Origin of the sequence: Altererythrobacter sp. MTPC7, assembly GCF_042851395.1 — a bacterium.
In the GTDB taxonomy this organism is placed as follows: Bacteria; Pseudomonadota; Alphaproteobacteria; order Sphingomonadales; family Sphingomonadaceae; genus CAJXSN01.
The window spans coordinates 166,793-277,768 of the sequence record NZ_BTGS01000002.1 but is presented as its reverse complement, the minus strand read 5'-3'; the positions used below and the strand labels follow the sequence as shown (position 1 = coordinate 277,768).

Genomic DNA, 110,976 nt, shown 5'->3' with positions numbered 1-110,976 from the left:
TTCTTCTTGTGTATCTAGAATAAGTTGCTGTTCACCCTGTCCACGAGCGACCGCGGTTCTAGATGGGAGCGCTGCCTCATATCGCATACCCTTCCAAGTCTGGTTGCTATCAAGATACTCGATTGCGTCTTTGTAGACCTTCGTGCGTCGATCAGCGATGGTGATTACGACGCCTGCACACTCTATCTCGTGGTCATGGTTCTCGGACACAGTTTGTATAACACCTGAAAGAAGGTCGATCCCCACTCGTGACAGTGGCTCCGGTTTAACCGGTAACAAATAGAAGTCGCTAGCGAGAAGCGCAGCGTTCATATAGTGACTGGGCGTCGGAGGGGTATCGACAATTACGTAGTCATACTCACTAATGAAGTCTTGAGAGAGGTATCGCCGCAGCCGCAATTCGCGCCCTTGGCCGTTTCCCATATCCAAACGATAGATTCCAAGGTTCCCCGGAATTAGGTCAAAACCCTCTCGAAAAGTCCACGGTTTGACCGACTTAAAATTCTTCGTGACCTTCTTCTTGGTACCCTCAACCGGGTCGATATGATCCGTTGCTGCGTCGCGAAAAATATCGACGATCGTATCTGCGCCGTTCTTGACCTCTGCAAGATAATCTTCGCCGCTATACAAGCACTGCGTCGCGTTAAATTGTGGATCTAAGTCGACCAGCAGCACGCTGAGATCGTGCCTTCGATTCAATGCATCGGCCACATTTACAGCCAAGGTGGTCTTACCCACTCCACCCTTCATGTTAACAAACGAAACAACTGGCAATTCATCCCCCTATCGGCTACCAAAACCCACCTTCTCGATTTCCTGCGTTTTGGCAAGCTCACTCCATCGCCCGCTGCAGCATCGGCTTGAGATACCGCCCCGTATAACTCCCCTCCACCGCAGCAACATCCTCCGGCGTCCCTTCCGCAACAACCTGCCCGCCACGCACACCGCCGTCGGGGCCGAGGTCCAGCACGTGGTCGGCAGTCTTGATCACGTCGAGGTTGTGCTCGATCACCACCACGGAATTCCCCTGGTCCACCAGCCGGTGGAGCACTTCGAGGAGTTTACGGACGTCCTCGAAATGCAGGCCGGTGGTGGGCTCGTCGAGGATGTAGAGCGTCTGGCCGGTGCTGCGCTTCGACAGTTCCTTGGCGAGCTTCACCCGCTGCGCCTCTCCGCCTGACAGGGTGGTCGCCTGCTGGCCGACTTTGACGTAGCCCAGCCCCACCTCGTTCAGCATGTGCATCTTGTCGCGGATCGGGGGCACGGCCTTGAAGAAGGTTTCCGCGTCCTCCACCGTCATGTCCAGCACGTCGGCGATGGAGTGGCCCTTGAACTTCACCTCCAGCGTTTCTCGGTTGTAGCGCTTGCCGCCGCATTCCTCGCAGGTGACGTAGACGTCGGGCAGGAAGTGCATCTCGATCTTGATCAGGCCGTCGCCCTGGCACGCCTCGCACCGGCCGCCCTTCACGTTGAAGCTGAAGCGGCCGGGCTTGTACCCGCGCGCCTGCGCCTCGGGCAGGCCGGCGAACCAGTCGCGGATCTGGGTGAAGGCGCCGGTGTATGTTGCCGGGTTGGAGCGCGGGGTGCGGCCGATGGGCGACTGGTCGATCTCGATCACCTTGTCGCAATATTCGAGGCCGGTGACCTTGTCGTGCGCGCCTGCCACCACGCGGGCGTTGTTGAGCGTGCGCGCGGCGGCGGCATACAGCGTGTCGATGGTGAAGCTGGACTTGCCGCTGCCGCTGACCCCGGTGATGCAGGTGAAGGTGCCGAGCGGCAGGCTGGCGGTGACGTTCTGCAGATTGTTCGCCCGCGCGTTGTGGACGGTGAGCTTGTGCCCGTTGCCCTTGCGCCGCTCTGCCGGGACCGCGATTTCGCGCCGCCCGGTGAGGTAGTCGGCGGTGAGCGACTTCTTCGATTTCAGCACCTGTTTCAGCGTGCCCTGCGCCACCACCTCGCCCCCGCGCACGCCCGCGCCGGGGCCCAGATCGACCACGTGGTCGGCCTGGCGGATGGCGTCCTCGTCATGCTCGACCACGATCACCGTGTTGCCGAGATCGCGCAGGCGTTTCAGCGTCTCCAGCAGCCGGTCGTTGTCGCGCTGGTGGAGGCCGATGCTCGGCTCGTCGAGCACGTAGAGCACGCCCGACAGCCCGCTGCCGATCTGGCTGGCGAGACGGATGCGCTGGCTTTCCCCGCCGCTGAGCGTGCCGCTGGTGCGGTCGAGATTGAGATAATCGAGCCCGACATTGTCGAGGAAGCCCAGCCGCTCGTTGATTTCTTTCAGGATGGCGCGCGCGATCTGCGACTGCTGCTCGGTCAGGTGTTCGTCGAGGCCGAGGAACCAGTCCTTCGCATCGCTGACGCTCATCTTGGTCGGTGTGGCAATGTCGGTGACGCCGGCCCCATCTCCTGTAGGCGGCCCCGGGATCTTCACCGACAAGGCTTTTTCGTTCAGCCGCTTGCCGCCGCAGGTCTCGCAAGGCTGCGCGGTCTGGAACTTGGACAGCTCCTCGCGCATCCACGCGCTCTCGGTCTGCAACATCCGCCGGTTAAGATTGCCGATAACGCCTTCGAACGGCTTGTTCACCGTGTACTGCTTGCGCCCGTCCTTGAAGGTCAGCGGCACGCGCTTGCCCTTCGTGCCGTGGAGGATGACGGACTGGTTTGCTTCGCCCAGCTCCTCCCACGGCGTGGTCAGGTCGAAACCGTATTCCTTCGCGAGGCTGCCCAGCACCTGCATGTAATAGGGCGATGGCGGGTTCGACTTCGCCCAGGGCACCACCGCACCCTTCTTCAGCGAAAGCGCCTCGTTCGGCACGACAAGCTGCGGGTCGAACAGCTGCTTTTCCCCGATCCCGTCGCAGGTCGGGCAAGCCCCCTGCGGCGCGTTGAAGGAGAACAGGCGCGGCTCGACTTCCTCGATGGTGAAGCCCGATACGGGGCAGGAGAACTGTTCGGAAAAGACTATGCGGTTGGCGGGGAGGCCAGCGCCTTTCATCGCGCCACCGCCGGCCCCTTCCTCCTCGCGTCCGGGCACTACGCCATCCGCCAGGTCCACATAGGCGAGGCCATCGGCCAGCTTGAGCGCGGTCTCGAAACTGTCGGCGAGCCGCGACTCAAGCCCTTCCTTCACGGCAAGGCGATCCACCACCACCTCGATGTCGTGCTTGAACTTCTTGTCGAGCGTGGGCGCGTCCTCGATGGCGTAGAGTTCGCCGTCGATCCGCACGCGGGTGAAACCGGCCTTCTGCCATTCGGCCAGTTCGCGGCGGTATTCGCCCTTCCGCCCGCGCACGACTGGGGCGAGAAGGTAGAGCCTTGTGCCTTCGGGCAGCTCCATCACCCGGTCGACCATGTTGGAGACGGTCTGCGCCTCGATCGGCAGGCCGGTCGCGGGCGAATAGGGAACGCCGACCCGCGCCCATAGCAGGCGCATGTAGTCGTAGATCTCGGTCACCGTCGCCACGGTCGAGCGCGGGTTGCGGCTGGTGGTCTTCTGCTCGATCGAGATCGCAGGCGAGAGCCCGTCGATATGCTCGACATCGGGCTTCTGCATCATCTCCAGGAACTGGCGCGCATAGGCGCTCAGGCTCTCGACATAGCGCCGCTGCCCCTCGGCATAGATGGTATCGAAAGCGAGGCTCGACTTGCCCGAACCGGAAAGCCCGGTGATCACGATCAGCGCATCGCGCGGCAGGTCGATATCGACGCCCTTGAGGTTGTGTTCGCGGGCGCCCCGCACGGAAATCTTTGTAAGTGCCATGGGGACGCTGTGTTCCTGTTGTGTTCACGCCTGTCAAGGACCGACGGCGTTAGGCTGGATCAGGGCCGCGAAACGGGCCGCAAAAACGAGTGCAGGTGCGCTAGATGGGGAGGATTGCGCGGCGGACAACCACCGGAGTCGCGCCTCTTGTCCACACGGCCTTGCCTTTCGATCGGTCCAAACGGAACGCCCCGCGTACCGGTTCCGGCGCATCCCGATGCCCTCCTTGTGCATCACCCGCTGGCGCACGTTCGAGAGGACGACCGGTCCCCCGGGCGCGGTGAACCGTGGACCTTTCCCGGCCCTCCATGAGTTAATTCAATAATATCAAGGCAAATCCCCGCTGCGATGCGCGCCGGGGCACTCAATCGGAGTAAGGCCTGACGCAACGAACAACGAACGGATAGAAATGCAGAACCAGAAAACAGGGAGAGCGCGCAACCAAAAGCGCTCCGGAAGGGGCAGGACATAACCTCCTATTCCGAAACACATCGCAGGACACGTGCCCATGGCGGACCCGATTTCGGCAATCGCCGTCAGGGGAAGCGTGACCGAATGAAATCCGGGCTGAAGAACAGGTCGCGGCGTGTCCGCGAAAGCTGGCGTGGCGGATCGCTTCGCGGCGTCCCGGTCAGCCTGGCCGCTGCCGGTATGGCCCTCGCCACCATCGGAAACACGGCGCCTAGCTCTGCGACGCTGGATGCAGCGCTGGCAGAGCTCGCCGATGAATTTTCCTATGATGACATGGCAGCCCGCAACGCGGAAGTGATGCGGATCAATGCCGCGTACATTACGTCGAGCGAGAAGTTCAAGCAGGCGCTCGTCGAGGAAGAGGGTGTCAGATACACCGTCTACCGTGATGTTGCGGGCTATCCGACCGTTGGCGTCGGGCATCTGGTTCTGCCGCAGGACAATCTGTCCGTGGGCGATACCATCTCGCACGAGCGTGCGATGCAGTTCCTGACCAGCGATTTGAAAAAGGCCGAAGCGGGCGTCGTGCGCCTGCTGGACGGTCTCGACGTCTATCAGCACGAGTTCGATGCGCTGGTCGATCTTGTTTTCAATGTCGGTGAAGGCGGGGTATCGGAAGGCCGCAGTCCGCGTCTCAACACCGCAATCGCCAATGCGAATTATGGCGCGATTGCCGACGAACTGAACTACACCACTGCCGGAGGTGCGGTTGCTGGCGGCCTCATCCATCGCAGCGAAAGGCGTGCCGCGATATTCATGAACGCAAACTATGAGAATCCGCGCCCTGCCTGATTCCACGCATCTTTCCAGCCGGACCCGTACCGGCATGCCGAAGGGCCAGCGACGCCTTTCCGCCGCCAGCGCATCGCTCGCCCTCCTGATAGTGATGGGCTGTTCGCAAGCCCCGCAGGGCGACCAGTTCGCCGGCATGACTGCAGGTTCGGACAACGCGCAGAATACGCAGCGCCGCGCGCTGCGGGAAACATCGAACGCAGCCCCCGGACGCTCCGGTGGTGCAACCAGTTGCCTTCTGCTCGTCTGGGATGCTGCCCCTTCGCCCGATGTGCAATTTGACCGCGCGAACGATGCGGTAGAAGGCGGCACGATCAGCTGCGGAGTGGGGACCAGCCCCAGCCAGCTCGATCTGTCGCTGAAAAGGATGAACAAGGCTGCTGCGGCCGATGATCGGGCGGCGCTGGCGCAAATGCTGGCACCGGAATTGACCTTCATCGACCGGGAGGGAAAGCGGACCTCTTATACGGACGGCTCGCGCATCGAAGATGATCTCGATTCCATCTTCGCGCCCGATGTCCTGTCCGTCCTTGCGAAGGCCGACCTTTCGCAGGTCACCGTGGTCCCGGACCAGGGTGCGTTCCTCGCGCTTGGCGGCATCTGGCTGGCGACCGGGGAGACCGGCGGCGTCCCGCAAATACGCACCATCAACCGGCAGGCACTGGTCGAGGCGCAAGGCACGCCGGGCGAATAACCGCCCCCTGCAGCCCGGTTGCATTTGCAATCAATCTGCGGTTCAACCTGCCCCAGCTAACACACGGATCAACCCCGCGCGCGGCCCGGACCCGCGGCGCGTTGCAGACATTATCCTTTCGGAGAGAGACCTTTTCATGAAAACCCGTATCTTCAACCGCCCCCTGTTCACGGGCGCTGCGCCCACCGTGCTGGGCGCTGCGCTCCTTGCCGGCTGTTCCACCGTGACAGATACCCAGATGGCATCGGCGGGCGACACGATGGAGGCCCCGATGGCAGACGATACCGCAATGCCCGAAGCGACCGGCTATTTTGCGAACGCCAGTTCGCTGCCGCTGCAGGCGCCCGATTTCACGCAAGTTTCCGACGATGATTACCTGCCCGCCTTCGAACAGGCGATGGCGCTCCACAATGTCGAGATTGCTGCGATCCGCGACAATCCCGAGGCGCCGACCTTCGAGAACACCATCGTGGCGCTGGAAACTTCCGGTCGCCAGCTGGGGCGCGTCGCCACCATGTTCTTCGCGCTGACGGGCGCCAACACCAACGACACGCTCGACGCCGTGCAGGCCGAGATCGGCCCGAAGCTGAGCGCGCATTCCGATGCCATCACGCTCGACCCGGTGCTGTTCGCCCGGGTGAAGCAGGTCTACGACAACCGCGCCGCCATGGCGATGGAGCGCGAGGACGCGGTCCTGCTGGAAGAGACTTATGAAGGCATGGTGCAGGCCGGCGCGATGCTGACCGACGCGCAGAAGACCGAGGTCAAGGCGATCAACACCCGCCTGTCCGAAATCACCACCGAATTCGGCCAGCGCGTGCGCGAAGCGACGGTCGACAATGCCCTGATCGTCGACACGCGCGAGGAGCTGGCCGGCCTGTCGGACAGCGAAATCGATGCGGCAGCGAAGCTGGCGGCGGAAAAGGGCATGCCGGGCAAGTTCGCCATCGCCCTGCAGAACACCACCCAGCAGCCCAGCCTGCCGGCCCTCGAGAACCGCGATGTTCGCGAAAAGCTGTTCATGCTGTCCTACAACCGCGCCGACCAGGGCGGGGAAAACGACACCCGCGCCCTGATTGCCGAAATCGCGTCGCTGCGCGCGCAGAAGGCCGCCCTGTTCGGCCAACCCGACTGGGCGAGCTATGTCATGTACGACCGCATGGCGAAGAACCCGCAGACCGCGCTCGACTTCATGGAACAGATGGTCCCCGCCCTCGCCGCGACACAGCGGCGCGAGGCTGCCCTGCTGAACGAGAAAATCGCCGAGGAAGGCGGCGATTTCGAGGTCAAGCCGTCGGACTGGTATCGCTATGCCGAGATGGTCCGCAAGGAACGCTACGACCTGGACGAGAATGCGGTGAAGCCGTATTTCGAGCTGACGAACGTGCTGGAAAACGGCGTCTTCTTCGCCGCGAACAAGCTCTACGGCCTGACGTTCCGCCAGCGCACCGACCTGCCGGTCTATCACCCGACCGTGACGACCTACGACGTGTTCGAGGAAGACGGCACCCAGCTCGGCATCTTCTATTTCGACCCGTTCCAGCGCCCGTCCAAGCGTGGCGGCGCATGGATGAGCAACTTCGTCGACCAGAGCTATCTCTACGGAACGAAGCCGGTCATCTACAATGTGCTCAACATCCCGCAGGCAGGTGAAGGCGAGCCGCAGCTGGTCAGCTTCGACAACGTCAACACGCTGTTCCACGAATTCGGCCATGCGCTGCACGGCTTCTTCGCGGACCAGAAATACGCCTCGCTCTCGGGCACGGCGACCGCGCGCGACTTCGTGGAATATCCCAGCCAGGTGAACGAGCTGTGGGCGACCTATCCCGAAGTGCTGCAGAACTATGCCAAGCACTACCAGACGGGCGAGACGATCCCGGCGGAACTGATCGAGAAGATCGAGGCCGCGGCGAAGTTCAACCAGGGCTACGATTTCGGCGAGGTAGTGGAAGCCGCCCTGCTCGACATGAAATGGCATGCCCTCTCGCCGGCCGAAGCAGCTGCGATTACCACGCCCGAACAGGTCGACGCGTTCGAGCGCAATGCGCTGGAGGAACTGGGCCTCGAAATCGGCCTCGTCCCGCCGCGCTATCGCAGCAGCTATTTCAACCACATCTTCAGCAGCCCGACGGGTTATTCCAGCGGGTATTACAGCTATCTGTGGACCGAGATGCTGGACCGCGACAGCCGCAAATGGTTCTTGGAGAATGGCGGCCTGACGCGCGAAAACGGCCAGCACCAGCGCGACACCGTGCTCAGCCGTGGCGGCACGATGGACTATTTCGAGATGTTCGAGAACTTCGCCGGTCGCCAGCCCGACGTCACCCCGATGCTGGAAGCGCGCGGGCTGGTCGCAGGCGATACCGACGCGCTCGATACGTCGGACGGCGCGCTCCCGGCGGGCAGCGTCGGCACGAAGTAAGGAACAGGCGCGGCGGGCGTTACAGCTTGCCGCGCCATTCCAGCGACCGGCGGTTGAGCGCGGCAAGGTCCGCCTCGCCCGCCACTGCTTTTTCTCCCAGCGCTATGGCGGCGCGAAGTTGCGCGTCGCTTGCCCTGGCGTAAGCCGGAGCCTCGATATGCTCCCGCCACGGGCCGCCCGCGGCATGATCCAGCAGGATGCGCTGGAAGCAATGATCGAACCGCACCGGCCAGCCACGCTCATCCGCCAGCGACGGCATCACCTCACGGGTGAGTTGGAACCACCTGTCCTGCAGCGCCTGCCTTTCCATACGCACCTCAACGCCCGGGCAACGCCCGATGTGCCCGGCGCGCATCGTCTTGCGGCGAAACGTGATCCTGCCACGACGGAGACACCGCGGTTTACCTTTTGTGTATGGAATGCGGCAACGCACCGGGGCTAATGCCGGATGCAGGACGGTAAGGGGTTCGCATCATGAAAAATCGCTATTCGATTGCCGGGGCCATCGCCCTTGGCCTGTCGTTATGTCCGGTCGCCGCAACGGCCGACGATCCGAGGGATCCGGACATGCAGAGCCGCGAGGCTCGCGAACGCGATGCGGCGATGATCCGCAAGCTCAACCGCGAGCAACTGGCCTATGTCCGTGAACGCGACGCACGCTGGGCGGAGCAGCGCCGCGAACAGGAGACACGCCTCGCACAATATGAGCGGGAAATGGCCGAGTGGCGCCATGCGGTAAAGATGTGCCGCGCTGGCGATACGCGGTATTGCGCGCGGTAGGACGCGAAGTCGCTAGGAAACGGTCAACGCACGGGCGTGCGCTTCCCCCAGCCAGCGCGCCTCGACCTGCCAGACCGCGCGCAGGTTTTCGGGCGACAGAGCGTCTTCCGGCTGGCCATCGGCCACCACGCGGCCCCGGTCGAGAACGATCACCCGGTCCGCATGGTTCATCGCCAGCGACAGGTCGTGCACAACCATGACGACGCCTGTCCCGGCGTCGGCGCGCGCACGTAACATGCGCAGCAGCGATATCTGGTGCGCCAGGTCAAGCGCGGCCAGCGGTTCGTCGGCCAGTATCCATTCGGGCTCGCCGGCCAGCACCCGGGCCAGCAGGACGCGCGCCCTTTCGCCGCCCGACAATTGCGACGCGGGGCGGTGGCGCAATGCCTCCAGATCGAGGGCCGCAATCGCGCGCTCCACAGCCGCATCGCCCCTGTCACGGTGCGGCAGGCGGCCGAGCCGCACCAAAGCCTTTGCCGCAATGTCCCATGCAATCTCAGGGGCTTGCGGCAGATAGCCGAGACGTTTTCCGCGTATGCGTGCCGGCAGGCGGTTAAGATCGTCCTGCCCCAGCATGACGCGGCCCGCCTGCGGCAGTTCTGTCCCGGCCAGGCAGGACAGCAGGGTCGACTTGCCCGCCCCGTTCGGCCCGCAGATCGCCGTCACCTTTCCGATTTCCAGCGCGGCAGACACGCCGTCCAGCCGCCCCGCAAGGCTCAATTTCTCCGCCGACAGCATCACACGCCCCCCAGCGCGCCGCGCCGCATCTTCAGCAGCAGCCACAGGAAGAACGGCGCGCCGATCAGGCTGAGCGCGATGCCGAGCCGCAGCTCCGTCACCAGCGGCAAGACGCGCACGACGCTGTCCGCCACCAGCACCAGAAGCGCGCCCGCCAGCGCGCTCGGCAGCAGGAGCGAGGACGGGCGTCTGTCGGTCAGCGGACGGACCAGGTGCGGCACGATCAGGCCGACGAACCCGATGATCCCCGCCACCGCCACGCCGCTCCCGACGGTCAGCCCGATGCCTGCAATCAGCAGCCAGAGCAGGCGCGCGGTATCCACCCCCATGCTTCGCGCTGCCGCATCGCCCAGTGTCAGGGCGTCGAGATCGCGGCCCGCAAAGGCCAGCAGCGCAATCCCCGCGAGCGTCAGCGGAGCGGCCAGCCAGACATCGCGCCATCCGCGATCGGTCAGCGCGCCCATCAGCCAGGTCACGATCTCGCTCATGGCAAAGGCATTGGGAGCAAGGCTGATGGCGAGCGAAGTCAGTGCCCCGGCCAGGCTGGCGATCATGAGGCCGGCCAGCGTGAACAGGGCGATCCCGCCCGTTCGTCCTGCGATCAGCGCCAGCAGCGCCATCGCCCCCGCGCCGCCTGCCAGTGCCAGCGCAGGCAAGGCCCACCAGCCGGCCTGATAGCCCAGCCAGAAACTCGCCACCGCTCCCAGCGCCGCGCCGGGCGCTATGCCGAACAGTCCGGGATCGGCCAGCGGATTGCGCAGATAGCCCTGCATGGCCGCCCCGGCAGCGCCAAGCCCCGCCCCGACGACCATCGCCAGCAACCCGCGCGGCAGCCGCAGCTCGGCCAGAATGATTGCGGCATTGGGGGTGCTCGCCGGATCGATCCAGACGCGCCCGGCGAGCAGCGAAAGCGGGAAGGCGATGGCCAGCAAGGCCAGCAGGATCAGGACGGCGCGGGTCATTTTCCGCGCACTTCGTCAAGCCGCGCCAGCGCGCGGGGAATCGTCGGTCCACCGCAATAAAGGAGCGCGGGATCGAACCGCTCCACCCGCATCTCCGGCAAAGCCTCCAAGGCTGCATGCGATTGCGAGCGTTCCCGGCCCGCAACCAGCAGCAGGTCCGGAGGATCCGCCAGCATCGCTTCCAGCGGCAGGTAATCCGCCTGCCCGAGGCCCCGCGCGGCGGAATGGCTCGCAAATCCCGCCTGCCGCATCATTTGCGAGACCAGCGCGCCATCGCCCGGCACGATGCCGCCCGGTTGCCAGAGGACGACCGAGACTTGCGGCCCATCCCGGGCCGCCTCCGCCCATCTCTCTTGCATTCGCTCGACCAGCGCCTCCCCGGCGGGCCCAGCCTGAGCGACCTCCGCGAGGGAACGGACCTGCTCCATGCTCTCTTCGAGCGAAGACGCGATGCCTACCGTTTCGACCCGAATGCCGAGATCGGCGAAGGCTGCCCGCGTGGCAGGCGCAAGGAAGCTCGATGCGATCACCACGTCGGGACCGAGTGCCAGCACTTCCTCCACCGTGCCGCCCGTGGCGGGGAACTGCCTCGCAAGATCCACATCCATCGAGGTCGCCTGCGGATCGTGGCTGTAATGCGATACCGCGGCCAGCCGCTCAGGCGCGATTTCGGCAAGGATCGCATCGGCGCACGGGTTCAGGCTGACAATGCGGAGAGGCTCACCCACCTCGCTCGCAGGCTTCCCGCCGCAACCACCAAGCAGAGCAGCAGCAAGCAGGGTCGCCCATGCGCGCATCAGAACTTCGCCCGTACCCCGGCGAAGACGCCCCGGCCCGGCTGGGCGTAGCCTGCGGCGGTCTGGTAGTCCGCGTCGGTCACGTTCTCGACCCGTCCGAACACGGTCAGCGGCGCGCCGCTTGCCAGTTCGCCCACATCCACTTCGGCGCGCAGGTCAAGCAACAGGTAATCGTCCAGCCGGACGCTATTGAACGCATCGTCGAAGGCGCTCGAGACGTAGCGCAGTTCGAAGCCGAGCAGCGGTGCGCCAAGGTCCAGATCGCCGCTGACCGTCGCTGCATGGCGCGGACGGCGACCAAGGCGATTGCCCTGCGTCACGGCCCCGCTCGTGCGGTCCTCGGTGTCGATGAAGGCGTAGACCCCGCGCAATTGCAGCGGGCCCAGCCGCGCCCCCGCTTCCAGTTCGACGCCCTGCGCCCGCGCGCGGTCGACATTGTCATACGTCCCGAACGGGCGACCTGTACAGATGCCGCCGGTCACGCCGAAGCAGGAAACGAAATCTATCAGGTCCTCGCTGTCGCGGCGGAACAAGGTGACACCGGCATGGAACGGCGCGGTGCGATCCTTCCACGCGAGGCCGAGGTCGAAGCCGGTGCTTTTTTCGGGGGCCAGCGAAGGATTGCCGAAATCGGAGAATAGCTGGAACAGGCTGGGCGCCTTGAACCCCTCCCCGACGCTGGCACGAAGGCGCACGTCCTGCGCGATCTCATAGCTGAGATCCGCGCCGAAACTGGTCGCTCCGCCGAAGATCGCGTGGTCGTCGTGCCGCAGGCCGATATGGCCCGAAATCGCGCCGAACTCGATTCCCGCCTGTGCGTAGGCGCCGAGGATGCGTGTATCCTCACCCGGGTCGAACAGCGTTTCGTAGCTGGTCCACTCGCCCTCACCGCCGAAATTGACGATCAGCGGGCCGATGGGTCGCCATTCGCCGCGCAGGTCGACGCGGTCCGAATGCCCGTCGCTGGTGAAGCCGGGGGTGTCACCGAAGGCCGGGTCGAAATTGTCCCGCGCGGTGTCGGCGAAGGAATAGCGCGCCTGCAAGAACAACGGCCCGGTATCGCGCGACAGGCCGAGCGAGCCGGAGAGCTGCTCGGTCTCCTGGTACTCCGCCGTGTCGGCCAGCGCGAAAAGCGGCGCGGGGAAGCCGTCGATTTCCAGCTCGCCCGCCGCGTAGCGAACGCTGGCAAAGGCATCGACCGTGTCGGTGACGTAATAGGTCCCGCGCGCGGTCAGGGCGATCTGCTCGAAACCGTCGGCTTCCGTGCCGCTTGCGGCGGCGGAGAAACCGTCGGTCCGCGCGTAGCCCGCAGCGGCCCCGACAAAGCCGCGATCCGTTTCCACGCCGCCTGCCAGAGTGCCCGTCAGGCTGTCGCGTGCGCCGTATTCCACGCTGCCTTGGACGCCCGTTTCCGCGCGGGTCGAGGCCGACAGGACGCCGCCGATGGCATCGGATCCCCAGATGACCGAATTGGAACCGCGCAGCAGGTCGATCGAGGCTATGGTGCCGGGCAGCAGCGTGCCGAAATCAAACCCGCCTGAAGGCGAGGCGGGATCGGACACCCGCGCCCCGTCGACCAGCACCAGCACCTGCTCGCCCTGCGCCCCCCTTACCCGCAGCGAGGTGAACGCACCGGGCCCGCCATTGCGGCTGAGACTTACGCCCGGCGCGCGGCGCAGGATGCGGGCGATGTCCGCGCCCTGCACGGCCTCGATTTCCTCGCGCTCGATGATGGTGACCGCCTGGCCGGTATCCTCGATCTCTATCGGGGTGCCGGTGGCAGTGACCGTGATGAGCGGACGGGTGGATTCGCGTTCTATGATGCCGGCAAGATTGCCGTCCTGATCGACGATCCGTTCGCGGGAAACAGCGCGCTCCTGAGCGGATAGGGGAGCAGTCAGGGCCGCCAGACAACAGCCGAAATACAGGAATTTACGCACGATACCTCCGTCACAAGCACAAGCGTCGCCCATGACGGCGGACAGACCCTTGCGGTCTGCCCATCGATCCGTTGCCGTCGGTGCACCCCGCCCGCGGCTCAAGCGACTGTCTACAGGCAGGTTTCCTGGCTCCCGGATCATCGGCCCGCCCCCGCCTTCCCGCCCGGTGGACAGTGGCATTGTGGGAGCGCGCCTTCCCGGTCACAGTTGCGGGGGCAGCAGGGGATTTGCCGGCCGGACGGCCCGCTCACCCCTTTCCCTCTTAGCCGCGCTTTCGCACGGCACCCATGACAGGCCTGCGCCCCTAGCCCCGGCAGGCGTCCGGTGCAAGCGGCCGCGGCAGGCGTTAACCCGCTCCTTACCCTGAATCTTAAGCGCGCAATCCGGTCTGTCCCTCTAGGGGACGGGCCCAATACTGCGCTCGTGCGGGAAGCTGGTTGCCCCTAGTTACGCCTACCCCCACGAAGCCAAGCACCGGATATCCGTTTGACCCCTCGCTCCACCGCTCCTGCCCCCACCCTTACAGGCCCCCGCGCCTCGCGCAGGGTCGATGGCAAGCGGCTGGGCCCCAAGTCGCGGGCCGCGCTCATCCTGGCGGCGGCAGTCGGTGTGCCGGCCTTCGCAGCTCCGGGCGAATGGCGCGCCTTCAGACCGGAAGCCGAACAGGCCGAACCGGCGGCGGTCACCCCAATGCCGTTCGAAGAGGCTGGCAGCAGCTTCCCCGGATCGGCGTTCTACTACCTCGACGATACACCGGATCTGGCTGTCCAGTCCCGGCCGCTCGACACCCGGCCCGGTGCAGGTTTCGGTTCGGGAACGCTGGCCGACGGGGTGGACGTCTTCAATCCTCTCGAAGTCATGTCCGGCGACCCGGCACGGGCTGTCGAAATCCGCGATGCCGGGCCGGCGGCGCGCGCTTTCCGTTCCGGCGGGACCGGCCTCGACAAGGCGCGTGCGCTCCAATGCCTGACGCAGGCGGTCTATTACGAAGCGGCAAGCGAGAGCACGGGCGGACAGAAGGCGGTCGCCCAGGTCGTGCTCAACCGCGTGATGCATCCGACCTACCCCGCCAGCGTGTGCGGCGTCGTCTATCAGGGCAGCGAACGGCGGACCGGCTGCCAGTTCACCTTCACCTGCGACGGCAGCATGGCGCGGAAGCCGTCGGCCAGCGGCTGGGCCCGTGCGCGGCGCGTCGCGGCAGAGGCGCTGGCAGGCGATGTCTACACGCCTGTGGGCTATGCCACGCATTACCACACGACGTGGATCAATCCCTACTGGGCCAGCAGCCTCGACCATATCGGCACGATCGGCGCGCACCGCTTCTATCGCTGGAAAGGCAGCGCGGGCCGGCCCGGCGCGTTCCGCACTGCCTATGTCGGCGGCGAGCGCATTCCGCGCCCCTCCCCCCGGAGTGCGGAGCCCCTGCCTGCATCGGCTGCCGACATGGCGCAGACACCTGCCGCAACCGATCCGGTCGCGCTGGCCCGCGCTTACGAGGAAGCCCGCGCGAAGGCCGCAGCGGAGGCGGGACGGCGCGCGCCGCCACCGGTCTACACCGCGCAGGTAGAAGCGGCGGGCGGGGATGCACAGTTCACCGCAGAGAAACTGCCGGGCGCAGGGGCCGTACGCCCCGAATACGCCAATGCCGGACAATGGAAACCGGGCGCCGGAAACGGCGGGAATGCGGGCCAATAACCACCTTCACGCAAAGCTTAATGGCCGCATAACCTTAAGCGGAAACAGGTGCTTAGCCCCCTATCCCTAAGACAGTCCCCGCCCCGGCTGCCGACAGGCTCCATCGCTTCGCAGCCCGATAGATCACGTCGTAGAAAGCCATACATCATGTCGATCCGTTTCGCCGCCGCCCGCCGCCGGACATGGTCCCCCGTCGCCCGCGCCCTGGCCCGCCGCGCGCGGGGCCGGGCTGCGAACGACAATCTGGACGGCGCGATCGTCGACACCGACAAATTGCTGCGCGCGGCGCTCGAGCAGTTCCAGGTGCATGGCCTGGGTGCGGCAGACCACGCCTTTGCCAAGGCGGAACGGGCACTGCTGAGCGATGCGCGCGACGAATTCGAGAAATGGCATTCGATTTGCCGTGCACTGGACCGGCCCATGGCCGACCGCCTGGCCATGCGGCAAAGGATGCTGGACGCCTGCGCCTGACCGGCGTGCCAGAGCGATGACCCATTTTGCAAAATCATTATCGGCCGATTAACCGAAAAATGACGCTTTCGCCCTAATCCGGGCGTCATACGAACGACGCAGAAGATCAGATGGCTGCGTGACGTCGTGAGCCGCAAGCTGGGCGCGGACGCCATGAACGAGCAGGTCCGCCGGACCCTCGTTTCGTCGCTCTACACCCAGCCATCCAGCCTTGCGATCGGTGCGTTCAACGGCATTCTCGTCAGCCTGGCTGCGGCCTGGTTTGTGCAGAATGCAGTCTTTACTGCAGTCGCGGTTGCGATGACGGTCGCTGCCCTGGTCCGCGTTGCCGTGGCATTCGCCATCAACCCGGACAACGCCCGGCACAGCACCGACAAGCTGGAAACGATCTACGAGATTGGCGCATTCGCCTATGCGGGATTGTTCGGCCTGCTGGCGGGAATGGCGATCGTGATGGGCGCAGGCGCGGGCGTCGAGGTCCTGCTGGTCGGTCACGCCCTGTGCTACGGGACCGGAATTTCCGCACGCAATGCAGGCCGTCCCGTGATTGCGCTGGGCCAGATGGTCCTGTGTTTCGTCCCCATTGGTGTCGGGGGCCTGCTCGAAGGATCAGCCGGGTATCTCGTGATGGCAGCAACCATACCTTTTGCGATGCTCGCCATGGTGGCGATCACCAGCAATACCTTCCTGACAATCTACCAGTCGATCGCGCACGCGCAGGCCAGCCGCACCATGGCGACCAAGATGGAACGCCTCGCCAGGACCGACGTGGTGACGGGCCTCGCCAACCGGGCCGGCCTGAACCACGCGCTGGTGCAGGCCATCATGAATGTCCCGCGAGAGCGGCAGATCGCGCTTTTCTGGCTGGATCTCGACCGCTTCAAGGAGGTCAACGACCTTCTGGGCCACCAGACGGGCGACCGGGTACTGGCGAAAACGGCAGACCGGCTGCAATCGGTCGTGCCGGCCGGGAGCACGGTTTCGCGGTTTGGCGGGGACGAATTCGTGATCGTGAGCGAAGTCGACGACCGCGCCGCCTGCGAGGCACTGGCCGTGCGGATCCTGGACGACCTTCATCGTCCGATGGAATTCGACCGCGAGCAGCTGGAGGTCGGCTGCTCCATCGGCATCGCGTTGATGCCGGAAGACGGGGAGGATGCGGACACGCTGCTCCAGCACGCCGACCTCGCGCTGTACGATGCCAAGATGGGCGGGCGCGGTCGCAGCCGGTTCTTCGATCCGTCCATGACCCGCGATCTGGCCAACAGGCGCGAGATCGAGGCGGAACTGCGCGCCGCGATCCAGCGCGACGAACTGTCGATCTTCTTCCAGCCGATCGTCGATCTGCAGACCGGCAAGATCCGCACCTTCGAAGCGCTGGTCCGCTGGTTCCACCCGGTCAAGGGCGAGCTGCGTCCCGACCAGTTCATTCCCGTCGCGGAAGAGACAGGCGTCATCGTCACCCTGGGGAACTGGATCACGAAGCAGGCAGCGAAGGTCTGTGCCGGTTGGCCGGAGGACGTGACGGTCGCCGTCAACCTGTCGCCCCTGCAGATCAAGGCACCGGGCGCGGCGCTGGGGATCATGGCCGCCCTGCGCGAGGCCGGGCTTGCCCCGCACCGTCTCGAACTCGAAATCACTGAAAGCGTGCTCGTCGACGACAACAGCGCGACCGAGCGGTTCATCGGCGACCTTTCCGCAAAGGGCGTGCGGTTCGCGATGGACGATTTCGGGACGGGCTACTCCTCGCTCGGCTATATCAACAAATATCCGTTCTCGAAGATCAAGGTAGATCGCAGCTTCGTGTCCGGTCCCGATATCGGCCGCAAGACGCAGGCCATCATCCACGCCGTGGCCGAACTGGGCTCGCAGCTGGACATGGAAATCGTGGCCGAGGGGCTGGAAAAGGCCGAGCAGGTCGAATCCGTCCGCGCCGCCGGCTGCACGCTGGGCCAAGGATATTATTTCAGCCGTGCCGTGCCGGACTATCTCGCCGCCATGCTGCTGGCGCAGGAACGGGGCGAACACGGGTCTGCGATTGGCAGAGGTTTGCAGGCAACCGGCTGATCGGCCGAACGCTTCGCCGCATGCCATCGCGGTCCATCAGGAACCCGTTGCAGATCCCGTGCGTAATCGCATTGGGCAGGCGTCTGGCGTCTGTATTTCGGGACCTTATTGCAATTGCGAACCATTTGCAAAGATAGTCTGCGAAACGGCAGCTTTGGTGGTTGCAATCGTGCAGGCTGCGGCCTAGTCGAATGACCCGAGTTTGCCGGGCGCGCTCCCTCGCGGGACGAATTGGCGCGTCACCGGCTGATGGGCCGCGTATCTTGCGCCATGCCCGTAACGTCGTCCCGCGCGGTTGGAAGGACGCTTACCCCCTATGGCTCAAAACGCAGGTCGCAAGAAGATCGCCCTTATCGGTTCCGGCATGATCGGCGGCACGCTCGCCCATCTCGCCGCGAAGAAGGAAATGGGCGACATCGTCCTGTTCGACATCGCGGAAGGCATGCCTCAGGGCAAGGCGCTGGATCTGTCGCAGTGCGGACCGGTCGAAGGCTTCGATGCGAAGATCACCGGTTCGAACGACTATGCCGACATCGCAGGCGCCGATGTCGTGATCGTCACCGCCGGTGTCCCGCGCAAGCCGGGCATGAGCCGCGACGACCTGCTCGGCATCAACCTGTCCGTCATGAAGTCGGTCGGCGAAGGCATCAAGAACAACTGCCCCGACGCTTTCGTGATCTGCATCACCAACCCGCTCGACGCGATGGTCTGGGCGCTGCGCGAATTCAGCGGCCTGCCGCACAACAAGGTCGTCGGCATGGCCGGCGTGCTCGACAGCGCGCGCTTCGCCACCTTCCTCGCATGGGAATTCGACTGCTCGGTAAAGGACGTGAACGCCTTCGTGCTGGGCGGCCACGGCGACACGATGGTCCCGGTCAAAAGCTACACCACGATCAACGGCATTCCGGTCGACGACTACGCGAAGATCAAGGGCGTTTCCGCCGACCGCATCGACGAAATCGTCGACCGCACCCGCAAGGGCGGCGGCGAGATCGTCGGCCTGCTCGGCAACGGCTCGGCCTATTACGCCCCGGCGACCAGCGCAATTGCGATGGCCCAAGCCTATCTCGGCGACCAGAAGCGCATCCTGCCCTGCGCCAGCCATGTCGAAGGCAAGTACGGCCTCGACGGCCTCTATGTCGGCGTCCCGACCGTGATCGGTGCCGGCGGCACCGAAGACGTGGTCGAGATCGAACTGTCGGACGAGGAAAAGGCCAACCTCAAGGTCTCCACCGACGCGGTCGAGGAACTGCTCGAGGCGTGCAAGGGCCTGGATAGCACGCTGGCCTAAATGGCATGACTGGCCTCGCATCTCTCGCCCTGTTCGCAAGTGCGACTGCCGTCAGCCCTGATGCGGCTGCGGAAGAGTTGCGTGATCATTTTCTGCGCTTCTGCATTTCGGCGGCTGTTGCCGAGATTCCTGCAATTGCGTCCGAGTATCGCTGGGTAGAGGTTGCTCCGACCGGTGAAGAAAACCTGCCTCGCATCTTTACACCCGAGGGGAAGGATTTTCCGACCCTCGTGTTGGTTCCTACAAGGCAGTCGGACGCGTCTTCGTTGACCTGCACTGTTTATGACCCGGCAATTGAGCGAGAAGATTTAGTCGCCGCGGCGTCGCAAGCCCTCGGTGATTTTCGTCAAAAAGCGGATAGCGATAACATCGCTTGGATGACACCAGACGGACGTACGGTCGTAGGCCGTAACATCCGCGTTTCGACTTTCGAGAGCGAACGAAAGGTGTTCGCTTTGAGCGTGCGCAAGACGCTGTGAATTGAAGATTAGAAGGAAAAACTGAATGTCCATCCTCGTAAACAAAGACACCAAGGTCATCACGCAAGGGATGACTGGCAACACCGGCACCTTCCACACGCAGCAGGCGCTCGATTACGGGACGCAGATGGTTGCAGGCGTGACGCCGGGCAAGGGCGGGACCGACCATATCGGCCTGCCGCAGTTCAACACCGTGCGCGAGGCGAAGGCCGAAACCGGTGCGACCGCTTCGTGCATCTACGTGCCGCCGCCCTTCGCAGGCGACGCGATCTGCGAAGCTATCGATGCCGAGATCGAGCTGATCATTGCCATCACCGAAGGTATCCCCGTGCTCGACATGGTTCGCGTGAAGGCTGCGCTGGAAGGGTCCAAGTCGCGCCTAATCGGCCCGAACTGCCCCGGCGTGCTGACGCCCGGCGAGTGCAAGATCGGCATCATGCCGGGCAAGATCTTCCAGAAGGGCAGCGTCGGCGTGGTCAGCCGCTCCGGTACGCTGACCTATGAAGCCGTCCACCAGACCACCATGGTCGGCCTCGGCCAGACGACGGCTGTCGGCATCGGCGGCGACCCGGTCAACGGCACGAACTTCATCGACGTGCTCGACCTCTTCCTCGACGACGACGAAACGAAGTCGATCATCATGATCGGCGAAATCGGCGGCAGCGCGGAAGAAGAAGCAGCAGCCTTCATCAAGGAACAGGCTGCCAAGGGCCGCAAGAAGCCCATGGTCGGCTTCATCGCAGGCCGCACGGCGCCTCCAGGCCGCCGCATGGGCCACGCAGGCGCGATCGTCTCGGGCGGCCAGGGCGGCGCGGACGACAAGATCGCGGCGATGGAAGATGCGGGCATTCGCGTTTCGCCCTCGCCCAGCGAGCTCGGCACCACGCTGGATGCCATGCTGAAGGAAATGGCCTGATTTCGCGACGCGGAAAGGTTTTCTCCTCCCCGGGAGCCTTCCGCGCCGCCGAGGCATTGAGTGAATAGCCGGCATCGGAGCCGGTGCGAAAGGTCGGCCTGACATGGGCAACGAAACACACGATTTCCTCCCCGAACTGGGCGACCAGGAAGGGCCGCAGCCCGGTCCGTCCTGGGCGAATCCGCGCTGGCTGGCAGAAGCGGTCGACGCCGATGCCGACCTGACGCAGGCGCTCGACCCGACGCAGATGAAGCAGGCCGTCGCCGCCGCCGCGAAAAAGGCGGGCAAGGCGATGGACGCAGGCGCGGTGGAGGAAGCCGCCGGCGATTCCATCCGCGCCATGCTGCTGGTGCGCCTCTACCGCGTGCGCGGCCACATGGCGGCCGACCTCGACCCGCTGGGCCTGTCCGGGCTGGAAGAACCGGAAGACCTCAGCCTGGAATGGCACGGCTTCGCCGGACAGGAAGACAAGGAAGTCTATGTCGGCGGCGTGTTCGGCTTCGAATGGGTGAAGGTGGGCGACCTCTACCAGGTCCTGCGCGACACCTATTGCGGCAATGTCGGCCTCGAATACATGCATATCACGGACACCGAGGAACGCCGGTTCCTGCAGGACAAGTTCGAGACGCCCGAAGACACGATCCAGTTCACGCCCGAAGGCAAGCAGGCGATCCTCGCCGCCGTGATCCGGGGCGAACAGTTCGAGGAATTCCTCGGCAAGAAATATGTCGGGACAAAGCGGTTCGGCCTCGATGGCGGCGAATCCATGATCCCCGCGCTGGAAGCGGTCATCAAGTATGGCGGCGCGGACGGCGTGCGCGAGATCATCTACGGCATGGCGCATCGCGGTCGCCTGAACGTGCTCGCGAACGTGATGGCCAAGCCCTACAAGGTCATCTTCCACGAATTCCAGGGCGGCAGCGCGAATCCCGACGATGTCGGCGGATCGGGCGATGTGAAGTACCACCTCGGCACCAGCACGGACCGCGCCTTCGACGGGATCGAGGTCCATATGAGCCTCGTGCCCAATCCCAGCCACCTCGAAGCGGTCAATCCCGTAGTCCTGGGCAAAACACGCGCGCAGCAGGCGATCCGCGACGACCTGGCGAAGCACCAGCAGGTGCTGCCGGTCCTGATCCACGGCGATGCGGCCTTTGCCGGACAGGGCGTTGTTTGGGAAAGCCTGAGCCTGTCGGGCGTGCCCGGTTACGATACCGGCGGCTGCATCCACTTCATCATCAACAACCAGATCGGCTTCACCACCAGCCCGAAATTCGCCCGCTCCAGCCCTTATCCCAGCGACGTGGCGAAGGGCGTCCAGGCCCCGATCCTGCACGTCAATGGCGACGACCCGGAGGCGGTGACCTTCGCCTGCAAGCTAGCGATCGAGTACCGCCAGAAATTCGGCCGCGATATCGTGATCGACATGTGGTGCTATCGCCGCTTCGGCCATAACGAGGGCGACGAGCCGAGCTTCACCCAGCCGCTGATGTACAAGGAAATTCGCGGCCATCCCAAGGTAAGCAAGATCTATTCCGAGCGGCTCCGCGAGGAAGGCGTGATCGACGACGGCATGGCCGACCAGCTGCGCGCCGATTTCGTCAGCCAGCTGGAAGACGATTTCGCCGCCGCGAAAAGCTACAAGCCCAACGAGGCGGACTGGTTCGGCGGACGCTGGGCGGGCATGAACAAGCCGGCCGATTCGGAAACCGCGCGGCGCAATGCCGACACCGCGATCGAGAAGAAACTGTTCGACAGCCTCGGCAAGACGTTGACGCAGGTGCCGGATGACCTGACCATTCACAAGACGCTGGGCCGCGTGCTGAAGGCGAAGAAGGAATGGTTCGACACCGGCGAAGGCTTCGACTGGGCCACCGCGGAAGCGCTCGCTTTCGGCAGTCTGGTGACGGAAGGCTTCGGCGTGCGCCTGTCCGGGCAGGACAGCGGCCGCGGCACGTTCAGCCATCGCCACGCGGTCTGGGTCGACCAGACGGACGAGCGCAAATACATCCCGCTGACCACCCTGCCCCACGGCAAGTTCGAGGTCTATGACAGCACGCTGTCCGAATATGGCGTGCTGGGATACGAATACGGGTTCGCCATGGCGGACCCGAAGACGCTGGTCTTGTGGGAAGCGCAGTTCGGCGATTTCGCCAATGGCGCGCAGATCATGATCGACCAGTTCATCGCCGCCGGCGAGGTCAAGTGGCTGCGCGCAAACGGCCTCGTCATGCTGTTGCCCCACGGTTATGAGGGACAGGGACCGGAGCACAGCTCGGCACGGCTCGAACGCTTCCTCCAGCTATGCGCGAACGACAATATCCAGGTCTGCAACATCACCACGCCGGCGAACTATTTCCACGTGCTTCGCCGCCAGATGCTGCGCCCGTTCCGCAAGCCGCTGGTCATCATGGCCCCCAAGTCGCTGCTGCGCCACCCGATGGCGAAAAGCCCGGCGAAGGAATTCATGGGCGACCATCACTTCATGCGGATCAAGTCCGATACGAAGGACATTGCCGACGAGAAGGTAAAGCGCCTTGTCCTGTGCAGCGGCAAGGTCGCCTACGACCTGATCGAGAAGCGCGACGAGGAAGGGCTGGACGATGTCTCCATCGTGCGGATCGAACAGCTCTATCCCTTCCCCGGCGAACCGCTGGCCGTGCGCCTGAAGCGCATGACGAACCTGGAAACGGTCGTCTGGTGCCAGGAAGAGCCGAAGAATAACGGCGCATGGTTCTTCGTCGACGGCAAGATCGAAGAAGCACTGGGTGAAGCCGGCAAAGGCGGGATGCGTCCCTGCTATGCCGGCCGCGAAGTCGCCGCATCGCCTGCAACGGGCTATGCGGCGCGTCATAAGGTACAGCAGGATGCGCTCGTCAGCATCGCGCTCGGTCTCGCCGATGGCGGCGAAGCCCAGCGAAACGGCGAACGCGACTGCAGGAACGAGGGATAATAATGGCTACCGAAATTCAGGTCCCGCAACTTGGTGAAAGCGTCACCGAGGGCACAATCGGCGAATGGCTCAAGAATGTCGGCGATGCCGTGGCGGTGGACGAACCCATCGTCAGCCTCGAAACCGACAAGGTCGCAGTCGAAGTCCCCTCCCCCGTGGCGGGCGTGATCCGCTCTTTGGGCGCAGAGGTCGGCGACACGGTCGAAGTCGGAGCAGTCATCGCGACGGTGGAAGAAGGCGGCGCGCCCGCCGCTACCGGCGAAGAAGCTGCACGCAAGGAACAGCAGGCGGAAGAGGGCCAGGCGAAGCGCGAAGCCAAGTCCGGCGACGCTGCGGCCGCTTCCGATGCCTCCCAGACGCTGAGCCCGGCCGTGCGCCGCGCAGTCCTGGAACACGGCGTCGATCCGACCACGATCAAGGGCACCGGCAAGGATGGCCGCCTGACCAAGGAAGACGTGATCGCCGCTGCAAAGAACAAGGGCGACGACAGCTCCATTGCCGATGCCGCGCCTGCGCAGGCACAGCAGGTCGGCACGGCCTCTTCCGGCGGTGAAGGCCGCGGCGCGAGGGCGGAAGAGCGGGTCAAGATGACCCGCATGCGCCAGACCATCGCCAAGCGCCTGAAGGGCGCGCAGGACAATGCCGCGCTGCTCACCACCTTCAACGATTGCGACATGAGCGCGGTCATGGAAGCGCGGGGCAAGTACAAGGACCTGTTCGCCAAGAAGCACGACATCAAGCTCGGCTTCATGGGCTTCTTCGCCAAGGCCGCCTGCCTCGCGCTGAAGGACGTGCCGGCCGCCAACGCCTATATCGACGGGGACGAGATCGTCTATCACGACTATGTCGACATCTCGGTTGCGGTCAGCGCGCCGAACGGCCTGGTCGTCCCGGTCATCCGCGATGCGCAGGCCAAGGGCTTCGCGCAAATCGAGAAAGACATCGCCGATTTCGGCAGCCGCGCGCGCGAAGGCACGCTGACGATGGACGACATGAAGGGCGGCACCTTCACCATTTCCAATGGCGGCGTTTTCGGCAGCCTGATGTCGACACCGATCATCAATCCCCCGCAGAGCGCCGTTCTCGGCCTGCACCGGATCGAGGATCGCCCGGTCGTCGTCGATGGCGAGATCGTGATCCGCCCGATGATGTATCTGGCCCTGTCCTACGACCACCGCCTGATCGACGGGCGCGAGGCCGTGACCGCGCTCAAGATCATCAAGGAAGCGATCGAGGATCCCACCCGGATGCTGATCGACCTGTGATGCGGCAGGAGCGGCCTTCGGCAGCCCCCCTTGCCTCCCTCGCCCTGTCCATGGTGGCGGCCCTTGCGCTGGCTGCATGCGACCAGGCGGCGGAGGAAGGCAGCGGCGGCATGATGGCGCAGGTCCGCGCCCAGTGCATCGCGCAGGTCAAGGGCCTGCCCATCGCCGCAGAAGCGGCCGACACGGTCTGCGACTGCACAGCGCGGCGCGCACAGGACGAACTCGATATCGGCGGTTTGATTTCCGGCGAGACTACCCAGATAGAAACGATAGTGGCGCAGTGCGCGCAGCAATATCTTTCCGGCGGCGCCGACGGCGAACGCACGGACGAGGCAGAGGCACAATGAGCGATACGAAATACGATTACGACGTCCTTGTCATCGGCGCTGGCCCCGGCGGCTACGTCGCGGCCATCCGTGCGGCACAGCTGGGCCTCAAGACCGCCTGCGCGGAAAGCCGCGAGACCCTGGGCGGCACCTGTCTCAATATCGGATGCATCCCGTCCAAGGCGCTGCTCCATGCCAGCGAACTGTTCGAGGAAGCCGAGGGCGGCCACATGGCCAAGTGGGGCATGAAGACCTCGGTCGAACTCGACCTGCCGACCATGATGGCGGAGAAAACGAAGGCCGTCGGCGAACTGACGGGCGGGATCGAATTCCTGTTCAAGAAGAACAAGGTCGACTGGAAGAAGGGCCATGCGACCTTCGTCGATGCCCATACCGCCGAAATCAAGAGCGAGAAGGTAACGGCGAAAGATATCGTCATCGCCACCGGCTCCAGCGTCACGCCCCTGCCCGGCGTCGAGGTCGATAACGCCAAAGGCCGGATCGTGGACAGCACCGGCGCGCTCGAAATCGGCGAAGTGCCGGAGCACCTGGTCGTCATCGGCGGCGGCGTGATCGGGCTGGAACTGGGTTCCGTCTGGCGCAGGCTCGGCGCGAAGGTCACCGTCATCGAATATCTCGACATGCTGCTGCCCGGCATGGACAAGGATATGCGCAAGGAAGCGGGCAAGATCTTCAAGAAACAGGGCATGGACCTGAAGCTGAAGAGCAAGGTCACCGGCGCCGAGGTCAAGGGCAAGAAAGTCCATGTCTCGGTCGAACCGGCAGATGGCGGCGATGCCGAAACGATCGAGGCGAGCCATGTGCTGGTCTCCATCGGGCGGCGTCCGAACACCGACAAGCTCGGACTCGATGCCATCGGGCTGGAGCTGAACAAGCGCGGCCAGATCGAAACCGACCACGATTTCCGCACCAAGGTAGACGGCGTGTGGGCCATCGGCGACGTGATCCCCGGCCCGATGCTGGCGCACAAGGCCGAGGACGAGGGTATTGCGGTCGCCGAAAACATCGCCGGCCAGACGGGCATCGTGAACCACGCCCTGATCCCGGGCGTGGTCTATACCATGCCCGAATTCGCCGATGTCGGCATGACCGAGGAAGAGGCGAAGGAAGCGGGCCATACGATCAAGATCGGCAAGTTCCCCATGATGGCCAACAGCCGCGCGAAGGCGAACCGCGACACGGATGGTTTCGTGAAGGTCATTGCCGATGCCGACACCGATCGCGTGCTGGGCGTCCACATCGTCGCCAGCCTTGCCGGTACGCTGATTGCCGAAGCTGCGGTCGCCATGGAATTCGGCGCGACGAGCGAGGATATCGCCTATACCTGCCATGCCCACCCGACCCATGCCGAGGCGCTGAAGGAAGCGGCCATGGCGGTCCAGGGCAAGCCGATCCACATCTGATCGGGTCATGACCGACGGCAGGACAGGAGGGCTGGCGAGGAAACTCCCGGCCCTTCTTGCCCTGCTGGTCCCTGTCGGCGCCGGCCTGCTATATCTGTCGGCAGCCGGAGCGCCGGGGCAATACATCGCGATCAATTCTGGCGCGCTGATCATCGCATCAGGTTGGATCCTGGCGGGACGGTCCCCGCACACCCTACGCGGGCGCCGCATCATGGTCGCTGTGCTGCTCGCGCTGTGTTTCGTCCCCCTCCTGACCGGGCCATGGGTCAACGGGATCGCCCGCTGGCTGCCGGTGGGTCCACTGTCGCTTCATGCCGGCTCCCTCGCCTTCCCCGCGATTGCCGTGCTGGCTGCGCGAGACCGGGAATTCGCGGCGCCCGTTCTGCTGGCCGCCATTCTCGCTGCCTCGCTCCAGCCGGATGCGGCATTCGGTTTTGCCGCCGTATTCGCCGCCGCCGGCCTGCACGACCGGACCCGCGACTGGCGCATAGGGCTTGTCTGCATCGTGGGGTTCGCTGCATCCCTGATCATGGCCGTGCGCGGAGAATTGCCGCCCCAACCCTTTGTCGAGCGGGTGATAGTCGATGCCATGCAGCTCTCCGTTGCCGCTGGAATCGGATTGATGCTGGCCATGGCAGCCGGCTTTGCGCTGGTGCTGTTTGCCGACCCTTTCTACACCCATGCCCGTTTTGCGCTGGCTGGCGCGTGGTTCGGCTTTGCCATCATCGCGCTTATCTCGCACTATCCCGGTATCCTGATCGGATATGGTGCATCCCCCATTCTCGGCTTCGGCCTTGCCCTAGGCCTTTCGGTGCCGCCCCAGGAAGACACCCCGTCATGACCCTGCCCCCGTTCCATCTCGCCTTCCCTGTTCACGACCTCGATGCCGCGCGCGGCTTCTACGGCGGTATCCTCGGCTGCCCCGAGGGCCGCAGCAGCGACGAATGGATCGACTTCGACTTCTATGGCCACCAGATCGTGGCGCATCACGCCCCTGTCGGAACCGGCGAGGGCGGCACCGGCGCGAGCAACCAGGTCGACGGGGAGGACGTGCCCGTTCCCCATTTCGGCGCGGTCCTGTCGATGGAAGAGTGGCGCATCCTGTCGAAGCGGCTGACGGCAGAGGGTGTCGATTTCATCATCGCCCCGACCATCCGCTTCGAAGGCCAGCCGGGAGAGCAGGCGACGATGTTCTTCCGCGATCCCAGCGGCAATGCGATCGAGATCAAGGCCATGGCCGACCCGTCGAACCTGTTTGCCCGCTGACGCCAACCCAGCCTGCCCCCTTGACGGAGTCTCGCCCATGACCTTTCCCAGCCTGACCGACCAGCCCGGCGCACTGGAAACCGCCACCCTGATCCGTGAAGGTCGGCTTTCCCCGTCGGAGGCCACGGACCGCGCCATTGCCCGGATCGAAGCGCGCGACGGCCCGATCAACGCGGTGGTAGTGCGCGATTTCGACAGGGCGCGCGAAACGGCAAAGGCAATGGACGGCCAGACGCCTCTGCCACACCAGACGCTGTTCGGCGTTCCGCTGACGATCAAGGAAAGCTTCGACGTGGCGGGCCTGCCCACGTGCTGGGGGCTGAAGGACCACGCCGGGCATATCGCGCAGGCCGACGCCGCCGTGGTGCGCCAGCTGAAAGCGGCAGGCGCGGTCATGCTGGGCAAGACCAACGTCCCGCCCGGCCTGGCGGACTGGCAAAGCTTCAATCCCCTTTATGGTCGCACACGCAACCCGCATCACGTCGACCGGAGCGCCGGGGGATCGTCCGGCGGCGCTGCCGCAGCGGTCGCAAGCGGCATGGTCGCTGCCGAATTCGGCACCGATATCGGCGGTTCGGTGCGCGTGCCCGCCCATTTCTGCGGCATCTGGGGGCACAAGACGAGCTGGGGCCTCGTCAGTTCGGAGGGGCACACGGACCCCGCCTTTGCCGACCGCGGCCGGCATGACGGGGCATTGAACGTGGCAGGACCGCTGGCCCGTAACGCGGCCGACCTTGCCGCGATGCTGGAACTGACTGCCACCATTCCCCTCCGGCGGCGGGACAAGCCACTGGAGACAATGCGCTTCCTCGCCCTGCTCGACCACCCGGCCAGCCCGATAGACGACGATGTGCGCCAGCCGATCGAGGCAGCGCTGAATGTCCTGCACGGTGTGGGAGCCTCCGTCGACGTGGGTTACACCGATTTGCCCGACCTGGCGGGCGATCACGCCGCCTATCTGAAGATGCTCAACATCACCATGGCACGCGGGGCCCCGTCGCCAGGTGGCCATCAGGCGAGCGCAGCGGACTGGTTCGACCTCATGGACGCGCAGGCCCGGTGCGAGCGAAGCTGGGCGCGCCTTTTCGAAAGCTACGACTTCGTGCTTGCCCCGCCCGCCAATATCCTCGCCTTCCCGCACAGGAACGAGCCGCTGTTTCGCGGCGAGATCGCGATTAACGGAGAGGAGCGCGACGCGGCGGAGGGGCTGGCATGGGCCGGTATCGCCACGTTCCCGAACCTGCCGGCGACCGTCCTGCCCGTGGGGGCGAGCGGGGACCTGCCCTGCGGGATGCAGGTCATCGGACCGCGCTGGAGCGACTTCGATTGCATCGCCGCTGCCGAGGCCATAGGGGCGCGGCTGCACGGCTGAATATCACGCCGGGCATGGCAGGCGAGGCGCGGCAGCGACCGCCCGTTTTCGGAGTAGTTCATGGCAAAGCGCCTCTGGATGCAGCGTTTCGCGCGGTGGCATGTCTGGCTCGGCTGGCTGATCGGCGTGCCCGTCGTGATGTGGACTGCGACCGGGCTGCTGATGGTTTCGCGCCCGATCGAGGAAGTGCGCGGCGAGCATCTTCGCAAGCCCATGGCCGCCCAGCCCATTCCGCCCGGCACACAGCTGCTTGCCCTGCCGCCCGCAGACAACGTGACCGAGATCACCCAGCGGATGCGCGGCGGGAGACTGGAATATATCGCCACGCTCAGCGACGGTCGCAAGATCGCCTACAACCTGTCCGACAACCGCCCGGCCGGCGCACGAACGCCAGAGGAAGCAGCCGCGATCGTCCGGCGGAATATCGTGGGCGGAGAGGCGGTGGAGGTCGTCAACGCGTTTACCGCAGACGCGCCGCCTTTCGATTTTCGCCGCCCCGTCGATGGTTACCAGGTGGTGCTGGCAAGCGGCACGAGGGTCTATGTCGAGAAGGCGACCGGCGACATCGCCGCCGTGCGCACCGGCTGGTGGCGGGTGTTCGACTTTGCCTGGGGCCTGCACATCATGGACCTGGAAACGCGTGAGGATAGCTCGCATCCAGTGCTGATCCTGTTCGCGCTGCTGGCGCTGGTGGGTACGATGCTGGGCTGCGTCTTGATGTTCCGGCGCCGCAGGGCGAAGACCGGACCATGATTCCCGATCCCACCATCATCCTGACGCCGCTGCTCGACTGGCTCGATATTGCCGGGGTGGCCGTATTCGCCCTGTCCGGTGCGCTGATTGCCGCGAAGGAACGGCAGACCTTCGTCACGCTGACCTTCTTCGCGCTGGTGACCGGTGTCGGCGGCGGCACGGTGCGCGACCTCCTGATCGACGCGCCCGTGTTCTGGATCAACGACGCATGGGTCGCCGCCACCTGCATGATCGTGGCGCTTCTGGTGTGGTACACGCCGACGCAGTGGTGGGATGGGAAGCTGCTCGATTATTCCGACGGCATCGGCCTGACCGCCTATGCCGTGCTGGGAAGCGCGAAGGCTCTGACCTACGGCATTCCGCCCGTTCCGGCGATGATGATGGGCGTCGTGACAGGATGCGTCGGCGGGGTGATCCGCGACGTGATCGCCGGACGCCCGTCCATCCTGATGCGGCCCGAGCTTTACGTGACCGCAGCGGCGCTCTCGGCAACGCTATGCGTGGTCGGAGAAATGCTGGGTGGTCCGCGAGCGCTTGTCTGGCCGCTGGCAACGGTCGCCGGGCTGATCCTTCGCAGCGCCGCGATCCGTTTCAACCTTGCGCTGCCCGCATACAACGAACGGCTGGTGGCGACGGATGCCGAAGGGGATGCCCCTCCCCCGTCGGAGGAACAGGGCTAGCCGGGCGGGGCCGAACGCCGGCGCTCAGCCGCCGTAATTGCCCTCGTCCGCATACTGGTACTCGTCCGCTACCGGGCCGCCCGGATAGGCTGGCTGCGGACCTTGCTGTACGCCGGCAGGCAGGGCATCGTCCGCCGGGCCGGAAAGGTCCGGCTCGGCATAGCCGGCAGAGGTCCGGGCGCGCGCATAGACTGCATCGTCCCATTGCCCGTCTGCAGCGGCGCCGGTGCGCAATGCACTGTCGTATCCGGCCCCTGTGAAGCCGCCGCGCGTGCCGTAGTCGATCCCGTCGATGCGTCCGTCATTGCCGATCCGGCAGCTGAACCCATCGCCATTGTAGAGCGTGCCGGTCACGTTCCAGCCGGACCCGTTCCGGTCCACACCGTCGATCTCGCCGATGCGGACATCGCGCTCGATCTCAAGCACGCACTGGTCGACCGCGCGGTCGAGGCCGCTGGACGTGTCGTAGGACGGGCCGGAGGTGCGATAGCGGCGGTCGGGATACCGGTCCCGGTCGCGGTTCTTGCTGGCTGCGCTGGCGACCGCAGCTATCGTGCCCAGGATGGCGACGCCTGCGATGATGTCGCCGGCGCTCGTCCGGTTCCGGTAACCGCGATAGCCCCTGTATCCGTTATAGCCGCGATATCCACGATACCGGTGACGCTGGGCATTCTCGGCGTCGGCATCATAGGCCGCTGCCGGCGCCACGGCGCTGCGCTGCGTCGACACGGGAAGCTCTGCCGCGGCGACGGGCGTGGCGGCCATGGACAGGGTCGCCCCTGCGGCGATGAATGCGGAACGGACGGTCATAATGGTTTGCCCCCTTGGCAAATCGCGTGGATGGCGTGCACGGCATGCCGCCAGTCATGATCGAAAAGCTAGGCGGTCCAGCCTGTCTTCCGGCTGAACCGCCTGGCGCGGGATTTGCGGGCCGTAATCATCCGGCCTCGCTACCGATCATAGCGGACCGGAAAGGCCGCTGTAATCGATGTCGACCACACGGCCGCGCTGGATGTCGCAGGTGAACCGGCCGTGGTCCTTGTCGCCGTACCCGCTGCGACCGTAGCCGTAGCGATTGCGGTCATAGCGCGAATTGTAGCGATAGTTCCGGTCGCGGTAGCCATAGCGGCCACGATAGCTGTCTTCCTCGACCGCGATGCGGCCCTTCACGCGCCAGCCATAGCGCGTATCGTCGACATCCCGGATATCGGTCACGCGAACGCCCCTGTATCCATAGCGCCGCGCTTCCTGCGTGGCGGCAGCGACACAGCGCTCCACGGCAGCCCGCGGATTACCGCGGCTGCGATAGTAATTGTCACGGTAGCCGCGATCATAACGATAATCGCCGCGGTAACGGTCACGATCCTTGCCGATCGACGATGCGACAGCGGCAATCCCACCGAGGATCACGGCCCCTGCAATCACTTCGCCTGCAGAAATCCCGTCATTGTCGTAACGGTCGCGGGCGGATGCCGGGGCTGCAGACGTTACCGCCATCGCGCCAGCGGCAACGGTACCGAGCAGGGCTTTGGAAACGGTGTTCATGTCTTGCTCCTCGTAATCAGGCGAAGGCGGAATGCCCTCGACTGATTACGGGTCTAGCAATAGCCCGGTGAGGCGAGCCTGAAGCGGGCCGACAGGAGCCGTTCATACAAAGCGTTACTTTTGTGAACAACCTTGCGACACCGCATTACCTTGATCGTCAGTCGGCGAACTCCAGTCCGGTGAACCAGCCGAGGAAGCCGAGCACGTCGGCCGCTTCCTCGATGGCCTTGTCGGTCGGCTTGCCGCTGCCGTGTCCGGCGCGGGTCTCGATCCGGATCAGCTGCGGCCTGTCGCCCAGCTCCGCCGCCTGCAGGGCAGCCGTGTATTTGAAGCTGTGCCCCGGAACCACCCGGTCGTCCGTGTCTGCCGTGGTCACCAGCACCGCGGGATAGTCCGTGCCATCCTGCACATTGTGATATGGCGAGTAGGTCATCTGCTTCAGGAAATCGGCTTCCTTGGTCGGATAGCCATAATCGTCGACCCAATAGCGCCCGGCGGTGAATCGGTCGAAGCGGACCATGTCCATCACGCCCACGGCAGGGCTGGCCGCGGCGAACAGGTCGGGCCGCTGGTTGGTGACGGCACCCACCAGCAGGCCGCCATTGGAGCCGCCATTGATGGCCAGACCGTTCTCGGGCGTGATGCCCTGTTCGATCAGGTACTCGCCCGCGGCGATGAAGTCGTCGAACACGTTCTGCTTGTTCTGCAGGCGCCCGCCATCGTGCCACGCCTTGCCGTATTCCCCGCCGCCGCGGATATTGGCGACGACATAGGCGCCCCCCGCCTCGACCCAGGCCAGGCGCGACGGGCTGAAGCCAGGGGTCAGCGAGATGTTGAAACCGCCATAGCCGTACAGCAGCGTCGGCACGGCCTGGCCGCTTTCGGCCACCTCTTTCGAGCGGACGATGAACATCGGCACCCGCGTGCCGTCCTTGCTTTCGTAGAATTGCTGCTCGACCACGAAGGCATCGGGATCGAACGCGACCTCGGGCTGCGCCCACGGGGTGCTTGCCCCCGTTTCCATGTCGTAGCGATAGATCGCAGCCGGCTGGTTGTAGCTGGTGAAGTAATAGAACGTCTCGTCGGCGTCGGTATCGCCGCCGAAACCGCCGGCCGATCCGATGCCGGGCAGCGCCACCTCGCGCAGCGGGTTGCCGTCGAGGTCGAAGATGTCGATCTGGCTCTTCGCATCGCGGAGATAGCTGGCGACCAGCTTTCCGCCGACCAGCGACACGCCGCCCAGCGTCTCTTCCGCTTCGGGGAGGACGGTGGTCCATTCCGGCGTCGCCGCCGCGATATCTGTCTTCACGACCTTTTCCAGCGGCGCCCCGTCATTGGTGGTGAAGAAGAAGGTGCTGCCGGTATTGCCGACATAGGAATAGGAATGCTCGAACCCCGGCACGATGGTGCGCGGCTCGGCATCGGCATCCTGGCGGTCGATCAGCGTCACTTCGTAGCGATCGTCGGTCCCGCTGGAGCTGGTGACAACGACATAGCGCCCGTCATCGCTGACCTGCGCGATGTGATTGAGTTCCGGCTGGTCGGGCGTTTCGTAGACCAGCTCGTCCTGCGCCTGTGCGGTGCCGAGGCGATGGAAATAGACCTTGTGATCAGTGTTGAGCGCCTGGAACGTCTCGCCCTCCCCCGTCGCCGGGAAACGGCTGTAGTAATATCCGCTGCCGTCCTTCGCCCAGTCGAGTGCGGAGAACTTCACCCATTCCACCGGATCGCCGATCGTGACGCCCTCAGCCACGTCCAATACGTGCACGGTCCGCCAGTCGCTGCCGCCGTCCTGAATGGCGTAGAGCAGCTTCGTGCCATCCGGGCTCGGCTCCCATCCGCCCAGCGCGGTCGCATCGTCTTCCGACCATTCGTTGGGATCGATCAGGACGCGCGCCTCGCCGTCCAGCCCTTCGCGGACATACAGCACGCTCTGGTTCTGCAAGCCGTCATTGCGGGTGTAGAAATAGCGCCCGCCCTTTTCCTGCGGCAGGCCGAAGCGTTCGTAGTCGGTCAGCTCGGTAATGCGCGTCTTCAGCGCCTCGCGGCCGGGGATTTGCGCCAGGAAAGCGTCTGTCGCCTCGTTCTGCGCTTCGACCCATGCAGCGACTTCCTCGTCCTCGCGCACGTCGTTTTCCAGCCAGCGATAGGGATCGGCGACATCCACCCCGAACTGCGTATGGACCACGTCGCCGCGGCGGGTTTCGGGATATTCGGGCACGGTCATGCTGGGCTTGGCTTCCTCGGTCTGGGTGTGGTCGTGCGCGCCGAGGGCCGTCATCGGCACGGTCAGCGCGAGCAGGCTGGCAGAGCCTGCGAGAATGGTCTTGCGGATCATGGAAGGGGCAACCTCTCGTTACATGTTCTGTGTGATATTGGATGTAGCCATCGCGCGGCCGCGTTCAATCCTCCAGCGCGGCCAGCACGTCGCGGGTGAAGGCGGCAATGTCGAACCCGCCCTGCCCGGCCGGATCCTCGCCCCGCCGCACGATGACGACATCGCGGCTGGGCACGACGACGACGAACTGTCCGCGATTGCCCATGGCGGCGTAGGTATCGGGCGGAACGCCCTCGCTTGCATTCAGCAGCCACCAGCCCGCGCCATAGCCGAACGGGCGCCCCTCCGGCTGCGGGCCGGCGGGGGAGGAGACGTAGTCAGTCCAGCCTTCGGGGAGGATGCGCTCTCCCGATGGCAGAACGCCACCGTCCAAGTGCAGTTGTCCGAGCCGCGCCAGATCGCGCGCGGTGGACCAGACCTGGCTCGACAGGATGTAATTGCCCTCCCAGTCCGTTTCGGCGACGGTGTCGCGCATGTTCAACTGACGGAACAAAGACGACGGTGAATTTCCCTCGGCCGAAAGATCGATCGCCTGCACGGCCGCAAGGATATCGTTATTGGCGTAACGAAATACGGTGCCCGGTACATTGATTAGCGGAGTTGTCTGCGCCACCTCCGTAACTGTGGCGCCGCCCCAATAGAGTGCGTCGGTTCGGTTACCCGGCGTGTCAGAATACCTCCCCGACGCCATCCTCAAGGTTTGGTCGATCGTAATGGCGCGACGGGGGTCATCTTCGTTGTCGCCCAGCCCCGCAGAGGCCGCTACATCAGCTTCCCCGCGATAGACCGCGACACCTACCAGCGTCGCCGCAATGCTCTTGGCCACCGACCAGGTGCGCTGCGGGGTCAGCGGCGTAAAACCGTTAGCATAAGCTTCGGCTACAATCTGGTTCCCTTGTTGCACAACGATTGCGGTTGTTCGCGACCCTTCGCCGAAACCAGTTCCGAATCCGCGATCGAATACCGACTTCATCCCGTCAGTTTGCGGCGTGATGACCCTTACTATCGGTGGCGGTGCGGGAATTCGCTCTCTAGCTTCAGGCACCTTATCGTAGCCGATGGGAGCCAAAGCGCACCCCGAACCCCAGCGATTGTGTGCCAATCTTGGAGGCATGTCGTCGGCCCATTCAACCAGGACATGCTGAACGCGAGTGCTTTGAGGAAAGCCTACGATCTCGGCAGGCAAATCTGCAATGATCTCATCGAAAGGCGATTGTATGCCTGCTAATTCGTATTCCGCTACACTTCGAGGTCCACGAAAAATGCCATTGTCACGCGCATGCCCGATCGCGCTGCACAGCATGAGCGCCTTGTACCCTGCCGCCAGCGCCCGATCGTAACGGGCATCCAGCCTCTCCTGTGCATCTTGTGCAGTAGCGGGAGAAGCGGCGAGGAGCAGCGCGGCAGCGCTGGCAATGGTCGTGCGGATCATGGGTGCAGACCCTAGCTGCGCCCGGAAAAAAGGAAAGGGCCGCCGGATTGTATCCGGCGGCCCTTCCCCGTTTTCGTATCGAAGGCGCGGCTTACGCGTCTTCGTATTCGTCGTCCTCGGTCATGACCGGGCCGCTGTCCTGGCCCTTCGCGTCTTCGTCGCGGTCGACCAGTTCGATCACTGCCATCTGCGAGGCGTCGCTGGCGCGGTAGCCGGCCTTGATGATGCGCGTGTAACCGCCGTCACGGTCGGAATAACGCTCTGCCAGGACGTCGAACAGCTTCTTCAGCTGCGTCTCGTCGAGCAGCTTGCTCTGTGCAAGACGGCGGTTCGACAGGCCGCCACGCTTTGCCAGCGTGATCAGCTTCTCGACATAGGGACGCAGCTCCTTCGCCTTGGGCAGCGTGGTGACGATCTGTTCGTGCTTGATCAGCGCGGCAGCCATGTTGCGGAACAGGGCCTTGCGGTGGCCCGACTTGCGCGAAAGCTTGCGCTGGGAAATCTTGTGACGCATTTCATTCTACTCCGTTCGTAAGGGGCCCGTATGAGGTAGCCCGGTACGGGCCGGAATTTCGGGTCCGGCCCATTCCCGTAAGCGAGGGTGTCAGCCCAGCAGTTCCTGCTCGAGCTTCTTGGCCATTTCCTCGATGTTCTCAGGCGGCCATCCGGGGATGTCCATGCCGAGGCGCAGACCCATGCTGGACAGCACTTCCTTGATCTCGTTGAGCGACTTGCGGCCGAAATTCGGCGTGCGCAGCATCTCGGCTTCGGTCTTCTGGACCAGGTCGCCGATATAGATGATGTTGTCGTTCTTCAGACAGTTGGCGCTGCGGACCGACAGTTCCAGTTCGTCGACCTTCTTGAGGAGGTAGCGGTTGAGCTGGTTGGCGTCCGATTCCTGCGGCTCTGCCGCGACGCCGATCATGGCGCTGGACGGCTGCGGGATGCCTTCCTCGAAGTGGACGAACAGCGTCAGCTGGTCCTGCAGGATGCGCGCGGCATAGGCCACGGCATCTTCCGGGGCGACCGTACCGTCGGTCTCGACGTTCAGGCTCAGCTTGTCGAAGTCCAGTTCCTGGCCGACGCGGGCCTTCTCGACCTTGTAGCTGACCTGGCGGACCGGCGAATACAGGCTGTCGACCGGGATCAGGCCGATCGGCGCGTCGGCCGGGCGGTTCTGCACCGCAGGCACGTAGCCGCTGCCGACATCCGCCGTCAGTTCCATGTTGAGGTTCGCACCTTCGTCGAGGTGGCAGATTACGAGATCCTTGTTCATGATCTCGATATCGCCCGACACGGCGATGTCGCCGGCGGTGACTTCACCCGGGCCGGTTGCGGAAAGCTGCAGGCGCTTGGGACCTTCGCCTTCCATCTTGAGGGCGATCTGCTTCACGTTCAGGACGATGTCGGTGACGTCTTCGCGCACGCCGGCAAGGCTGCTGAATTCGTGGAGGACGTTCTCGATCTTGATCGAGGTGATGGCTGCGCCCTGGAGGGAGGAGAGCAGGACGCGGCGCAGCGCATTGCCCAGCGTCAGGCCGAAACCGCGCTCGAGCGGTTCGGCGATGAAGGTGGCCTTGCGCTTCTTGTCGCCGCCTTCCTTGATTTCGAGCTGGTTGGGTTTCTTCAGTTCCTGCCAGTTCTTGGTATTGACGGACATGGATTTCCCCTATTTCGCCATTGGGCGTTCGGATGCGGGTCAGACCGGAGCGCTGCGGGAGGCGCGTCCGGTCCGTCAGGTGTTGGCGGCGGCCCCGCGAAGGGCCGCCGGACAAGTGCGGATCAGACGCGGCGCCGCTTGGATGGCCGCACGCCGTTGTGCGGGATCGGCGTGACGTCGCGAATGGAAGTAATGGTGAAACCGACAGCTGCAAGACCGCGCAGCGCGCTCTCGCGGCCCGAGCCCGGGCCCTTTACTTCGACTTCCAGCGTGCGGACGCCGTGTTCGGCGGCCTTCTTGCCGGCATCGTCCGCGGCAACCTGGGCGGCGTAGGGCGTCGACTTGCGGCTGCCCTTGAAGCCCATCATGCCGGCGCTGGACCAGCTGATCGCATTGCCCTGCGCGTCGGTGATGGTGATCATGGTGTTGTTGAAACTGGCGTTGATGTGCGCAACGCCGCTGGAAATGTTTTTCCGCTCGCGTTTCCTGATGCGGCCTGGTTCGCGTGCCATTGTGTGTCGTTCCTCGTATTCGGGTAGCTGGTAAGAAGGGCGCGGTCGCGCTTACTTCTTCTTGCCTGCGATCGGCTTCGCCTTGCCCTTGCGGGTGCGGGCGTTGGTGTGGGTGCGCTGGCCGCGAACGGGCAGGCCGTTACGGTGGCGCAGGCCGCGATAGGACCGCAGGTCCATCAGGCGCTTGATGTTCATCGCCGTGTTGCGGCGAAGGTCACCCTCGACCTGATAGTCGGCGTCGATCGTTTCACGGATCTGCAGGATTTCCGCGTCGGTCAGGTCCTGAACGCGGACCTTGTGATCGATACCCAGCTTGTCGGCGATTTCCACGGCGGTCGTGCGACCGATTCCGTGGATGTAGGTCAGCGCGATGATCACGCGCTTGTTGGTGGGGATGTTTACCCCGGCAATACGAGCCACTTAATTCTCCATGCTCCACAAGGACTTGGCAGATGCCTGAACGCCCTTATCTCATCGCTACAATTTCATCCGGCAGAAATGGTGGATTCCCGAAATGGAAAAAGCCCGGATTGGCACGCGACGAATCGACGACCGACCGGACAACCCAACATTTTTGTCGAATGACGAGGGCGCTTAAGGCGATTCCGACGTAACGTCAACAGCCAGCGCACCCTGACAACGCGAGCACCGATATGGGTGCCGCGCGCAAGGTTTCAAGTTCGTGACATTCTTTAACCGCCCTGCCCGGCCCTGTCAAAACAGCCCGCCGCGAAACGTCCGCGATCGGGCCGAGATCAGTCCTCCAGTTCCGCCGCCAGCGCATCGAGCGCTTCGGCGACATCTTCTGCGCTGGTGGCGCGTGCGGGCGGGTCCTGCGCGGTGGCGGGCTCGTCGGCACTGCCTTCCTCGTCATCCGCCGCGGCCTCGTCCTCGGATGCCGTATCTTCGTCATCCGACGCCGCTTCTTCGGTATCGCCCCCTGCCCCTACCGGTCCGCCGAACTGGGATGCCAGTCCGGCGAGCTGCTGGTTCATGACACCGTCGACAGCTTTCGCGATGACCGGGACTTCGTAACGCATGTGGCCGCCGACGACATATTCCCACAGGATGCGAGTGGTGCCGTCCACCGGCTTCAGCGTGATCGTCAGGACGCCATCGGCAGGCTCCCCCTGCAAGGGCCCGAGCCCGCCCCGCATGCGAAGGACCTTGCGCGGGAAGGACTGGACCACGCTCATGTGGCGCACGCTGCCATCCAGTCCGATGGCACCGTCTTCCTCGCTGGCAGGAATACGCTCGCAGAAGCAGCCTCCGGCCTGCGGCTCCAACGTCATGTTCGAAGCATCGCCCGACCAGGTATGGGCATCGTTCCACCAGCCCCCGGGAGAGATCAGCGCCAGCCAGATCGCCTGCGTATCGGCCTCGACCACGACGCCGGCGCGCGTGGTGAAGCCGCTGTCCGATGCCTCGACGACCTCGGCCTGGGCCGGCGCGGCAAGCGCGGCGACGGCCAGTGAAATTGCCGCCGTAAAGTATCTGAATGTCATCGGTCCCATGACCTCCCTCTTACCACCGGTTATCGCAAGCCGGCGGGACAAGGAAGGGCCTTAGGTAAGCAGCGCGTCGATCGCGTGGCTGACGTCCTCGATGGAAGCCATGCCGTCGACGCGTGCGACAAGGTCCTGCGCCTCGTAATGCGGCAGGATCGGCTGCGTCTTTGCGCGGTATTCCTGCATCCGCGTGCGAACCGTTTCCTCGTTATCGTCCGGGCGGCGCTTGAACTCGGTCGATCCGCACTGGTCGCACACACCGTCCGTTTTCGGCGGATTTGCCATGTCGTGGTAGAGCGTTCCGCATTCGGCGCAGGAGAACCGGCCCGTAATGCGTTCCACCAGCGCATCCTCGTCCACACCGAGTTCGATCACCCGCGTGAGGCATCGGCCATGCTTGGCGAGCAGACCGTCAAGCTGCTCCGCCTGCGCCTGCGTCCGCGGATAGCCGTCGAAGATCACGCCGGTTTCCGGCGCAAGCGCAGTCAGTTCCGCGTCGATCAATTCCGATACGATGTCGTCCGACACCAGCTCGCCGCGATCCATGACGGCCTTCGCCTTCTGACCCACAGGGGTCTGGGCCTTTACCGCCGCGCGCAGCATGTCGCCGGTCGACAGCTGGCGCATGCCGTGATGCTCCACCATGCGATGCGCCTGCGTGCCCTTGCCAGCACCCGGAGGACCGAGAAGAATGATATTCACGCCTGAGAATCCCCCATCGAAACTGAATGATTTGCCAGCAACGGCATCGCTCAGCGCTTGCGACCCTTGAGCTTCGCCTTCTTGATCAGGTCACCATACTGGTGCGCCAGCAGATGCGACTGGACCTGGCTGATCGTATCCACAGTCACGTTGACCACGATGAGCAGGCTCGTCCCGCCTAGGAACAGCGGAATGCCCGTCTGCGCGATCATGTATTCGGGAATGACACAGACCAGCGTCAGGTAGATCGCACCGACCACGGTGATACGCGTCAGGACGTAGTCGAGGTAGTCGGCGGTACGCTTGCCGGGGCGGATGCCCGGAATGAAACCGCCATTCTTCTTCAGGTTCTCGGCCGTTTCCTCAGGGTTGAAGACAACGGCGGTGTAGAAGAACGCGAAGAAGATGATGCCGATGGCATACAGCGTCATGTAGATCGGCTGACCGTGCTGAAGGTACTGGTTCAGTGTCACGATGAACCCGCCCGCAGTGCTGCCGGTATCGACGGAATTGCCGGCGAACTGGCTGATGGTCAGCGGCAGCAGAAGCAGCGAACTGGCGAAGATCGGCGGGATGACGCCTGCCGTGTTCAGTTTCAGCGGCAGGTGCGAACGGTCTGCCTGCATCATGCCGCGCTGCGTTGCCCGCTTGGGATTCTGGATCAACAGGCGGCGCTGCGCGCGTTCCACGAAACAGATGAACAGGATCAGCGCGACCACCATGATGATGAAGCCGACGATGATGAAGGCACTGATCGAACCCGTACGGCCGCCTTCGAACATGTTGGCGGCAAAGGTCGGGAACTGCGCGACGATGCCGGCCATGATGATCAGCGAGACGCCGTTACCAATCCCGCGCGCGGTGATCTGCTCACCCAGCCACAGCAGGAACATAGTCCCGCCAACGAGGCTGATGACGGCGCCGATCCGGAAGGTGAGACCAGGCTCGACCACCGCCTGCATGCCGCTCGCAGCACCGAAGGTTTCGAGGCCGGTCGCCAGGAAATACCCCTGAATCGCGGTCAGGAACACGGTGCCGTAGCGCGTGTACTGGTTGATCTTCTGGCGCCCGGTGGCGCCTTCCTTCTTCATCGCGGCGAGCGTGGGATGCAGGGCCGCGGCCATCTGCACCACGATCGAGGCGGTGATATAAGGCATCACGCCGAGCGCGATGAGACTCATGCGCTCCAGGCTGCCGCCCGAGAAGGTGTTGAACAGGTCGAGGACCCCGCCCCGCGTCTGATCGTACAGCGTGCTCAGGATCTGCGGATTGACACCCGGCAGCGGCACGAAGCTGAGGAAGCGGAACACGATCAGGGCGCCGAGCGTAAACCAGATGCGCTGGCGAAGCTCGGTGGCCTTGGAGAAATTGGCGAGACTCATATTGCTCGCGATATTGTCGGCGCGTGATGCCATCGGAACGTCTTGTATCCTGAACTATCGCCGGTCCCTCCCGGCCTTGCGGGACAGGACATAGGGAGCGGCGGGCCCGATGTCGAACCCGCCGCCCTCGATTTCGTCGATTATTTGGCTTTCTTGGACTTGTCCGCAGCCGTGCCGGTCTTCGTCTCGGCCTTGCTCGGCTTGGCCGACGGGGTCTTAACCTCGACGACCTCGACGCTGCCGCCGGCCTTTTCGACCGCAGCGGTTGCGCCTTTGGACGCACCGGCGACGACCAGCTTGACCTTGGACGTGATCTCGCCCTTGCCCAAAAGGCGCACGCCGTCCTTGCCGCCACGGGCTAGGCCGGCAGCCTTCAGTGCCGCGTGATCGATATCCTTCTTGGCGTCGAGCTTCTTCGCGTCGATGAACTTCTGGATCATGCCCAGGTTCACTTCGGCGAAATCCTTGCCGAACGGGTTGTTGAACCCGCGCTTCGGCAGGCGCATGTGAAGCGGCATCTGGCCGCCTTCGAAGCCCTTGATCGCAACGCCCGAACGGCTCTTCTGGCCCTTCTGGCCGCGAGCCGCGGTCTTGCCCTTGCCAGAGCCGATACCGCGACCAACGCGGATACGGTTCTTGCGGGCACCGGCATTGTCACGGATGTCGTTGAGTTTCATAGTCATGTCTGCACTCGCTTTCGCTTTTCTACGCGCTGGATGTTGCCATCCGGAAAGTGGTCAGGCCGCGCCTTTCGGGTGGAACCTGCACATGGGGCAATTCGGCAATGTCTTCGGAAACGATGTTCGCACCGCAACCCTTGGGTATGCCGGAAAGTTCGGGCGCTTCCCTTAGCTGCTCGACTGCGGCAGCGAAAGCCCCTTGTTCATCGGGCGCCGCGACCCAGCGGGTCGCGTAAAAGCCCATGAGGGGCGCGCCCTGCTGCGTGTCGAGGGGAAAGTTTTCCCCCCGCAGCAGGACGCGCCATGTCTTCAATCGACGACCGCAACCATGTGCGGGAGCTTCGCGATCGCGCCGCGAACCTCGGGGGTGTCTTCAAGTTCGACAACCCGGTGCATCTTTCCGAGGCCGAGACCGACGAGGATCTTCTTCTGGCTCTCGGGACGACGGATCGGCGAACCGATCTGCTTGATCTTGATTTTCGCCATTGTGTCTTACTCCACCACGGCTTCGGCGTCGGCTTTTGCCTCGGCTTCGCTCGCACCGCCGCGACCCAGCAGGTCGGCAACCTTCTTGCCCCGGCGCTGCGCCACCGATTTCGGCGACGTCTGGTCGGACAGCGCATCGAACGTTGCGCGGATCATGTTGTAGGGATTGGACGTACCGACCGACTTGGTCACGACGTCTGCCACGCCAAGGCTCTCGAACACGGCACGCATCGGACCACCGGCGATGATGCCGGTACCCGGAGGTGCGGTGCGGATGGTCACCTTGCCGGCACCGAAACGGCCGTTGCCGTCGTGATGCAGCGTGCGGCCTTCCTTCAGCGAGACGCGGATCATCTTCTTGCGCGCTGCTGCGGTTGCCTTGGTGATGGCCTCCGGAACTTCGCGGGCCTTGCCCTTGCCGAAGCCGACGCGGCCCTGGCCGTCACCGACCACCACGAGAGCGGCGAAACCGAAGCGCTTACCGCCCTTCACCGTCTTCGAGACGCGGTTGATGTGGACCAGCTTTTCCGTGATGCCGTCATCCGGCTCGTCACGGCCGCCGCGGCGGTTGTCACGGCCACCCCGGCCACCACGTCCGCCGCCACGATTGTCACGGCCACCGCCGCGGTTGTCGCGGCCGCCACGGGCATTCGCCTGCGTACGGGCGTTGCCGTCGTCGCCCTGCGCCGGGCTCTGGTTGTCCGCAGCCTCGGAAGGCGTATCGGCGATCGCCGGCTCTTCCTTCTTTACTTCGGGACCGCTTTCGGCCGAAGCAGCCTGTTCGATTTCAACCGGCTTCGTGTCTTCGCCCTTGGTTTCGGGCGTCTTGTTGTCGTCTGCCATGATCAGAACTCCAGCCCGCCTTCACGGGCGGCATCGGCCAGCGCTTTCACGCGGCCATGGAACAGGAACCCGCCGCGATCGAACACGACAGTGGTGACGCCGGCCTTCTTGGCCGCGGCAGCGATATCCTTGCCGACCGTCTTTGCGGCATCGATATTCGCACCCGAGCCCTTGCCACCGAGGGTGGAAGCAGCTGCGACCGTCTTGCCTTCGGCGTCGTCGATGATCTGGGCGTAAATGTGCTGGCCGGTGCGGTGCACCGACAGGCGCGGCTTATTGCCCGAACGCTTGCGGAGCGCGGTCCGGACGCGGCGGCGACGCCGTTCGAAAAGAGAAAGCTTTGCCATCTTACTTCTTCTTCCCTTCCTTGCGGAAGATGTATTCGCCCTGGTACTTGATACCCTTGCCCTTGTACGGCTCGGGCTTGCGCCACTGGCGGATGTTCGCGGCGAATTCGCCCACGGCCTGCTTGTCGATGCCGGAGACGATCACGGTCGTCTGGTCCGGCGTCTTGACCTCGAGGCCTTCCGGCACGGTCAGGTCGACGTCGTGGCTGTAGCCGAGCTGCAGCTTCAGCGTCTTGCCCTGTGCCTGCGCACGGTAGCCGACCCCGCTGATTTCCAGCGTCTTTGTGAACCCTTCGGTCACGCCTTCGACGAGATTGGAGACCAGCGTACGCTGCATGCCCCAGAAGGAACGTGCCTGCTTCGTGTCATTGGCGGGATTGACCTGGATTTCCGAGTCTTCGATCTTGTAATCGATGAGGTCGGACATGCCCATGGACAGCGTGCCCTTGGGACCCTTCACGGTCAGCGTGTCGGATTCGATCTTGGCCTCGACCCCGCTGGGGATCGTGACGGCCTTCTTGCCGATGCGGCTCATCAGAACACCTCCGCCAGGACTTCGCCGCCGACATTCTCGGCCTGCGCTTCGTTGTCCGAAAGCACGCCGCGAGGGGTCGAGACGATGGTGATGCCAAGGCCGTTGCGCACGGTCGGGAGGTCTTTCGAACCCGAATAGACGCGGCGGCCCGGCTTGGAGACGCGGGCGACATGCTTGATGGCAGGTTCGCCTTCGAAATACTTCAGCTCGATGCGAAGCGCAGGGTGCTTGCCGCTCTCGTCTTCGGAATAGCCACGGATGTAGCCTTCGCGCTGAAGGACTTCGAGAACGTTCGCACGCAGCTTCGACGCAGGCGACAGGACGGAGTCCTTCTTCGCCTGCTGGCCGTTGCGGATACGGGTGAGCATATCACCCAGGGGATCGGTCATAGCCATATTCTAGATCCTCACCAGCTCGACTTGGTCAGGCCCGGAATCAGGCCCTTGTTGCCGAGGTTACGCAGTTCGATACGGTTGATGCCGAACTTGCGATAATAGCCGCGCGGGCGGCCGGTGGTGGAACAGCGGTTCCGGATACGCGTGGGATTCGCGTTACGGGGAATTTCCGCCATCTTGAGACGCGCCATCAGACGCTCGCTTTCGTCGAGCGACTTGTCGTCGGCAATTGCCTTCAGCTTCTCGTACTTCGCAGCGTACTGCTTGACGAGCTTCTTGCGCTTCTCGTTCTTGTTGATGGAACTCAGTTTCGCCATTGGACTTAAGCTCTCTTCCTTACTTGCTGGTCAGGAGACGGCTCACGCCGCTTCCTTCTCTTCCGACTTTTCAGCCGGGAACGGGAAACCGAACAGCTTCAGAAGCTCGCGTGCTTCCTCGTCGGTCTTCGCCGTGGTGGTTACGATGATGTCCATGCCCCGGACGGTCTCGATCTTGTCGTACGAGATTTCGGGGAAGACGATCTGCTCCTTCATGCCCATGGCATAATTGCCACGGCCGTCGAAGGAGCGCGGGTTGAGGCCGCGGAAGTCACGGATACGGGGCATTGCCACCGTGACGAGGCGGTCGAGGAACTCGTACATGCGTTCACGGCGCAGGGTTACCTTCGCACCGATCGGCATGCCTTCGCGCAGCTTGAACTGTGCGATCGATTTCTTGGCCTTGGTGATGACCGGCTTCTGGCCGGCGATCAGAGCCATTTCCTCGGCAGCGACCTGGACCTTCTTCTTGTCCTGACTCGCCTCGCCCACACCCATGTTGAGCGTGATCTTTTCGAGCTTGGGCACTTCGAGACGGTTCTTGTAGCCGAACTTCTCGGTCATCGCCTTGACGATCTCGTCGTCGTAGCGCGACTTCATGCGGGGCGTGTAATCAGCCATCGATCGTTTCTCCCGACTTCACGGCAATGCGGACCTTCTTGCCGTCCTTCTCTTCGAAGCGGACGCGGGTCGGCTTGCCATCCTTGGGATCGGCCACGGCCACCTTGGCGAGGAACATCGGCGCCTCGACGCGGTCGATGCCACCCTGCGGATTGGCCTGGCTGGGCTTGCGGTGACGCGAGATCATGTTGACCCCTTCCACGACGACCTTGCCATCCTTCGGCAGGACCTTCGTGACGGTGCCGGTCTTGCCCTTGTCCTTGCCGGACAGGACGACGACGCTGTCACCCTTCTTGATGCGTGCGGATGCCATTACAGAACCTCCGGAGCGAGCGAGATGATCTTCATGAAGCCGCGGCCGCGCAGTTCCCGAACCACCGGGCCGAAGATACGGGTGCCGATCGGTTCCTCGCTCTTGTTGACGAGGACAGCGGCGTTGCTGTCGAAGCGGATCACGCTGCCATCGGGGCGGCGAACGTCCTTCTTCGTGCGCACGATGACGGCGCGGTGAACGTCGCCCTTCTTCACCTTCGCGCGCGGCTGGGCTTCCTTCACGGAAACCACGATCACGTCGCCGACGGAGGCAAACCGACGCTTCGACCCGCCCAGCACCTTGATGCACTGGACGCGCTTTGCGCCGCTATTGTCCGCGACTTCGAGATTGGATTGCATCTGGATCATTGATCCGGTTCCTTCTCATTGGCTTGCCGGGACGGCCCCGCTTGCGGCGGGCGCCCGGCAGTTCCACTCAAATCAGCTGTCGGCTTCCGCTTTCGCGTCAGCCGTATCTTCCTTGGGCGCGTCCGCAGGCTTTTCGGCCTTCATCGGCTTCGCCGCAGCGACGTCGAGGTCGGCTTCCACCGCCTGCGTACCGCCAGCGGTCACCCGGTCCTTGACGAGCCAGGACTTGGTCTTGGAGATCGGCTTGGTCTCCTCGATCCGGACCACGTCGCCCAGGCTGTATTCGTTGTTTTCGTCGTGCGCGTGATACTTCTTCGAACGGCGAATGATCTTCGCGTAAAGCGGGTGCTTCACCTTGCGTTCGACCAGCACGGTCACGGTCTTGTCGGTCTTGTCGGAGGTGACAGTCCCGATCAGGATACGTTTCGGCATTGTCTACTCCTCAAGCCTTCTCTGCGGAAGCGGCCTTGGCACGCTCGGTCTGCAGAGTCTTGATCTTGGCGATGGTGCGGCGAACTTCGCGAACCCGGGCCGGAGCCTCGAGCTGGTTGGTTGCCGACTGGAAGCGCAGGTTGAACGCTTCGCGCTTCAGTTCGACGAGCTCTTCCGAAAGCTGGTCGTCGCTCTTCTGACGCAGATCTTCGATCTTGCTCATTATTCGCCTCCGAGGTGCGAGGTGTCGCCGAGACGGGCAACGACCTTCGTCTTGACCGGCAGCTTCATGGCAGCGCGGCTGAAGGCTTCAGCAGCGATCTGCCCCGAAACGCCGTCCAGTTCGAACAGGATGCGGCCCGGCTTCACGCGCGCTGCCCAGTATTCGACCGAGCCCTTGCCCTTACCCTGACGGACTTCGGCAGGCTTCTTGGACACGGGCACATCGGGGAAGACGCGGATCCAGAGACGGCCCTGGCGCTTCATGTGACGGGTGATGGCACGACGCGCGGCTTCGATCTGGCGAGCGGTGATACGCTCCGGCTCGAGAGCCTTCAGACCGTAGGAGCCGAAATTAAGTGCGGTGCCACCCTTGGCGTCGCCCTTGATCCGGCCCTTGAAAGCCTTGCGGTACTTGGTTTTCTTCGGTTGCAGCATGGTTCTTTCCTATGTCCTGCAATCAGCGAGCCGGGCGCACGCCGGACGTCTGCGATTCCATCATCAGACGGTCCTGCGCGGTCGGGTCATGGCCGAGGATCTCGCCCTTGAAGACCCACACCTTGATCCCGATGATGCCGTAGGCGGTCAGAGCCTCGGTCTCAGCGTAATCGATGTTGGCGCGCAGCGTGTGCAGCGGCACGCGGCCTTCGCGGTACTGTTCGACGCGGGCGATTTCGGCACCGCCGAGGCGGCCGCCGCACACGATCTTGATGCCTTCGGCACCAAGGCGCATGGCCGACTGCATGGCGCGCTTCATCGCGCGGCGGAATGCGACGCGGCGGATCAGCTGGTCGGCAATGCCCTGGGCAACGAGCTTGGGATCGACTTCCGGCTTGCGGATCTCGACGATGTTCAGCTTCACTTCGCTGGCGGTCATCGTGGACAGCTTCTGCCGAAGCTTCTCGATGTCCGCGCCCTTCTTGCCGATGATGACACCGGGACGGGCAGCATAGATCGAAACGCGGCAAAGCTTTGCCGGACGCTCGATCACGACCTTGGAAATCGCAGCCTGCGGCAGCGACTTCACGATGTGCTTGCGGATGTCGATGTCTTCCTTGAGCAGCTGAGCATAGTCACGCCCTTCGGCGTACCAGCGGCTGTCCCAGGTGCGGTTGATCTGCAGGCGCAGACCGATCGGATTGCTCTTCTGGCCCATCTTACGCCTCTTCCTGCTCGCGCACCACGATCCGCAGCCGGCTGAACGGCTTCAGGATGCGGGTGCTCTTGCCACGACCGCGGGTATGGAACCGCTTCATGGTGATCGACTTGCCCACGCTAGCCTCGGCGACGACGAGAGCGTCGACGTCGAGATCGTGGTTGTTTTCCGCATTGGCCACGGCCGATGCCAGGACCTTGGTCGCATCGCGCGCCATGGCCTTCTTGGAGAACGCCAGGATGTTCAGCGCTTCCTCGACCTTCTTGCCGCGGATCAGTTCAGCGACGAGGTTCAGCTTCTGCGCGGAACCACGAATGGTGGTGCCGACTGCAAGAGCCTCGTTCTCGCCGACGCGGCGCGGGGATTTTGCCTTGCCCATTATCGCTTGCCCTTCTTGTCGGCGGCGTGGCCGGGGAACGTGCGCGTCGGCGCGAATTCACCAAGCTTGTGGCCGACCATCTCTTCCGAAACGGAGACGGGGATGAACTTGTGACCGTTGTAGACGTTGAACGTCAGCCCAACGAACTGCGGCAGAATTGTGCTGCGGCGCGACCAGGTCTTGATCGGTTTCGCATTGCTTTGATCCTGTGCGTCCTCAGCCTTTTTCAGAAGGCTAAGCTCGACGAACGGACCTTTCCAGACGGAACGAGCCATGTCCGTTACCTCTTCTTCTTGGCGTGACGCGAACGGATAATCATCTTGTCCGTCTGCTTGTTCTTGCGAGTGCGGGCACCCTTGGTCGGCTTGCCCCACGGGGTCACCGGATGGCGACCGCCGCTGGTCCGGCCTTCACCACCACCGTGCGGGTGATCGACCGGGTTCTTCGCGACACCGCGGGTCAGCGGGCGCTTGCCCTTCCAGCGGGTACGACCGGCCTTGCCGAAGTTTTGGTTCTGGTTGTCGGGGTTCGAGACCGCGCCAACCGTGCCCATGCAGTCCGCACGCAGGTAACGCTGCTCGCCCGAGTTCAAGCGAACGATGACCATGCCGCGGTCACGGCCGACCAGCTGGACATAGGCGCCGGCCGAACGGGCGATCTGACCGCCCTTGCCCGGCTTCATCTCCACATTGTGGCAGATCGTGCCGACCGGCATCTGGCCCAGCAGCATGGCGTTACCAGGCTTCGTATCGGTCTTCTCGCCGGCAACGACCTTGTCGCCTACATCGAGACGCTGCGGCGCGATGATGTACGCCTGCTCGCCGTCTTCATACTTCACGAGGGCGATGAAGGCCGTGCGGTTGGGATCGTATTCGATCCGTTCCACGGTGCCTTCCATGTCCCACTTGCGACGCTTGAAGTCGATGAAGCGGTACTTCTGCTTGTGACCGCCGCCGATGCCGCGCGAGGTCACGTGGCCCTTGTTGTTGCGGCCGCCCGTCTTGCGCTTGCCTTCCGTGAGCGACTTGACCGGCTTCCCCTTGTAGAGGCCCGTCTTGTCGACAAGGATCAGGCCGCGGCGCGCGGGGCTTGTCGGTTTGTAGTTCTTGAGTGCCATGGTTCTCGTGTCCCTCAGATACCGCTGGTGACGTCGATCGAGTCACCTTCGGCCAGCGTGACGATGGCCTTCTTCATGTCGGTGCGCTTGTAGGGCTTGCCCTTCCAGCGCTTCGTCTTGCCCTTCTGGACAAGCGTGTTCACATTCGTGACCTTCACGTCGAACAGGGCCTCGACCGCTTCCTTGATCTGCGGCTTGGTCGCGTCATTCGCCACCTTGAAGACGACGCCGTTGTGCTCGGAGAGCAGGGTCGACTTCTCGGTGATGTGAGGGGCAAGCACCACGTCGTAGTGACGGGCCTGGATTTCCTGCTTTTTAGCCATTGAAACGGGCCTCCAGCTTTTCGACCGCGTCCTTGGTGAGGACCAGCGTGTCGTGCTTCAGGATGTCGTAGACATTGGCGCCCATGGCCGGCAGCACGTTGATGCCCGGCAGGTTGCCTGCAGACTTCGAGAAACCGTCATTGACGCTGTCGCCGTCGATGAAGAGCACCTTGCCACTAAAGCCGGCCTTCTCGAAGTGACCGGCGAGGGCCTTCGTCTTGGCGTCCTTCAGCTCGAGCGTGTCGACGACGACGAGACCGTCCTTCGCCTTGCTCGAAAGGGCCATCTTCAGGCCGAGCGAACGGACCTTCTTGTTGAGCGACTGGTTGAAATCGCGCTTGCGTGCACCATGCGCCTTACCACCGCCGATGAAGATCGGGGCAGCACGGTCACCGTGACGAGCCCGGCCGCCGCCCTTCTGGGCGCCGAACTTCGCACCGGTACGGGCGACGTCGGAACGCTCACGCGTGGGACGTGCGGTACCGCGACGGTTTTCCAGCTGCCACGTCACGACGCGGTGCAGGATGTCTGCGCGCGGCTCGACACCAAAGACGTCATCGCTCAGTTCGATGTCGCCCGACGCCTTGCCGTCTAGTTTCTGGACCTTGACCTTCACGATCAGGACTCCTTGCTTTCACCGGCGTCCTTGTCGACGCTCGGCGTGGTGCTGTTGTCTTCGGCTGCGCCGGTTTCGGCATCGGCACCAGCATCCTGCTGTGCCATCAGCTTTTCCTGCGTTTCCGCATCGACGGCGGTGCCGACTTCCTGCTCGGCTTCGCTGGCGATCAGGCCAGGATCGACTTCTTCCGAAGCGAACTCTTCCTGGTTGCGATACATTACGCCGGGGAACGGCAGTTCGCCATGCTTGGCCTTGACCGCGTCGCGGACCATCATCCAGCTGTTCTTGGCGCCGGGGACGGAACCGCGCACGAACAGCAGGCCACGCTCGGCGTCCGTGCGGACGATTTCGAGGTTCTGCTGCGTGCGCTGACGGTCGCCCATGTGGCCGGCCATCTTCTTGCCCTTGAACACGCGGCCAGGATCCTGGCGGTTACCCGTCGAACCGTGCGAGCGGTGCGAGATGGAAACGCCGTGCGTCGCACGCAGACCACCGAAGCCCCAACGCTTCATGGCACCGGCAAAGCCCTTGCCCTGCGTGTGCCCGGTCACGTCGACCTTCTGGCCGGCGACGAAGTGATCCGCGCTGATGCGGGCACCGACGGGGAGAAGACCCTCGTCGCTGTCGAGGCGGAATTCCGCGACCTTCATCTTGAGGCCGACTTCGGCCTTGCCGAAGGCTTCACGCTGCGGCTTTGCAACGTTCTTCTGCTTGGCTTCGCCAGCGCCGACCTGAAGCGCGGAATATCCGTCGCGTTCGGCCGTGCGGTGAGCGGTCACCTGGCAGTTTTCCAGCGCCAGGACGGTGACGGGCACGTGCCGGCCATCCTCCTGGAACAGGCGGGTCATCCCGACTTTCTTAGCGATCACGCCAGTGCGCATCGTCATAACTCCTACACAGAGGCACAGCGGAACCATTTCCACAGTGCGTGCCAGCCCGAATTGTAACTATACGTCGCCCCGTCCGGGCTGATTGCTCTTCCGGAAGGTCCGGTCGAGCGAGACGGGGGACGCAGACCCGGGTGTATATCCTTGCGAACAGATCCCGGCGGTATCCCTATGTCTTGCCTGCACTGTACGTGCGGGCGGAGCCATAAGAGCTCCTGAAACCTCGGTCCGTTTTTGCGGTCACGACCGAATGACCGGAGACAATCAAGCGAGCTTGATTTCCACGTTCACGCCAGCGGCAAGATCGAGCTTCATCAGCGCGTCGACCGTCTGTGCGTTCGGCTGCACGATGTCGAGCAGCCGCTTGTAGGTGCGCACCTCGAACTGCTCGCGCGACTTCTTGTCGATGTGCGGGCCGCGGTTCACGGTGAACTTCTCGATACGCGTCGGCATGGGAATGGGGCCACGAATAAGCGCACCCGTGCGGCGTGCGGTTTCCGCAATTTCGCCAGTTGCCTGGTCGAGAACGCGATGATCAAACGCCTTGAGGCGAATACGAATATTCTGAGCTTCCATTACCTACACCGATGCGAAAGAGCCAAGCGGCCTGTTCCCAAACCGCCAAAAAAGAAAGGCCCGCCCCGCGTCTCTCCGGTTTCCCGAAGGCGGGCGGCCTTCCCAAAATCTCGTCATGACAGAGACGAATCCCCGTCGGTTGCGGCGCGTATACGGAGGACACGAGATTCTGGCAACCCCCGTCTTCCGTCATTTTACACCTGGAGCGCCAGCAACGCGGCGAACTGTGCCCGTTCGTCGCCAGCCTTCATAAAAAGGGCCCGCCCCCCCACAATGGGGAACCGGGCCCGATTTATCCGTGCACCCTCGCCCGCAGGCGGAAGGAGCAAGCGATTACTTGGTGATCTTCGAGACGACGCCCGAGCCAACCGTACGGCCACCTTCGCGGATTGCGAAGCGCAGGCCTTCGTCCATGGCGATCGGAGCGATCAGCTTGACGTCGATCGTCACGTTGTCGCCCGGCATCACCATTTCGGTGCCTTCGGGAAGGATCACTTCACCGGTGACGTCCGTGGTGCGGAAGTAGAACTGCGGACGGTAGTTCGCGAAGAACGGCGTGTGACGGCCACCTTCGTCCTTCGACAGGACGTAGACTTCTGCGCTGAATTCCGTGTGCGGGTTGACCGAACCGGGCTTCGCGAGGACCTGGCCACGCTCGACGTCTTCACGGCCGACACCGCGGATCAGGGCACCGATGTTGTCGCCAGCTTCACCCGAGTCGAGCAGCTTGCGGAACATTTCGACGCCGGTCACGGTCGTCTTGGTGGTATCCTTGATGCCAACGATTTCGACTTCGTCGCCAACGTTCACGACGCCGGTTTCGACACGGCCGGTGACAACCGTACCACGACCCGAGATCGAGAACACGTCTTCGATCGGCATCAGGAAGTCCTGGTCGACCGGACGCTCCGGCTGCGGGATGTACTCGTCGACGGCAGCCATCAGTTCCTTGATGGACTTTTCGCCGATTTCCTCGTCGCGGCCCTCCAGAGCAGCAAGGGCCGAACCCTTGATGATCGGAATGTTGTCGCCGTCGAAGTCGTAGTCGCTCAGCAGTTCGCGAACTTCCAGTTCGACCAGCTCGAGCAGTTCTTCGTCATCGACCTGGTCGACCTTGTTCAGGTACACGACCAGCGCCGGAACACCGACCTGGCGAGCGAGCAGGATGTGCTCACGCGTCTGCGGCATGGGGCCGTCGGCTGCGTTCACGACCAGGATAGCGCCGTCCATCTGGGCAGCACCGGTGATCATGTTCTTCACGTAGTCGGCGTGGCCCGGGCAATCGACGTGCGCGTAGTGACGGTTGTCCGTCTCGTACTCGACGTGTGCGGTCGAGATGGTGATGCCGCGCTCACGCTCTTCGGGAGCCTTGTCGATGTTGGCGAAATCCACGGCCGAACCCATCACCTTGGTGATAGCTGCGGTCAGCGTGGTCTTGCCGTGGTCGACGTGGCCGATGGTGCCGACGTTGCAGTGCGGCTTGTTACGCTCGAATTTTTCCTTCGCCATTTTCTCAATACCTCTGTCTGAAAATACTATTCTTCGGGAGAATGGACGGCACCCGAGAAATCAGGCGCCGCCCCTAGCTGTCTTGCCTCGCTTAGGCAAGCTTCTCCTTGACTTCCTGTGCGACGCTGGCCGGAACCTCGTCATAGTGGCTGAACTGCATCGTGTACTGAGCACGCCCCTGGGTGAAGGAACGCAGCTCGTTCACGTAACCGAACATGTTGGCCAGCGGAACGAAAGCCTCGACCGCCTGGGCGTTACCGCGGCTGTCGGTGCCCTGGATTTGCCCGCGACGCGAGTTCAGATCGCCGATCACGTCACCCAGATAGTCTTCCGGAGTCACGACTTCCACCTTCATCACCGGCTCCAGCAGCTTGATGCCGGATTTCTGTGCCGCTTCGCGCATGGCGCCGCGACCGGTGATTTCGAAGGCCACCGTGCTCGAGTCGACATCATGATATTTGCCGTCGATCAGGCGGATGGTGAAGTCGATAATCGGGAAGCCGACCAGATAGCCGCTTTCGGCCTGTTCGCGCATGCCCTTCTCGACCGACGGGATGTATTCGCGCGGAATGTTACCGCCCTTGATCTCGTCTTCGAAAATGACGCCCTGGCCACGCTCGCCCGGCGAGACGACGACCTTGGCTTCACCGAACTGACCCGAACCACCCGACTGTTTCTTGTGGGTGTAGGTCACTTCGACTTCGCGGCTCAGCGATTCGCGGTAGGCCACCTGCGGCGCACCGACATTCGCCTCGACCTTGAACTCGCGCTTCATGCGATCGACGAGGATGTCGAGGTGAAGCTCGCCCATGCCCTTGATGATGGTCTGACCGCTTTCGTGGTCGGTCGTGACCCGGAAGGACGGATCCTCGGCAGCCAGGCGGTTGAGCGCGACGCCCATCTTTTCCTGGTCGGCCTTGGTCTTGGGCTCCACCGAAAGTTCGATGACAGGATCGGGAAATTCCATCCGCTCGAGGACGATCGGCGCGCTCGATGCGCACAGAGTGTCCCCGGTGGTGGTTTCCTTGAGACCCGCGATCGCGACGATGTCGCCTGCAAACGCTTCCTCGATGTCCTCGCGGTTGTTGGAATGCATCAGCAGCATGCGGCCGATCTTTTCCTTCTTGTCCTTCACGCTGTTCAGGACAGAGCCCTTCTCCAGCTTGCCCGAGTAGATGCGGGTAAAGGTCAGCGAACCGACGAACGGGTCGTTCATGATCTTGAACGCCAGTGCGGAGAACGGGGCCTCGTCGCTGGACGGACGCTCGTCTTCCTCGTCGCTGTCGGGCTTCACGCCTTTAATCGCGGGAACGTCGAGCGGCGACGGCATGTAGTCGACCACGGCGTCGAGCAGGGGCTGAACGCCCTTGTTCTTGAACGCGGAGCCGCACAGTACCGGAACGAAGGCACGTTCCATCGTGCCCTTGCGGATCAGCTTCTTCAGCGTTGCAGCATCGGGAGCTTCGCCGCTTTCGAGATAGGCTTCCATCGCGTCGTCGTCCTGCTCGACAGCAGTCTCGACCAGCGTTTCACGATATTCGGCAGCCTTGTCCTTCAGATCGTCCGGAATCTCGACGAACTTGTACTCGGCACCCAAGCCATCGTTTTCCCAGACGATTCCGCGCATGTTCACGAGGTCGACGACACCGCGAAGATCGCTTTCCGCGCCGATCGGGAGATACAGCACCAGCGGCGTCGCGCCGAGGCGGTCTACGATGGACTGCACGCAGTAATAGAAATCGGCACCCGTGCGGTCGAGCTTGTTTATGAAGCACATTCTGGGGACGCCGTATTTGTCGGCCTGGCGCCATACGGTTTCGGACTGCGGTTCCACCCCGGCGACGCCGTCGAACACGGCGACCGCACCGTCCAGCACGCGAAGCGAGCGCTCGACTTCGATGGTGAAGTCGACGTGGCCGGGCGTGTCGATGATGTTGATGCGGTGCTTCGGGCTGTCTGCACGCAGCGCCTTGGGATCGCCCATCGCGTCCATGGAGGAATCTTCCGCCTGCCAGAACGTGGTCGTCGCAGCCGACGTGATGGTGATGCCGCGTTCCTGCTCCTGCTCCATCCAGTCCATCGTGGCGGCGCCGTCATGGACTTCGCCGATCTTGTAGGACTTGCCGGTGTAGTAGAGGATGCGTTCGGTCGTGGTCGTCTTGCCGGCATCGATGTGCGCCATGATGCCGATGTTACGATAGCGCTCCAGCGGATAATCGCGGGCCATAATCTCTTCCTCGGGTCGGTGGGGAGCCGCACCTGCTGCGGCCGTAGGTCCCACATATAGTTACGTATGTGACAGCTTGAAGGCCGGAGCATGTCGCCCCGGCCCGCAAGCTAAACGCCCTACCAGCGGTAGTGCGAGAACGCGCGGTTGGCGTCGGCCATGCGGTGCGTGTCTTCCCGCTTCTTCACCGCGTTGCCGCGATTGTTGGCCGCATCCATCAGCTCGCCCGACAGGCGTGCCGACATGGTGGTTTCCGGACGGCCGCGGGCCGCACCGATCAGCCAGCGGATGGCGAGAGCCTGGGCACGCTCGGGGCGAACCTCGACCGGCACCTGGTAGGTCGCACCACCGACACGGCGGCTGCGGACCTCGACCTGCGGCTTGATGTTGTTCAGCGCATCGTGGAACATCTGCACCGGATCGGCCTTGGCCTTGGCCTCGACCGTATCGAGCGCGGAATAGACGATGCCTTCCGCAGTGGACTTCTTACCGTCGAGCATGAGGTTGTTCATGAACTTCGACAGGACCTGATCGCCGAACTTGGGATCGGGCAGGATGACGCGCTTCTCTGGGCGACGACGACGTGACATATTTCAAACTCCTTCGGAGTGCGGCGACACCTGCGTGTCGCCTTGCGGCACCGGCCCTCTCCCCCGCCCTTCCACCCGGAAATTATCCCTGTGGGTGGAAGGGCGGAGGAGAGGACCGCCGCCGCGCCTAAACCTTACTTCGGACGCTTGGCGCCGTACTTCGAGCGGGACTGCTTGCGGTCCTTGACGCCCTGCGTATCCAGCACGCCGCGAAGGACGTGGTAGCGAACGCCGGGAAGGTCGCGAACACGGCCGCCGCGGATGAGCACGACGGAGTGCTCCTGCAGGTTGTGGCCTTCGCCCGGGATGTACGAAATGACTTCGCGCTGGTTGGTCAGGCGGACCTTGGCAACTTTACGCAGAGCCGAGTTCGGCTTCTTCGGGGTCGTCGTGTAGACGCGGGTGCAAACGCCGCGCTTCTGCGGGTTCGCTTCCATCGCAGGGACCTTGGACTTGGTCTTCTGCGGAACGCGGCCCTTGCGGACCAGCTGGTTGATCGTCGGCATAGATGTCTTTCTCTTCACCTTGTTTTCCGACCCGGCGATTTGCCGGATCGGGTCACCTCATCCGGGCGGAAAAGCGCCCAAGCGTCTCGGGCGACTTTTCCTGATGAGGTTCCGGCCAAAGCCATACGCGAAACGCAGGACCGAGGCCGATTTCTGGCGGCGACTAGCGGGTTCATGAGGATGGAGGCTTCCGGGTCCGTGCAGGATGCCGTCACCCCGGGAGTCGGAGACCTGCAAAGCAGGCCTGATCCGGGGTCCGGCTGACAGGAACGCCGCGCCTGTCGCGCGTCACCCTGCCACCAGCACGAGCCTGAAACGCTCCACCCAAACGGCCCGCACGGCCACCGGGTTACTCTGACGGCTGCCCCGAGCGATCCGGAAGGTTCGCTGCAATAGAAAAGAGCCTGGTCGCTGCTGCGACAGGCCCCCGGGACATGACCGGCAATGTTCAGCTCTATCTGACCGGCGTTGGATACGCGCAAGGCGATTCCTTCACCGGATGGATGGGCGTTTACTGCGGGAGGGGGGATTGGTCAAGGTGCTCTAGCGCGGAGCGCCTTTGGGCAACCGCGCCTCAACAGGGACGCAGCGGTAGCGTATTGGTGCCAGCATACCTTGGTGGATGCGACCAATCGTCTGAATAGCAGCGTTTCTACATTCTGCCTGAGAATTGAATGGTTCTTCCACCATCCGGGTCATACCGACCTCCCAAGGACCATCCCAATCAACCGCGTCGACCGGGGCAGCATACACTACAAAGACGAGAACCCACTTCATTTCTGCCTCCAAGATTTCAAAGCAACTTGCCCTGCTTCTTCGTGTCCTCGCGCTTGGCCTTGCGCGCAACACTCGTATCGATCCACGGAATGTCGGGCCGTTTGTTCTGAAACAGTTCCGCTAGAGTTATGATTTGGAGCCGGGCGTGCTGACGGCCTGTGTATTTATTTGTCCAGATACCGACTGCCGCCGCATCGCGTTCCATTGCGCGGGTAGGGAGATTTGCGGTCAGGAACACGCCTATCTTTGCATTCTCCCGTTCCATGACTTGCGCCAGCCGCCCGATATCCTTCGGCCCGACGCCGCCGCCCTTCACCTCCACGATGGCTTTCTCGGTCTTCTTGCCGTCGGGCTTGAACCAGATGATGCCGTCGATGCCGGTATCTGCGCCCTTGCGTCCGCCCTTCCACGGGTCAGCATCCACCACGGACAGCGCCCACAGCTCGAATTGATGCTTGTCGCGTTTGGCGAGGTCCTGCGCCGATTGCAGCGATTGCGGGCGGCCCTTCACCTCGAATTCGAGGCCGGGGAAAGCTTCGCTCATGCGCTTCTCGATCAGGCCGATGGCGAGGTGGGTGACGTCGATACCGATCCACTGCCGCCCCAACTTCTGCGCCGCATGGACCGCCGTGCCGCAGCCGCAGAACGGGTCGAGCACCACGTCGCCTTCGTTGGACGAGGCGGCGATGATGCGTTCGAGCAGGGCCAGAGGCTTTTGGGTGGGGTAGCCAAGGCGTTCCTTAGCGTGCGCCTCTAAGGCAGGAACGTCATCCCAAAGATTATCGAGCACGGCATACGCTTCATCGCCGGGCCGCACTTTTCGTCGCGGATTGCCTGTCCCTGACCAGTAAAGGTCGCCGCGTTCATCAAGTGCTTTCAGCTTCTCCTTTGTCATTCGCCATCCGGCTGGTCCGGGCGTAAACCCATTATATTCATACACGAGGTTTGGACGCGGACCCATTCCCTCAGAACGGAGAATTGGCCCACTACAATAGCGCCCATTCTCATCCTCACGATTGTAGCGTGCAGCCAGTTCATCGTCGCCCAACGGAACTCTCACGGCACCTAAATCAAAATCCGCATCTTCGGACTTGCCGTAAAACAAAATGATGTCCGTTGAACGGCCGAAGCGCCGCGCTTTGAACTGCGAACCCTTTGGCCGACTATATCGACGCCATGTAATCTCGTTCCGAAAATTCTCAGGCCCGAATACCCCGTCCAAGAGTAGCTTCAGATAATGGCTCGCGGTCGGGTCGCAGTGGAGGTAAAGCGAGCCGGTGGGCTTCAGCACTCGGTGCAGTTCGATCAACCGCACCGCCATCATGGCAAGATAGGCCATCATGTCGTTGTCGCCGAGGAATTCGCGCATCGCGCGCAGCAGCGTGAAAGCATCGGTATTACCGCTGCGCATCACCTCGTCGAAGGCACTCTCCGCGCTTTCGTTCCAGTGCCAGGTATCCTCGAACGCCTCGATCTGGCTTTCGGACTGGCCGCCCTCCGGCCCCTTGAACAGGATGTTGTAATTGGCGTTCGAATTGAATGGCGGGTCGAGATAGACGAGGTCTACGCTCTCATCCGCGATATGTTCGCGCAGAACGTGCAGATTGTCGCCGTAATAAAGCGTATTGGTCATCGGACCCCCTCTTCACTCTCTCGATACCCCGCTTGCGAGTGTTGCGCCAGTGGCGGTCCGCGATTGGCCACAAGCCGTATTCCGTTTTGCGGTTTTTTGTTTGCGTCCCTCAAACGCCGGGCGCCGCACGTCCGTGCGGCTTGGCTTCCTCGCATTAGCTCGGGCGGGCGGTCGCCCTTGCCTCGCCTGCGGCTCGGATGAAGCGCTCGCCAAAAACTATTTTCCTACATCGCGGGAATGTGCATTCTAGGGTGGGCCATGAGTTCAGACCGCCCCACCCCGAACCTCCCAGTCCTTCCTGAGAACGGTCCGCGACCAGCGGACTGCAAGGCCGACCGGCCGCCCGCAGCGACGCGACCTTCAGGTCGCATGAGCGAGGATAGCCCGAGTGAGCGAACGCGAACCCCGGCGCTTGAGGCTACCCGCAAAACAAAACGCCAGGCCACGTCCGCCGCCGCGCATGTTGCGCCCGAGCCGCAGGGCGACGATCCGCTTCTCGGTTTCGCGCCCTATCTCCATGCGGCGCCGCGTTCCAATTCCATCACGCCGGAGCGGCAGCGGCGCTTCATCGCCACGCTGGCCGCGACCGGGGTCGTCTCCACCGCCGCGCGCGCCATCGGGAAATCGATGGAGGCGCTCTACAAGCTGCGCGCCAGGCCGGGGGCGGAGGGGTTTGCCCACGCCTGGGACGAGGCGCTGGAGCGCGGGGTGCAGCGGCTGGAGGACATTGCGATGGAGCGCGCCGCCATCGGCACGCCCACGCCCATCGTCTCGGGCGGAAAAATGCTCGGCACGTGGGACAAGCCGGACAACCACCTCCTGCGCTTCCTCCTGCAGAACCGCCGCCCCGATACCTACCGGCCTAATAGCGGGACTGGTGGCGGGGGCAGCCCTGCCCGGCGCACGCGGATGACGCAGGCCGAGGCCATTGCGGCGGACAGGCGCGCCGACGAAATGCTGGACGAAATCGACCGCAAGCTCGATGCCATGCGGCGGCGCTGGCTGGAGGCGCGCTGGGCGGCGCGTGCCGAGGCCCGGGACGCGGCGCGGGCCGATCGCCTCAGCCAGATGGCGCCGATGTGCGATGCCATCGTCTGCGCGCCCGTCGCCTCCATGCCGGCGGGCGACCTGGCGGCGTCACCCCGCCAGGTGCTGGACTAGCGTCTTCACCTTCTTCTGTCGCCATTGCGGCGTGGGGGCGACCAGCCAGTAGGCGCGGCGACCCTCGTCCGGGCCTTCCAGCGCCTCCAGCTTGCCGGCCTCCAGCGCCTCTTCCACCAGCAGGTATGGCAACACGGCCTTGCCCAGCCCTGCCACCGCGCTCGACAGCGCCTGTCCGGCATTGCCGACCTGCACCGTAGCGGCCGCGCCATCGGGCAACGGGGCGCCGGGCCAGTCGATCCATTCTTCCGTCTTGCTGCCGGGGGCGGCGACGACCACGCGGCGCGCGGGCGCCAGTTCCACGCCCTCCAGCTCGCCCGGCCCGTCGACCAGCCGGATCGCCACATCGAGATTGGCCTCGGTAAAGTCGGCGTCCTCGTTCTCGACCAGCTGGTAATGGATGCCCGGATTGGCGCTGCGGAAGGCCGCCAGCCGGGGCGCGAGCCACTGGGCGTAGAATTCGCGCGGCGCGGCGATGGTGTAGCGATCGCTCGCCTGCCCCGCCTGCATCGCCTGCACGCTTTCCTCGAACTTCAGGAACCCCTCGCGCAGGGAATCGAGACCGGCGCAGCCTTCCTCCGTCAGTTTCAGCCCCTTGGACGTGCGACGGAACAGGACGGTGCCGAGGTGATCCTCCAGCGCGCGGATCTGCTGGCCCACGGCGGCAGGCGTCACCGCCAGCTCGTCCGCGGCGCGGGTGAAGCTGAGGTGCCGGGCCGCGGCGTCGAACACGCGCAGGGCGTTGAGGGGGAGATGGGTGCGCTTCATGGCGGCCGATTTAGGCGCGCGCGCAAGGCACGGCAAGCCGTCCGCTCATCGCACGCAAGGGGCGTGAAGTCGCAAATATAGAAAACGCCTCAAACCTGTAACGCCGCTGACGCGACCGGACTGTATTACGCTTCCGTAAATAACAAGAAACCGAGTCGCAAGGAGTATGCTTACTTTTCATTTAACCAAAGGAGAATGACATGGGTTCCCGTACACATCACGGCATGATGACGCTTTCAGGAATGCAGCGTTACTGTAGCAGTAACTATCAGGGCGGTGGAAGAGAGGACCGTTTCGGGCGCATGTTTCCGGATCTGTCCCCCGGCTATGTCGGGCAGGCCAGCCTGTCTGCCGTCGGCAGGCCGGGCGGTCCGATGGATTCGGGGAGCGCGAAGAAGAAAACCGCATCCGTCCCTGTCGGCATGATCTTCTTCGGCCAGTTCCTCGACCACGACATCACGCTGGATGCGACGACCAGCTTCCGCCAGGTGGTGAACGATGCGGAAGAGATCCCGAATGTCCGCACGCCCACGCTGGACCTCGATTGCGTGTACGGCCTGGGGCCCGAAGCGCAGCCCTATCTCTACACCGACGACGATGACGATTTCCGCGGCGCGAAGCTGCTGGAAGGCGCGCCGGACGACCTGCCGCGCGCCGCCAACGGGCGCGCCATCATCGGCGACCCGCGCAATGACGAGAACCGCATCATCAGCCAGATTCAACTCGCCATGATCCGGTTCCACAACCACGTGGTCGACACCCTGAAGGGCGAACATCCCGAACTGCGCCGCGCGGAACTGTTCGAGGAAGCCCGCCAGATCGCCACGTGGCATTACCAGCACGCGGTCGTGTTCGATTTCCTGACCGCCCTGTGCGGAGACGCGGTGGTGGAGGACATACTGGGCTGCGGGCGGCGCTATTATTGCGGCGGCCATCCCTATATCCCGGTCGAGTTCTCCGTCGCGGCCTACCGCTTCGGCCACTCCATGATCCCGCTGAAGGTGCAGACGCAAAAGCACGGCGCGAAGCACGACCTGTTCGGCAGCGTGCTGGGAAGCGGGTTCTCGCCGCTGGCCTCGCCCGATGCGGTCGTCGACATGCACGAGATCTTCGACACGCCGCAAAACCGTTCGGTCGAGCGGGCCGACCAGCTGGACACGAAACTCGCCTCCATCCTGCTGGCCCTTCCCTTCGTTCAGGGGTCGGCGGACGAGAAATCGCTCGCCACGCGCAATCTGATGCGCGGCAATGTCTTCCTGCTGCCCGGCGGCGAGAAGGTCGCCGAGAAGATGGAACGCCCGGCGGACGAGATCGACAAGGTGCGCGACAAAATCGAAGACCTGGGTCTCGGCCGCAAGGGCATCCCGCTGTGGCTCTATCTGCTGGCAGAAGCGGAAGAAATCGGCCGCGAGCGCACGAATGGCGGTTTCGAGAAAGGCGAAGGGCTGGGCCCGGTGGGTGCACGGATCGTGGCGGAGACGATCATCGGCCTGCTCGAACTGGACGACCATTCCTTCCTCGGCACCAATCGCAACTGGACCCCGCGCAGCGCGTGGGACTCGCTCGGCAAGATCCTTACCGCGACCAATCCCTGACGACAGGGGATGGCGGCCTTTCCGGCGCGTTTTCGCCGGTCGGGTCGCCCCCGTCTTCCGGCTCGCCCCCGGCGGGCTCCGGCGGCGTGCCGAGAATCTTCGCAGCCTCCGGATACAGGCGGACCAAAAGCCGCGTGGCACAGGTTTCCAGCAGGGTCCGCAATTCCTTTTCCAGTGCCGTGCGCCCGACGCTCTGTCCCTTGGCGTAAAGCGCCGAAATCTCGTTCTCGTACCGGGTCAGCACGCCTTCGACATGGGCGATCCAGTATTCGGGATGCTCGCCCTCCTCCCATTCTCCGCGGCCGCGCCCGAAATGCGCCACGGCGAGATAGCGCAGCAGCGATGCGCCCAGGATGCGGGCGAAGAAATCGCGGCTCCAGCGGACATGCGCGTCGTCATCCCCCCGTGCAAGGTTGATGCCCTTGGCAAGGCCGCCCGCGCCGATCGCGCCCAGCACCCCGCCCACGATCATTCCGCCGCCCAGCGTCAGGCCGCCTGCCATCACGTCGGCGGCGACCCCGGTGGCCGCGCCGGACAGAATGCCGCCCAGCAGGGCCGAGAAGCCTTCCGGCGCCTTGTCGGAATGGCGGAAATCCTCGCTCAGCCGTTCCAGCACCTTGCGCGTCGCACTGCCCGACAGATTGTGCAGGTGGATCAGGCGCTCCGTGCTTTCGCGCGTTCCCGCAGCCAGCCGTTCGGACAGCGCCTCCATCGCCTTCGTCGCGGCGCGGGCGTCGTTCTTCCCGCCGGTCAGCGCCTTTGCCAGCCCGTCGCGCCAGCCCCCGCCTTCGACCTTCTCACTGTCCACCAAGGCGGCGGCGAGCGGCGCGGCAAGCGCGGCCATCGAGGCATCGAAGCGTTCCCGGTTGAGTTCCTTCCACCGCGCTTCCAGCCGCTCCATCGCGGGGCGCTTCTCCTCGCCCAGCAGCGGGGCCACGCGGTCGAGCAGGACGCCTTCCTGCACCCAGCACCGGGCAAAGGCGTCGAGCGGCAGCGCGCCTGCCACCTCGGCATGGGCGCTGACATGGGCGAGCCATTTCTGGGTCTCGCCGCCTGTATCCTCCTTCGGGCTGCCCATCTGGTTGAGCAGGATCAGCACCGGCTTGCCGATCCATGCCAGCACTTCCATTTCCAGCGAAACATAGGATGCCGCCGCGGGATCCTCCGCCGCGTTGACGAGGTAGAGGATGACGTCGGCCTGCTCCCGCGCGTTCTTCACCGCCTGCTGGCTCGACCACAGGGGCCGCTCTCGCCACCGGTCCCAAACCTGCGTCAGCAACCAGCCGACGGGATTGCCGCTCATCCGCAATCTATCGAGCAGGCGCGCCGTGTCGCCGAAACCGGGCGTATCCCACAGCATCAGCGTATCGCCGCCCGCCTGCACCAGCACGTGCCCGCTGGCGAGATCGGTCACGTGCGCTGCATCGCGCACCTCGCCGATATCCTTGCCCAGCAGGGTGCGCGCCAGCGTGGTCTTGCCCGCATTGGTGTGGCTGATGAGGCTGAGATTGACGGTCGTGCCGGCTGCTTCGGGGATCGGCGCTTCGGGAACCGGGCCGGGGGAAAGGGGCGCGCTCGCCATCAGTGCGCCTCCTGTCCGAGGAGCGTATTTTCCAGCCGCTCCACGACATCGCGCGGGGGATGGCCGTAGAGGCTGAGCGACAGCATCGGGGCATGCACGTCCGCCATCATGCGGCTCCAGCTTTCCAGCCGCTCCTCGATCCGCCGATCCAGCCCGGCCTGTCCTGCGAAATGGGCGCGGAAAGGCTGTTCGTCGACCAATGCTGCAACGCGCACGCCCTGCCCTGCATGATCGTAGAATTCGCGCAGCAGGCGCACGAAGGTCGCGTGGTTCTCCGCCTCGGGCGTGGCCGACAGGCTGAACAGGACGATATGCAGGTCCGCGTCCTCGTCCGGCGGGATGCGCGCCAGCCAGTCTTCTTCCGCGCCATAGGGGCAGGCGGGGTCGATCGTGACCTCTGCGCCTTCGCCGATGACGTCGCGCAGGGCGGTCTGCAGCGAACTGCGCGCGCCGTCGCCGGGTGTATAGGCGTAGGGCGTGACCCGGATGCCGCCGCCGGATGCGCCCTTGCCGACACTTCGCAGCAGGCGGCGAACATAGAAATCGTCCCGCCCCGGAACCCGGATACGGCCTGCGACAATCCTTGCCCGGACGGCCTGCCACCACGCCAGCAGCAGGCGGGGAACGGCGACCACGCCGGTCACGGTCGCGGTCCACAGGATGATCCACGGGCCGGCATTAGCCCCGCCCGTGCGGATGCCCTCGGCGCCCTCACCCGTCCAGCGCAGCGCGGCAATGCCGCTATCATCGGGTATCGCGATGCCGGTCAGCAGGGATGCCGGGCCAAGCAGCAGGGAAAGCAGCGCCTCGACCTCGCCCGCGCCGAGGAAGGTGCTTTCCCAGCCTGCGCGGTACTCCGTCGTCAGAGCGCGCAGGAATATGCCTGCCACCAGTCCGATCGCGAAGAGGGCGGCGGCGAGATGAAAGATCAGCGCGATGCGCGATGCGTTGAGCTTTGCCGACGCGCGGGCCCAGTCGCGCGCGAAATCGCACAGCACGCCCCGGGACAGGGTGCCGGCCCCGCCCCCGCTTCCATTGCTTCCCAGTGCGGCGAGCGGATTGCCGAGGATTTGCCACCACTGGCGGCGCGGCTGGCGGTCTTCGTCGTCCCTGCCGCGGATCAGGCGGATGATCGGGCCCAGCAGTATGCCCGCATAGACGATGAGGTTCCAGATAATCACGCCCAGCAGGGGAAAGGCCAGCAATTCCATCCGGCTGCCCCCGTCCAGTTCGTTGCTGAGCACGCCCAGAACGAATGCCGCGCCGGGGATGACGAACAGCCAGCGGGGAAAGCGGGAGACTTTCAGAGCACGCGCAATGCCGGGATGCCGCGCCTCCAGCCGCTGGACCGCGAAGCGCGATCTGGCGGCCAGGAAGACCTGCGGAGCGCGGCGGCCCTCGCCGGACGCGGCTTCGCGCGCGAAGGCATCGGCCTGCGCGCGGTCTTCGCGGGTCAGCAGCTGTTCGTCGCGGTCGCGCATCTCGGCCGCGCGGACCAGCAGGAGATTGCGGGCATCGTCCTCTGCCAGGGCGATGCCGCGGCCCGGACGTGTCCGCGCACTCTTCCCCGCGGCGGCTTTCGCCAATTACCTGTCCGCCGTGGCGGGCGCTGCGAGCGGGAAGAAGGGAATGCGGACTTCCAGCGGGCCGTTATCGGTCTCGAACGTGTAGAACCCTTCCATCGACCCGTGCGGCGTCGACAGCGGGCAGCCGGACACGTAATCGTGCGAGGCCCCGGGCTGCAGCAGCGGGTTTTCGCCCACCACCCCGTCGCCATCGACATGGTTCACCATCCCGCGCCCATCGGTAATGCGCCAATGCCGCGTCATCAGGCGGATGGCCTGTTCGGACCCGTTCTCGATCCGGATGTGATAGACCCAGAACCACTTTCCGGCATCCGGCTGGCTCTGTTCGGGCAGGAAATTGACCGACACACGAACGGTGACGTCATGCGTGGTCGCGGCGTGCTGGAATAGGTCTTTCATCACGATTCGAGAGGGTAAGCGGTTGGCCACCACGCGCAAGGGGGGCTTAGGGCTATTTTTCCACCAGCGGGGATGACGGCGGATCGGCTTTACATCGCCGCGCTCAGTTCGCGATGATCGCCTCGCTAGCGTCGCTGGTCTCGCCTTCCGCATCTTTTTGCGCCTTGAGCCTTTCCTTCTCTGCATGAACGACTGCACGCTCCGCTGCGAAACCATCGGGCGTGTGGATAGAAGTCGGGTTATGCTCGGCGAGGAAGCCAAGTAGCGCTTCCAGCCATTCAACTTCCCTTTCCGCCGTGCCGAAACCGTGATCGGCACCGGTGATTTTCAAGGTCTCTATCGTCTTTCCCGCTTTCTCTGCTGCCTTTTCGAAAGCTTCGAATTGCTCGATCGGGACGATGCGGTCGCGTGTTCCATGCGCTACTAGCACCGGGCGCGTCAGGGACTCGACTTTCTTTGCAGGACTGACCTCGTCGAGATCGAAGCGCTCGCCCGTATTTTCCCCCTCGAGCCGGTTGCTCCATCTCTTGCCCGCGCGGCGGGAAATGAATTCGCCCCTGGAATATTTGATTTGTTCGTCGAGGTCGGTCGGCCCCGCCCAACTTGCCGCGCATCGGTAGATGTCAGGGTTGCGGATGGCGCCCCAAAGCGCCGCATATCCGCCATAGCTTCCGCCAACTATACAAACCTTATCGGGATCGGCGTGGCCCTCCTCTACGGCCCAATGCACCGCATCGTCGAGATCGTCCTGCATGGCCCGACCGATCTGCCCTACTCCGAGGTCTTCGAACGATCGTCCAAAGCCCGACGAGCCCCGAAAATTCGGCTGCAGCACCGCGTAACCGCGGGTCGCAAGAACCTGAACATTGCGATCATAGTCCAGCGTGTCGCGCACTCCGTAAGGTCCCCCATGCGGCAGTACGATCAAGGGATGCGGCCCCGCGCCATCGCCTTGCGCGGCTGCTGGAGCAGGGAGTGTCATGTAACCCGAAATAACCGTCCCGTCGCGCGCTGTGTAGCGGATAGGTTTGGGCGCAGCCGTGCGCGTCTCGTCAAGACCGGGAAAAAGTTCGGAATACACAGCGAGCTGCCCGCGCGATGGATGAAAGATATAAAGGACACCCGGATCGGAAGCCGAACCGTGCCAGACCAGCATTTTGCCCGCAGGTGTGCGTTGCAGGATTTTCGTATCGCCTTGCCCGAGAGCCTGCGCCAATTGCGCGCGTATTTTCGCGACCTGGGGATCGAGCCACTCGCGCTGTTCGGTGTCGTCGACGTACTCGACCGCATCGAGACTGCCGTCATCGCCAAACACGGTACCGGTCACATCCCATACCGGGTCAGAATAGACGAGCTCACCCATCGTACCGGTTGCATAATCGAATCGCCGCAGTTCCTGCCTGCCTTGTGCGTTCTCCACCAAAGCGTATCCCAGATCGGTTCCCGGCGTGAGCTTGACCACACCCCAATTTTCCAGATCGGATTCATCGTCGAACCGTATCTTGGTAACGCGATCGAGATCCTCGCCGGGACCGCTGCGATAATAGAACGTCGCTTTCTTCGAGCCGACAAACTTCATGCCGAGCCGAACCAAGCCCGCATCGTCGGCCCACCACTCATCGATGCCATTAGCGGCGGGCTGAACCTTGACCGCCATATCGGCGCCCGATCCATCCAGCGGAAAGCGCCAGACGTCCGGCGGATCGAAATCTTTCTTGCTGACCGATAAAAGCACGAAGCGCCCGGCAGGATCGACATGCAGGATATCGTCCCCCTCGAAACCCTGGTCCTTGAAACCGACAAAGCTGCTCTTGCCTGTGTCGAGATCGAACACCTCGGTCGTCGTGAACGGGATGCCGCCATAGAGCAGCGAGCCCAAGCTCCAGAAACTGCCATGGATGAGTACCCGGCGATTGCCAGCCCAGCGCCACCTCGTGAACCCGAGGCCATCGGCCGGCCCGAATAGCCGGATCATCTTCCCACTGTCGCTATCCACTATAGCGAGCATACGTTTGTCGTCACGGCTTACGAAATGGCCCAGCATGCTGCCATCGGGCGAAAGCCGCGGAGCGGAAAGGAACGCGGCCTGCGTCATGGCTTCGAGCGAGATATCGGGATCGCTCGAAGCCATCGCATCGGCCACCTGCGGCCCCTCTTTTGGCTCCGGCTGCCCTTGGCTTGCAAGGGCCTGAACAGCGAACGATGCGGTGCAGATGAGAGGCGCAAGCACGCGCAGCAGTGTCGGCAGGCAGATCATCTGTATTCCTTGTATCAGGCGGCTATCCTAACCCGCCGAGACACAAGGACAACCCCGCCTGCCTACCCGCCGAAATCCTCCGCCGTGCCGGTGGCGCTGATGGCGGCGCACAGGCGCCTTAGCGCGACGCCGTAGGCGGCGGTACGCATGTCGAGCCCCTTGTCTTCCATCAGGTCGCGAACCTGTTCTGCCGCGTCTTCCATCTTTTCCTGAAGGTAGTCGTCCACCTCTTCCGCGTCCCACCCCAGACCGGTGCGGCCCTGTACCCATTCGGCATGGCTGATCGTGACGCCGCCGCCATTGGCGAGGATGTCCGGCACGACGTCGATGCCTGCCTCGCGCAAGGGTTCGTCGGCTGCGGACAGGATCGGGCGATTGGCGATTTCCACGATGGCCTTGCAAGACAGCTTTCCGACATCGTCCGCATCCGCAATGACCCCGCCGAGCGCGGCGAGGACCAGCACGTCGCATTCCACCTCCACGATTGCACTACCGTCATCGGACGTCTCGCCGCCGTCGTAATCGGTGACGGAGCCGCCCTTTTCCTTCGCCTCGATCACCGCATCGATGTCCAGTCCCTGCGCATCGCTGACCATCCCGCTGCTGTCGGAGATGGCGACGACCCTGTGCCCCGCATCCACGGCGGCCCGGGCGAACCACGTCCCCGCATTGCCGAAACCCTGCAGCGCAATGCTCAGGCCGTCGCTGCCGTCCAGCCCCAGGCTTTCCCGCATGGCTTCCAGCGCGAGCAGACCGCCCCGCCCGGTTGCCGGTGTGCGCCCCTCTATCCCGCCAAGCGCGACAGGCTTGCCGGTGAAGGCATGCGGCTCGATGCCGCCGGTCAGCGCGCCATATTCATCGACCATCCACGCCATTTCCCGCGTGCCGGTCGCGACATCGGGCGCGGGAACGTCCCGGTCGGGGGACAGGATGCGGGCGGCGCTGCGGACATAGCCGCGCGCCACGCGCTCCTTCTCCATCAGCGAAAGGTCGCCCGCATCCACGCTGACGCCGCCCTTGCCCCCGCCGAAGGGCAATCCCATCAGCGCGCATTTCATGGTCATCAGGAAGGCCAGCGTCTGGACCTCGTCCTCGCACACGCTGGGGTGGAACCTGATGCCCCCCTTGGTCGGGCCGAGCGTCGAATCGTAGCGGCACCGCCAGCCCTTGAGCTGTTCCAGCGATCCGTCATCGCGCCGCAGCGGGATGGAGAAGGCCAGCGTTTCCGTCGGATAGTCGAGCCGCTCGACCGTCTCCTGCGCCAGGTCCAGTTTGTCCGCCGCGCGGTGCATTCTCGCGCGCGCGGCGCTCAGCATATTTCCCATGAGGTATTCCCATTCGCATCGTCTTTGCCCGGGAGCGGGCCCTTGCAAGACATAGCGCGGGGGAACGCGGCGGGTTCCATGTAGCGCGGTCAGCCGCCCAGCATTTCCTCGATCTGGCCGAGCCGTTCCTTGCCGAAGAACATCTCGTCACCGATGAAAAAAGTCGGGATGCCGAAGGCGCCGCGCTCCACCGCCTTCTCGGTATTGTCCGCCAGCTGCTGCTTCACACTCGCGTCCTGCGTCCGCTCCAGCAAGGCGCGGGCATCGAAGCCGCCGCGTTCCAGCACCGCAGCCACCGCTTCGGGATCGCCGACCGCGATATTGTCTTCCCAGATCGCCGGCAGCAGGCAATCGAGCATGGCCCCGCGGCGATCCGCATCGCACGCGACCAGAGCGCGCTGCACGAGGATGGAATTGAACGGCAGGTCCGGATGCATGCGGAAACGCGTCAGCCCATGCTTTTCAAGGAAGCGTTCGAATTCCAGCCGCGCGTATTCGACTTTCCCCTTCACATCCGCATCGCGCATCATCGGCGGGGCATTGCCGGTCAGCTTGTGCATTCCGCCCAGATAAACCGGCGTGATCGCGATGTCGGCGCCGGTGCGCGCCGCGATGTCCTTCAGCGGATACCAGGCGAGATAGCCGTTCGGTGCCGAGAAATCGAAAATGAACTCTACCGTTTTGGCCATGTTGCATCCCCCTTGCGTGATTGTTGCGTGCCCGTTCTGTGCCAGCCATGGCCGAAAGGAAAGGTCGAGGTCGGCCGTTCGTTCTCCACCGGCGCTACGACATCCGTTGTTGCAATTCATTCGCATTAGCATACCATCATGCCGGAAAGGATACTCCATGCCCGGTCAATCGTCCCACACGCCCGCTTCTCCTCTCGCCCTGCCCCTGCCGGATACGCGTCATGCGACGCTCGGCCTGATACTCGTGCGCAGGATGGCCGTTCATGGTCCGCTCGATTCGCGTGCCAGCATGCTGGCCATGGATGCGGCGGGACCGCATTTCCGCAAATTGCTGGTGCTGGGGCGCGCGTTCCTCGTCGATCTGGGCCGTACATCGGGCCGCACCATCCACCTCGCCCCGTGCTGCGCCACCGGCATGACCCGTGACGAGGGGCTGATTATCGAACTGATGGAAAATGGCGGGCTGGATGTGCTGGCCGCACTGACCGACGATGCGAAATCGTGCGCGGCGCGCGATACCGCCCTCGCATTCGGCCGGGAATTGCGCGCGCTGGCCTGCAGGCGCGGCTGGAAAAGCTAGATCCCGGCGGCCTTCAAGGCTGCGTCCAGGTCCTCGGTAATGTCGGCGATATCCTCCAGCCCGACATTGATCCTGAGCAGGCCCTCGGTCACGCCCATGTCCTGCCGCGCATCGGCCGCCATGCCGGCATGGGTCGTGCTGGCGGGATGGCACATCAGGCTGCGCGCATCGCCGATGTTGTTGCTGATATCGACCAGTTCCAGCGCATCGAGCACCGCAAAGGCACGGGCGCGCGTGCCCACATCGAAGGCGAAGATGGGGCCGGTCGCCTCCATCTGCGCCTTTGCAAGGTCATGGCGCGGGTGGCTGGGCAGGCCGGGATGCAGGATGCGCCCGCCCGCCTTTTCCAGCCGGGGTTCTAGGAATTGGCCCAGCGCGACCGCGTTCTCGCTCTGCCGGTGCGCTCTCAGGGACAGCGTCTCCAGCCCTTTCAGCACGACCCATGCGTTGAACGGGGCGCAGTTCGGCCCGGTATTGCGCTGGAAGGGAAGCAGCACGTCCTCGATCCATTCCTCGCTGCCGCAAATGGCCCCGGCCAGCACGCGGCCCTGCCCGTCCATCAGCTTCGTCGCGGAATAGGCCACCACGTCCGCGCCGAATTCCATCGGGCGCTGCAGCGCGGGGCTGGCAAACGCATTGTCCACCACGGTCGTGATGCCGTGCGCTTTCGCCAGCGCGCAGACATGGGCGAGATCGACCACGTCCAGCGTCGGGTTGGCCGGCGTCTCGAAGAAGAAGACCCTGGTGTTGGGACGGATCGCGGCTTCCCACGCATCGTTGTCGGCGCTGTCGATCACGCTGGTCTCGATCCCGAAGCGCGGCAGCAGATTGTCGACCAGCCAGCGGCAACTGCCGAAGGCGGCGCGCGCGGCAACGCAGTGGTCTCCAGCAGAAAGCTGGCACAGCAGCGCGGCGGTCATCGCGGCCATGCCGCTCGCCTGCGCGCGGCACGCTCCTGCCCCTTCCATCAGGGCGATGCGTTCCTCCAGCATCGCCACGGTCGGGTTCTGGAGGCGGGAATAGGTCATGCCCGGCGCGTCGCCCGCGAACCGGTCGGCCACGGTCTGCGCATCGTCGTAGGTATAGCCGGAGGTGAGGAACAGCGCCTCGCTCGTCTCGCCATGCTCGCTGCGCCATGTGCCGCCGCGTATGGCCTGGGTGGCCGGGCGCCAGTTGCGGGTGACGGTGCGGTCTGTTCCGGTGGTCTTTTTCATCGCGTCCGTCGCTTAGAGACACCGCCAGCGCGCGGCAAGGTTCACGGCGGGCCGAGGGAACCGGAATCGAAAACGGGGCCCCCGACAGGGGAGCCCCGCTCGTATTGTCGTCAAGGACGGCCTGGTCAGGTGCTGACCGGCATATCGTCGTCGTCATCGTCTCCGGTCAGGGCAAGCAAGGCGATGCCGATCGCGCCGACGGCCAGGATGATCAGCGTCGGCTTGGCGTCGCCGCCGCCGATTTCGCTTTCGCCGGCAATGGGCGCGATCCGTTCCGGGATGGTCGCCTCTGCAGCGACCGGCGCGAGCGCCAGGCCTGCCGCGGCGGCAGCGGTTCCAAGGGTTTTCGATTTCATGCGTTCACTCCAGGTCGAGGGGTTGAGCGACCGACAAGCTTCGAATTAAACTCGCCAAGGGGCAGACGTAAATTCTCGCGCAGGTTCAAGATTGTAAATTCGCGACACGTGCATTCGTGGTCTGCTGCCCGGCCGCGGCAAATCCGGTTGCAGAGCATCGAAGCGCTGGTATTCATTCCGGCCCATGGCGCCCGCGACACACGAGAAAGACCCGCTGGGGCCGATACTGGCCATCTGCGCCATTTTTCTTTGCGGTGTGCTTTGGCGCATAACCACGCCTTCGCAGCTGTATTTCGACGAGATCCACTACGTCCCCGCAGCCCGCATCCTGCTGGACCTCGAAGGCTGGCCCAATGCCGAGCATCCGCCGCTCGGCAAGCTGATCATCGCTGCCAGCATCGCCGTTTTCGGCGATACGCCGCTGGGCTGGCGGTTGCCCTCGGCCGTGACGGGCACCATCGCCCTGTTCGCCTTTGCCCGCGCCCTGTGGTTCGCCAGCGAGCGGAGGGCAGCCACGATCGGCTACGCCTTGCTTCTTGCAAGCGGGTTCCACCTGTTCGTCCATGCGCGGATCGCCATGCTGGACGGGCTGTTTATTGCGTTTCTCGGCCTGGCTCTGTGGCAGGCGGCGGGCGCGGTGCGCGAACCGGAGACGGGCCGCTGGCGGCTTGCCCTGTGCGGCATCGCGGTCGGGGCCGCGCTCGCGGTGAAGTGGACGATGATCCCCTTTGCGCCGCTGTTCGGCCTGACCTTCCTGGCCGCGCGCTGGAGTGCCGGTCGCAGGCGGCTGCTGATGAGCCGGCGGGGCGCGCCCGTACCCGGCATCACCCTGGCCGAGGCGACCCTGTGGCTGGGCGCCGTGCCGCTGCTGGTCTATTGCGCCAGCTTCGCACCGGCGCTGCTGGTGTCCCCCTCGCCCTTCGCCGAGACGTCCCTGCCCGGCCTGCAGCACACGATGCTGGACCTGCAGCAGAGCGTGAAGGCACCGCACACCTATCAGAGCATGTGGGCCGACTGGGTGCTGAACTGGCGGGCGATCTGGTATCTCTACGAAGGCGTCGACGGGGCGCAGCGCGGGGTCATGCTGATCGGCAATCCGCTGACCATGCTCATCGCCCTTCCGGCGCTCGCATGGTGTGCCTGGGCAGGCCTCGTCAAGCGGCGGATGGACGCGCTGGCCGTGCTCGTGCTGTATGCGGCGGCGCTGGGCTTCTGGATCGTCGCGGCCAAGCCGACGCAGTTCTACTACCACTATTTCGCGGCCAGCTGTTTCCTGCTGGCCGCGCTGGCGCTGGCTTTGGACGCACTCTGGCAGCGGGGCCTGCGCTGGCCCATGATCGGCACGGTCGGGGCAAGCCTCGCGCTGTTTGCGTTCTACTACCCGATCCTGAGCGCTGCGCCGCTGGACAATATCCGCAGCTTCGAAAAGTGGTCGTGGCTGGAAAGCTGGACCTGACGCAGGCGGCTCCGGCCTGTACTCGTCAGAACCGGCCCCAGACGAACCGGCTGGACAAGGCGTAATTCCACACCGCCCCGATGACGATACCGGCGCCGCCCGCCAGCAGCCAGTAGAGGCCGCGCGCCTCAAGAAAACCGGCCAGCCCCACATTGGCCAGCGCACCGACCGAGCAGGTCAGGCAGAACCCCGCCCATCCGCCCAGCAGCGCCCCCACCCCCCGCAGCCTGCGATCGGCATAGGTCAGAAGGTTGTTGAGCCAGAAATTGAACGTCATCGCGGCAAGGGTCGCCAGCGCCTGCGCGAACACGAACCCGCTGCCAAGCGCCACATGCAGCAGCGCCAGCACCGCGACATGCACGGCCACCCCCAGCGCGCCGACGCTGGCGAACATGGCAAAGCGCGTCGGCACGATCCGCCCCAGATAGCGGTCGTAGAGGCCGACGAGGAATTCGAAGGCGACCGCGTTGTCGAGCTTGCTGGTCCCGCTGCGCCGCTCCGCGAAATGCAGCGGAACCTCGGTCACGCGCAATTGCCCCGGCGCGGCAGACAGGATGTCGAGCAGGAGCTTGAACCCGATGCCCGACAGACGCGGGGCAAGCGCGCGCAGGGCGTCGGTCCGCATCAGGAAATATCCGCTCATCGGATCGCTCAGCCGGACGCCGGTGACGGCCCGCGCCAGCCGGTTGGCAAGGCCGGAGGCTTTTACGCGCCCCGCCCCGTCCAGGCCCGCCGCGCTGGCACCCTCCATGAAGCGGGAGGCAACGGCAATGTCCGCATGGCCGTTCGCAACCGAGTCCAGCATGCGTTCCAGCAAGGCCGGGTCATGCTGGTGGTCGGCATCCATCACGGCAACGAAGCGCGCGGGCGTCGCCAGCACGCCTTCCAGCACGGCAGAGGCAAGCCCGCGCCGCCCGATGCGGTGCAGCACCCGGATGCGGGCATCTGCCGCGGCCAGCCTGCGCGCAAGGTCCGCCGTGCCATCGGCACTGTCGTCGTCGACGATGACGATTTCCCACGCGATACCGGCCAGGGCGGCTGCGATCCGCTCGACCAGCGACGCCAGATTGTCGCGCTCGTTCAGGGTGGGCAGGATGACGGCAAGCTGGGGCATGGCCCCTGCCTGTTACAAGGCTCCTCAGAGACGCGCCAGCACCGCGTCGCCGAGGTCCCTTGTCCCTGCCTCGCCGCCCAGGTCGAACCCGCGAACCCCGTCTGCCAGCACACGGGCCACCGCGCTTTCGATCCGGTCGGCGTCCTGTGCGCGGCCGAAGGAATGGCGCAGCATCATCGCGGCGGACAGGATCGCGGCGAGCGGGTTCGCCTTGCCCTGCCCGGCAATGTCGGGCGCGCTGCCGTGAATGGGTTCGTAAAGGCCGAAAATGCCGTGCTGCGTCTCCCGCTCGCCCAGGCTGGCGCTGGGGAGCAGGCCGATGGAGCCGACGCACATGCTGGCCTGGTCGGACAATATGTCCCCGAACAGATTGCCGGTCACGATCGTATCGAACTGCCCCGGCGCCCGGACGAGCTGCATCGCGGCGTTGTCGACATAGAGATGGTCGAGCGTCACGTCCGGATACTCCGCCGCAACTTCGATCACCACGTCGCGCCAGAGCTGGCTGGTTTCCAGCACGTTCGCCTTGTCCACGCTGGTCAGGCGTTTGCTGCGGGTCTGCGCCGCGCGGAAAGCGGTATGCGCGATGCGGCGCACCTCGCCTGCCGAATAGGCCATGCGATCCCAGCCCTCGCGCTGGCCGTCCGGCAGCGTATGCGTGCCCTTCTCGCCAAAATAGACGTCGCCATTGAGTTCACGCACGATCAGCAGGTCGATCTCGCGGGCAATCTCCGGCCTCAATGCGCTGGCATCCTCCAGCCCTTCGAACATGGTCGCAGGCCGCAAATTCGCAAACAGGCCGAGCTGCGAGCGCAGGCCCAGCACCGCCTGTTCGGGCCGGTGCCCGCGCGGCAGGTTGTCGCAGGACGGATCGCCGACCGCACCGAACAACACGGCATCGGCCTCGCGGGCCATGGTCAGCGTCTCTTCGGGCAGCGGGTGGCCATGGCGACGATACGCAGCCGCGCCGACATCGCCTTCGAACAGGGTCAGGCCCGGCAGGTCCAGCGTCTCCAGCACCCGCACGGCCTCCGCCGTGACCTCGGGGCCGATACCGTCACCGGGAAAAACCGCTATTTTCATGATCTTGCCGCCTGTATCTCAAATCATTCGCCGCAGCCGCGCCAACAGCGCGCCGCGGGCCGCCATCGTCTGGCCCTGGACCTGTCCGGCCGCCTGCCGGGTGCGCCCGGTTAGCAAATACTCGGCGATCGGCGCCTCCAGTTTTTCCATGGCCGCGACAATATCGGCTAGGCTCTCCGCCTCCGGCCGCATCCCGCCATAGCCCATTTCGCGCAGCAGCAGCGCCTCGTAGACAAGCAGGCCGCGTGCCCAGCCGCGCGCGCTGGGCGCCTGGCAAATGGCGGTAAGGACGCCTTGCAAGGCGTTGAACAGCGCGGGATACGGACTGCGTTCGGGTAGCGCGCTGGCGGTCAGCGCGGTAACCCACTGGATCGCGGCGGCCGGCAGGGGCTCGCTCAGCCACGGGCCGCGGCTTTCCAGCAATTCGAGCTTCGCGAAGGGCAGCTGGCTGTCCGATTTCGCGCGCAACTGGGCCTCGACCAGATTACCTGGAATGACCACCGGCCTGAGCACGCGGCCCCGCCCGCCGGCAACATAGGCAGCGACCACGCCGTACTGCTCCGTCAGCAGCCGCGCGATGACGGCGGTTTCGCCGTGCGCGCGCGCGGCCAGCAGGATCGCAGGCGCGCGCAGGTCCACGGGCGCGCCCTTGCCTCGTTACAGCTTGTGCTTGGCTTCCAGCGCTTCGATCCGCTTGGCCAGCGCCTCGTTCTCCTCGCGCGCCTTGGCGGCCATGGCCTTCACCGCGTCGAATTCCTCCCGGCTGACGAAATCGAGGCCGCCGACGGTTTCCTTCACGCGCTCCCGCGCCGTTTCCCGCGCCTCGCGGGTCATGCCGGCAAAGGTGCCGGCCGCTCCGTTCATCAGCTTCACGAAATCGGCGATCATGGGGTTCTGGCTCTGCATGGAAGCTATCTGGCGTGCCGGCACCGCTCCTGCAAGGGCTTTGCGCCCACTGTCAGAAAGCGATGCGCCCAGAGTTCGATGCGTTCAGAGTTCGATACGCTGGGCCGCATTGCTGGGCATGGGCGCATCGTAATCGGGATTGAGCTGCAGGAACTGGTAATTCAGCACGGTCGCGAACAGCGCCCAGGCGAGATAGGGCAGCAGCAGGATCGCCGCCAGTTTCCTCACCCGCCAGAACGCGATGATGGTCGCGACCAGCAGAACGTCCAGCACCCCGATGACAATTAGGGCCAGCGTGATCTCCTGCGCGCCGAAAAAGGTCGGCGTCCAGGCGAGATTGACCAGGAATTGCAGGATGAAGAGCGTGATTGCCAGCGTCCGCCCACGCGCGCCCCATGCGGCGCAGACCAGTGCCAGCGCGAACCCCATCATGACATACAGGATCGTCCACACGATGCCGAACAGCGACGGCGGCGGGTAGATGGCGGGTTTTTCCAGCATCGCGAACCACGGGTTTTCGGGGCCCGACTGGAACAGGAAGCCGGACAGGAAGCCCAGCAGGACGCAGGCAGGGATCGTGAACAACGACCAGCGCAGCAAACTTGCGCGCAGCTGCCCGCGTGAGGCGAGACCTGTCATGTATCCTCCAGTCGATTCGGTGCGACCAACGGCGCGGGGTTTGCCCCGTGGGACAGGCAGGCGCAAGCGCTGCGGGCGATCTGTCCCATTGTGGAATCGCGCCGGAGCCCTGGGCGGCCTAGCCCCGGGTCGCGGTAATCAGGAATTCGGTATTGCCTTCCGGCCCCTTGATCGGGCTTTCCACGATGCCTTCCACGCGCCAGCCGGTCGTCTCCAGCCAAGCCTGCACCTCGTCGCAGGTACGCTGATGAAGCGCGGGGTCGCGCACCACGCCGCCCTTGCCCACTTCCTCGCGCCCGACCTCGAATTGTGGCTTGATCAGCGCAACAACCCGGCACCGGGTCGCGGCCAGTTCGAACGGGCGTTCCAGCACCTTTTGCAGGCTGATGAAACTCGCATCGCACACCACCCAGTCGCAGGGCCGGTCGATATGGGCAGGCGTCAGGATGCGCGCGCTCGTCTGCTCCAGCACGGTCACCCGGTCGTCCTGCCGCAATTTCCAGGCGAGCTGGTTGGTCCCGGAATCGACGGCGAAGACATGCGCCGCCCCGCTCGTCAGCAGGACGTCGGTGAACCCGCCGGTAGAGCTGCCGATATCCATCGCGGTGACGCCTGCGGGGTCGAGGCCGAAATGGGCCAGAGCATGGGCCAGCTTGATCCCGCCGCGGCCCACCCACGGATGGTCGCGGCCGCGCACCTCCAGCGGCGCGTCCTCTGCCATTTGCTGCCCGGGCTTTGTCATCTTTACCTCGCCGGAAAAGACCGCGCCGGCCATCACCAGCGCCTGAGCACGGGTGCGGCTGGGCGCCAGGTCGCGCGAGACGAGCAATTGGTCGAGGCGTATTTTCTTTGGCATGGACCCGAAGGCGGTTAGCGCGCATTGAGACACTATGTCACCTGCACAGAATCGAAATCCCGCACATCGTCCCCTTCTGCGTAGCCGCGCCGCAAAAGCTGCGCTGCTCATCGGCTGCCTTGGCGTTGCCTGCTGCACCCCGCCCGCGCCGGAACCGACACCGCCCCCGCCTTCGCAGCCCGTACAGCCAGCGCCCGCGCCGCCGCCGCCTCCGCCTGCACCGGTTTACGAGAACTGGCTGGATGCACCGCAGACGCCGGGCGACTGGAGTTACACGGACGGCGCGGGCCTCAGCTACGCCCTGTTCGGTCCAGCCGGAGAGGCGGCTCGTCTCGGCCTGGAATGCCGCAAGACGGACCGCACCGTGCGGATCGTGCGCGCCGGCAATGCCGCCAGCGAGCTTCCCATGCGCATCCGCACCGAAACGGCGGACCGGATGCTGACGGCGACGCCTTCGCCCGATGGCCGCCCGATGATCATTGCGACGCTGCAGGCAAGCGACCGGCTGCTGGATGCCATGGCATTCTCTCGCGGACGCTTTGCCGTCGAGACGAGCGGGCTGGAGACGCTCTACGTGCCGGCATGGGCCGAAGTGACACGGGTTATCGAGGATTGCCGCTAGGCTGTTTGCACAAGGCGCCAGACCAACCGGCCGCCTGGAAAACGGAGGCGCGAGTATGACGTGGGAAAACATTTCTTCAAGGCTTGTTTTCCCGGTCCGAAGGACTCACATTCGCTCTCGAGTTCGGCGCAGAACGCCCTGCTCGGCCCCCGGTGAAACGGCGGGGTCTTGCTTCATAGCTTGAAAGGAGGTGATCCGATGTCTCATGGTTCAGTTGCGAGGTCGGTGAAATCCCGCACGGAGCATATTCGGTAACATTCTCTAGCCGAGTAAGGCTTTGTGAGCGGCATTTTACGACCGCTGACCATGCTTGGGGCAGCTTCTCCTACGGGCGAGAAGCTGCCCTTTTCATTTTTTGTTTGGACCCTGCGGGCGGGGCACGTCCGTGCCCCTTGCTTCCTCACGCATGCACCCTGACGTGCCCGCCCGCAGCGGGCGCAGCTTGCTGCGCGTCTAGCGAGGACGAACCGACGGAAGTCGGTTCGCAAACACGCAACCCCCCTCGATAACCTTGCTTCAACCGCTGTGTCCCATTACGCGCGCACTATGGATTTCAAGGCCCTCCCCCACCCCGCGCCCGTACCGTCCGCCACGCGCGACCAGGTGCTGCTCGACCCCGGTTTCGGGACCAATTTCACCGATCACATGGTGGTGATCGACTACGATGCGGAAAAAGGTGGCTGGCATCAGGCCAGCATCGGTCCGCGCGAACCGATCAGCCTCGATCCCGCCGCCTCTGTCCTGCATTACGCGCAGGAAGTGTTCGAAGGGATGAAGGCCTACAAGCAGGCGGATGACGGCCTCGCCCTGTTCCGTCCCGAGGCGAACGCCGCGCGCTTCAACGCTAGCGCCCGCCGGATGGCGATGCCCGAATTGCCCGAGGAGCTGTTCATGGAATCGATCCGCCAGCTCGTCGCGGCGGACCGGGACTGGGTCCCCACCATCGAAGGCGGCGCGCTGTATCTGCGGCCCTTCATGTTCGCTTCCGAAGCCTTCCTCGGCGTCCGGCCTGCAAAGCAGTACAAATATATCCTGATCGCCTGCCCGGTCGGCGGCTATTTCAAGTCCGGCGCACCGGCGGTGAAGATCTGGGTCAGCCGGGATTACGTGCGCGCGGCGCCGGGCGGCACGGGCGCGGCGAAGACCGGGGGCAATTACGCGGCCAGCCTCGTCCCGCAGGCCGAGGCCATCGAGCAGGGCTGCGACCAGGTCGTCTTCCTCGATGCGGTCGAGCGCAAGTGGATCGAGGAACTGGGCGGCATGAACCTGTTCTTCGTGTTCGACGACGGCAGCGTGGTCACCCCGCCGCTGACCGGCACGATCCTGCCGGGCATCACCCGCGACAGCCTGATCCAGCTCATCCGCGAGGAAGGCCTTCAATTGCGCGAGGAGCCCTATTCGATCGACCAATGGCGCGCCGATGCAACCATGGGCCGCCTGACCGAGACGATGGCCTGCGGCACCGCGGCAGTCGTGACGTCCGTGGGCACGGTCGCCGGTCCGGACGGAGAGTTTACCATCGGCAACGGCGGCCCCGGCCAGCTCACCACCAAACTGCGCGAGCGGCTGGTGGCGATCCAGAAAGGCGCAGCGAAGGACACCCACGGCTGGGTGACGAAGCTTTAGGTCGATGGCCGAAAGCCTCCCGATACAGGTCGCCGCGCTTTACCGCTTCACCCCGTTCAGCGATCCCGCTGCCCTGCGCGCACCTTTGCTGGCTGCGTGCAACGAAGCTGGTGTCAAAGGCACGCTCCTTCTCGCACCGGAAGGGATCAACGGTACGATTGCCGGGGGCGAGAATGCTGTCGGCGCGGTGCTCGATCACATCCGCGCCCTGCCCGGCTGCGAGACGCTGGAGCTGAAATTCTCGCGCGCGGCCGAAATGCCGTTCTACCGCATGAAGGTGCGGCTGAAGAAAGAGATCGTGACGATGGGCGAGCCGTCGGTCGATCCCACCGCGAGTGTCGGGCGCTATGTTTCGCCGCATGACTGGAACGAGGTGATCGCCGATCCGGACACGATCCTGATCGACACGCGTAACGATTACGAAGTCGCAGCGGGCAAGTTCAAAGGCGCGATCGATCCCGAAACGGAAACGTTCCGCGACTTCCCCGCATGGTTCCGGCAGCGGCGCGATGAATTGCTCGGCCAGGGCAAGACGCCGCGTGTCGCGATGTATTGCACCGGCGGCATACGCTGCGAGAAATCCACCAGTTTCCTGCGCGGCGAAGGGGTGGAAGATGTCGTTCACTTGAAGGGGGGCATCCTGAAATATCTCGAAACCGTGCCCGAGGAAGAGAGCCAGTGGGAAGGCGAATGCTTCGTCTTCGACGAGCGGGTGACGGTGAAGCACGGGCTCGAAACCGGCAGCTACACGCTGTGCCGCGCCTGCCGCCGCCCCTTGAACCAGGACGACATGAAGTCGAAGCATTATGTCGAGGGCGTCTCCTGCGCCGGTTGCATCGACGAGCGGACGGACGAGGACCGCGCCCGCTATGCCGAGCGGCACAGGCAGGAAGAGCTCGCCCGCAAACGCGGCGAGGCGCATGTCGGCGCAGTCTTGCCGGAAAAGGAATTGAAGGACGGCGGCGACTGGGAAAGCGAATGGGGCCCGAAATTCCCATGACCGGTCAGGCGAGCGAATACCCTATCCTCTACAGCTTCCGCCGCTGCCCCTACGCCATGCGCGGGCGGATGGGTCTGCGGATCAGCGGGATGCAGGCGATCTTGCGCGAGGTGAAGCTGGCGGACAAGCCCGTCGGCCTGCTCGAAGCATCGCCCAAGGGAACCGTCCCGGTCCTGCAATTGCCGGACGGCACGGTGCTGGAAGAAAGCCTCGACATCATGCGCTGGGCGCTGGGGCAAAGCGACCCCGAAGGCTGGCTGGCAAGCGAGAACGCGGCCTTGCTGCGACTGTTCGACGGCGATTTCAAGCATCACCTCGACCGCTACAAATATCCCAACCGCTACGAGGACGATCCGCATCACGGTAAAGTCGACCACCGGGGCGAGGCGCTGGCCATCCTGAGCGATCTCGACCTGCTGCTCGCGCGCCAGCGCCAGATCGGCGGCGAACGGCGCGGCTTTACCGACATCGCCCTGTTTCCCTTCATCCGCCAGTTCGCCAATACCGACCGCGACTGGTTCGACGCCCAGCCCATCTCCCATGTGCAGGCATGGCTGGAGGGGCATCTGGCGTCCGACCTGTTCCAGTCGGTAATGACGAAATACGACGTCTGGAAGCCGGGCGACGCGCCGGTCGTGTTCGGCAGGACCTAGACCGGACACCCCCTCAGTCGTTCGCGGAATGTGTCGATCAGCCAGCTTGTGGCGGGGCCGGGCCGCGTATCGCGCCGCCAGATCGCGTTCAGCGCATAGGCCGCACCCGGTTTTTCCGGCAGGTCCAGCAGCACCAGCGCCCCGCTCGCCAGATCGTCTGCCACCATCGGGCGCGGCATGTTGCCCCAGCCGATGCCCTGTTTCAGCAGGGCGTGCTTGGCGCCGAGATCGCCCAGCCGCCAGCTTCGCGGGCTGAGTACGGAAAATTCCCGCCCCTCGGTCAGGCTGGACCGGTCGGACAGGACAAGCTGCAGATGCTCGCGGCTCTGCCCCGTTGCGATGCCGCCTCGTGCAAGGGGGTGTCCGGGGGCTGCCACCGGGACCAGCTCGACCTCCCCGATGGCCTGCCTTTCCAGCTCGGGATGGTCGCCGATGACGGGGCCGCCGATGGCCAGTTCGGATTGCCCGTCCAGCAGGCAGGCCGCAGCCGCGCCCAGAGCCTCCACCTGCAGGCGCAGTGACACGGTCGGGAATAATGTTCGGAACTCTCGCAAGGCATGGGCGGTGACTTCGCCCGGCACCATGACGTCCAGCGCCAGCCCGATATCGCTTTCCAGCCCGGCATGCAGGCTGCGCGTTTTCGCGAGCAGGGCATCGGCGCGGTCGGCGATGGCCTGCGCCTCCGGCAGGAGGCCGCGGCCCGCATCGGTCAGCACCGGCTTTCGCGAGCCTTCGCGGGCAAACAGCGCGACGCCCAGCTGCGCCTCCATCTGCGCGATGCCGTAGCTGATGGCAGACACGGCGCGCCCCATGCGCCGGGCGGCACCGCCGAAACTGCCCTCCTCCTCCACGGCGAGGAATATCCGGATCTGGTCCAGCGTGGGATCGGCCAGTTTCATGGCGCCTCGCTTACCATTCTGATTTTCCGAACATCATGGCTTATTTTATCCCAGTTTTCCGATGGAACGGCAAGCCCTACCTTCCGCTCAACCTTAGAGGAGACAGCCCATGATCGAACTTCGCCCCTTCAATACGCTCGGCTCGGCCAGTCACGGCTGGCTGGATGCGCATCACCATTTTTCCTTCGCCGGTTACCATGACCCGGCGCGGATGAACTGGGGCGCGCTGCGCGTCTGGAACGACGACCGGATCGCGCCGAACAGCGGCTTCCCCACCCACCCCCACAGCGACATGGAGATCATCACCTATGTCCGCACCGGGGCGATCACCCACCGCGACAGCATGGGCAATGAAGGCCGCACCGAGGCGGGCGACGTGCAGGTGATGAGCGCGGGCAACGGCGTCCAGCATTCGGAATGGAATGCGGAGGACGAGGAAACCACGCTGTTCCAGCTCTGGATCATCCCGAGCGAACGCGGCGGGCAGCCCGGCTGGGGCGCGCGCAAGTTCCCCAAGGGGGAACGCAGCGGGCAGTTCGTCGCCCTCGCCAGCGGCGCGGCGAATGACGTGGCCGCGAACGACGACAGCGGCGCTTTGCCCATTCGCACCGATGCGGAAGTGCTCGGCGCGACGGTGAAGGCCGGGACCAGCGTCACCTACACCCCGCGCGATGCCTCGCGGCACCTCTATCTCGTGCCCGCCACCGGCAAGATCCGCGTGGAGGACGGCACTGACGGTGTCGGGGCAAACGCCCGCGACGGTGTTGCCATCACGGGCGAGGACAGCATCACCATCACCGCGCTGGAGGACAGCGAACTCGTCCTCGTCGACGCGGCCTGAACCACGATACAAGGAGACTTTTCATGACCAGTATTCTGCACATCAAGGCCAGCATTCGCGGCGGCGAATCCGTATCTAACGATCTCGGCCAGCGCGTGGTCGACAGCCTGGCGGCGAAAGAGGGCGCGAATGTCACCGTGCGCGACCTGTCGGACAACGACATTCCCTTCGTCGATGCCGATCGCTTCGCCGCCAATCTCGCGCCCTATGGCGATCGGACGGACGACCAGCATGCGCTGGCAGCCATTGCCGATACGCTGATCGAGGAATTACAGGCGGCGGACAGAATCGTGTTCAGCACGCCGATCTACAATTTCTCGATGCCTGCCACGGTCAAGGCATGGGCCGACCTCGTCGCCCGGGCCGGGACCACGTTCGAATACACGCCCAGCGGGCCGCAGGGGAAGCTGACCGGCAAGACCGCCTATCTCGCCATCGCCAGCGGCGGGACGACGGTGGAAAGCGAGATCGATTTCATGACGCCGTGGCTGAAATTCTTCCTTGGCTTCCTGGGCATCAGCGATGTCCGCCATGTCGCCGCAGACGGCATCATGGGCGAAGGCGGCGAGGAGAAGATCGCCGAAGCGAAACAGGAAGCGGAAAAGCTCGCCGCCTGATCCTGCATCTGATTGAGTGCCGGGGAGCTAGTCGTTCGCGCCTAGTTCTCCGGCACTTTCTCGTCCAGTTCCGCCTGCCACAGCTTCGCCACCGCGTCGCTGGGCGCACGCCAGTCGCCGCGCGGGCTGAGCGCGCCTGCGCCCGTGACCTTGGGACCGTTGGGCATCGCACTGCGCTTGTACTGGCTGAACTCGAAGAACCGCCACAAAAACTTGCGCAGCCAGCTGCGGATCTCGCCAAGCGCGTACTGGTTGCGGCGATCATCGGGGAAATGCATCGGCCAGACCCCGCTCTGCGCGTCACGCCACGCATGCCAGGCAAGAAAGGCGACATGGCTGGGCCGCTGACCATAGCGCAGCAGGTGGTGGAGGAAGAAGTCGTTGAGCTCGTAAGGGCCGATCGTGCCTTCCGTGCTCTGGATTTCGCCATCCTCGCTTTCGGGGATCAGTTCCGGGCTGATCTCTGTCGCCAGCACGGCTTCCAGCGCATCGTCCAACGCGCCGCCGAACTGGTCGGTCCTCTCCGTCCAGCGGATGAGGTACTGGATCAGCGTTTTCGGCACGCCCGAATTGACGCCGTAATGGCTCATCTGGTCGCCCACCCCATAGGTGCACCAGCCCAAAGCCAGTTCGCTGAGGTCGCCCGTGCCGACCACGAACCCGTCATGCTGCCCGGCAAGGCGGAAGAGGTAATCGGTGCGCAGGCCCGCCTGCACGTTCTCGAAGGTGGTGTCGTAGACCGGCTCGCCATCTGCGAAGGGATGGCGGATATTTTCCAGCATCGTGCGGGCAGACGGGCGGATGTCGATTTCCTCCGCCGTGATGCCGCTCGCCTCCATCAGCTTCCACGCGTTCGATTTCGTGCCGTCGGACGTGCCGAAGCCGGGCATGGTGTAGCCGCGGATCATGCTGCGCGGATGACCCAGCCGGTCGCAGGCCTTGGCCGCCACCAGCAGGGCGTGCGTGCTGTCCAGCCCGCCGGAAATCCCGATGACCAGCGACTTGGGCTTCGCCGCCTGCATTCGCCGCATCAGGCCGTCGACCTGGATGTTGAAAGCCTCGTAGCAATCCTCGTCCAGCTTGCCCGGCCGGTTCGGCACGAAAGGGAAACGGCGCACGGCGCGGCGCAGGCCGATATCGCCGCCGCGATAGCGATGGGTGAATCCCACGCGGCGGAACCAGTCTTCCGGCCGGCCGGCATATTCCGCACCATCGTTGAACGTGCCGTTGCGCATGCGTTCGGACAGGATGCGCGCCGTGTCGATATCGGTCACGCACAGCTCTGCATCGAAGTCGAAGCGCACGCTCTCGACCATCAGCTCGCCCAGTTCGTAGACCATGCCCTGCCCGTCCCAGGCAAGGTCGGTCGTGCTTTCTCCATGGCCGCTGGCGGAATAGGCGTAGGCGCAGATGGAGCGGTTGGAACTGGCCTTGCACAGCAGGTGCCGGTCCTCGCTCCGCCCGATGGTGATGGGGCTGGCGGACAGGTTGCACAGGATCGTTGCCCCGGCGAGCGCGGCCAGCGTGCCGGGCGGCTGCGGGGCCCAGAAATCCTCGCAGATTTCCATCCCGAAGGTGAAGCCGGGCAGGTTTTCCGCCCCGAAGACCAGGTCCGTCCCGAACGGCACGGTTTCCCCGTTCACGGTGATGTCCTGCCCCTGCACATTGTGCCCGCGCGCAAAATAGCGTTTCTCGTAGAACTCGCGGTAATTGGGCAGGAAGCTCTTGGGCACGACACCCAGAAGACGGCCGTTCGCAATGGCCAGCGCGCAATTGTAGATCCGCCCGGTCTTGCGAAGGGCTGCCCCGATGATCAGGACAGGGGTGATCTCCTTCGACGCCGCGACCACTTCTGCGACGGCATTTTCCGTCGCATCGAGCAGCGCCTGCTGCATGTGCAGATCGTCGACCGCATAGGATGTCAGGCACAGTTCCGGATACAGCAGCAGGTCGACATCCTGTTCATCGGCCGCGCGTGCCTGCTCGATGATGGCGGCGGTGTTGTAGGCGATGTCCGCCGTGCGCACATGGGGCGTGCTGGTCGCGACCCGCACGAAGCCGTGCGTGTGCATGTCGAAGAAGGGATGCGCGCCGGTTTCACTCATGATGCCCCCTGTTCCCGAACAAGCGCCCGAGCGCAAGCTCGGTAAGGATCACGCGGCGGCGAGCAGCTCTTCGCAATCGGGGCATTCGCGCAGCATGGCGATCAGTCCGTTCTCATGACGTGTCAGATATTTGGTCGCGCGCGGCAGCTTCAGTCGTGCCTTCCAGGATTCCCAACCGTCATCTTCGCGCGCCAGCACGTCGATCACCGCAGGGTGGATGTAGCTCCGTCGGGCCACCGCGGGCGTATTGCCCAGACGGCCCGAGACTTCGTCCAGCAGCATCGTGATGGTCGGCCGCTCCTTCGCGTCTGCCAGCCGCGCGAAGCCGAGCACGCTTGCATGCCAGGTGCGAAAATTCTTGGCCGAGAATTCCTCGCCCATGGTTTCGCGCAAGTAGGCATTGACGTCGCTGCTGCCGATCTCGTGCCGCGATCCGTCGGGATCGACATACTGGAACAGGTGATAGCCCGGCACGTCGCGCGCATCTTCCACCGCGCGGGCGAGAAGCTCGTCGTCCAGCGTAAGGTCGCGCTGCTTGCCGCCCTTGCCGATGAAACTGATCGAAACCTTGCTTCCGTCGATCCTGGCGTGACGGTCGCGCAGGGTCGATGCACCGAAACTCTTGTTCTTCTTTGCATAGGCCTGGTTGCCGATGCGGATGAAACCCATGTCCAGGAGCCGCACGACGGCCGCAAGAGTGCGGGTGCGGGTCGGTGCGTCGCCTTCGAGATCTTCCAGCACGCGCTTGCGGATCAGCGGCAGCAATTCGCCGAAGGCCAGGCAGCGGTCGAACTTCTCGCTTTCCCGCATTGCGCGGAAGTCGGGGTGGTAGCGATACTGCTTGCGGCCCTTCGCATCGTATCCGGTGGCAAGAATATGCCCGTTGGGTGCAGGGCAGAACCAGGCATCGACATAGGCGGGCGGCAGGGCGATGGCGTTCAGCCGCTTTTTTTCGGCGCGGTCCCGGATCAGCCGTCCCTTGGCATCGTAATAGGCCCAGCCCTTGCCGGCTCCCTTGCGCGTGATGCCGGGCAACTGGTCGTCGACGAAGATCAGGTGGTCGGGTTGGGTAGCCATGCGAAGCAAACCTGCGCGCCCGCCTTGCGGTTCCACCTGCATGGGGCCATTTGCGACGAAACGAAAATCCGCGAGCCCCGCATGAAACGCAGGAGATGCCCGAAATGAGCGATACCTACACCCCGCCCAAGGTCTGGACCCACGATGCCGAGAATGGCGGCCGGTTCGCCAATATCAACAGCCCGGTCTCCGGCGCGCGGGAGGAAAAGGAACTGCCCAGCGGCGAACATCCCTTCCAGCTCTATTCGCTGGCGACCCCCAATGGCGTGAAGGCAAACCTGATCCTGGAAGAGCTGATCGAGGCAGGCTTCTCGGTCGAATACGATGCGTGGATCGTGAATATCGGCGAAGGCGAACAGTTCACCAGCGGCTTCGTCGACATCAATCCCAATTCCAAGATCCCCGCGCTGGTCGACCGGACCGGCCCCAATCCCATTCGCGTTTTCGAAAGCGGTGCGATCCTGTTGCACCTCGCCGAGAAATACGGCGCTTTCCTGAGCGAGACGCCCGCAGGCCGCGCGGAAATGCTCAGCTGGCTGTTCTGGCAGGTCGGCAGCGCGCCCTTCATCGGCGGGGGCTTCGGCCATTTCTACGCCTACGCGCCGGAGAAATACGAATACCCCATCAACCGCTACGCCATGGAAACGAAGCGCCTGTTCGATGTCGCGGACAAGCGGCTGGCGCAAACCCGCTTCCTTGCCGGGGACGAATATACCATTGCCGACATGGCCGCCTGGCCCTGGCTGGCGCCGTTCTTCAAGGGCGTGATCTATAACGACGCCAAGACCTTCCTGAGCATCGACGAATACGAAAATGTCGCGCGCTGGGCGAACACCATCGGGGAGCGTCCGGCCGCCCGCCGCGCGCTCATCGTCAACAAGAGCTGGGGCGACGACGAGGACGCGAAGCTGCCCAACCGGCATTCGGCCGCCGATTTCGCAGGCAAGTCGGTCTAGGCGCTATCCGCCCAGTTCGGAGGCGAGGCGGTCCATGAAGCGGGCGCCCGCCTCCAGCTGAGCGAGCGCGATCCATTCATCGGGCTGGTGCGCCTGCTCGATACTTCCGGGTCCGCAGATGACGGTCGGAAAGCCGGCCCGCTGGAACTGGCCGCCCTCTGCCGCATAGGCGACCTGCACCGGCGCGGCATTCTCGCCCGTCAGGCGGCGCACGAAGGCCACTGCGTCCTCGCTGCCGAGCGGCGTCATCGGCGGCGTGCCCGCATGACGCTCAACGCTGACGCCGCAATGGGGGAAACGCGCTTTCATGTTTGCGTCCATTTCCTCGCACTTCGCCAGGAACGGCGCGAGGATCGCGTCCGGATCCTCCCCCGGCGGGCAGCGCAGGTCGAAAACGAAGCGCGCATGGCCTGCCAGGATATTGGCCGCTTCCCCGCCCTCCATCACGCCGACGGTCAGCGTGGCCTGCGGCGGGTCGAAGCCGTTTTCGGGATCGGCGCGCTCACGCAATTGCGCGGCCAGCACCGACAGCTCGTGCATCAGGTCGATGGCGACCATGTTGGCGGACAGGCCCTGCTCGGTCAGGGAGCTGTGCGCTTCGTGCCCGCGGATCGTCACCTCGTGCACGGCGATGCCCTTGTGCCCTGTCACGACGCGCATCGAGCTGGGTTCGCCGACGATGGCGAGGCGCGGGGCGGGGATGGTCTTCGCCATCCGGGCAATCATGGCAGGCGCGCCCTGGCAGCCGACTTCCTCGTCATAGCTCAGCGCCAGATGCACCGGCAGGTCGCCCTTCGCAAAACGCGGAACGAAGGCGAGAGCGAGTGCGATGAACCCCTTCATGTCGGTGACGCCCCGCCCGGTCAGCCTGCCGCCATCCTCGCGCACGGTCCACGGGTCGCCGCTCCAATCCTGCCCCTCGACCGGGACGACATCGGTATGGCCCGACAGGATCACCCCGCCCGGCAGAGCGGGTCCGCAGGTCGCGAACAGGTTCGCCTTCGTCCCCTCCTCGTTCGCCACCCGCTCCGACGCGACGCCGTGGCCGCGCAGATAGTCCTCGACCCATGCGATCAGCGCAAGATTGCTGCGGTGGCTGGTCGTGTCGAACCCGACCAGCGTGTCGAGTATCCGGCGGGCGGTGGGAAGATCGGTCATGGCAATGCTTCTACACCCTTCCCATCTGCGCACCACACGCTATAGGGGCATCCGCCTGCTGGGGTGTAGCCAAGTGGTAAGGCAGCGGTTTTTGGTATCGCCATTCGCAGGTTCGATCCCTGCCACCCCAGCCATTTTTCTCCCGTCCGTTCATCTTGCAGTGCGCTGCCTTTGCGCTAGGCTGCCTGCCATGAAGACAATCCAGATCCTGATCGCCGCCCTCCCCATGGCCGTCATGCCGTTGGCAGGCTGTGCAGCCTACCCGGACGAGGGCGGCTCGCAGGGCTCTGCCGGAGAAGACACGATGGAACGGGAAGAACCCAGTGCCGGCGGCGAGCGGGAATATACAGAGGAAGAGCGCGCGTTCCTGGACGGCATCGGTGCCTGCCGCGAAGATGGCCTCGCCGCCTATGTCGGGCAGGCAGCTTCGCCAGAGACGCTGGCCGCGATGATGAAGGAAAGCGGCGCGAAAGTGCAGCGCGTGGTCGGCCCGGGTGAAGCGATGACGATGGATTACCGCACCGACCGCCTGACCGTGCTGACCGACGAGGAAGGCCGCGTCGCGCAGGCCCACTGCGGCTGAATCGCTCCCCGCTTGTAAAGCTGCAAAAAGGGCCGCGGATTTCTCCGCGGCCCTTTTTGTTTGGCTCCCGTTGCCGGCTGACCGGCGCCGAGGGAACGTCTGCTTTCGCTTAGAAGCGGACCGTCAGGTCGGCCATAGCGCGGTCGTCGCGGAAGTCTTCGCGGCCGATGGCGGTCTCGAAGCTGGCACCGAACTGGACCGTGCCGTTGGTCAGCTTCACGCCGCCGCGGACCTCGCCCCAGCTGGTGTCGCCGCCTGCGAACGGCAGGGCGATCGGCACGTCGCTGGCCCCGGCGAACCGGACCGTCATGCCGTCATTGCTGCCGCCCACCACGCGAACGTAGTCGGCCTGCACCTGCGGGACGATCGCCCACTTGCCGGCAACGCCCTGCTGGCCGGCCAGCTTGGCGCCGAAGCGCGCTTGCAGCTGCTCGGTCTTCAGGTCGTCGATCTGAAGGGCGGTCTCGCCACCGATCTCGTCGAAGCCGTCCAGATGCGTGCGCGACCAGGCCATCTGGGCCCGCGGCGTCAGCGTCAGGCCGCTGGAGATACCGACATTGACGCCGGCCTCTGCCATCGCGGTCATCTTGCTGACCTTGGAGGCGCCCAGCAGCTGGTAGCCATTGGTCCCGTCGAAGCCGGAACGCGTGGTCTCCAGCTCGGCGTTCTCCATCGTGCCGACAGCGCCCAGATAGGCCCCGCCGCCAAGATCGTAGGAGGCATAGCCCGCCACCTGGTTCAGCTCGCTATCGGCGAAGTCGCCGCCGATATTGCTGCGACCCGATGCGCGGCCGAAGGCCACGCCCATGGTCAGGTTCTTGGCCATCTCGTGCTCGATGCCCATGCCGAAATAGCTCGAACGCTGGCCGTCGGCTGCGGTGTCGTTGACGCCGAAGCTGTTGGCCGAGCTGATCACGCCGCCCGTCACGAAGCCGGTCACGCCTTCCGGAAGCGCCATCTGCGCCTCGCTGGTCGGGGCAAGCCCGGCAACACCCAGGCGGGTGCTGACAGCAGCGCTCTCGTACGAGCCGCCGATCGCGGCACGCGGCGCGCCCGTGATGCTGAGCGAGCCGCCGGCAGCGCCGCCCATCACCGACAGGCGATCGGTCACGCCGTTGAACAGCACACGGCTCTGACGCTCCCGAAGACCCGACGCCTCGCTGTTGAAGCTCGGTGCAAAGGACGAAAGCGTCGAGGCGAGCGTGTACGGGTCCATCACATCGACGTGGCCGAACAGGTTGTACAGGCTGTCATAGTGTCCGGCATCGCGTAAGTCGTCGAGGCCCTGCGCGAAGGAAGCCACGATATCGCGTTTGCCCTTCGACAGTCCTTTCGCACCCGTGAGGGAGTACTCGCTGAAGCGGCCTGCTTCGAGCGATATGACGATGTCATTGTCGTTATATGTCACATTTGAATTCAGATTGCCGAACAGGCTGACAGTGCTTCCGAATTCGCCCTCGACGCCGTTACCAGCCGTCAGGATTGTGAATTGCTGACCATCGCGCGGGGCGACGGAATTACCGCTTGTACGTAGGAAAAGCGCGCCACCTTCGGATTCCCCGTTGGAAAGCTGGGCCGTGCCTGTAACGGTAAGCAGGTCGTTGTCGCTGCGCCCCAGATCGATAGCGAGAACACTTCCCGATGTCAGGATCAGATCGCCGTCGAAGGTCAGCTCGCCGAATATCCGGTTCTTTGACCGGGTGAACACATTGGCGTCACCCGGAGAAACGAAGGCTGCACCGACCGTGGTAAAGTCCGCTTGGAACGTACCGCGACCTGTGACGACCCCCGCACCAAAGAAAACTTCCCCGGCAGAAACCAGACCATTAATATCGGTCTGCCCGCCGCGCTGAAAATAATCACCCAGCACATTCAGCGTTCCGCTTTCGCTAACCGCGAGGGTCGCCTGGCCTTCGAGATTGAACCAGTCAATGGTCTTCTCGGACGACAGTGTAATCGTGCCGGCTTCGCTCAGCGTTACTTCGTAATAGCGCGGCTTAACGTTGTTCCGGGGGTCCGAAATCTGGTTGTCTGGCACGAAATTCGTAGTGCCTGGCCCATTAGGAACATCGGCGTAATTCACTCCGTCCGCGACAATCACCGCTTCGTAATCGAATTCCTGACAATCTTCAAAGAAACAGACGTCGCCGAAGCCGGCAGCGCCGCCCGCGGTTTCCGTGCCCAAAGTAGACGGTACGCCGTTGACCAGCTCTCCATTTACTTCGACCTGATAGGCCGGATCGAGCTGCTGGACCCATGCGCTGGAATCATCCCAGTTGAAGTCTCCTTCGAATGCCGTGGCAAATACATAAGGATTGTTCTCGACGATCAGCTGCCAATATTCGAAAAGCGGCTGATAGAAGCTGACCGTACCAAAGCTGCTGAAAACTTGGGGCCCGAAAAAGCGCGAGCCGCCGGAAAGAACGCCGGCAATCACCGGAATTTCCCATTTCTGGTCGATAATCAGCGGGCCACCGGAGTCGCCGCCAGCTGTGGTCGATTCCAGCGGCAGGGCGACGTCATTTTCACCAAAGATCTTGAAATCGAACTCGCAACCAATGTCGTTGTTAGGCTCGCGGCACGTAAAGGCCGTCCAGTAGAGGGATGACGGGTTATCACCAAAAGGCTGACCGAACAGGAACCTGTTACGGTCATCGATCGAACCGAGCCAAGAAACGTAATTCTCGCCAGCGCGGCGGCGCCAGTCGATACCCTGCTGATCGCCTGTGGAGCCGTTACCCGAGCGGCCATAGCCAGTAACGACAGCGTGCTCCTGCTGATCCAGGGCGGTAAACAGAAGTGCCCACTTAGGAACATCGAATGCCGGAGTGTCCAGCGTGGCGATCGCAATATCTGCTTCAAGGAAGCCGATATTGTCGCCCTCGAGCGAGCGCGCATCGTACCAGACGTTCTCGACGTCATAGACCGCAAGCGATTCATCGGTGTTTAAACCATTGTTGAACCACGCCCGAAAGCCCGGAAGCGCATTGTCGCCAAACGAGAAGGCGATTGCCGTGCCGCCCGTGTCGGCTCCGTATTCTTCCTCCGGAACGTCGTTCACGCAGTGCGCGGCAAAGATCACCATGCGTGGATTGACCAGCGAACCGGAACAAACAAAGCCAGGATCGCGATACATCATGCCGACGCCGTTGACACCGGTAATATCCAGCACGCCATCTGGCGGCGGAAGGTTCGGATCCACGATACCTGGGACGACGACGCGGTAATCTTCAATCTGAAGATCGCCCGCCTGTGCGTTCATGTCAAAGCCGGTTGCGGTCATTGAAGTATTCACTACCGAAGCCCGTTCCGGCGCGACGCGGAACTGGTCTTCGTCCACTTCCTGCGCGACGGCGGGGGCCGTGGCGGAAATGGCCGCGAAGCTGGTGGCCAGTAGAAGGCTGCGGCGCAGCCCGTTGGCAGTCGTAATGAGATATTCCCCTATTTCTGAGGTGACTATGCCGCCGGGGCCCGGCGACTCGGCACCACCCAAGAAGGGAAACCTTACGATTTATTCATCTTTTGGAAAGCCCCTCAAAAAGCAACTTCCATAGACTAGAGTCCACTTTTGCCCATTTTGTGCACCGCAGCATGAACATTGCTTGTAATATTATTGCGCACCAGTGTTCATTCCGAAGCGCGGACCAGATCGTCCTGAGGATTGTTCGGCGTCAGGATCATGACGTTGTCCTCCACCCGCCAACCGGCCAGCCGGCTGAGCAGGTTCATGCCCAGCACGTTCGTCGTCCCCATGTTCGGCGCGATAACCGCATCGAGGCCGCGCGCGGCCACATTGCCGAAGCGCAGTTCACCAATCGACGTCATGGAAACCGTCATCGTGCCGTTGGCCGTCGTCATCTGGACCGGCAGGCGCTGGCGATTGGGCTCCAGACCGGCCGCGTCGGCCGTCGTTTGCGACACGGCAGTCAGCGTTGCGCCCGTATCGACCAGGAAATCCGCCGGCACGCCGTTGATTTCTGCCTGCAGCCAGAAATGTCCGTCCTGCGCGAGCGGTATCCGTGTTTCCTCACCCACGACCGTCTGCTCGGGCAGGCCCATGCCGGGCATGGCGACATCGAGCCGCGGATCCAGCCGGGCGATCTGCAGGACCACGGTGACAAGGACCCCGACCAGGACGATCGTGCTCGCACCCCGAACCAGGCCCGCCAGCGGGACGCCGCCGCGGCGCATCATGCTGCCGATCCAGCCGACCAGCATGGCACCGACGGCCAGCATCAGGAGCTGGGACTGGGGTATCGCGGCGATGCGTTCGGCGATGGCGGCAAAGAGGTTTTTCAGGTCCACGCCCCCTATATAGGGGCGCGCCTGTGGCATTGGTATGAACGGATTTTGCGGCAGTTCAGGTGCTGCTGCTCAGGCGGCCGCAATTGGCAAGATTAGGCCAAGATCGCCTTCGCCAGATGATCGCCCGATATCCACGCATTCTCCACGCGGGGGCCCGACAGCCAGTCGCCGCACACGCCGATGCCTTCCTCGCAGTCCCAAAGGCTCGCCTCTCCGGGTGCCGGATCGGTCATCGCGAAACGCCAGCGATGTGCCGCCAGATGATGAGGTGATCGCGGGGCGACACCTGTCTCCTCGAAGAAGGCGGAGAGGATAGCCTCACTCGCCTCTTCCCGCTCCATTTCAAGGTTTCGCGCGGACCAGCCGGGCGAAGCATGGATGACCCAGTGCTCCCCTTCGTCCCTGCCGGGCTTCGCCGAGTTGCGCGCAGCCCAGCGCACATCGTCTCCCTTGAAAACATCGCCGAGGGGCAACTCTTCACGGAAAGCCGCCATCACTGCCCAGCAGGGTTCCGAGGCGCTGTCCCGCGCCCTGGCTTCCCAGCCATCGCGATGTCCCGCAAGCAACTCCGCCGCCTGCTCGGCAGGCACGGCGATCACAATACGGGCGAAGCGATGCGCCTCGCCATCGATGCTGAGCTGCCAGCCGTCGTCCTCCCGGGCGATGTGTTCGACGCGGGTCGCCCAGCGGACGTCCTGCGTTTCTGCCATGTGCCGTATGGGCGCGTTCATGCCGGGCGTGCCGACCACCGCGTCGCCCCCGGCCGCCGGCCAGTCCGCGACCACGCCGGCATCGCGCCAATCCGCGACCGCCGCGGTGAAACCGGAATCCCTGACGGTAAAATACTGCGCCCCGTGATCGAAGCGGACGGTTTCGCCATCGATCTCGGCGCGCCGGGTCGCCATGCGTCCGCCCGGCCCGCGCCCCTTGTCGAACAGGACGGGCGACACCCCGCCCTCTTTCAACCGCACAGCGCAGGCGAGGCCTGCCATGCCTGCCCCGATAATCGCGATGTCGCCCACGGCATCCTCGCTCATCAGGGCGCGCTTCTCGGCACGGAGGCTTCGGCGAGGACGACGCTGAACTTTTCTCCCTCGTCGAGCCAGCGGCGAACCGGGGTCCAGCCTCCTGCCAGCAGGAGCGTGTTCGCGCTGCGACGCTTGAACTTGTGGCTGTTTTCCGTGTGGATGGTCTCGCCCGCCTTCATAGCGAAGCGTTCACCTGCGACGTCGAAGGTCATGTTCCGGTCCGCGACGAGATGCATCTCGATCCGGGCGAAGTCGTCGTTCCAGCGCGCCTCGTGGGAAAGATCCTCGACGGGGATCGTCCCGCCCAGTTCACGGTTGATGCGGCGCGCAAGGTTCAGGTTGAATTCGCCCGTGACCCCCTTCGCATCGTCATAGGCCGCCTCGAGAATTTCGGGGTCCTTCACCAGGTCCATTCCGATCAGCAGCAGGCTGCCCTGCCCCAGTGTCTCGCGCATCGTCCTGAGCAGGTCCACGGCGGTGCGTGGCACCATGTTGCCGATGGTCGAACCGGGAAAGAATCCCAGTTTCGGCATTCCGGCGACCTCTGCCGGCAATTCGACCCGGCGCATGAAGTCGGCTTCTACCGGATGGACCGGCAGGCCGGGGAATTTCGCGGCGAGGTCGGCGGCCGCAGCGCGCAGGAAATCGCCTGCAATGTCGAGCGGGACATAGGCTGCCGGATCGATCGCGCCCAGCAGCAGGGGCGTCTTTACCGAGGAGCCGCTGCCGAATTCGACCACGGCCCGGCCCGGCCCCACTTCGGCGGCAAATTCGTCGCCCCGGGCTTCCAGGATCTCGCGTTCGCACCGGGTCGGGTAATATTCCTCGACCTGGGTGATATCCTCGAACAATTGCGATCCGGCATCGTCGTACAGCCAGCGCGCCGGGATCGCTTTCTGATCCTGCCGCAGCCCTTCCAGGACGTCGGCGCGAAAAGCGCGGTCGATGCCGTCGTCGTCGCGGTCGACGAGTTTCAGCCCGTGATTGTCGGCCATCAGATATCCTTTGCCAGCCGCAGGCCGGTGAATTGCCAGCGCTGGTGGGGGTAGAAGAAATTGCGGTAGGACGCGCGGCTGTGACCGCGCACGGTGGCACAGCTTGCGCCCTTGAGGACGAACTGCCCGCTCATGAACTTGCCGTTATATTCCCCGACCGCGCCCTTCGCGGGCTGGAAACGCGGATAGGGAAGATAGGCACTGCCCGTGAACTGCCAGCAATCGCCGAACAGGGCATCGGTGCCGAGGGGGGTGACAGGACCCGCATGATCCAGCTGGTTGCCGCCTGCCGGATCATGCGCCGGAGCGGTGTCCGCATGCTGGCCGCGGGCGATGGCTTCCCATTCGAATTCCGTCGGCAGGCGCGCGCCGGCCCATGTGGCAAAGGCATCGGCCTCGAAATAAGAGATATGCGTCACTGGCGCATCGGGATCGCGCGCCTGCCAGCCCTGCAGCGTAAAATGCTCGTCTTCGCGCCAGTAATCGGGGGATGCGACATCGTTGCCGTTCACCCACGCCCAGCCATCCGACAGCCACAGCGCGGGATTGGTATAGCCGCCATCGGCGACGAATTCTTCCCACTCTCCGTTCGTGACCAGCGTGTCTGCCAGCGCGAAGGGTTCGAGCAGTGTGCGATGGCGCGGTCCCTCGCAGTCGAAAGCGAAGCCTGCCTCTGTATCGCCCGTGTCGTGACCGATCAGCGCGATGCCGCCGGGATGCTTCCACCAGCCGCGCTTCCCAAGCGTGCCTTCCCGCGCGGATGGCGCGCCGTCCCACATGGCGGCGCCCAAGGGATTGCGCGACAGGGCATGCTTGATATCGGTCAGCAGCAATTCCTGGTGCTGCTGCTCGTGCGCGAAGCCCAGTTCGATCAGCGGCCGCAATTCCTCGCGGTCGAGCAGGGGCTGCATCGCCTCGTCGACATGGGCGCGCCAGTCCAGGATCTGCGCCACGGTCGGGCGCGACAGCAGACCGCGGGAGAAACGCGCGATCCGTTCCCCTTCCGCCTCGTAATAGGAATTGAAGACGAAGGGCCAGTCCTCGTCGTAAAGCGTGTAGCCTTCGAGATTGTCGCGCAGGAGGAACGTTTCCCAGAACCACGTGACATGGGCGAGATGCCATTTCGCGGGCGAGGCGTCTTCCATCGACTGGATGGTCGCATCGCTTTCCGAGAGCGGCGCGGCCAGAGCCTCCGTCAGGCTGCGGGTCGCGGCAAATTGCTCCGCCAGTCCGGCCCCCACCTCGTGGAAGGGGCGCGCGGCGGCGGCACTGTGGGGCGCATTCACTGTCTGGGTCTCCCACGGCGACCGGTCCAGACATTACCATGAACGTCTCCCGGCCCCATTAAAAGGGCCGAAAGACGGTAAAGTGCCCGCTTTGCTTCGGAAATTTTCCCTCCGATGAATCCGGAGGCGATCGCGATTGCCCGAAGATCAGGCCCGGAGGTCAGGCCCATGGATCACGCGGCGTCAGCCTGTTCCTCGGCCGCTGCCAGCTTCATCATGTCGGCAATCGTGAAGGCCAGTTCGATCGACTGCGCGGCGTTGAGGCGCGGATCGCAATGCGTGTGATAGCGATCGTTCAGGCCTTCATCGGTAATCGCCACGGCGCCGCCGACGCATTCGGTCACGTCCTGCCCGGTCATTTCCAGGTGGATGCCGCCGGCATGCGTGCCCTCGGCGCGGTGGACGGCGAAGAAGCCGCGCACTTCGGCAAGGATGCGGTCGAAGGGCCGCGTCTTGTAGCCGCTATCCGCCTTGACGACATTGCCGTGCATCGGGTCGCAGCTCCAGACGACCGGATGGCCCTCGCGCTGAACCGCACGGACGAGGCGCGGCAGACCCGCTTCCACCTTGTCGTGACCGAAGCGGCTGATCAGCGTGATGCGCCCGGCCTTGCGGCCAGGATTCAGCGTATCGAGCAGGTGGATGAGATCGTCCGGCTCGAGGCTCGGCCCGCATTTCATGCCCAGCGGATTGCCGATGCCGCGCGCAAATTCGATATGCGCGCTACCGTCGAACCGCGTGCGGTCGCCGATCCACAGCATGTGCGCGCTGGTGTCGAACCAGTCGCCGGTCAGCGAATCCTGCCGGGCCATCGCCTGCTCGTAAGGCAGCAGCAGCGCCTCGTGGCTGGTGTAGAAGCTGGTCCCCTGAAGCTGCGGCACGGTCGCCGGATCGACGCCGCACGCCTCCATGAAATCGAGCGCTTCCGATATCCGGTCGGCGGTCTCGGCGAAGCGGTCGGCCCACGGGGAGCGGCCCATGAAGTCGAGCGTCCACTGGTGGACCTGCCGCAGATTGGCATATCCCCCGCCCGCGAAAGCGCGCAGCAGGTTCAGCGTCGCCGCGGCCTGCGAATAGGCGCGAACCATTCGCTGTGGATCGTTGCGGCGCTTCGCGGCATCGAACTCGATCCCGTTGACGTTGTCGCCGAAATAGCTCGGCAGGGTGACGCCGTCCTTGGTCTCCGTATCGGAGCTGCGCGGCTTGGCGAACTGGCCGGCCATGCGCCCGACCTTCACCACCGGCAGCTTCCCGGCAAAGGTGAGCACCACCGCCATCTGCAGGATGACGCGGAAGGTGTCGCGGATGTTGTTCGGGTGGAACTCGGCAAAGCTTTCCGCGCAATCGCCGCCCTGCAGCAGGAACGCCTGCCCGCTCGCGACTTCCGCCAGATCGGCCTTCAGCGCGCGCGCTTCCCCGGCAAAGACCAGCGGCGGATAGGACGCCAGCGTCGCCTCTGCATCGGCGAGGGCGCTTGCATCTTCATACTTGGGAAGATGCCGCGCCTCGTGCGATTTCCAGCTGTCGGGTGTCCAGTTCTGCGCCATGGCTGATCGTTCTCGGTTACAATAAATCGGACGCAGCAATACCGCCGCGCGCCGTGGATAGGCAAGGGAAGGAAAGGTTTAGCGCCGCCTTGCCAGCCTTCGGACGGGCAAGGCGGCGGTTCGTCCTATCGACCTGCAGCGGCGGCGGTCGGCTCGGCAGCACCCCGGTTGCCGGGCGCACGCGCCAGTTCCTGCCCTTCGGGAATGGCAGCAACGCGGTATCCCTCGCGCCCGCCGAAATACTTTGCGGCCAGTGCCTGCATCCGTTCCGGCGTGGTCTGCGAATAATCGCTCAGCAGGCTGCGCACCAGCTGGACGCGCCGTTCGTCGCGGGTCGAGCCTTCCAGCTGATAAAGCCAGAAGGTGTTCCCAGTGCTCGCCCGCATGATCGTCTGCCGCAGGGGTTCGGTCACACGCGCCAGTTCCTCCGCGCTCGGCGGATTGGCGGTGAGGTCGGCGGCGATGGCATCGGCGGCGGTGAAGAAGGCAGGCACGTCTTCCGGCTTCAGCTGGGCGACGGCCAGGATGTTGCCGCCCGTTTCCATGTCGACCGGCCAGGATGAGCGGACTTGCGGGGCGTAGCTGGCCCCGGCCCGTTCGCGCATGGCGTCCATCAGCCGGTTGTTGAAGACCGACGTCAGGATTTCGAGCTGCCGCGATTCCCGCAGGTCCGCGACACCGCCGCCGCTGGGCCATGCAATGACTGCGGCGGCCTGGTTCGCATCGCCGCGATGTTCCAGGATGGTCGTTTCGCCAGCATCGGGGAAGGTCGATCCGCGGTTCGCGATTTCCGCCGGGATGGGCGTGCGTTCCGGCAGCGCGCCGAATGTCCGGGTCAAAGCGTCGATCGTCGCTTCCCGGTCGAATTCGCCGAAGATCAGGACTTCGACCGGACCTTGCGCCAGAAGCGGCTCCCATACCTCGCGGAAACCTTCGGGCGTCGCCTGGGCCAGGGCCTCCGGCGTCGGCGTAGCGAAGCGCGGATCGCGGTCGCGCAGCAGGAATTCCAGGTCGCGGCCCAGCAATCCGCCCGGGCTCGTCGCGAAGGTATCGTAGGCGAGGCGCGATGCGGCCCGCGCGCGAATCACAGGATTGGCATCCCAGCGCGGATCGCCCAGCTTCGCGGCGAACAGGTATAGCTGGTCGGCCAGATCCTCCGCCCGCGTCTGCGCGGTAAAGGAGAACACCGCATCCTCGATATCGAAGTCGAAGCCCAGCTTGCGGCCCGTGGCAAGCCGGTCGAGCTCTTCCTCGCCGACCTCTCCGAAACCGCTGCCGACAAGCGCCATCCGGCCGAGCCCGACATAGGCGGCGTCCTCCGGTTCGAAAGCGCGGTACCCGGCGCCGAAACGGACCTTCGCCGTCACGCGGCCGGGTTCCGCATCATTGGGCCACAGGAGCGCGGTGACGCCGTTCGCCAGTTCGACCCGCTCGATCTCGAACAGGCCGACAGGAGTGTTCGATACCATGCTGCCCGGCGTGCCGAGGGCCGGAAGCTCGTCGAACGTGATGGCGTTTTCCGCCAGCCGCGCGCTGCCATCGGCGGTCACATCCTGCCGCAGGGCGGTCTGCACCGCGGCGCGGTCGACCTCGCCGGTGGCGGGGGTCGTGTAGACCGACCGCACGACATCGCCTTGGAACAGGGCGCGGGTCCGCTGCAGGATGGCATCCGGCGTCACGCGGGGGCGCATGTCGCGGAAAACCTTGAGAACCGTCTCGGGCGAGGCCGTCGTCTCGCGGATGTCCACCGCCTGCACGATATTGTCCGCCAGGCGCGCGCCGGGGGCCACGTCACGCTCCGCCACCAGGGCGGCGAAATTGACGTCGAACTCGGCATATTCGCGGGCGATCTCCTCCTCGCTCGGCGGGGTGGCGGCGGCGTCCGCGATCACGGAGCGAACGTCGGCCAGCGCGGTCTGCCAGTCATCGGTCAGCGGTGCGAAGGTCACGAAGGTCGCGTCGGAGGACCGGTTGACGTCGTCCTGCTGGACCTGCGCGTAGAGGTAGGACCCCCCGGCCCGCGCCCGCGCTTCCAGGCGCCGGTTGATCAGCGCCTGTGCCAGCGCATCCATCAGCAGGCCTTCATTGTAGACGATGGTATCCTGCACCGGACGCCAGGGCCGCATGATGCCGTAGGTGAAACTGCGCGGGAGGTCGGGCTCGACCAGCACCGTGGTCTCGCCCACTGCGGGTGAGCCCGTCGCGCCCTCCGGCGCAACCGGATCGCCGAAATTGGGCGCCGCTTCGGGCTGCCCCTCCACGTTCCAGTCACCGAAATATTTCTCGACCAGACCCGCCAGAACGCGGGGGTCGGCATCGCCCGCGACCGAGATGACGACATTTTCGGGCCGGTACCAGCGGCGATGGAATGCCTGCACCGCGGCCGGGGTAGCGCCGGTCAGCGTTTCCTCGGTCCCGATCGGCGATCGCGTGGCTAGGCGCTGTCCGGCGAAGAACGTCTCCCTCGTCGCGTCGCCCACGCGCTGGGCCGCGCCGCCGCGTTCCCGCTTTTCCGCCAGGACGATAGGCACCTCTGCCCCGAGCTGGCGGCTTTCAAGCACCGGCTCGCGGACCATGCCGCTCAACAGGCGGAAACTCTCGTCCAGCTTTTCGGGCGTCGCGCCGGGCAGGTCCAGCTTGTACACGGTATGCGTCGGGCTGGTCTCGGCATTGGTATCGCTGCCGAACGTCGCGCCCATGGCCTGCCAGCGGGGTATCGCCTCGGCAAAACCAAGATACTTGCTCTCGCGGAACAGCAGGTGTTCCAGCAGGTGGGCATAGCCCTGTTCGCTGTCGCGTTCGTGGAGAGAGCCTGCATCGATGCGGATGCGGATGCTGACCTGTTCGGGCGGCACGCCGTTGCGGCGCACGGCATAGCGCAGGCCGTTATCCATCGCACCGAACGTCCATTCGCGGTCGACCGGTATGTTGCTGCCTTCGTACAGCCACGGAACTTCGCCTTCGCCCTGGACCGCCTGCGGCTGCGGCACGTCGATGGCCGGGCCATCCTGCGCCCCGATGGGAACGGCGAGCAGTGTCAGGGGAAGGAGGAACGCGAGGGGCCGTGCGGCGCGCGAAATTACAGTCATGGGCCGCATATAGGCAGCAAACGCGTGAAGCACGAGTGAATAGCTTGCCCCGCCCCTGCCCGCTTCTTACATCCGGGGCATGTTTATCGAGACCGAAACGACGCCCAACCCCGCCACGCTGAAATTCCTGCCGCAGCAGCAGGTCATGGATTCCGGCACAAGGGAATTTACCTCGCCCGAGGCGGCCGCCGCCAGCCCGCTGGCCCAGGCCATCTTCGACACGGGCGATGTCACCAACGTCATGTTCGGGGGCGATTTCGTCTCTGTCTCGGCCGCGCCCGGGGTCAACTGGAGCGACCTGAAACCGCAGGTCGTGGCCATCCTGCTCGACCATTTCGTGAGCCAGGCCCCGCTCTTCATGCCCGGATCCGCAGGCGGCATCTCCGTACCGCCCGAAGAAGACGCGATGGTGGTGGAGGAAGACCCCGCCAATGCGGATATCGTCGCCCAGATCCACGAATTGCTCGATACCCGCGTGCGGCCCGCCGTGGCCGGCGATGGCGGGGATATCGCCTATCGCGGATACAAGGACGGGATCGTCTATCTGGGCATGCAGGGCGCGTGCGCCGGGTGCCCCAGTTCGACCGCCACGCTGAAGCATGGAATCGAACGCCTGATGAAACATTACGTCCCGGAGGTCGTTGAAGTCCGCGCAGCCTGATTTTCCATTCCAGACACAGCGGGACATTCATGACCAAGCAGTTTCACGGCCACACCCTTTCCGCCGACGCCCTCGACCAGATCTTTCGCGAAGCTCGGACCTATAATGGCTGGCTCGACAAGGAAGTGACGAAGGCGCAGATCGAGACGATCTACGAACTTGCGAAGATGGGACCGACCTCTGCCAACATGCAGCCGGGCCGCTTCGTGTGGGTCCGCAGCCAGGAAGAGAAGGATACGCTCGCCGGATTCGCCTCGGAAGGAAATGCCGACAAGATCAAGGCCGCGCCGGTCACGGTCATCATCGGCTACGATGTAGATTTCCACGAGGAACTGCCGTGGCTGTTCCCGCATGCCGATGCGAAAAGCTGGTTCGAAGGCGACGAGGACGGACGCCGCGAAGGCGCGGCGCGCAATTCCGCCCTGCAAGGTGCGTATATGCTGATCGCGGCCCGCTCCCTCGGCCTCGACTGCGGCCCGATGTCGGGCGTCGATCTGGACAAGGTGACACAGCATTATTTCGCCGGGCAGGAAGAAGACGGCCCGCGCGTGAAGGCGGACTGGATCATGTCGATCGGCTATGGCGACAAGACCACGATTTTCGACCGCAGCCCGCGCCCGGATTTCGACAAGTTCAACCGGATCGTCTGACGGCCGCCGGCGTGCCAGGTGCCTCCAGCGTCACTCCTCCATTCCCTGCCCCCTTGATGAACCGCGACCGGTGGGGCATCGGCGCTGGCCATGACAGCTAAGATGCGGACACTGGCGATCGAATGCGCGAGCGAGGCTTGCTCCGTCGCCCTGTTCGAAGGCGAGCGGATGGCGCTGGTCGATCACCGGCACGAAGTGCTGGGCCGCGGTCATGCCGAACGCCTGGTGCCGATGATCGCGGAGCTGCCGGAGCGGGGGCGCGCCGACCGCATCTGCGTTTCGCTGGGACCGGGCAGTTTCACCGGCATCCGGATCGGGATTGCCGCCGCAAGGGCGCTCGGCATCGCCTGGGGCGCACAGGTTCTCGGTTACCCGACCCTCGCCCTGGTTGCGGCGCGTAGCTGGCAACCGAAGCTGAGGCCCGTCAGCGTCTGCATGGAAGGCGGCCATTCGCAATGGTTCGTCCAGAATTTCGACGAGCAGCGCCGCGCCGAGGACGAGGTCCGTTCCCTGCCCCATGAAGAAGCCGCCGCCGCCTGTCGCCATGCAGTCATCGTCGGCAATCGCGCTTCGGAGGCAGCAGGCATCCTGCCCGGCGAGCGCCTGTCCATCGACCTCGGCCCCGACGCACGGCATTTCCCCCTGCTCGCTGCCCATCACCTGACCGACACGGTATCGGCCATCTATGGCCGCGCCGCCGATGCGAAGCCTGCGCGAAAAGTCGCCGCACCACCGGCATGAACGATCTTTCCGGCCAGGACCCAGACGGACCCTTGCAGGAAGCGGCGGGCGAACCGCTCGACCCGCTGGCGGCCATCATGCTGGTGATGGAGGCGAGCTTCGACCCGCGTTGGGGCGAGGCATGGAACGAGCGGCAGGTCGCGTCCTCGCTCGCCATGCCCTCCACGCGGTACGTGCTGGTTGCCGCCGACGGGTCCGAACCGCAAAGCCCGCAGGAAACCGCCGGTTTCGCCATGACGCGCGCTGCGCCGGGCGAGGAAGAGCTGCTGCTGATCGCCGTCCGGCCGGAGCATCGCCGGTCGGGCCTCGGCGCGCACCTGCTCGACATCCTGTCAGGCAGTGCGCGCGAACGGGGCGTAGAACGCATCTTCCTTGAAATGCGCGAAAACAATCCGGCGGTCAGCCTGTATGACGCGGCAGGATTTGCCCCGATCGGCCGGCGAAAGGCCTATTACAAGCTGTCCGACGGCAGCCGTCTGGATGCGATTACTTTCGCCCGCACACTTTAGCTTCATCCTTTGAAGACTAATTATATCGGACGGCCGTCCAGTTCTTAACGGCCTGCCCATTGCAAGATGACGTTTTGTGCTACATGGGCTACAGGCAGGATGGACGGGAATATCCGGCATCCCAATAAAATATCGATCGCAAAGGATAACTCTCATGGAGACAATAGAACTCGATATGTCGGAGACGCTGATTACGCTGACGTCCGACATCGTCGCTGCCCATGTCAGCAACAACAACGTGGAAGTGGACGACGTACCGGCCCTGATCACGAAAGTGCACGCCGCGCTCGCTGGTCTCGGCAATGGCGCGCAGGTGGAAGAGGAAACGCCCGAACCGGCGGTTTCCATCCGTGCATCGGTGAAGCCGGACTACATCGTCTGCCTCGAAGACGGCAAGAAGCTGAAGATGCTGAAGCGCTATCTTCGCACCAATTACGACATGTCTCCGGAAGAATACCGCGCACGCTGGAACCTGCCGAGCGACTATCCCATGGTCGCGCCGAACTACGCGGAAAAACGCCGCGAACTGGCGAAGAAGATCGGTCTGGGCCGCAAGCCGGGCCAGAAGCGCGGTCGCAAGAAGAAAGTCGACTGATCCGGTGCCGCATGGCGGGGATGACAGCCCCGGCCTTGCGACATAAGGTTGAGACAGGCGCTCTGCCCCGTTAAGGGGTCAGGGCGCCTTTTTCATCCGGGCGCCGTCTGCCGGTCCGATCCAGGGAGCCCTTACTTGCCCGACGCAATCGATCTCGAACAGCTTTGCGCCGACAAGGGTCTGCGCATCACGGAACAGCGCCGGGTCATCGCCCGCGTCCTGTCCGACAGCGACGACCACCCCGATGTCGAACTGCTCCACAGCCGGGCCAGCGCCATCGATCCCAAGATCAGCATCGCGACCGTCTATCGCACCGTCCGCCTGTTCGAAGAGGCGGGCATCCTCGACCGCCACGATTTCGGCGACGGGCGCGCGCGCTATGAACCCGCACCCGAGGCGCATCACGATCACCTGATCGATGTGGAAAGCGGCAAGGTCGTCGAATTCGTCGATCCCGAGCTGGAGGCCCTGCAGAAGCAGATTGCCGAGAAGCTGGGCTATCGTCTCGTCGATCACCGTATGGAGCTTTACGGTGTCCGCCTCGAACGGGACGACTGACATCGACGGGCAGAAGGCGGTCACCGGCCCGCGCCCGAGACGCCGGCACGATCCGCTGCGCAACGAATGGCGTCACCGCGCCGCCGCGGCAAAGGGCGTGCCGACGCCGCTCAATTTCATGGAATGGGTGCGCTTCTCCATACGGACCGCGCTGATCGGGCTGGCGCTGCTGGTCTTCGTGCCGCTGCACTACCTTTACCGCGTCTTCGCCTATGGCTCGCCCTTCCCGATGTGGTTCCTGGGGCTGACCGCACGGATTTCGGGCGCGAAGGTGAGGGTCCACGGCACGCCGCTGAGGCGCGACGTCTTCTTCATCGCCAACCACGTCTCGTGGCTCGACATCCTGTCGCTGGCAGGCGCGAGCGGGACCGCCTTCGTCGCCAAGGCCGAACTGGCCGAAGCGCCGCTCGTTGGCTGGCTGTGCCGGATGAACCGGACCGTCTTCGTGAAGCGCGAGAACAGGCTGGGCGTCGCGGAGCAGATCAATGCCCTGCGAGAGGCGCTGATGGACAATTGGTCCGTCACCGTCTTCCCCGAAGGCACGACGACCGACGGCCATTCGCTGCTGCCGTTCAAGTCCAGCATGCTGAGCGTGCTGGAGCCGCCGCCGCCCGGCGTCCTCGTCCAGCCGGTCGTCATCGATTACGGGCCTCAGGCGGAATGGCTGGGATGGATCGACAACGAAAGCGGCGTCAACAATTTCAAGCGCGTGCTCAGCCGCCGCGGCACATTCGACCTGCACCTGCATTATCTCGATCCGTTCAGCCCCGAGGAGTATCGCGGGCGCAAGGCCATCGCCGCCAAGGCGCGCGAGGAAATCGAGGCGAAGCTGACCGAGTGCCTCGGCCACGAGGTGCGCCCGTTCAAGTTCAACGTCGAACCCATCCGCTACAGCGCGCCGGAACTGGCCGCCGATGTTCCTGCCGAAGAGCCGCCTGCCCCTTAGCTGCGGATTGAAGAGGCCGCCCTATTCGACTAAGGGCGGCAGTCTCATGAAACCGACCGATCAACCGCGGACCTACAGGGTCAAGAGCTTCGGCTGCCAGATGAACGTCTATGACGGCGAACGTATGGGCGAGCTGCTGGCCGAAAAAGGCATCACCCCTGCGCCGGAGGGCGAGGATGCGGACCTGGTGGTGCTCAACACCTGTCACATCCGCGAGCGTGCGGCGGAAAAGATCTATTCCGACATCGGCCGCCTGACCAAGGGCAAGACGCAGGAGAAGGCGCCGATGATCGCGGTCGCAGGCTGCGTCGCGCAGGCAGAGGGCGAGGAGATCATGAAGCGCGCGCCTGCCGTGTCGATGGTGGTCGGCCCGCAGGCCTATCATCGGCTGCCGGAAATGCTCGACAGGGCCGTGGCGGGCGAACGGGCGACCGATACCGACATGCCGCCCATCGCCAAGTTCGATGCCCTGCCCCGCCGCCGCAAGAGCGCGCCGACCGCGTTCCTGACCGTGCAGGAGGGTTGCGACAAGTTCTGCACCTATTGCGTCGTGCCCTACACCCGCGGAATGGAAATCTCCCGCCCCTATGGTGACCTGGTCCGCGAAGCTCAGGGACTGGTGGAAGCCGGGGCGAAGGAAATCACCCTGCTGGGCCAGAATGTCAGCGCGTGGAGCGGCGAGGACGAGGCCGGCCGCAAGGTCGGTCTTGCCGGCCTGATCCGCGCCCTCGACCGCGTCGATGGATTGAAGCGCATCCGCTACACCACCAGCCATCCGGCGGACATGGACGACGACCTGATTGCCGCGCACGGCGAAGTCGGCAAGCTGATGCCCTATCTCCACTTGCCGGTGCAATCGGGCAATGACCGCGTGCTGAAGGCGATGAACCGCAGCCACACGGCGGAAAGCTATGTCCGGCTGCTGGAACGCTTTCGCGCTGCCCGGCCCGATCTTGCCATCAGCGGCGACTTCATCGTCGGCTTCCCCGGCGAGACCGAGGCCGAGTTCGAGGACACACTGCGGATCGTCGATGAAGTGCGCTATGCCCACGCCTTCAGCTTCAAGTATTCGCCCCGCCCCGGCACGCCTGCCGCGACCATGGACGGACAGGTTCCGATGGAAGTCATGGACGACCGGCTGCAACGCCTGCAGGCCGCCATCGGCCGCCACCAGCTCGCCTTCAACGAAGCCAGCGTCGGCAAGACGTGCGACGTCCTGATCGAACGCAAGGGCCGCCTGCCCGGCCAGTGGCTGGGCAAGACGCCGTGGCTGCAAAGCGCCTGGTTCGAAGGCGATTATTCGCTCGGCGATGTGGTCGGGGTGGAACTGGTGCAGGCCAATCCCAATTCGCTGGCTGCGCGGCCGCGCGAACCTGTCGCCGCCTGACGGCGCGCGGCGGCCATCGGGCCGTCCCGCGCCGCCTATAGTGACAGCCAGGTTACTTTCCCCAGCCACCTGCATCGATGCCGCTTGTCAGCCGCCCGTAAGCGCCTACATTTAAGGTCCTGACACGAAAGGACCGCGCCAAGCCGCATATGGGCCGTAAACCGACATCCGCCGCCGATCCGGTGATTTCACCCGATCCCGTCCCCAGCCGCGAAATTCGCCGTGCCCGCACGGAAATGTCGTTCGACAACCAGTCGCTTCTCGGCCCCCTGTTCGGACAATTTGATGCCAATCTGGTGCAGGTCGAGAATCGCCTCGGCGTGTTCATTGCCGCGCGCGGGGGCAAGGTCGAGATCGAGGGACCCGAAGATGCCGTCGCCCGTGCGCGCGACGTCATGCAGAGCATGTATGACCGGCTGGCCCGTGGACAGGATCTGGATGGTGGCGCGATCGAGGCCCTGATTGCCATGTCGAACGAACCGACGCTGGAAGGGATCATCTCGGGCAAGCAGGACAGCGCCCCGATCATGATCCGCACGCGCCGGAAAACCATCGTTCCGCGCAGTGCGAAACAGATCGAATACATGCGCAGCCTGTCGCGCGACGACATCATCTTTGCGCTGGGCCCGGCGGGTACGGGCAAGACCTATCTCGCCGTGGCGCAGGCGGTCAGCCAACTCATCACCGGCAGCGTCCAGCGCCTGATCCTGTCCCGTCCGGCGGTTGAGGCCGGGGAAAAGCTCGGCTTCCTGCCCGGCGACATGAAGGACAAGGTCGATCCCTATCTGCGCCCGCTCTACGATGCGCTGTTCGACTGCATGCCGCCCGAACAGGTGGAACGCCGCATCGCCAGCGGAGAAATCGAGATCGCCCCCATCGCCTTCATGCGCGGGCGCACGCTGGCCGATGCCTTCGTCATCCTGGACGAGGCGCAGAACACGACGAAGGAACAGATGAAGATGTTCCTCACCCGCTTCGGCCAGAACAGCCGCATGGTGGTGTGCGGCGACCCCAAGCAGGTCGATATCCCCGGCGGCGACCGGATGAGCGGACTTGCCGACGCAGTCGACAAGCTGGAAGGCATAGAAGGCTTCGGAACCGTCCGGTTCAGCGCCGCCGATGTCGTGCGGCACCCGATCGTGGGCCGCATTGTCGAGGCTTATGAAGGGCCGATCGAGTAAGTGGACCTCGATATCGATGTAGAAGACTGGCCGTCCGGGACCGACTGGACCGCCTTGTGCGAACGGGCCGCAGGCGCCGCGATCTCAGTCGAACCGGCGCTGGGCCATGACCGGTTGACGGCCAGCATCCTGTTCACCTCGAACGAGGAGGTCCACACCCTCAACCGCGAATGGCGCGGGCGGGACAAGCCGACCAACGTCCTTTCCTTCCCGATGCTGGAGCGTGAAAGCTTCCTCGGGCTGGAAGACGACGGACCGCCGGAAATGCTGGGCGATATCGCCCTGGCGTTGGAAGTCTGCGCGAAAGAAGCGGGCGACAAGTCCATCGCCCTGGCCGACCATGCCGCCCACCTTCTCATCCACGGGCTGCTCCATCTTACCGGCCACGACCATGTCGACAGCGACGCGCAGGCAGAGGCAATGGAAAAACTGGAAATCGAAGCGCTTGCGTTAATGGGTATCGCGGACCCATATGGGGACCGCAACTTTGAGGAGTGACCAAGAGGGCCATGCCCGACACAGACAGCGATAGAAGCTCCGG

At 64.4% G+C, this 110,976-nt stretch carries 112 protein-coding genes, 1 tRNA gene, 1 pseudogene and 1 riboswitch (1 of these 115 running past the window's edge); of the genes and pseudogenes, 43 read left to right on the top strand and 71 right to left on the bottom strand.

The genetic code is table 11. From position 1 onward, the window contains the following. Both ACGHJ7_RS03180 and uvrA read right to left on the bottom strand, forming a co-directional pair. Window positions 1-774 (bottom strand): ParA family protein (locus tag ACGHJ7_RS03180; protein WP_390474530.1); only part of this gene is annotated, 774 nt, incomplete at its 3' end. Window positions 775-832: 58 nt separating this feature from the next. After that, window positions 833-3,766, bottom strand: a complete 2,934-nt coding sequence (uvrA, locus tag ACGHJ7_RS03175; RefSeq protein ID WP_390474529.1) for an excinuclease ABC subunit UvrA — start codon at window positions 3,764-3,766, stop codon at window positions 833-835. A gap of 555 nt (window positions 3,767-4,321) precedes the next feature. Here uvrA and ACGHJ7_RS03170 point away from each other — a divergent pair. From ACGHJ7_RS03170 to ACGHJ7_RS03160, 3 genes are all read left to right on the top strand, one after another. Continuing rightward, window positions 4,322-5,029: a lysozyme gene (locus tag ACGHJ7_RS03170; RefSeq protein WP_390474528.1), complete on the top strand. Its 708-nt coding sequence runs from the start codon at window positions 4,322-4,324 to the stop codon at window positions 5,027-5,029. After that, entirely contained in the window at window positions 5,007-5,723 is a 717-nt protein-coding gene (locus ACGHJ7_RS03165) for a hypothetical protein (protein WP_390474527.1), read from the top strand. Before ACGHJ7_RS03170 ends, ACGHJ7_RS03165 begins: the two co-directional genes overlap by 23 nt. A gap of 238 nt (window positions 5,724-5,961) precedes the next feature. Continuing rightward, entirely contained in the window at window positions 5,962-8,145 is a 2,184-nt protein-coding gene (locus tag ACGHJ7_RS03160) for a M3 family metallopeptidase (protein ID WP_390474541.1), read from the top strand. Window positions 8,146-8,164: 19 nt separating this feature from the next. Here the strand turns inward: ACGHJ7_RS03160 and ACGHJ7_RS03155 are convergent, their stop codons facing one another. Next, on the bottom strand, window positions 8,165-8,455 hold the full coding sequence (locus tag ACGHJ7_RS03155) for a GCN5-related N-acetyltransferase (protein WP_390474540.1): 291 nt from the start codon (window positions 8,453-8,455) through the stop codon (window positions 8,165-8,167). A 164-nt stretch (window positions 8,456-8,619) separates the two neighbouring features. Here ACGHJ7_RS03155 and ACGHJ7_RS03150 point away from each other — a divergent pair, with 164 nt between their 5' ends. Next, on the top strand, window positions 8,620-8,925 hold the full coding sequence (locus ACGHJ7_RS03150) for a hypothetical protein (RefSeq protein WP_390474526.1): 306 nt from the start codon (window positions 8,620-8,622) through the stop codon (window positions 8,923-8,925). Window positions 8,926-8,937: 12 nt separating this feature from the next. On the opposite strand, the gene ACGHJ7_RS03145 is transcribed toward ACGHJ7_RS03150, so the two are convergent. From ACGHJ7_RS03145 to ACGHJ7_RS03130, 4 genes are read right to left on the bottom strand one after another with little or no spacing between them, the layout of a single operon-like run. Continuing rightward, window positions 8,938-9,663: an ABC transporter ATP-binding protein gene (locus ACGHJ7_RS03145; RefSeq protein ID WP_390474539.1), complete on the bottom strand. Its 726-nt coding sequence runs from the start codon at window positions 9,661-9,663 to the stop codon at window positions 8,938-8,940. Continuing rightward, a complete protein-coding gene (locus tag ACGHJ7_RS03140; protein ID WP_390474525.1) occupies window positions 9,663-10,625 on the bottom strand; it encodes a FecCD family ABC transporter permease in 963 nt (320 codons plus the stop codon). The genes ACGHJ7_RS03145 and ACGHJ7_RS03140 overlap by 1 nt, the downstream gene beginning before the upstream one ends. Beyond that, a complete protein-coding gene (locus tag ACGHJ7_RS03135; RefSeq protein WP_390474524.1) occupies window positions 10,622-11,422 on the bottom strand; it encodes an ABC transporter substrate-binding protein in 801 nt (266 codons plus the stop codon). Before ACGHJ7_RS03135 ends, ACGHJ7_RS03140 begins: the two co-directional genes overlap by 4 nt. After that, window positions 11,422-13,362, bottom strand: coding sequence for a TonB-dependent receptor plug domain-containing protein (locus ACGHJ7_RS03130; RefSeq protein ID WP_390474523.1), 1,941 nt, complete (start codon window positions 13,360-13,362; stop codon window positions 11,422-11,424). Before ACGHJ7_RS03130 ends, ACGHJ7_RS03135 begins: the two co-directional genes overlap by 1 nt. Before the next feature lie 97 nt (window positions 13,363-13,459). Continuing rightward, window positions 13,460-13,666, bottom strand: a riboswitch (cobalamin riboswitch). A gap of 182 nt (window positions 13,667-13,848) precedes the next feature. Between ACGHJ7_RS03130 and ACGHJ7_RS03125 the strand changes: the two genes are divergently transcribed. From ACGHJ7_RS03125 to ACGHJ7_RS03055, 15 genes are all read left to right on the top strand, one after another. Then, the gene (locus ACGHJ7_RS03125) at window positions 13,849-15,057 is read left to right on the top strand and encodes a cell wall hydrolase (protein ID WP_390474522.1); all 1,209 of its coding nucleotides are present in this window, start codon (window positions 13,849-13,851) and stop codon (window positions 15,055-15,057) included. Window positions 15,058-15,204: 147 nt separating this feature from the next. Continuing rightward, a complete protein-coding gene (locus ACGHJ7_RS03120) occupies window positions 15,205-15,528 on the top strand; it encodes a hypothetical protein (protein ID WP_390474521.1) in 324 nt (107 codons plus the stop codon). Window positions 15,529-15,654: 126 nt separating this feature from the next. Further along, window positions 15,655-17,595, top strand: coding sequence for a putative bifunctional diguanylate cyclase/phosphodiesterase (locus ACGHJ7_RS03115; protein WP_390474520.1), 1,941 nt, complete (start codon window positions 15,655-15,657; stop codon window positions 17,593-17,595). Window positions 17,596-17,911: 316 nt separating this feature from the next. Continuing rightward, entirely contained in the window at window positions 17,912-18,886 is a 975-nt protein-coding gene (gene mdh / locus ACGHJ7_RS03110; protein WP_390474519.1) for a malate dehydrogenase, read from the top strand. A 5-nt stretch (window positions 18,887-18,891) separates the two neighbouring features. After that, on the top strand, window positions 18,892-19,365 hold the full coding sequence (locus tag ACGHJ7_RS03105) for a hypothetical protein (protein ID WP_390474518.1): 474 nt from the start codon (window positions 18,892-18,894) through the stop codon (window positions 19,363-19,365). A 25-nt stretch (window positions 19,366-19,390) separates the two neighbouring features. Continuing rightward, the gene (gene sucD / locus ACGHJ7_RS03100) at window positions 19,391-20,281 is read left to right on the top strand and encodes a succinate--CoA ligase subunit alpha (protein ID WP_390474517.1); all 891 of its coding nucleotides are present in this window, start codon (window positions 19,391-19,393) and stop codon (window positions 20,279-20,281) included. Window positions 20,282-20,384: 103 nt separating this feature from the next. After that, window positions 20,385-23,234: a 2-oxoglutarate dehydrogenase E1 component gene (locus ACGHJ7_RS03095; protein ID WP_390474516.1), complete on the top strand. Its 2,850-nt coding sequence runs from the start codon at window positions 20,385-20,387 to the stop codon at window positions 23,232-23,234. Window positions 23,235-23,236: 2 nt separating this feature from the next. Beyond that, window positions 23,237-24,499 (top strand): 2-oxoglutarate dehydrogenase complex dihydrolipoyllysine-residue succinyltransferase, encoded by a 1,263-nt coding sequence (gene odhB, locus ACGHJ7_RS03090; protein WP_390474515.1) that lies wholly within the window; start codon window positions 23,237-23,239, stop codon window positions 24,497-24,499. A gap of 50 nt (window positions 24,500-24,549) precedes the next feature. Beyond that, a complete protein-coding gene (locus ACGHJ7_RS03085) occupies window positions 24,550-24,846 on the top strand; it encodes a hypothetical protein (RefSeq protein WP_390474514.1) in 297 nt (98 codons plus the stop codon). Further along, on the top strand, window positions 24,843-26,249 hold the full coding sequence (gene lpdA, locus ACGHJ7_RS03080; RefSeq protein ID WP_390474513.1) for a dihydrolipoyl dehydrogenase: 1,407 nt from the start codon (window positions 24,843-24,845) through the stop codon (window positions 26,247-26,249). Before ACGHJ7_RS03085 ends, lpdA begins: the two co-directional genes overlap by 4 nt. Before the next feature lie 7 nt (window positions 26,250-26,256). Further along, complete coding sequence (locus tag ACGHJ7_RS03075) at window positions 26,257-27,090, top strand: hypothetical protein (protein ID WP_390474512.1); 834 nt, start codon at window positions 26,257-26,259, stop codon at window positions 27,088-27,090. Next, window positions 27,087-27,515, top strand: coding sequence for a VOC family protein (locus ACGHJ7_RS03070; RefSeq protein WP_390474511.1), 429 nt, complete (start codon window positions 27,087-27,089; stop codon window positions 27,513-27,515). Before ACGHJ7_RS03075 ends, ACGHJ7_RS03070 begins: the two co-directional genes overlap by 4 nt. A gap of 37 nt (window positions 27,516-27,552) precedes the next feature. Then, a complete protein-coding gene (locus ACGHJ7_RS03065; protein ID WP_390474510.1) occupies window positions 27,553-28,887 on the top strand; it encodes an amidase family protein in 1,335 nt (444 codons plus the stop codon). Window positions 28,888-28,947: 60 nt separating this feature from the next. Next, window positions 28,948-29,640: a PepSY domain-containing protein gene (locus ACGHJ7_RS03060; protein ID WP_390474509.1), complete on the top strand. Its 693-nt coding sequence runs from the start codon at window positions 28,948-28,950 to the stop codon at window positions 29,638-29,640. Next, the gene (locus ACGHJ7_RS03055; RefSeq protein ID WP_390474508.1) at window positions 29,637-30,320 is read left to right on the top strand and encodes a trimeric intracellular cation channel family protein; all 684 of its coding nucleotides are present in this window, start codon (window positions 29,637-29,639) and stop codon (window positions 30,318-30,320) included. Before ACGHJ7_RS03060 ends, ACGHJ7_RS03055 begins: the two co-directional genes overlap by 4 nt. Before the next feature lie 24 nt (window positions 30,321-30,344). On the opposite strand, the gene ACGHJ7_RS03050 is transcribed toward ACGHJ7_RS03055, so the two are convergent. From ACGHJ7_RS03050 to ACGHJ7_RS02865, 38 genes and pseudogenes are all read right to left on the bottom strand, one after another. Further along, window positions 30,345-31,130 carry a hypothetical protein gene (locus ACGHJ7_RS03050; protein WP_390474507.1) on the bottom strand — a complete coding sequence of 262 codons (786 nt, stop codon included), beginning with the start codon at window positions 31,128-31,130 and terminating at the stop codon, window positions 30,345-30,347. Between the two features lie 147 nt (window positions 31,131-31,277). Beyond that, window positions 31,278-31,865 carry a hypothetical protein gene (locus tag ACGHJ7_RS03045; RefSeq protein ID WP_390474506.1) on the bottom strand — a complete coding sequence of 196 codons (588 nt, stop codon included), beginning with the start codon at window positions 31,863-31,865 and terminating at the stop codon, window positions 31,278-31,280. Between the two features lie 157 nt (window positions 31,866-32,022). Beyond that, window positions 32,023-34,203: a prolyl oligopeptidase family protein gene (locus ACGHJ7_RS03040; protein WP_390474505.1), complete on the bottom strand. Its 2,181-nt coding sequence runs from the start codon at window positions 34,201-34,203 to the stop codon at window positions 32,023-32,025. Window positions 34,204-34,267: 64 nt separating this feature from the next. Next, window positions 34,268-35,635 carry a serine hydrolase domain-containing protein gene (locus ACGHJ7_RS03035; protein WP_390474504.1) on the bottom strand — a complete coding sequence of 456 codons (1,368 nt, stop codon included), beginning with the start codon at window positions 35,633-35,635 and terminating at the stop codon, window positions 34,268-34,270. Window positions 35,636-35,726: 91 nt separating this feature from the next. Continuing rightward, window positions 35,727-36,149, bottom strand: a complete 423-nt coding sequence (gene rplQ / locus ACGHJ7_RS03030; RefSeq protein WP_390474503.1) for a 50S ribosomal protein L17 — start codon at window positions 36,147-36,149, stop codon at window positions 35,727-35,729. Window positions 36,150-36,239: 90 nt separating this feature from the next. Then, window positions 36,240-37,295 carry a DNA-directed RNA polymerase subunit alpha gene (locus ACGHJ7_RS03025; protein ID WP_390474502.1) on the bottom strand — a complete coding sequence of 352 codons (1,056 nt, stop codon included), beginning with the start codon at window positions 37,293-37,295 and terminating at the stop codon, window positions 36,240-36,242. A 122-nt stretch (window positions 37,296-37,417) separates the two neighbouring features. Further along, a complete protein-coding gene (gene rpsK / locus ACGHJ7_RS03020; RefSeq protein ID WP_390474501.1) occupies window positions 37,418-37,807 on the bottom strand; it encodes a 30S ribosomal protein S11 in 390 nt (129 codons plus the stop codon). A gap of 51 nt (window positions 37,808-37,858) precedes the next feature. Continuing rightward, the gene (gene rpsM, locus ACGHJ7_RS03015) at window positions 37,859-38,227 is read right to left on the bottom strand and encodes a 30S ribosomal protein S13 (protein WP_390474500.1); all 369 of its coding nucleotides are present in this window, start codon (window positions 38,225-38,227) and stop codon (window positions 37,859-37,861) included. Between the two features lie 335 nt (window positions 38,228-38,562). Continuing rightward, window positions 38,563-39,312, bottom strand: a complete 750-nt coding sequence (locus tag ACGHJ7_RS03010; protein ID WP_390474499.1) for an SRPBCC family protein — start codon at window positions 39,310-39,312, stop codon at window positions 38,563-38,565. 60 nt (window positions 39,313-39,372) lie between these two features. Continuing rightward, on the bottom strand, window positions 39,373-40,017 hold the full coding sequence (locus ACGHJ7_RS03005) for an adenylate kinase (protein ID WP_390474498.1): 645 nt from the start codon (window positions 40,015-40,017) through the stop codon (window positions 39,373-39,375). Window positions 40,018-40,067: 50 nt separating this feature from the next. Beyond that, window positions 40,068-41,432, bottom strand: coding sequence for a preprotein translocase subunit SecY (gene secY / locus ACGHJ7_RS03000; protein WP_390474497.1), 1,365 nt, complete (start codon window positions 41,430-41,432; stop codon window positions 40,068-40,070). A gap of 107 nt (window positions 41,433-41,539) precedes the next feature. Further along, window positions 41,540-42,076, bottom strand: coding sequence for a 50S ribosomal protein L15 (rplO, locus tag ACGHJ7_RS02995; protein WP_390474538.1), 537 nt, complete (start codon window positions 42,074-42,076; stop codon window positions 41,540-41,542). Window positions 42,077-42,104: 28 nt separating this feature from the next. Next, window positions 42,105-42,392 carry a hypothetical protein gene (locus tag ACGHJ7_RS02990; protein ID WP_390474496.1) on the bottom strand — a complete coding sequence of 96 codons (288 nt, stop codon included), beginning with the start codon at window positions 42,390-42,392 and terminating at the stop codon, window positions 42,105-42,107. After that, window positions 42,389-42,565: a 50S ribosomal protein L30 gene (gene rpmD, locus ACGHJ7_RS02985; RefSeq protein ID WP_147091437.1), complete on the bottom strand. Its 177-nt coding sequence runs from the start codon at window positions 42,563-42,565 to the stop codon at window positions 42,389-42,391. The genes ACGHJ7_RS02990 and rpmD overlap by 4 nt, the downstream gene beginning before the upstream one ends. A gap of 6 nt (window positions 42,566-42,571) precedes the next feature. Beyond that, window positions 42,572-43,411, bottom strand: coding sequence for a 30S ribosomal protein S5 (rpsE, locus tag ACGHJ7_RS02980; protein ID WP_390474537.1), 840 nt, complete (start codon window positions 43,409-43,411; stop codon window positions 42,572-42,574). Beyond that, window positions 43,411-43,755, bottom strand: coding sequence for a 50S ribosomal protein L18 (rplR, locus tag ACGHJ7_RS02975; protein ID WP_390474495.1), 345 nt, complete (start codon window positions 43,753-43,755; stop codon window positions 43,411-43,413). The genes rpsE and rplR overlap by 1 nt, the downstream gene beginning before the upstream one ends. A 1-nt stretch (window position 43,756) precedes the next feature. Next, window positions 43,757-44,290 carry a 50S ribosomal protein L6 gene (rplF, locus tag ACGHJ7_RS02970; RefSeq protein WP_390474494.1) on the bottom strand — a complete coding sequence of 178 codons (534 nt, stop codon included), beginning with the start codon at window positions 44,288-44,290 and terminating at the stop codon, window positions 43,757-43,759. Then, on the bottom strand, window positions 44,290-44,685 hold the full coding sequence (gene rpsH / locus ACGHJ7_RS02965; protein WP_390474493.1) for a 30S ribosomal protein S8: 396 nt from the start codon (window positions 44,683-44,685) through the stop codon (window positions 44,290-44,292). Before rpsH ends, rplF begins: the two co-directional genes overlap by 1 nt. An 11-nt stretch (window positions 44,686-44,696) precedes the next feature. After that, window positions 44,697-45,002: a 30S ribosomal protein S14 gene (gene rpsN, locus ACGHJ7_RS02960; RefSeq protein WP_390474492.1), complete on the bottom strand. Its 306-nt coding sequence runs from the start codon at window positions 45,000-45,002 to the stop codon at window positions 44,697-44,699. Window positions 45,003-45,044: 42 nt separating this feature from the next. Beyond that, complete coding sequence (rplE, locus tag ACGHJ7_RS02955; RefSeq protein ID WP_390474491.1) at window positions 45,045-45,623, bottom strand: 50S ribosomal protein L5; 579 nt, start codon at window positions 45,621-45,623, stop codon at window positions 45,045-45,047. Beyond that, complete coding sequence (gene rplX, locus ACGHJ7_RS02950; RefSeq protein ID WP_390474490.1) at window positions 45,616-45,936, bottom strand: 50S ribosomal protein L24; 321 nt, start codon at window positions 45,934-45,936, stop codon at window positions 45,616-45,618. The genes rplE and rplX overlap by 8 nt, the downstream gene beginning before the upstream one ends. After that, the gene (gene rplN / locus ACGHJ7_RS02945; RefSeq protein ID WP_390474489.1) at window positions 45,936-46,304 is read right to left on the bottom strand and encodes a 50S ribosomal protein L14; all 369 of its coding nucleotides are present in this window, start codon (window positions 46,302-46,304) and stop codon (window positions 45,936-45,938) included. The genes rplX and rplN overlap by 1 nt, the downstream gene beginning before the upstream one ends. A 150-nt stretch (window positions 46,305-46,454) precedes the next feature. After that, a pseudogene (rpsQ, locus tag ACGHJ7_RS02940) lies at window positions 46,455-46,736 on the bottom strand (30S ribosomal protein S17); the annotation flags it as partial. A gap of 10 nt (window positions 46,737-46,746) precedes the next feature. Next, complete coding sequence (gene rpmC / locus ACGHJ7_RS02935; protein ID WP_390474488.1) at window positions 46,747-46,959, bottom strand: 50S ribosomal protein L29; 213 nt, start codon at window positions 46,957-46,959, stop codon at window positions 46,747-46,749. Beyond that, complete coding sequence (gene rplP, locus ACGHJ7_RS02930; RefSeq protein ID WP_390474487.1) at window positions 46,959-47,393, bottom strand: 50S ribosomal protein L16; 435 nt, start codon at window positions 47,391-47,393, stop codon at window positions 46,959-46,961. Before rplP ends, rpmC begins: the two co-directional genes overlap by 1 nt. 22 nt (window positions 47,394-47,415) lie before the next feature. Then, complete coding sequence (gene rpsC / locus ACGHJ7_RS02925) at window positions 47,416-48,111, bottom strand: 30S ribosomal protein S3 (RefSeq protein WP_390474486.1); 696 nt, start codon at window positions 48,109-48,111, stop codon at window positions 47,416-47,418. Between the two features lies 1 nt (window position 48,112). Then, a complete protein-coding gene (gene rplV, locus ACGHJ7_RS02920) occupies window positions 48,113-48,490 on the bottom strand; it encodes a 50S ribosomal protein L22 (RefSeq protein WP_160780057.1) in 378 nt (125 codons plus the stop codon). Beyond that, window positions 48,490-48,765 carry a 30S ribosomal protein S19 gene (rpsS, locus tag ACGHJ7_RS02915; RefSeq protein ID WP_390474485.1) on the bottom strand — a complete coding sequence of 92 codons (276 nt, stop codon included), beginning with the start codon at window positions 48,763-48,765 and terminating at the stop codon, window positions 48,490-48,492. Before rpsS ends, rplV begins: the two co-directional genes overlap by 1 nt. Before the next feature lie 5 nt (window positions 48,766-48,770). Continuing rightward, on the bottom strand, window positions 48,771-49,607 hold the full coding sequence (rplB, locus tag ACGHJ7_RS02910; RefSeq protein ID WP_390474484.1) for a 50S ribosomal protein L2: 837 nt from the start codon (window positions 49,605-49,607) through the stop codon (window positions 48,771-48,773). Window positions 49,608-49,621: 14 nt separating this feature from the next. Further along, a complete protein-coding gene (locus tag ACGHJ7_RS02905) occupies window positions 49,622-49,930 on the bottom strand; it encodes a 50S ribosomal protein L23 (protein WP_390474483.1) in 309 nt (102 codons plus the stop codon). After that, complete coding sequence (rplD, locus tag ACGHJ7_RS02900; protein ID WP_390474482.1) at window positions 49,923-50,546, bottom strand: 50S ribosomal protein L4; 624 nt, start codon at window positions 50,544-50,546, stop codon at window positions 49,923-49,925. The genes ACGHJ7_RS02905 and rplD overlap by 8 nt, the downstream gene beginning before the upstream one ends. A gap of 2 nt (window positions 50,547-50,548) precedes the next feature. Further along, entirely contained in the window at window positions 50,549-51,430 is an 882-nt protein-coding gene (gene rplC / locus ACGHJ7_RS02895; RefSeq protein ID WP_390474536.1) for a 50S ribosomal protein L3, read from the bottom strand. Between the two features lie 270 nt (window positions 51,431-51,700). Then, window positions 51,701-52,012, bottom strand: a complete 312-nt coding sequence (gene rpsJ, locus ACGHJ7_RS02890) for a 30S ribosomal protein S10 (protein ID WP_061924928.1) — start codon at window positions 52,010-52,012, stop codon at window positions 51,701-51,703. A 333-nt stretch (window positions 52,013-52,345) separates the two neighbouring features. Continuing rightward, window positions 52,346-53,521, bottom strand: a complete 1,176-nt coding sequence (gene tuf, locus ACGHJ7_RS02885) for an elongation factor Tu (protein ID WP_390474481.1) — start codon at window positions 53,519-53,521, stop codon at window positions 52,346-52,348. Between the two features lie 91 nt (window positions 53,522-53,612). Next, complete coding sequence (fusA, locus tag ACGHJ7_RS02880) at window positions 53,613-55,748, bottom strand: elongation factor G (RefSeq protein ID WP_390474480.1); 2,136 nt, start codon at window positions 55,746-55,748, stop codon at window positions 53,613-53,615. 119 nt (window positions 55,749-55,867) lie between these two features. After that, entirely contained in the window at window positions 55,868-56,338 is a 471-nt protein-coding gene (gene rpsG, locus ACGHJ7_RS02875) for a 30S ribosomal protein S7 (protein ID WP_390474479.1), read from the bottom strand. 134 nt (window positions 56,339-56,472) lie between these two features. Beyond that, on the bottom strand, window positions 56,473-56,844 hold the full coding sequence (rpsL, locus tag ACGHJ7_RS02870; RefSeq protein WP_067198316.1) for a 30S ribosomal protein S12: 372 nt from the start codon (window positions 56,842-56,844) through the stop codon (window positions 56,473-56,475). 793 nt (window positions 56,845-57,637) lie between these two features. Next, on the bottom strand, window positions 57,638-59,254 hold the full coding sequence (locus tag ACGHJ7_RS02865) for a site-specific DNA-methyltransferase (protein ID WP_390474478.1): 1,617 nt from the start codon (window positions 59,252-59,254) through the stop codon (window positions 57,638-57,640). Between the two features lie 369 nt (window positions 59,255-59,623). Between ACGHJ7_RS02865 and ACGHJ7_RS02860 the strand changes: the two genes are divergently transcribed. Continuing rightward, entirely contained in the window at window positions 59,624-60,415 is a 792-nt protein-coding gene (locus ACGHJ7_RS02860; RefSeq protein ID WP_390474477.1) for a hypothetical protein, read from the top strand. Here ACGHJ7_RS02860 and ACGHJ7_RS02855 read toward each other — a convergent pair. After that, a complete protein-coding gene (locus ACGHJ7_RS02855; RefSeq protein ID WP_390474476.1) occupies window positions 60,392-61,183 on the bottom strand; it encodes a LysR family transcriptional regulator in 792 nt (263 codons plus the stop codon). The two genes, ACGHJ7_RS02860 and ACGHJ7_RS02855, sit on opposite strands and share 24 nt — an antisense overlap. A 200-nt stretch (window positions 61,184-61,383) precedes the next feature. Here ACGHJ7_RS02855 and ACGHJ7_RS02850 point away from each other — a divergent pair, with 200 nt between their 5' ends. Beyond that, the gene (locus ACGHJ7_RS02850; protein WP_390474475.1) at window positions 61,384-62,778 is read left to right on the top strand and encodes a heme peroxidase family protein; all 1,395 of its coding nucleotides are present in this window, start codon (window positions 61,384-61,386) and stop codon (window positions 62,776-62,778) included. On the opposite strand, the gene ACGHJ7_RS02845 is transcribed toward ACGHJ7_RS02850, so the two are convergent. The 6 genes from ACGHJ7_RS02845 to ACGHJ7_RS02820 all read right to left on the bottom strand — a co-directional run bounded on the left by ACGHJ7_RS02845 (window position 62,759) and on the right by ACGHJ7_RS02820 (window position 70,616). Next, entirely contained in the window at window positions 62,759-64,360 is a 1,602-nt protein-coding gene (locus tag ACGHJ7_RS02845; RefSeq protein ID WP_390474474.1) for a DUF3482 domain-containing protein, read from the bottom strand. The two genes, ACGHJ7_RS02850 and ACGHJ7_RS02845, sit on opposite strands and share 20 nt — an antisense overlap. Continuing rightward, a complete protein-coding gene (locus tag ACGHJ7_RS02840; RefSeq protein WP_390474473.1) occupies window positions 64,360-65,946 on the bottom strand; it encodes a DUF2868 domain-containing protein in 1,587 nt (528 codons plus the stop codon). Before ACGHJ7_RS02840 ends, ACGHJ7_RS02845 begins: the two co-directional genes overlap by 1 nt. Further along, complete coding sequence (gene apaG, locus ACGHJ7_RS02835) at window positions 65,947-66,345, bottom strand: Co2+/Mg2+ efflux protein ApaG (protein WP_390474472.1); 399 nt, start codon at window positions 66,343-66,345, stop codon at window positions 65,947-65,949. Window positions 66,346-66,448: 103 nt separating this feature from the next. Next, complete coding sequence (locus ACGHJ7_RS02830; RefSeq protein ID WP_390474471.1) at window positions 66,449-68,488, bottom strand: alpha/beta hydrolase family protein; 2,040 nt, start codon at window positions 68,486-68,488, stop codon at window positions 66,449-66,451. Window positions 68,489-68,664: 176 nt separating this feature from the next. Further along, window positions 68,665-69,927 (bottom strand): Glu/Leu/Phe/Val dehydrogenase, encoded by a 1,263-nt coding sequence (locus tag ACGHJ7_RS02825; protein ID WP_390474470.1) that lies wholly within the window; start codon window positions 69,925-69,927, stop codon window positions 68,665-68,667. Between the two features lie 89 nt (window positions 69,928-70,016). Next, window positions 70,017-70,616 (bottom strand): 2-hydroxychromene-2-carboxylate isomerase, encoded by a 600-nt coding sequence (locus ACGHJ7_RS02820; RefSeq protein WP_390474469.1) that lies wholly within the window; start codon window positions 70,614-70,616, stop codon window positions 70,017-70,019. A 157-nt stretch (window positions 70,617-70,773) separates the two neighbouring features. Between ACGHJ7_RS02820 and ACGHJ7_RS02815 the strand changes: the two genes are divergently transcribed. Then, window positions 70,774-71,196 (top strand): DUF6628 family protein, encoded by a 423-nt coding sequence (locus ACGHJ7_RS02815; protein ID WP_390474468.1) that lies wholly within the window; start codon window positions 70,774-70,776, stop codon window positions 71,194-71,196. On the opposite strand, the gene ACGHJ7_RS02810 is transcribed toward ACGHJ7_RS02815, so the two are convergent. Next, window positions 71,193-72,410, bottom strand: a complete 1,218-nt coding sequence (locus ACGHJ7_RS02810) for a trans-sulfuration enzyme family protein (RefSeq protein WP_390474467.1) — start codon at window positions 72,408-72,410, stop codon at window positions 71,193-71,195. The genes ACGHJ7_RS02815 and ACGHJ7_RS02810 overlap by 4 nt on opposite strands. Window positions 72,411-72,535: 125 nt before the next feature. After that, window positions 72,536-72,766, bottom strand: coding sequence for a hypothetical protein (locus ACGHJ7_RS02805; RefSeq protein ID WP_390474466.1), 231 nt, complete (start codon window positions 72,764-72,766; stop codon window positions 72,536-72,538). Between the two features lie 184 nt (window positions 72,767-72,950). Between ACGHJ7_RS02805 and ACGHJ7_RS02800 the strand changes: the two genes are divergently transcribed. Beyond that, entirely contained in the window at window positions 72,951-74,222 is a 1,272-nt protein-coding gene (locus ACGHJ7_RS02800) for a glycosyltransferase family 39 protein (protein WP_390474465.1), read from the top strand. 25 nt (window positions 74,223-74,247) lie between these two features. Here the strand turns inward: ACGHJ7_RS02800 and ACGHJ7_RS02795 are convergent, their stop codons facing one another. From ACGHJ7_RS02795 to ACGHJ7_RS02770, 6 genes are all read right to left on the bottom strand, one after another. Then, the gene (locus ACGHJ7_RS02795; RefSeq protein WP_390474464.1) at window positions 74,248-75,336 is read right to left on the bottom strand and encodes a glycosyltransferase; all 1,089 of its coding nucleotides are present in this window, start codon (window positions 75,334-75,336) and stop codon (window positions 74,248-74,250) included. Window positions 75,337-75,360: 24 nt separating this feature from the next. Beyond that, entirely contained in the window at window positions 75,361-76,419 is a 1,059-nt protein-coding gene (leuB, locus tag ACGHJ7_RS02790) for a 3-isopropylmalate dehydrogenase (protein WP_390474462.1), read from the bottom strand. Between the two features lie 18 nt (window positions 76,420-76,437). Continuing rightward, window positions 76,438-77,058 (bottom strand): DNA repair protein RecO, encoded by a 621-nt coding sequence (locus ACGHJ7_RS02785; RefSeq protein ID WP_390474460.1) that lies wholly within the window; start codon window positions 77,056-77,058, stop codon window positions 76,438-76,440. Window positions 77,059-77,076: 18 nt separating this feature from the next. After that, a complete protein-coding gene (locus ACGHJ7_RS02780; protein WP_390474458.1) occupies window positions 77,077-77,325 on the bottom strand; it encodes an accessory factor UbiK family protein in 249 nt (82 codons plus the stop codon). 84 nt (window positions 77,326-77,409) lie between these two features. Further along, window positions 77,410-77,964: a TspO/MBR family protein gene (locus ACGHJ7_RS02775; protein WP_390474456.1), complete on the bottom strand. Its 555-nt coding sequence runs from the start codon at window positions 77,962-77,964 to the stop codon at window positions 77,410-77,412. 118 nt (window positions 77,965-78,082) lie between these two features. After that, window positions 78,083-78,820 carry a TlyA family RNA methyltransferase gene (locus tag ACGHJ7_RS02770; RefSeq protein WP_390474454.1) on the bottom strand — a complete coding sequence of 246 codons (738 nt, stop codon included), beginning with the start codon at window positions 78,818-78,820 and terminating at the stop codon, window positions 78,083-78,085. Between the two features lie 34 nt (window positions 78,821-78,854). Here ACGHJ7_RS02770 and ACGHJ7_RS02765 point away from each other — a divergent pair, with 34 nt between their 5' ends. From ACGHJ7_RS02765 to ACGHJ7_RS02750, 4 genes are all read left to right on the top strand, one after another. Then, window positions 78,855-79,442 carry a hypothetical protein gene (locus ACGHJ7_RS02765; RefSeq protein ID WP_390474452.1) on the top strand — a complete coding sequence of 196 codons (588 nt, stop codon included), beginning with the start codon at window positions 78,855-78,857 and terminating at the stop codon, window positions 79,440-79,442. A gap of 546 nt (window positions 79,443-79,988) precedes the next feature. Continuing rightward, window positions 79,989-81,068: a branched-chain amino acid aminotransferase gene (locus tag ACGHJ7_RS02760; protein WP_390474450.1), complete on the top strand. Its 1,080-nt coding sequence runs from the start codon at window positions 79,989-79,991 to the stop codon at window positions 81,066-81,068. Between the two features lie 4 nt (window positions 81,069-81,072). Next, window positions 81,073-82,068 carry a rhodanese-related sulfurtransferase gene (locus tag ACGHJ7_RS02755; RefSeq protein ID WP_390474448.1) on the top strand — a complete coding sequence of 332 codons (996 nt, stop codon included), beginning with the start codon at window positions 81,073-81,075 and terminating at the stop codon, window positions 82,066-82,068. Beyond that, window positions 82,047-82,721, top strand: a complete 675-nt coding sequence (locus tag ACGHJ7_RS02750; protein ID WP_390474446.1) for a glutathione S-transferase — start codon at window positions 82,047-82,049, stop codon at window positions 82,719-82,721. The genes ACGHJ7_RS02755 and ACGHJ7_RS02750 overlap by 22 nt, the downstream gene beginning before the upstream one ends. Here ACGHJ7_RS02750 and ACGHJ7_RS02745 read toward each other — a convergent pair. Beyond that, the gene (locus ACGHJ7_RS02745; protein ID WP_390474444.1) at window positions 82,718-83,620 is read right to left on the bottom strand and encodes a LysR family transcriptional regulator; all 903 of its coding nucleotides are present in this window, start codon (window positions 83,618-83,620) and stop codon (window positions 82,718-82,720) included. The genes ACGHJ7_RS02750 and ACGHJ7_RS02745 overlap by 4 nt on opposite strands. Window positions 83,621-83,729: 109 nt before the next feature. On the opposite strand from ACGHJ7_RS02745, the gene ACGHJ7_RS02740 reads away from it, so the two are divergent. Next, a complete protein-coding gene (locus ACGHJ7_RS02740; protein WP_390474442.1) occupies window positions 83,730-84,461 on the top strand; it encodes a pirin family protein in 732 nt (243 codons plus the stop codon). Window positions 84,462-84,484: 23 nt separating this feature from the next. After that, window positions 84,485-85,078, top strand: a complete 594-nt coding sequence (locus ACGHJ7_RS02735) for an FMN-dependent NADH-azoreductase (protein ID WP_390474440.1) — start codon at window positions 84,485-84,487, stop codon at window positions 85,076-85,078. Between the two features lie 41 nt (window positions 85,079-85,119). On the opposite strand, the gene ACGHJ7_RS02730 is transcribed toward ACGHJ7_RS02735, so the two are convergent. Together ACGHJ7_RS02730 and ACGHJ7_RS02725 are read right to left on the bottom strand one after the other, a co-directional pair. Then, on the bottom strand, window positions 85,120-87,183 hold the full coding sequence (locus tag ACGHJ7_RS02730; protein ID WP_390474438.1) for an NAD(+) synthase: 2,064 nt from the start codon (window positions 87,181-87,183) through the stop codon (window positions 85,120-85,122). Window positions 87,184-87,231: 48 nt separating this feature from the next. Beyond that, window positions 87,232-88,260, bottom strand: a complete 1,029-nt coding sequence (locus ACGHJ7_RS02725) for a DNA topoisomerase IB (protein ID WP_390474436.1) — start codon at window positions 88,258-88,260, stop codon at window positions 87,232-87,234. A gap of 104 nt (window positions 88,261-88,364) precedes the next feature. Between ACGHJ7_RS02725 and yghU the strand changes: the two genes are divergently transcribed. Then, entirely contained in the window at window positions 88,365-89,216 is an 852-nt protein-coding gene (gene yghU, locus ACGHJ7_RS02720; protein ID WP_390474434.1) for a glutathione-dependent disulfide-bond oxidoreductase, read from the top strand. Between the two features lie 3 nt (window positions 89,217-89,219). On the opposite strand, the gene argE is transcribed toward yghU, so the two are convergent. Further along, window positions 89,220-90,374: an acetylornithine deacetylase gene (argE, locus tag ACGHJ7_RS02715; protein WP_390474432.1), complete on the bottom strand. Its 1,155-nt coding sequence runs from the start codon at window positions 90,372-90,374 to the stop codon at window positions 89,220-89,222. Window positions 90,375-90,433: 59 nt separating this feature from the next. Between argE and ACGHJ7_RS02710 the strand changes: the two genes are divergently transcribed. After that, window positions 90,434-90,508: transfer RNA gene (locus ACGHJ7_RS02710), tRNA-Gln, on the top strand. A 56-nt stretch (window positions 90,509-90,564) separates the two neighbouring features. Continuing rightward, the gene (locus ACGHJ7_RS02705; RefSeq protein WP_390474430.1) at window positions 90,565-90,957 is read left to right on the top strand and encodes an I78 family peptidase inhibitor; all 393 of its coding nucleotides are present in this window, start codon (window positions 90,565-90,567) and stop codon (window positions 90,955-90,957) included. Window positions 90,958-91,066: 109 nt separating this feature from the next. Here the strand turns inward: ACGHJ7_RS02705 and ACGHJ7_RS02700 are convergent, their stop codons facing one another. The 7 genes from ACGHJ7_RS02700 to ACGHJ7_RS02670 all read right to left on the bottom strand — a co-directional run bounded on the left by ACGHJ7_RS02700 (window position 91,067) and on the right by ACGHJ7_RS02670 (window position 103,207). Further along, window positions 91,067-94,450 (bottom strand): autotransporter domain-containing protein, encoded by a 3,384-nt coding sequence (locus ACGHJ7_RS02700; RefSeq protein ID WP_390474428.1) that lies wholly within the window; start codon window positions 94,448-94,450, stop codon window positions 91,067-91,069. A 134-nt stretch (window positions 94,451-94,584) separates the two neighbouring features. Continuing rightward, window positions 94,585-95,262, bottom strand: a complete 678-nt coding sequence (locus ACGHJ7_RS02695) for a TIGR02281 family clan AA aspartic protease (protein ID WP_390474426.1) — start codon at window positions 95,260-95,262, stop codon at window positions 94,585-94,587. 92 nt (window positions 95,263-95,354) lie between these two features. Then, on the bottom strand, window positions 95,355-96,299 hold the full coding sequence (locus tag ACGHJ7_RS02690; protein ID WP_390474424.1) for an NAD(P)/FAD-dependent oxidoreductase: 945 nt from the start codon (window positions 96,297-96,299) through the stop codon (window positions 95,355-95,357). Then, window positions 96,299-97,285 carry an L-histidine N(alpha)-methyltransferase gene (gene egtD / locus ACGHJ7_RS02685; RefSeq protein ID WP_390474422.1) on the bottom strand — a complete coding sequence of 329 codons (987 nt, stop codon included), beginning with the start codon at window positions 97,283-97,285 and terminating at the stop codon, window positions 96,299-96,301. Before egtD ends, ACGHJ7_RS02690 begins: the two co-directional genes overlap by 1 nt. Then, a complete protein-coding gene (gene egtB / locus ACGHJ7_RS02680) occupies window positions 97,285-98,571 on the bottom strand; it encodes an ergothioneine biosynthesis protein EgtB (protein WP_390474420.1) in 1,287 nt (428 codons plus the stop codon). Before egtB ends, egtD begins: the two co-directional genes overlap by 1 nt. Before the next feature lie 173 nt (window positions 98,572-98,744). Beyond that, window positions 98,745-100,118, bottom strand: coding sequence for a class II 3-deoxy-7-phosphoheptulonate synthase (locus ACGHJ7_RS02675; RefSeq protein WP_390474418.1), 1,374 nt, complete (start codon window positions 100,116-100,118; stop codon window positions 98,745-98,747). A 125-nt stretch (window positions 100,119-100,243) separates the two neighbouring features. Continuing rightward, entirely contained in the window at window positions 100,244-103,207 is a 2,964-nt protein-coding gene (locus tag ACGHJ7_RS02670; RefSeq protein WP_390474416.1) for a M16 family metallopeptidase, read from the bottom strand. Between the two features lie 79 nt (window positions 103,208-103,286). Between ACGHJ7_RS02670 and ACGHJ7_RS02665 the strand changes: the two genes are divergently transcribed. The 11 genes from ACGHJ7_RS02665 to ACGHJ7_RS02615 form a co-directional block, all read left to right on the top strand. Beyond that, window positions 103,287-103,868 (top strand): NifU family protein, encoded by a 582-nt coding sequence (locus ACGHJ7_RS02665; RefSeq protein ID WP_390474414.1) that lies wholly within the window; start codon window positions 103,287-103,289, stop codon window positions 103,866-103,868. Window positions 103,869-103,897: 29 nt separating this feature from the next. Next, window positions 103,898-104,518, top strand: coding sequence for a malonic semialdehyde reductase (locus ACGHJ7_RS02660; protein ID WP_390474412.1), 621 nt, complete (start codon window positions 103,898-103,900; stop codon window positions 104,516-104,518). A gap of 90 nt (window positions 104,519-104,608) precedes the next feature. Continuing rightward, entirely contained in the window at window positions 104,609-105,259 is a 651-nt protein-coding gene (gene tsaB, locus ACGHJ7_RS02655) for a tRNA (adenosine(37)-N6)-threonylcarbamoyltransferase complex dimerization subunit type 1 TsaB (protein ID WP_390474410.1), read from the top strand. Beyond that, entirely contained in the window at window positions 105,256-105,768 is a 513-nt protein-coding gene (locus tag ACGHJ7_RS02650) for a GNAT family N-acetyltransferase (RefSeq protein WP_390474409.1), read from the top strand. Before tsaB ends, ACGHJ7_RS02650 begins: the two co-directional genes overlap by 4 nt. 154 nt (window positions 105,769-105,922) lie before the next feature. Continuing rightward, complete coding sequence (locus ACGHJ7_RS02645; RefSeq protein WP_390474407.1) at window positions 105,923-106,363, top strand: MucR family transcriptional regulator; 441 nt, start codon at window positions 105,923-105,925, stop codon at window positions 106,361-106,363. Window positions 106,364-106,498: 135 nt separating this feature from the next. Beyond that, entirely contained in the window at window positions 106,499-106,921 is a 423-nt protein-coding gene (locus ACGHJ7_RS02640) for a Fur family transcriptional regulator (protein WP_390474406.1), read from the top strand. Further along, window positions 106,896-107,867, top strand: coding sequence for a lysophospholipid acyltransferase family protein (locus tag ACGHJ7_RS02635; RefSeq protein WP_390474404.1), 972 nt, complete (start codon window positions 106,896-106,898; stop codon window positions 107,865-107,867). Before ACGHJ7_RS02640 ends, ACGHJ7_RS02635 begins: the two co-directional genes overlap by 26 nt. Before the next feature lie 46 nt (window positions 107,868-107,913). Beyond that, on the top strand, window positions 107,914-109,254 hold the full coding sequence (gene miaB / locus ACGHJ7_RS02630; RefSeq protein WP_390474402.1) for a tRNA (N6-isopentenyl adenosine(37)-C2)-methylthiotransferase MiaB: 1,341 nt from the start codon (window positions 107,914-107,916) through the stop codon (window positions 109,252-109,254). Window positions 109,255-109,403: 149 nt separating this feature from the next. Further along, the gene (locus ACGHJ7_RS02625) at window positions 109,404-110,435 is read left to right on the top strand and encodes a PhoH family protein (RefSeq protein WP_390474401.1); all 1,032 of its coding nucleotides are present in this window, start codon (window positions 109,404-109,406) and stop codon (window positions 110,433-110,435) included. Further along, window positions 110,436-110,933 carry an rRNA maturation RNase YbeY gene (ybeY, locus tag ACGHJ7_RS02620; protein WP_390474399.1) on the top strand — a complete coding sequence of 166 codons (498 nt, stop codon included), beginning with the start codon at window positions 110,436-110,438 and terminating at the stop codon, window positions 110,931-110,933. An 11-nt stretch (window positions 110,934-110,944) separates the two neighbouring features. Next, window positions 110,945-110,976, top strand: the beginning of a protein-coding gene (locus ACGHJ7_RS02615; RefSeq protein WP_390474397.1) for a hemolysin family protein. The gene runs 901 nt beyond the window's last position; the window shows 32 of its 933 coding nt (coding positions 1-32); it begins with the start codon at window positions 110,945-110,947; its stop codon lies off the right edge, out of view.

Excerpts from the sequence above, each read along its gene's own strand:
- uvrA (WP_390474529.1), bottom strand. The coding sequence starts at position 3,766 with ATGGCACTTACAAAGATTTCCGTGCGGGGCGCCCGCGAACACAACCTC.
- ACGHJ7_RS03170 (WP_390474528.1), top strand. The coding sequence starts at position 4,322 with ATGAAATCCGGGCTGAAGAACAGGTCGCGGCGTGTCCGCGAAAGCTGG.
- ACGHJ7_RS03165 (WP_390474527.1), top strand. The coding sequence starts at position 5,007 with ATGAGAATCCGCGCCCTGCCTGATTCCACGCATCTTTCCAGCCGGACC.
- ACGHJ7_RS03160 (WP_390474541.1), top strand. The coding sequence starts at position 5,962 with ATGGCATCGGCGGGCGACACGATGGAGGCCCCGATGGCAGACGATACC.
- ACGHJ7_RS03155 (WP_390474540.1), bottom strand. The coding sequence starts at position 8,455 with ATGGAAAGGCAGGCGCTGCAGGACAGGTGGTTCCAACTCACCCGTGAG.
- ACGHJ7_RS03150 (WP_390474526.1), top strand. The coding sequence starts at position 8,620 with ATGAAAAATCGCTATTCGATTGCCGGGGCCATCGCCCTTGGCCTGTCG.
- ACGHJ7_RS03145 (WP_390474539.1), bottom strand. The coding sequence starts at position 9,663 with ATGCTGTCGGCGGAGAAATTGAGCCTTGCGGGGCGGCTGGACGGCGTG.
- ACGHJ7_RS03140 (WP_390474525.1), bottom strand. The coding sequence starts at position 10,625 with ATGACCCGCGCCGTCCTGATCCTGCTGGCCTTGCTGGCCATCGCCTTC.
- ACGHJ7_RS03135 (WP_390474524.1), bottom strand. The coding sequence starts at position 11,422 with ATGCGCGCATGGGCGACCCTGCTTGCTGCTGCTCTGCTTGGTGGTTGC.
- ACGHJ7_RS03120 (WP_390474521.1), top strand. The coding sequence starts at position 15,205 with ATGTCGATCCGTTTCGCCGCCGCCCGCCGCCGGACATGGTCCCCCGTC.
- mdh (WP_390474519.1), top strand. The coding sequence starts at position 17,912 with ATGGCTCAAAACGCAGGTCGCAAGAAGATCGCCCTTATCGGTTCCGGC.
- ACGHJ7_RS03105 (WP_390474518.1), top strand. The coding sequence starts at position 18,892 with ATGACTGGCCTCGCATCTCTCGCCCTGTTCGCAAGTGCGACTGCCGTC.
- sucD (WP_390474517.1), top strand. The coding sequence starts at position 19,391 with ATGTCCATCCTCGTAAACAAAGACACCAAGGTCATCACGCAAGGGATG.
- ACGHJ7_RS03095 (WP_390474516.1), top strand. The coding sequence starts at position 20,385 with ATGGGCAACGAAACACACGATTTCCTCCCCGAACTGGGCGACCAGGAA.
- odhB (WP_390474515.1), top strand. The coding sequence starts at position 23,237 with ATGGCTACCGAAATTCAGGTCCCGCAACTTGGTGAAAGCGTCACCGAG.
- ACGHJ7_RS03085 (WP_390474514.1), top strand. The coding sequence starts at position 24,550 with ATGGTGGCGGCCCTTGCGCTGGCTGCATGCGACCAGGCGGCGGAGGAA.
- lpdA (WP_390474513.1), top strand. The coding sequence starts at position 24,843 with ATGAGCGATACGAAATACGATTACGACGTCCTTGTCATCGGCGCTGGC.
- ACGHJ7_RS03075 (WP_390474512.1), top strand. The coding sequence starts at position 26,257 with ATGACCGACGGCAGGACAGGAGGGCTGGCGAGGAAACTCCCGGCCCTT.
- ACGHJ7_RS03070 (WP_390474511.1), top strand. The coding sequence starts at position 27,087 with ATGACCCTGCCCCCGTTCCATCTCGCCTTCCCTGTTCACGACCTCGAT.
- ACGHJ7_RS03065 (WP_390474510.1), top strand. The coding sequence starts at position 27,553 with ATGACCTTTCCCAGCCTGACCGACCAGCCCGGCGCACTGGAAACCGCC.
- ACGHJ7_RS03060 (WP_390474509.1), top strand. The coding sequence starts at position 28,948 with ATGGCAAAGCGCCTCTGGATGCAGCGTTTCGCGCGGTGGCATGTCTGG.
- ACGHJ7_RS03055 (WP_390474508.1), top strand. The coding sequence starts at position 29,637 with ATGATTCCCGATCCCACCATCATCCTGACGCCGCTGCTCGACTGGCTC.
- ACGHJ7_RS03050 (WP_390474507.1), bottom strand. The coding sequence starts at position 31,130 with ATGACCGTCCGTTCCGCATTCATCGCCGCAGGGGCGACCCTGTCCATG.
- ACGHJ7_RS03045 (WP_390474506.1), bottom strand. The coding sequence starts at position 31,865 with ATGAACACCGTTTCCAAAGCCCTGCTCGGTACCGTTGCCGCTGGCGCG.
- ACGHJ7_RS03040 (WP_390474505.1), bottom strand. The coding sequence starts at position 34,203 with ATGATCCGCAAGACCATTCTCGCAGGCTCTGCCAGCCTGCTCGCGCTG.
- ACGHJ7_RS03035 (WP_390474504.1), bottom strand. The coding sequence starts at position 35,635 with ATGATCCGCACGACCATTGCCAGCGCTGCCGCGCTGCTCCTCGCCGCT.
- rplQ (WP_390474503.1), bottom strand. The coding sequence starts at position 36,149 with ATGCGTCACAAGATTTCCCAGCGCAAGCTTTCGCGCAAGTCGGGCCAC.
- ACGHJ7_RS03025 (WP_390474502.1), bottom strand. The coding sequence starts at position 37,295 with ATGTCCGTCAATACCAAGAACTGGCAGGAACTGAAGAAACCCAACCAG.
- rpsK (WP_390474501.1), bottom strand. The coding sequence starts at position 37,807 with ATGGCACGCGAACCAGGCCGCATCAGGAAACGCGAGCGGAAAAACATT.
- ACGHJ7_RS03010 (WP_390474499.1), bottom strand. The coding sequence starts at position 39,312 with ATGACATTCAGATACTTTACGGCGGCAATTTCACTGGCCGTCGCCGCG.
- secY (WP_390474497.1), bottom strand. The coding sequence starts at position 41,432 with ATGGCATCACGCGCCGACAATATCGCGAGCAATATGAGTCTCGCCAAT.
- rplO (WP_390474538.1), bottom strand. The coding sequence starts at position 42,076 with ATGAAACTCAACGACATCCGTGACAATGCCGGTGCCCGCAAGAACCGT.
- rpmD (WP_147091437.1), bottom strand. The coding sequence starts at position 42,565 with ATGGCGAAAATCAAGATCAAGCAGATCGGTTCGCCGATCCGTCGTCCC.
- rplR (WP_390474495.1), bottom strand. The coding sequence starts at position 43,755 with ATGGCAAAGCTTTCTCTTTTCGAACGGCGTCGCCGCCGCGTCCGGACC.
- rplF (WP_390474494.1), bottom strand. The coding sequence starts at position 44,290 with ATGAGCCGCATCGGCAAGAAGGCCGTCACGATCCCCAGCGGGGTCGAG.
- rpsH (WP_390474493.1), bottom strand. The coding sequence starts at position 44,685 with ATGGCTATGACCGATCCCCTGGGTGATATGCTCACCCGTATCCGCAAC.
- rpsN (WP_390474492.1), bottom strand. The coding sequence starts at position 45,002 with ATGGCGAAACTGAGTTCCATCAACAAGAACGAGAAGCGCAAGAAGCTC.
- rplE (WP_390474491.1), bottom strand. The coding sequence starts at position 45,623 with ATGGCTGATTACACGCCCCGCATGAAGTCGCGCTACGACGACGAGATC.
- rplX (WP_390474490.1), bottom strand. The coding sequence starts at position 45,936 with ATGGCATCCGCACGCATCAAGAAGGGTGACAGCGTCGTCGTCCTGTCC.
- rplN (WP_390474489.1), bottom strand. The coding sequence starts at position 46,304 with ATGATCCAGATGCAATCCAATCTCGAAGTCGCGGACAATAGCGGCGCA.
- rpmC (WP_390474488.1), bottom strand. The coding sequence starts at position 46,959 with ATGAGCAAGATCGAAGATCTGCGTCAGAAGAGCGACGACCAGCTTTCG.
- rplP (WP_390474487.1), bottom strand. The coding sequence starts at position 47,393 with ATGCTGCAACCGAAGAAAACCAAGTACCGCAAGGCTTTCAAGGGCCGG.
- rpsC (WP_390474486.1), bottom strand. The coding sequence starts at position 48,111 with ATGGGCCAGAAGAGCAATCCGATCGGTCTGCGCCTGCAGATCAACCGC.
- rplV (WP_160780057.1), bottom strand. The coding sequence starts at position 48,490 with ATGGGCAAGGCAAAATCCCCGCGCCGCGTCGGCGAGAACGAGGCTCTT.
- rpsS (WP_390474485.1), bottom strand. The coding sequence starts at position 48,765 with ATGGCTCGTTCCGTCTGGAAAGGTCCGTTCGTCGAGCTTAGCCTTCTG.
- rplB (WP_390474484.1), bottom strand. The coding sequence starts at position 49,607 with ATGGCACTCAAGAACTACAAACCGACAAGCCCCGCGCGCCGCGGCCTG.
- ACGHJ7_RS02905 (WP_390474483.1), bottom strand. The coding sequence starts at position 49,930 with ATGGCTAAAAAGCAGGAAATCCAGGCCCGTCACTACGACGTGGTGCTT.
- rplC (WP_390474536.1), bottom strand. The coding sequence starts at position 51,430 with ATGCGCACTGGCGTGATCGCTAAGAAAGTCGGGATGACCCGCCTGTTC.
- rpsJ (WP_061924928.1), bottom strand. The coding sequence starts at position 52,012 with ATGGAAGCTCAGAATATTCGTATTCGCCTCAAGGCGTTTGATCATCGC.
- tuf (WP_390474481.1), bottom strand. The coding sequence starts at position 53,521 with ATGGCGAAGGAAAAATTCGAGCGTAACAAGCCGCACTGCAACGTCGGC.
- fusA (WP_390474480.1), bottom strand. The coding sequence starts at position 55,748 with ATGGCCCGCGATTATCCGCTGGAGCGCTATCGTAACATCGGCATCATG.
- rpsG (WP_390474479.1), bottom strand. The coding sequence starts at position 56,338 with ATGTCACGTCGTCGTCGCCCAGAGAAGCGCGTCATCCTGCCCGATCCC.
- rpsL (WP_067198316.1), bottom strand. The coding sequence starts at position 56,844 with ATGCCGACGATCAACCAGCTGGTCCGCAAGGGCCGCGTTCCGCAGAAG.
- ACGHJ7_RS02865 (WP_390474478.1), bottom strand. The coding sequence starts at position 59,254 with ATGACCAATACGCTTTATTACGGCGACAATCTGCACGTTCTGCGCGAA.
- ACGHJ7_RS02860 (WP_390474477.1), top strand. The coding sequence starts at position 59,624 with ATGAGCGAGGATAGCCCGAGTGAGCGAACGCGAACCCCGGCGCTTGAG.
- ACGHJ7_RS02855 (WP_390474476.1), bottom strand. The coding sequence starts at position 61,183 with ATGAAGCGCACCCATCTCCCCCTCAACGCCCTGCGCGTGTTCGACGCC.
- ACGHJ7_RS02850 (WP_390474475.1), top strand. The coding sequence starts at position 61,384 with ATGGGTTCCCGTACACATCACGGCATGATGACGCTTTCAGGAATGCAG.
- ACGHJ7_RS02845 (WP_390474474.1), bottom strand. The coding sequence starts at position 64,360 with ATGGCGAGCGCGCCCCTTTCCCCCGGCCCGGTTCCCGAAGCGCCGATC.
- apaG (WP_390474472.1), bottom strand. The coding sequence starts at position 66,345 with ATGAAAGACCTATTCCAGCACGCCGCGACCACGCATGACGTCACCGTT.
- ACGHJ7_RS02825 (WP_390474470.1), bottom strand. The coding sequence starts at position 69,927 with ATGGGAAATATGCTGAGCGCCGCGCGCGCGAGAATGCACCGCGCGGCG.
- ACGHJ7_RS02820 (WP_390474469.1), bottom strand. The coding sequence starts at position 70,616 with ATGGCCAAAACGGTAGAGTTCATTTTCGATTTCTCGGCACCGAACGGC.
- ACGHJ7_RS02815 (WP_390474468.1), top strand. The coding sequence starts at position 70,774 with ATGCCCGGTCAATCGTCCCACACGCCCGCTTCTCCTCTCGCCCTGCCC.
- ACGHJ7_RS02810 (WP_390474467.1), bottom strand. The coding sequence starts at position 72,410 with ATGAAAAAGACCACCGGAACAGACCGCACCGTCACCCGCAACTGGCGC.
- ACGHJ7_RS02805 (WP_390474466.1), bottom strand. The coding sequence starts at position 72,766 with ATGAAATCGAAAACCCTTGGAACCGCTGCCGCCGCGGCAGGCCTGGCG.
- ACGHJ7_RS02800 (WP_390474465.1), top strand. The coding sequence starts at position 72,951 with ATGGCGCCCGCGACACACGAGAAAGACCCGCTGGGGCCGATACTGGCC.
- ACGHJ7_RS02795 (WP_390474464.1), bottom strand. The coding sequence starts at position 75,336 with ATGCCCCAGCTTGCCGTCATCCTGCCCACCCTGAACGAGCGCGACAAT.
- leuB (WP_390474462.1), bottom strand. The coding sequence starts at position 76,419 with ATGAAAATAGCGGTTTTTCCCGGTGACGGTATCGGCCCCGAGGTCACG.
- ACGHJ7_RS02780 (WP_390474458.1), bottom strand. The coding sequence starts at position 77,325 with ATGCAGAGCCAGAACCCCATGATCGCCGATTTCGTGAAGCTGATGAAC.
- ACGHJ7_RS02775 (WP_390474456.1), bottom strand. The coding sequence starts at position 77,964 with ATGACAGGTCTCGCCTCACGCGGGCAGCTGCGCGCAAGTTTGCTGCGC.
- ACGHJ7_RS02770 (WP_390474454.1), bottom strand. The coding sequence starts at position 78,820 with ATGCCAAAGAAAATACGCCTCGACCAATTGCTCGTCTCGCGCGACCTG.
- ACGHJ7_RS02765 (WP_390474452.1), top strand. The coding sequence starts at position 78,855 with ATGTCACCTGCACAGAATCGAAATCCCGCACATCGTCCCCTTCTGCGT.
- ACGHJ7_RS02760 (WP_390474450.1), top strand. The coding sequence starts at position 79,989 with ATGGATTTCAAGGCCCTCCCCCACCCCGCGCCCGTACCGTCCGCCACG.
- ACGHJ7_RS02755 (WP_390474448.1), top strand. The coding sequence starts at position 81,073 with ATGGCCGAAAGCCTCCCGATACAGGTCGCCGCGCTTTACCGCTTCACC.
- ACGHJ7_RS02750 (WP_390474446.1), top strand. The coding sequence starts at position 82,047 with ATGGGGCCCGAAATTCCCATGACCGGTCAGGCGAGCGAATACCCTATC.
- ACGHJ7_RS02745 (WP_390474444.1), bottom strand. The coding sequence starts at position 83,620 with ATGAAACTGGCCGATCCCACGCTGGACCAGATCCGGATATTCCTCGCC.
- ACGHJ7_RS02740 (WP_390474442.1), top strand. The coding sequence starts at position 83,730 with ATGATCGAACTTCGCCCCTTCAATACGCTCGGCTCGGCCAGTCACGGC.
- ACGHJ7_RS02735 (WP_390474440.1), top strand. The coding sequence starts at position 84,485 with ATGACCAGTATTCTGCACATCAAGGCCAGCATTCGCGGCGGCGAATCC.
- ACGHJ7_RS02730 (WP_390474438.1), bottom strand. The coding sequence starts at position 87,183 with ATGAGTGAAACCGGCGCGCATCCCTTCTTCGACATGCACACGCACGGC.
- ACGHJ7_RS02725 (WP_390474436.1), bottom strand. The coding sequence starts at position 88,260 with ATGGCTACCCAACCCGACCACCTGATCTTCGTCGACGACCAGTTGCCC.
- yghU (WP_390474434.1), top strand. The coding sequence starts at position 88,365 with ATGAGCGATACCTACACCCCGCCCAAGGTCTGGACCCACGATGCCGAG.
- argE (WP_390474432.1), bottom strand. The coding sequence starts at position 90,374 with ATGACCGATCTTCCCACCGCCCGCCGGATACTCGACACGCTGGTCGGG.
- ACGHJ7_RS02705 (WP_390474430.1), top strand. The coding sequence starts at position 90,565 with ATGAAGACAATCCAGATCCTGATCGCCGCCCTCCCCATGGCCGTCATG.
- ACGHJ7_RS02690 (WP_390474424.1), bottom strand. The coding sequence starts at position 96,299 with ATGAGCGAGGATGCCGTGGGCGACATCGCGATTATCGGGGCAGGCATG.
- egtD (WP_390474422.1), bottom strand. The coding sequence starts at position 97,285 with ATGGCCGACAATCACGGGCTGAAACTCGTCGACCGCGACGACGACGGC.
- ACGHJ7_RS02675 (WP_390474418.1), bottom strand. The coding sequence starts at position 100,118 with ATGGCGCAGAACTGGACACCCGACAGCTGGAAATCGCACGAGGCGCGG.
- ACGHJ7_RS02670 (WP_390474416.1), bottom strand. The coding sequence starts at position 103,207 with ATGACTGTAATTTCGCGCGCCGCACGGCCCCTCGCGTTCCTCCTTCCC.
- ACGHJ7_RS02665 (WP_390474414.1), top strand. The coding sequence starts at position 103,287 with ATGTTTATCGAGACCGAAACGACGCCCAACCCCGCCACGCTGAAATTC.
- ACGHJ7_RS02660 (WP_390474412.1), top strand. The coding sequence starts at position 103,898 with ATGACCAAGCAGTTTCACGGCCACACCCTTTCCGCCGACGCCCTCGAC.
- tsaB (WP_390474410.1), top strand. The coding sequence starts at position 104,609 with ATGACAGCTAAGATGCGGACACTGGCGATCGAATGCGCGAGCGAGGCT.
- ACGHJ7_RS02650 (WP_390474409.1), top strand. The coding sequence starts at position 105,256 with ATGAACGATCTTTCCGGCCAGGACCCAGACGGACCCTTGCAGGAAGCG.
- ACGHJ7_RS02645 (WP_390474407.1), top strand. The coding sequence starts at position 105,923 with ATGGAGACAATAGAACTCGATATGTCGGAGACGCTGATTACGCTGACG.
- miaB (WP_390474402.1), top strand. The coding sequence starts at position 107,914 with ATGAAACCGACCGATCAACCGCGGACCTACAGGGTCAAGAGCTTCGGC.
- ACGHJ7_RS02625 (WP_390474401.1), top strand. The coding sequence starts at position 109,404 with ATGGGCCGTAAACCGACATCCGCCGCCGATCCGGTGATTTCACCCGAT.